111 protein-coding genes, 1 pseudogene and 1 riboswitch (1 of these 113 cut by a window edge) are annotated in these 111,822 nt (G+C 71.0%); of the genes and pseudogenes, 53 read left to right on the top strand and 59 right to left on the bottom strand.

From position 1 onward, the window contains the following. From IAG44_RS22540 to IAG44_RS22565, 6 genes are all read right to left on the bottom strand, one after another. On the bottom strand, positions 1-44 hold the beginning of the coding sequence (locus IAG44_RS22540; RefSeq protein WP_187752821.1) for an RNA polymerase sigma factor. It extends 502 nt beyond the left edge of the window; only the first 44 of its 546 coding nucleotides appear in the window; it begins with the start codon at positions 42-44; its stop codon lies off the left edge, out of view. Positions 45-106: 62 nt separating this feature from the next. Further along, positions 107-721: a class F sortase gene (locus IAG44_RS22545; protein WP_425508465.1), complete on the bottom strand. Its 615-nt coding sequence runs from the start codon at positions 719-721 to the stop codon at positions 107-109. Positions 722-723: 2 nt separating this feature from the next. After that, positions 724-1,119 carry an LPXTG cell wall anchor domain-containing protein gene (locus IAG44_RS22550; RefSeq protein WP_187748875.1) on the bottom strand — a complete coding sequence of 132 codons (396 nt, stop codon included), beginning with the start codon at positions 1,117-1,119 and terminating at the stop codon, positions 724-726. A 113-nt stretch (positions 1,120-1,232) separates the two neighbouring features. After that, on the bottom strand, positions 1,233-1,619 hold the full coding sequence (locus IAG44_RS22555) for a luciferase domain-containing protein (protein ID WP_187748876.1): 387 nt from the start codon (positions 1,617-1,619) through the stop codon (positions 1,233-1,235). A gap of 163 nt (positions 1,620-1,782) precedes the next feature. Then, positions 1,783-3,222: an NADP-dependent phosphogluconate dehydrogenase gene (gene gndA / locus IAG44_RS22560; protein ID WP_187748877.1), complete on the bottom strand. Its 1,440-nt coding sequence runs from the start codon at positions 3,220-3,222 to the stop codon at positions 1,783-1,785. A gap of 85 nt (positions 3,223-3,307) precedes the next feature. After that, positions 3,308-4,672 carry an LCP family protein gene (locus tag IAG44_RS22565; RefSeq protein ID WP_187748878.1) on the bottom strand — a complete coding sequence of 455 codons (1,365 nt, stop codon included), beginning with the start codon at positions 4,670-4,672 and terminating at the stop codon, positions 3,308-3,310. Between the two features lie 211 nt (positions 4,673-4,883). Here IAG44_RS22565 and IAG44_RS22570 point away from each other — a divergent pair, with 211 nt between their 5' ends. Beyond that, positions 4,884-6,173 carry a COG1361 family protein gene (locus tag IAG44_RS22570; RefSeq protein WP_187748879.1) on the top strand — a complete coding sequence of 430 codons (1,290 nt, stop codon included), beginning with the start codon at positions 4,884-4,886 and terminating at the stop codon, positions 6,171-6,173. 78 nt (positions 6,174-6,251) lie between these two features. Here the strand turns inward: IAG44_RS22570 and IAG44_RS22575 are convergent, their stop codons facing one another. Next, entirely contained in the window at positions 6,252-7,913 is a 1,662-nt protein-coding gene (locus tag IAG44_RS22575) for a lysyl oxidase family protein (protein WP_187748880.1), read from the bottom strand. Between the two features lie 306 nt (positions 7,914-8,219). Between IAG44_RS22575 and IAG44_RS22580 the strand changes: the two genes are divergently transcribed. The 4 genes from IAG44_RS22580 (at position 8,220) to IAG44_RS22595 (ending at position 11,880) form a co-directional block, all read left to right on the top strand. After that, entirely contained in the window at positions 8,220-8,399 is a 180-nt protein-coding gene (locus IAG44_RS22580) for a hypothetical protein (protein ID WP_187748881.1), read from the top strand. 1,234 nt (positions 8,400-9,633) lie between these two features. Continuing rightward, positions 9,634-10,503 (top strand): AraC family transcriptional regulator, encoded by an 870-nt coding sequence (locus IAG44_RS22585; protein WP_187748882.1) that lies wholly within the window; start codon positions 9,634-9,636, stop codon positions 10,501-10,503. A gap of 28 nt (positions 10,504-10,531) precedes the next feature. Beyond that, positions 10,532-10,921 carry a hypothetical protein gene (locus IAG44_RS22590; RefSeq protein ID WP_187748883.1) on the top strand — a complete coding sequence of 130 codons (390 nt, stop codon included), beginning with the start codon at positions 10,532-10,534 and terminating at the stop codon, positions 10,919-10,921. Continuing rightward, positions 10,918-11,880, top strand: coding sequence for a phosphotransferase family protein (locus IAG44_RS22595; RefSeq protein WP_187748884.1), 963 nt, complete (start codon positions 10,918-10,920; stop codon positions 11,878-11,880). Before IAG44_RS22590 ends, IAG44_RS22595 begins: the two co-directional genes overlap by 4 nt. A gap of 348 nt (positions 11,881-12,228) precedes the next feature. Here the strand turns inward: IAG44_RS22595 and IAG44_RS22600 are convergent, their stop codons facing one another. Together IAG44_RS22600 and IAG44_RS22605 are read right to left on the bottom strand one after the other, a co-directional pair. After that, positions 12,229-13,071 carry an NAD(P)H-binding protein gene (locus tag IAG44_RS22600; protein WP_187748885.1) on the bottom strand — a complete coding sequence of 281 codons (843 nt, stop codon included), beginning with the start codon at positions 13,069-13,071 and terminating at the stop codon, positions 12,229-12,231. Positions 13,072-13,122: 51 nt separating this feature from the next. Beyond that, positions 13,123-14,307, bottom strand: a complete 1,185-nt coding sequence (locus IAG44_RS22605) for an epoxide hydrolase family protein (RefSeq protein ID WP_187748886.1) — start codon at positions 14,305-14,307, stop codon at positions 13,123-13,125. Between the two features lie 63 nt (positions 14,308-14,370). Here IAG44_RS22605 and IAG44_RS22610 point away from each other — a divergent pair, with 63 nt between their 5' ends. Further along, the gene (locus IAG44_RS22610; protein WP_187748887.1) at positions 14,371-15,357 is read left to right on the top strand and encodes a helix-turn-helix transcriptional regulator; all 987 of its coding nucleotides are present in this window, start codon (positions 14,371-14,373) and stop codon (positions 15,355-15,357) included. Between the two features lie 210 nt (positions 15,358-15,567). On the opposite strand, the gene IAG44_RS22615 is transcribed toward IAG44_RS22610, so the two are convergent. From IAG44_RS22615 to IAG44_RS22625, 3 genes are all read right to left on the bottom strand, one after another. Continuing rightward, positions 15,568-15,906 carry a hypothetical protein gene (locus tag IAG44_RS22615; RefSeq protein WP_187748888.1) on the bottom strand — a complete coding sequence of 113 codons (339 nt, stop codon included), beginning with the start codon at positions 15,904-15,906 and terminating at the stop codon, positions 15,568-15,570. Between the two features lie 105 nt (positions 15,907-16,011). Further along, on the bottom strand, positions 16,012-16,455 hold the full coding sequence (locus IAG44_RS22620) for an NUDIX hydrolase (RefSeq protein ID WP_187748889.1): 444 nt from the start codon (positions 16,453-16,455) through the stop codon (positions 16,012-16,014). 143 nt (positions 16,456-16,598) lie between these two features. Further along, positions 16,599-17,969 carry an NsdA family TPR-like regulatory protein gene (locus IAG44_RS22625; protein ID WP_187748890.1) on the bottom strand — a complete coding sequence of 457 codons (1,371 nt, stop codon included), beginning with the start codon at positions 17,967-17,969 and terminating at the stop codon, positions 16,599-16,601. 139 nt (positions 17,970-18,108) lie between these two features. Here IAG44_RS22625 and IAG44_RS44305 point away from each other — a divergent pair, with 139 nt between their 5' ends. From IAG44_RS44305 to IAG44_RS22635, 3 genes are all read left to right on the top strand, one after another. Continuing rightward, on the top strand, positions 18,109-18,237 hold the full coding sequence (locus tag IAG44_RS44305; RefSeq protein ID WP_281404299.1) for a hypothetical protein: 129 nt from the start codon (positions 18,109-18,111) through the stop codon (positions 18,235-18,237). Between the two features lie 120 nt (positions 18,238-18,357). Then, entirely contained in the window at positions 18,358-19,920 is a 1,563-nt protein-coding gene (locus IAG44_RS22630; protein ID WP_187748891.1) for an asparagine synthase-related protein, read from the top strand. A gap of 75 nt (positions 19,921-19,995) precedes the next feature. Continuing rightward, positions 19,996-21,876 carry an ABC transporter ATP-binding protein gene (locus IAG44_RS22635; RefSeq protein ID WP_187748892.1) on the top strand — a complete coding sequence of 627 codons (1,881 nt, stop codon included), beginning with the start codon at positions 19,996-19,998 and terminating at the stop codon, positions 21,874-21,876. A gap of 147 nt (positions 21,877-22,023) precedes the next feature. Here IAG44_RS22635 and IAG44_RS22640 read toward each other — a convergent pair whose 3' ends face one another. Next, on the bottom strand, positions 22,024-22,770 hold the full coding sequence (locus tag IAG44_RS22640; protein ID WP_187748893.1) for a GntR family transcriptional regulator: 747 nt from the start codon (positions 22,768-22,770) through the stop codon (positions 22,024-22,026). 228 nt (positions 22,771-22,998) lie between these two features. On the opposite strand from IAG44_RS22640, the gene IAG44_RS22645 reads away from it, so the two are divergent. Then, positions 22,999-23,214, top strand: coding sequence for a hypothetical protein (locus IAG44_RS22645; protein WP_425508466.1), 216 nt, complete (start codon positions 22,999-23,001; stop codon positions 23,212-23,214). Then, positions 23,211-23,975, top strand: a complete 765-nt coding sequence (locus tag IAG44_RS22650; RefSeq protein ID WP_223006802.1) for a DUF6415 family natural product biosynthesis protein — start codon at positions 23,211-23,213, stop codon at positions 23,973-23,975. The genes IAG44_RS22645 and IAG44_RS22650 overlap by 4 nt, the downstream gene beginning before the upstream one ends. Before the next feature lie 274 nt (positions 23,976-24,249). On the opposite strand, the gene IAG44_RS22655 is transcribed toward IAG44_RS22650, so the two are convergent. Next, positions 24,250-24,825 carry a TerD family protein gene (locus IAG44_RS22655; protein ID WP_187748894.1) on the bottom strand — a complete coding sequence of 192 codons (576 nt, stop codon included), beginning with the start codon at positions 24,823-24,825 and terminating at the stop codon, positions 24,250-24,252. 156 nt (positions 24,826-24,981) lie between these two features. Here IAG44_RS22655 and arfB point away from each other — a divergent pair, with 156 nt between their 5' ends. After that, the gene (gene arfB / locus IAG44_RS22660) at positions 24,982-25,416 is read left to right on the top strand and encodes an alternative ribosome rescue aminoacyl-tRNA hydrolase ArfB (RefSeq protein ID WP_187748895.1); all 435 of its coding nucleotides are present in this window, start codon (positions 24,982-24,984) and stop codon (positions 25,414-25,416) included. A 27-nt stretch (positions 25,417-25,443) separates the two neighbouring features. Here arfB and IAG44_RS22665 read toward each other — a convergent pair whose 3' ends face one another. Then, a complete protein-coding gene (locus tag IAG44_RS22665) occupies positions 25,444-25,911 on the bottom strand; it encodes a GNAT family N-acetyltransferase (RefSeq protein WP_187748896.1) in 468 nt (155 codons plus the stop codon). A 70-nt stretch (positions 25,912-25,981) separates the two neighbouring features. Then, positions 25,982-26,473, bottom strand: a complete 492-nt coding sequence (locus IAG44_RS22670; protein ID WP_425508532.1) for a flavin reductase family protein — start codon at positions 26,471-26,473, stop codon at positions 25,982-25,984. 420 nt (positions 26,474-26,893) lie between these two features. Between IAG44_RS22670 and cdgB the strand changes: the two genes are divergently transcribed. Next, positions 26,894-28,555: a diguanylate cyclase CdgB gene (gene cdgB / locus IAG44_RS22675; protein ID WP_187748898.1), complete on the top strand. Its 1,662-nt coding sequence runs from the start codon at positions 26,894-26,896 to the stop codon at positions 28,553-28,555. A 118-nt stretch (positions 28,556-28,673) separates the two neighbouring features. Beyond that, entirely contained in the window at positions 28,674-29,636 is a 963-nt protein-coding gene (locus IAG44_RS22680; RefSeq protein WP_187748899.1) for a carbohydrate-binding protein, read from the top strand. Here the strand turns inward: IAG44_RS22680 and IAG44_RS22685 are convergent. The 3 genes from IAG44_RS22685 to IAG44_RS22695 form a co-directional block, all read right to left on the bottom strand. Further along, the gene (locus tag IAG44_RS22685; RefSeq protein WP_187748900.1) at positions 29,633-30,562 is read right to left on the bottom strand and encodes a 1-phosphofructokinase family hexose kinase; all 930 of its coding nucleotides are present in this window, start codon (positions 30,560-30,562) and stop codon (positions 29,633-29,635) included. The genes IAG44_RS22680 and IAG44_RS22685 overlap by 4 nt on opposite strands. A 109-nt stretch (positions 30,563-30,671) precedes the next feature. Then, on the bottom strand, positions 30,672-31,814 hold the full coding sequence (gene nagA / locus IAG44_RS22690; protein WP_187748901.1) for an N-acetylglucosamine-6-phosphate deacetylase: 1,143 nt from the start codon (positions 31,812-31,814) through the stop codon (positions 30,672-30,674). After that, positions 31,814-32,749, bottom strand: coding sequence for an ROK family protein (locus tag IAG44_RS22695; RefSeq protein WP_187748902.1), 936 nt, complete (start codon positions 32,747-32,749; stop codon positions 31,814-31,816). Before IAG44_RS22695 ends, nagA begins: the two co-directional genes overlap by 1 nt. 97 nt (positions 32,750-32,846) lie before the next feature. On the opposite strand from IAG44_RS22695, the gene IAG44_RS22700 reads away from it, so the two are divergent. From IAG44_RS22700 to otsB, 3 genes are all read left to right on the top strand, one after another. Beyond that, complete coding sequence (locus IAG44_RS22700) at positions 32,847-34,115, top strand: extracellular solute-binding protein (protein ID WP_246561985.1); 1,269 nt, start codon at positions 32,847-32,849, stop codon at positions 34,113-34,115. A gap of 21 nt (positions 34,116-34,136) precedes the next feature. Further along, positions 34,137-34,370 carry a DUF3263 domain-containing protein gene (locus tag IAG44_RS22705; RefSeq protein WP_187748904.1) on the top strand — a complete coding sequence of 78 codons (234 nt, stop codon included), beginning with the start codon at positions 34,137-34,139 and terminating at the stop codon, positions 34,368-34,370. A 426-nt stretch (positions 34,371-34,796) separates the two neighbouring features. Continuing rightward, positions 34,797-35,603 (top strand): trehalose-phosphatase, encoded by an 807-nt coding sequence (otsB, locus tag IAG44_RS22710; RefSeq protein WP_187748905.1) that lies wholly within the window; start codon positions 34,797-34,799, stop codon positions 35,601-35,603. Here otsB and IAG44_RS22715 read toward each other — a convergent pair. Both IAG44_RS22715 and IAG44_RS22720 read right to left on the bottom strand, forming a co-directional pair. Continuing rightward, on the bottom strand, positions 35,579-36,952 hold the full coding sequence (locus tag IAG44_RS22715; protein WP_187748906.1) for an alpha,alpha-trehalose-phosphate synthase (UDP-forming): 1,374 nt from the start codon (positions 36,950-36,952) through the stop codon (positions 35,579-35,581). The genes otsB and IAG44_RS22715 overlap by 25 nt on opposite strands. Before the next feature lie 373 nt (positions 36,953-37,325). Further along, on the bottom strand, positions 37,326-38,270 hold the full coding sequence (locus IAG44_RS22720) for a glucosyl-3-phosphoglycerate synthase (protein ID WP_187748907.1): 945 nt from the start codon (positions 38,268-38,270) through the stop codon (positions 37,326-37,328). Positions 38,271-38,435: 165 nt separating this feature from the next. Further along, positions 38,436-38,583, top strand: a riboswitch (SAM riboswitch). A 17-nt stretch (positions 38,584-38,600) separates the two neighbouring features. Here IAG44_RS22720 and thrC point away from each other — a divergent pair. The 4 genes from thrC to groL all read left to right on the top strand — a co-directional run bounded on the left by thrC (position 38,601) and on the right by groL (position 42,927). Continuing rightward, positions 38,601-39,920: a threonine synthase gene (thrC, locus tag IAG44_RS22725; protein ID WP_246561986.1), complete on the top strand. Its 1,320-nt coding sequence runs from the start codon at positions 38,601-38,603 to the stop codon at positions 39,918-39,920. Next, positions 39,917-40,192, top strand: coding sequence for a MoaD/ThiS family protein (locus IAG44_RS22730; RefSeq protein ID WP_187748909.1), 276 nt, complete (start codon positions 39,917-39,919; stop codon positions 40,190-40,192). Before thrC ends, IAG44_RS22730 begins: the two co-directional genes overlap by 4 nt. 440 nt (positions 40,193-40,632) lie before the next feature. Next, on the top strand, positions 40,633-40,836 hold the full coding sequence (locus tag IAG44_RS22735; RefSeq protein ID WP_004986573.1) for a cold-shock protein: 204 nt from the start codon (positions 40,633-40,635) through the stop codon (positions 40,834-40,836). A 468-nt stretch (positions 40,837-41,304) separates the two neighbouring features. Continuing rightward, positions 41,305-42,927 carry a chaperonin GroEL gene (groL, locus tag IAG44_RS22740; RefSeq protein ID WP_187748910.1) on the top strand — a complete coding sequence of 541 codons (1,623 nt, stop codon included), beginning with the start codon at positions 41,305-41,307 and terminating at the stop codon, positions 42,925-42,927. Positions 42,928-43,007: 80 nt separating this feature from the next. Here the strand turns inward: groL and IAG44_RS22745 are convergent, their stop codons facing one another. The 4 genes and pseudogenes from IAG44_RS22745 to IAG44_RS22760 all read right to left on the bottom strand — a co-directional run bounded on the left by IAG44_RS22745 (position 43,008) and on the right by IAG44_RS22760 (position 45,394). Then, complete coding sequence (locus IAG44_RS22745) at positions 43,008-43,505, bottom strand: hypothetical protein (RefSeq protein ID WP_187748911.1); 498 nt, start codon at positions 43,503-43,505, stop codon at positions 43,008-43,010. Then, the gene (locus tag IAG44_RS22750; RefSeq protein ID WP_246561988.1) at positions 43,502-44,080 is read right to left on the bottom strand and encodes an RNA polymerase sigma factor; all 579 of its coding nucleotides are present in this window, start codon (positions 44,078-44,080) and stop codon (positions 43,502-43,504) included. Before IAG44_RS22750 ends, IAG44_RS22745 begins: the two co-directional genes overlap by 4 nt. Positions 44,081-44,112: 32 nt before the next feature. Further along, positions 44,113-44,598: a Uma2 family endonuclease gene (locus tag IAG44_RS22755; protein ID WP_187748912.1), complete on the bottom strand. Its 486-nt coding sequence runs from the start codon at positions 44,596-44,598 to the stop codon at positions 44,113-44,115. Beyond that, a pseudogene (locus IAG44_RS22760) lies at positions 44,595-45,394 on the bottom strand (hypothetical protein). The gene IAG44_RS22755 and the pseudogene IAG44_RS22760 overlap by 4 nt, the downstream one beginning before the upstream one ends. 371 nt (positions 45,395-45,765) lie before the next feature. Between IAG44_RS22760 and IAG44_RS22765 the strand changes: the two are divergent. Then, positions 45,766-46,392, top strand: a complete 627-nt coding sequence (locus tag IAG44_RS22765) for a hypothetical protein (RefSeq protein WP_187748913.1) — start codon at positions 45,766-45,768, stop codon at positions 46,390-46,392. 42 nt (positions 46,393-46,434) lie between these two features. On the opposite strand, the gene IAG44_RS22770 is transcribed toward IAG44_RS22765, so the two are convergent. The 5 genes from IAG44_RS22770 to IAG44_RS22790 form a co-directional block, all read right to left on the bottom strand. Beyond that, complete coding sequence (locus tag IAG44_RS22770; RefSeq protein ID WP_187748914.1) at positions 46,435-47,478, bottom strand: SGNH/GDSL hydrolase family protein; 1,044 nt, start codon at positions 47,476-47,478, stop codon at positions 46,435-46,437. Positions 47,479-47,665: 187 nt separating this feature from the next. Then, complete coding sequence (locus tag IAG44_RS22775) at positions 47,666-47,941, bottom strand: hypothetical protein (protein ID WP_187748915.1); 276 nt, start codon at positions 47,939-47,941, stop codon at positions 47,666-47,668. A 36-nt stretch (positions 47,942-47,977) separates the two neighbouring features. Further along, positions 47,978-48,889, bottom strand: a complete 912-nt coding sequence (locus tag IAG44_RS22780) for a hypothetical protein (RefSeq protein WP_187748916.1) — start codon at positions 48,887-48,889, stop codon at positions 47,978-47,980. Between the two features lie 109 nt (positions 48,890-48,998). Continuing rightward, complete coding sequence (locus tag IAG44_RS22785) at positions 48,999-49,205, bottom strand: DUF397 domain-containing protein (protein WP_187748917.1); 207 nt, start codon at positions 49,203-49,205, stop codon at positions 48,999-49,001. Continuing rightward, positions 49,189-50,028: a helix-turn-helix domain-containing protein gene (locus IAG44_RS22790; RefSeq protein ID WP_187748918.1), complete on the bottom strand. Its 840-nt coding sequence runs from the start codon at positions 50,026-50,028 to the stop codon at positions 49,189-49,191. The genes IAG44_RS22785 and IAG44_RS22790 overlap by 17 nt, the downstream gene beginning before the upstream one ends. A gap of 118 nt (positions 50,029-50,146) precedes the next feature. Here IAG44_RS22790 and IAG44_RS22795 point away from each other — a divergent pair, with 118 nt between their 5' ends. Both IAG44_RS22795 and IAG44_RS22800 read left to right on the top strand, forming a co-directional pair. Then, positions 50,147-50,380: a hypothetical protein gene (locus tag IAG44_RS22795; protein ID WP_187748919.1), complete on the top strand. Its 234-nt coding sequence runs from the start codon at positions 50,147-50,149 to the stop codon at positions 50,378-50,380. Next, positions 50,377-50,598: a hypothetical protein gene (locus tag IAG44_RS22800; protein ID WP_187748920.1), complete on the top strand. Its 222-nt coding sequence runs from the start codon at positions 50,377-50,379 to the stop codon at positions 50,596-50,598. The genes IAG44_RS22795 and IAG44_RS22800 overlap by 4 nt, the downstream gene beginning before the upstream one ends. 5 nt (positions 50,599-50,603) lie before the next feature. Here IAG44_RS22800 and IAG44_RS22805 read toward each other — a convergent pair whose 3' ends face one another. Next, positions 50,604-51,299, bottom strand: a complete 696-nt coding sequence (locus tag IAG44_RS22805; RefSeq protein ID WP_246561990.1) for a class I SAM-dependent methyltransferase — start codon at positions 51,297-51,299, stop codon at positions 50,604-50,606. Positions 51,300-51,418: 119 nt separating this feature from the next. Here IAG44_RS22805 and IAG44_RS22810 point away from each other — a divergent pair, with 119 nt between their 5' ends. Together IAG44_RS22810 and IAG44_RS22815 are read left to right on the top strand one after the other, a co-directional pair. Further along, on the top strand, positions 51,419-52,534 hold the full coding sequence (locus tag IAG44_RS22810; RefSeq protein WP_187748921.1) for an NADH:flavin oxidoreductase: 1,116 nt from the start codon (positions 51,419-51,421) through the stop codon (positions 52,532-52,534). Between the two features lie 143 nt (positions 52,535-52,677). Beyond that, positions 52,678-54,201, top strand: coding sequence for a carboxylesterase/lipase family protein (locus tag IAG44_RS22815; protein ID WP_187748922.1), 1,524 nt, complete (start codon positions 52,678-52,680; stop codon positions 54,199-54,201). Between the two features lie 197 nt (positions 54,202-54,398). Here IAG44_RS22815 and cpt read toward each other — a convergent pair whose 3' ends face one another. Beyond that, positions 54,399-54,932 (bottom strand): chloramphenicol phosphotransferase CPT, encoded by a 534-nt coding sequence (cpt, locus tag IAG44_RS22820; protein WP_187748923.1) that lies wholly within the window; start codon positions 54,930-54,932, stop codon positions 54,399-54,401. 135 nt (positions 54,933-55,067) lie between these two features. Here cpt and IAG44_RS22825 point away from each other — a divergent pair, with 135 nt between their 5' ends. Further along, positions 55,068-55,643, top strand: a complete 576-nt coding sequence (locus IAG44_RS22825; protein ID WP_187748924.1) for a hypothetical protein — start codon at positions 55,068-55,070, stop codon at positions 55,641-55,643. 70 nt (positions 55,644-55,713) lie between these two features. Here IAG44_RS22825 and IAG44_RS22830 read toward each other — a convergent pair whose 3' ends face one another. Then, positions 55,714-56,427, bottom strand: coding sequence for a DUF4232 domain-containing protein (locus IAG44_RS22830; RefSeq protein WP_187748925.1), 714 nt, complete (start codon positions 56,425-56,427; stop codon positions 55,714-55,716). A 192-nt stretch (positions 56,428-56,619) separates the two neighbouring features. On the opposite strand from IAG44_RS22830, the gene IAG44_RS22835 reads away from it, so the two are divergent. Continuing rightward, positions 56,620-59,037 carry a helix-turn-helix domain-containing protein gene (locus IAG44_RS22835; protein ID WP_187748926.1) on the top strand — a complete coding sequence of 806 codons (2,418 nt, stop codon included), beginning with the start codon at positions 56,620-56,622 and terminating at the stop codon, positions 59,035-59,037. A 94-nt stretch (positions 59,038-59,131) separates the two neighbouring features. Here IAG44_RS22835 and murQ read toward each other — a convergent pair whose 3' ends face one another. Both murQ and IAG44_RS22845 read right to left on the bottom strand, forming a co-directional pair. Beyond that, entirely contained in the window at positions 59,132-60,091 is a 960-nt protein-coding gene (murQ, locus tag IAG44_RS22840) for an N-acetylmuramic acid 6-phosphate etherase (RefSeq protein WP_187748927.1), read from the bottom strand. A 52-nt stretch (positions 60,092-60,143) separates the two neighbouring features. Continuing rightward, on the bottom strand, positions 60,144-61,028 hold the full coding sequence (locus IAG44_RS22845; RefSeq protein ID WP_246561992.1) for a MurR/RpiR family transcriptional regulator: 885 nt from the start codon (positions 61,026-61,028) through the stop codon (positions 60,144-60,146). Between the two features lie 56 nt (positions 61,029-61,084). On the opposite strand from IAG44_RS22845, the gene IAG44_RS22850 reads away from it, so the two are divergent. Both IAG44_RS22850 and IAG44_RS22855 read left to right on the top strand, forming a co-directional pair. Continuing rightward, the gene (locus IAG44_RS22850) at positions 61,085-61,483 is read left to right on the top strand and encodes a hypothetical protein (RefSeq protein WP_187748928.1); all 399 of its coding nucleotides are present in this window, start codon (positions 61,085-61,087) and stop codon (positions 61,481-61,483) included. Next, the gene (locus tag IAG44_RS22855) at positions 61,480-61,755 is read left to right on the top strand and encodes a DUF4031 domain-containing protein (protein ID WP_187748929.1); all 276 of its coding nucleotides are present in this window, start codon (positions 61,480-61,482) and stop codon (positions 61,753-61,755) included. Before IAG44_RS22850 ends, IAG44_RS22855 begins: the two co-directional genes overlap by 4 nt. Here the strand turns inward: IAG44_RS22855 and IAG44_RS22860 are convergent. Next, positions 61,743-62,831, bottom strand: a complete 1,089-nt coding sequence (locus IAG44_RS22860) for a GNAT family N-acetyltransferase (protein ID WP_187748930.1) — start codon at positions 62,829-62,831, stop codon at positions 61,743-61,745. The two genes, IAG44_RS22855 and IAG44_RS22860, sit on opposite strands and share 13 nt — an antisense overlap. 27 nt (positions 62,832-62,858) lie before the next feature. Beyond that, on the bottom strand, positions 62,859-63,506 hold the full coding sequence (locus IAG44_RS22865) for an HD domain-containing protein (RefSeq protein ID WP_187748931.1): 648 nt from the start codon (positions 63,504-63,506) through the stop codon (positions 62,859-62,861). A gap of 50 nt (positions 63,507-63,556) precedes the next feature. Between IAG44_RS22865 and IAG44_RS22870 the strand changes: the two genes are divergently transcribed. Both IAG44_RS22870 and IAG44_RS22875 read left to right on the top strand, forming a co-directional pair. Beyond that, a complete protein-coding gene (locus IAG44_RS22870) occupies positions 63,557-64,228 on the top strand; it encodes a maleylpyruvate isomerase family mycothiol-dependent enzyme (protein WP_187748932.1) in 672 nt (223 codons plus the stop codon). A 113-nt stretch (positions 64,229-64,341) separates the two neighbouring features. Next, on the top strand, positions 64,342-65,019 hold the full coding sequence (locus IAG44_RS22875) for a copper homeostasis protein CutC (RefSeq protein WP_187748933.1): 678 nt from the start codon (positions 64,342-64,344) through the stop codon (positions 65,017-65,019). A 17-nt stretch (positions 65,020-65,036) separates the two neighbouring features. On the opposite strand, the gene IAG44_RS22880 is transcribed toward IAG44_RS22875, so the two are convergent. From IAG44_RS22880 to IAG44_RS22890, 3 genes are all read right to left on the bottom strand, one after another. Next, a complete protein-coding gene (locus tag IAG44_RS22880; RefSeq protein ID WP_187748934.1) occupies positions 65,037-67,082 on the bottom strand; it encodes a HelD family protein in 2,046 nt (681 codons plus the stop codon). A gap of 205 nt (positions 67,083-67,287) precedes the next feature. Next, a complete protein-coding gene (locus tag IAG44_RS22885) occupies positions 67,288-68,262 on the bottom strand; it encodes a DUF1648 domain-containing protein (RefSeq protein ID WP_187748935.1) in 975 nt (324 codons plus the stop codon). Beyond that, positions 68,259-68,606 carry a GntR family transcriptional regulator gene (locus IAG44_RS22890; protein WP_187748936.1) on the bottom strand — a complete coding sequence of 116 codons (348 nt, stop codon included), beginning with the start codon at positions 68,604-68,606 and terminating at the stop codon, positions 68,259-68,261. The genes IAG44_RS22885 and IAG44_RS22890 overlap by 4 nt, the downstream gene beginning before the upstream one ends. A 189-nt stretch (positions 68,607-68,795) precedes the next feature. Between IAG44_RS22890 and IAG44_RS22895 the strand changes: the two genes are divergently transcribed. Next, the gene (locus IAG44_RS22895; RefSeq protein ID WP_187748937.1) at positions 68,796-68,984 is read left to right on the top strand and encodes a hypothetical protein; all 189 of its coding nucleotides are present in this window, start codon (positions 68,796-68,798) and stop codon (positions 68,982-68,984) included. A gap of 42 nt (positions 68,985-69,026) precedes the next feature. On the opposite strand, the gene IAG44_RS22900 is transcribed toward IAG44_RS22895, so the two are convergent. From IAG44_RS22900 to IAG44_RS22910, 3 genes are all read right to left on the bottom strand, one after another. Continuing rightward, positions 69,027-70,679 (bottom strand): DNA repair helicase XPB, encoded by a 1,653-nt coding sequence (locus IAG44_RS22900; RefSeq protein ID WP_187748938.1) that lies wholly within the window; start codon positions 70,677-70,679, stop codon positions 69,027-69,029. A gap of 106 nt (positions 70,680-70,785) precedes the next feature. After that, positions 70,786-73,443 (bottom strand): helicase-associated domain-containing protein, encoded by a 2,658-nt coding sequence (locus tag IAG44_RS22905; protein WP_187748939.1) that lies wholly within the window; start codon positions 73,441-73,443, stop codon positions 70,786-70,788. 153 nt (positions 73,444-73,596) lie between these two features. Next, positions 73,597-74,208 (bottom strand): putative adhesin, encoded by a 612-nt coding sequence (locus tag IAG44_RS22910; protein WP_187748940.1) that lies wholly within the window; start codon positions 74,206-74,208, stop codon positions 73,597-73,599. Between the two features lie 484 nt (positions 74,209-74,692). On the opposite strand from IAG44_RS22910, the gene IAG44_RS22915 reads away from it, so the two are divergent. The 3 genes from IAG44_RS22915 to IAG44_RS22925 all read left to right on the top strand — a co-directional run bounded on the left by IAG44_RS22915 (position 74,693) and on the right by IAG44_RS22925 (position 77,873). Then, positions 74,693-75,748, top strand: a complete 1,056-nt coding sequence (locus IAG44_RS22915; RefSeq protein WP_187748941.1) for a hypothetical protein — start codon at positions 74,693-74,695, stop codon at positions 75,746-75,748. Positions 75,749-75,874: 126 nt separating this feature from the next. Continuing rightward, positions 75,875-77,107, top strand: a complete 1,233-nt coding sequence (locus tag IAG44_RS22920) for a serine hydrolase domain-containing protein (RefSeq protein ID WP_187748942.1) — start codon at positions 75,875-75,877, stop codon at positions 77,105-77,107. 100 nt (positions 77,108-77,207) lie between these two features. Then, complete coding sequence (locus IAG44_RS22925) at positions 77,208-77,873, top strand: HAD family hydrolase (RefSeq protein WP_187748943.1); 666 nt, start codon at positions 77,208-77,210, stop codon at positions 77,871-77,873. Here the strand turns inward: IAG44_RS22925 and IAG44_RS22930 are convergent. After that, positions 77,828-78,100: a hypothetical protein gene (locus IAG44_RS22930; protein ID WP_187748944.1), complete on the bottom strand. Its 273-nt coding sequence runs from the start codon at positions 78,098-78,100 to the stop codon at positions 77,828-77,830. The two genes, IAG44_RS22925 and IAG44_RS22930, sit on opposite strands and share 46 nt — an antisense overlap. Positions 78,101-78,326: 226 nt before the next feature. On the opposite strand from IAG44_RS22930, the gene IAG44_RS44310 reads away from it, so the two are divergent. Further along, complete coding sequence (locus IAG44_RS44310) at positions 78,327-78,710, top strand: cold-shock protein (protein ID WP_187748945.1); 384 nt, start codon at positions 78,327-78,329, stop codon at positions 78,708-78,710. A gap of 52 nt (positions 78,711-78,762) precedes the next feature. Here the strand turns inward: IAG44_RS44310 and IAG44_RS22940 are convergent, their stop codons facing one another. The 4 genes from IAG44_RS22940 to IAG44_RS22955 form a co-directional block, all read right to left on the bottom strand. Next, positions 78,763-79,644, bottom strand: a complete 882-nt coding sequence (locus IAG44_RS22940; RefSeq protein WP_187748946.1) for a 1,4-dihydroxy-6-naphtoate synthase — start codon at positions 79,642-79,644, stop codon at positions 78,763-78,765. Further along, on the bottom strand, positions 79,634-80,401 hold the full coding sequence (locus IAG44_RS22945; RefSeq protein WP_187748947.1) for a futalosine hydrolase: 768 nt from the start codon (positions 80,399-80,401) through the stop codon (positions 79,634-79,636). Before IAG44_RS22945 ends, IAG44_RS22940 begins: the two co-directional genes overlap by 11 nt. Then, positions 80,368-80,862, bottom strand: coding sequence for a DUF2771 domain-containing protein (locus IAG44_RS22950; protein ID WP_246561994.1), 495 nt, complete (start codon positions 80,860-80,862; stop codon positions 80,368-80,370). Before IAG44_RS22950 ends, IAG44_RS22945 begins: the two co-directional genes overlap by 34 nt. A 146-nt stretch (positions 80,863-81,008) precedes the next feature. Beyond that, positions 81,009-82,436, bottom strand: coding sequence for an MFS transporter (locus IAG44_RS22955; RefSeq protein WP_187748948.1), 1,428 nt, complete (start codon positions 82,434-82,436; stop codon positions 81,009-81,011). A gap of 377 nt (positions 82,437-82,813) precedes the next feature. Here IAG44_RS22955 and IAG44_RS22960 point away from each other — a divergent pair, with 377 nt between their 5' ends. Beyond that, positions 82,814-83,755, top strand: coding sequence for a DUF3027 domain-containing protein (locus tag IAG44_RS22960; RefSeq protein WP_187748949.1), 942 nt, complete (start codon positions 82,814-82,816; stop codon positions 83,753-83,755). Between the two features lie 38 nt (positions 83,756-83,793). Here the strand turns inward: IAG44_RS22960 and IAG44_RS22965 are convergent, their stop codons facing one another. After that, positions 83,794-84,891 (bottom strand): helix-turn-helix domain-containing protein, encoded by a 1,098-nt coding sequence (locus IAG44_RS22965; protein ID WP_246561997.1) that lies wholly within the window; start codon positions 84,889-84,891, stop codon positions 83,794-83,796. A gap of 274 nt (positions 84,892-85,165) precedes the next feature. Continuing rightward, complete coding sequence (locus IAG44_RS43675) at positions 85,166-85,597, bottom strand: ATP-binding protein (RefSeq protein WP_246561998.1); 432 nt, start codon at positions 85,595-85,597, stop codon at positions 85,166-85,168. Between the two features lie 152 nt (positions 85,598-85,749). Here IAG44_RS43675 and IAG44_RS22970 point away from each other — a divergent pair, with 152 nt between their 5' ends. The 5 genes from IAG44_RS22970 to IAG44_RS22990 all read left to right on the top strand — a co-directional run bounded on the left by IAG44_RS22970 (position 85,750) and on the right by IAG44_RS22990 (position 92,131). Beyond that, complete coding sequence (locus tag IAG44_RS22970; RefSeq protein ID WP_187752828.1) at positions 85,750-86,625, top strand: helix-turn-helix domain-containing protein; 876 nt, start codon at positions 85,750-85,752, stop codon at positions 86,623-86,625. After that, positions 86,622-86,900 (top strand): DUF397 domain-containing protein, encoded by a 279-nt coding sequence (locus tag IAG44_RS22975; protein ID WP_187748950.1) that lies wholly within the window; start codon positions 86,622-86,624, stop codon positions 86,898-86,900. Before IAG44_RS22970 ends, IAG44_RS22975 begins: the two co-directional genes overlap by 4 nt. A 65-nt stretch (positions 86,901-86,965) precedes the next feature. Next, the gene (locus IAG44_RS22980; protein WP_187748951.1) at positions 86,966-90,283 is read left to right on the top strand and encodes a sacsin N-terminal ATP-binding-like domain-containing protein; all 3,318 of its coding nucleotides are present in this window, start codon (positions 86,966-86,968) and stop codon (positions 90,281-90,283) included. A 149-nt stretch (positions 90,284-90,432) separates the two neighbouring features. Beyond that, positions 90,433-91,194, top strand: coding sequence for a calcium-binding protein (locus IAG44_RS22985; RefSeq protein WP_187748952.1), 762 nt, complete (start codon positions 90,433-90,435; stop codon positions 91,192-91,194). Between the two features lie 148 nt (positions 91,195-91,342). Then, the gene (locus IAG44_RS22990; RefSeq protein WP_187748953.1) at positions 91,343-92,131 is read left to right on the top strand and encodes a hypothetical protein; all 789 of its coding nucleotides are present in this window, start codon (positions 91,343-91,345) and stop codon (positions 92,129-92,131) included. Between the two features lie 75 nt (positions 92,132-92,206). Here IAG44_RS22990 and IAG44_RS22995 read toward each other — a convergent pair whose 3' ends face one another. Both IAG44_RS22995 and IAG44_RS23000 read right to left on the bottom strand, forming a co-directional pair. After that, a complete protein-coding gene (locus tag IAG44_RS22995) occupies positions 92,207-94,588 on the bottom strand; it encodes an HAD-IC family P-type ATPase (protein WP_187748954.1) in 2,382 nt (793 codons plus the stop codon). Between the two features lie 169 nt (positions 94,589-94,757). Beyond that, on the bottom strand, positions 94,758-95,033 hold the full coding sequence (locus IAG44_RS23000; RefSeq protein ID WP_187748955.1) for a DUF2530 domain-containing protein: 276 nt from the start codon (positions 95,031-95,033) through the stop codon (positions 94,758-94,760). A 116-nt stretch (positions 95,034-95,149) separates the two neighbouring features. Here IAG44_RS23000 and IAG44_RS23005 point away from each other — a divergent pair, with 116 nt between their 5' ends. Further along, positions 95,150-96,556, top strand: a complete 1,407-nt coding sequence (locus tag IAG44_RS23005; protein ID WP_187748956.1) for an NCS2 family permease — start codon at positions 95,150-95,152, stop codon at positions 96,554-96,556. Positions 96,557-96,605: 49 nt separating this feature from the next. On the opposite strand, the gene IAG44_RS23010 is transcribed toward IAG44_RS23005, so the two are convergent. Beyond that, positions 96,606-96,788, bottom strand: a complete 183-nt coding sequence (locus IAG44_RS23010) for a ribbon-helix-helix protein, CopG family (RefSeq protein WP_187748957.1) — start codon at positions 96,786-96,788, stop codon at positions 96,606-96,608. A gap of 164 nt (positions 96,789-96,952) precedes the next feature. On the opposite strand from IAG44_RS23010, the gene IAG44_RS23015 reads away from it, so the two are divergent. Further along, positions 96,953-97,390 carry a MarR family winged helix-turn-helix transcriptional regulator gene (locus IAG44_RS23015; protein WP_187748958.1) on the top strand — a complete coding sequence of 146 codons (438 nt, stop codon included), beginning with the start codon at positions 96,953-96,955 and terminating at the stop codon, positions 97,388-97,390. A gap of 213 nt (positions 97,391-97,603) precedes the next feature. After that, positions 97,604-98,878 carry an MFS transporter gene (locus IAG44_RS23020; protein WP_187752829.1) on the top strand — a complete coding sequence of 425 codons (1,275 nt, stop codon included), beginning with the start codon at positions 97,604-97,606 and terminating at the stop codon, positions 98,876-98,878. Between the two features lie 143 nt (positions 98,879-99,021). Here the strand turns inward: IAG44_RS23020 and IAG44_RS23025 are convergent, their stop codons facing one another. Further along, entirely contained in the window at positions 99,022-99,540 is a 519-nt protein-coding gene (locus tag IAG44_RS23025) for a GNAT family N-acetyltransferase (RefSeq protein ID WP_187748959.1), read from the bottom strand. 34 nt (positions 99,541-99,574) lie between these two features. Between IAG44_RS23025 and thpR the strand changes: the two genes are divergently transcribed. Beyond that, on the top strand, positions 99,575-100,147 hold the full coding sequence (gene thpR / locus IAG44_RS23030; protein WP_187748960.1) for an RNA 2',3'-cyclic phosphodiesterase: 573 nt from the start codon (positions 99,575-99,577) through the stop codon (positions 100,145-100,147). Positions 100,148-100,443: 296 nt separating this feature from the next. On the opposite strand, the gene IAG44_RS23035 is transcribed toward thpR, so the two are convergent. Next, entirely contained in the window at positions 100,444-101,436 is a 993-nt protein-coding gene (locus IAG44_RS23035; protein ID WP_187748961.1) for an aldo/keto reductase, read from the bottom strand. A gap of 164 nt (positions 101,437-101,600) precedes the next feature. Here IAG44_RS23035 and IAG44_RS23040 point away from each other — a divergent pair, with 164 nt between their 5' ends. Continuing rightward, on the top strand, positions 101,601-102,530 hold the full coding sequence (locus IAG44_RS23040) for a nuclear transport factor 2 family protein (protein WP_187748962.1): 930 nt from the start codon (positions 101,601-101,603) through the stop codon (positions 102,528-102,530). 70 nt (positions 102,531-102,600) lie between these two features. On the opposite strand, the gene IAG44_RS23045 is transcribed toward IAG44_RS23040, so the two are convergent. Next, positions 102,601-103,185 (bottom strand): Uma2 family endonuclease, encoded by a 585-nt coding sequence (locus IAG44_RS23045; protein ID WP_187748963.1) that lies wholly within the window; start codon positions 103,183-103,185, stop codon positions 102,601-102,603. A 170-nt stretch (positions 103,186-103,355) separates the two neighbouring features. On the opposite strand from IAG44_RS23045, the gene IAG44_RS23050 reads away from it, so the two are divergent. Next, on the top strand, positions 103,356-104,090 hold the full coding sequence (locus tag IAG44_RS23050) for an aminoglycoside adenylyltransferase family protein (RefSeq protein WP_223006803.1): 735 nt from the start codon (positions 103,356-103,358) through the stop codon (positions 104,088-104,090). A gap of 38 nt (positions 104,091-104,128) precedes the next feature. Here the strand turns inward: IAG44_RS23050 and IAG44_RS23055 are convergent, their stop codons facing one another. Then, positions 104,129-104,806, bottom strand: coding sequence for a GDSL-type esterase/lipase family protein (locus IAG44_RS23055; protein ID WP_187748964.1), 678 nt, complete (start codon positions 104,804-104,806; stop codon positions 104,129-104,131). Positions 104,807-104,894: 88 nt separating this feature from the next. Here IAG44_RS23055 and IAG44_RS23060 point away from each other — a divergent pair, with 88 nt between their 5' ends. After that, on the top strand, positions 104,895-105,863 hold the full coding sequence (locus IAG44_RS23060; RefSeq protein ID WP_187748965.1) for a WD40 repeat domain-containing protein: 969 nt from the start codon (positions 104,895-104,897) through the stop codon (positions 105,861-105,863). A 113-nt stretch (positions 105,864-105,976) separates the two neighbouring features. Here IAG44_RS23060 and IAG44_RS23065 read toward each other — a convergent pair whose 3' ends face one another. After that, entirely contained in the window at positions 105,977-106,765 is a 789-nt protein-coding gene (locus IAG44_RS23065; RefSeq protein ID WP_187748966.1) for a TetR/AcrR family transcriptional regulator, read from the bottom strand. Between the two features lie 361 nt (positions 106,766-107,126). Here IAG44_RS23065 and IAG44_RS23070 point away from each other — a divergent pair, with 361 nt between their 5' ends. The 3 genes from IAG44_RS23070 to IAG44_RS23080 all read left to right on the top strand — a co-directional run bounded on the left by IAG44_RS23070 (position 107,127) and on the right by IAG44_RS23080 (position 110,566). Next, a complete protein-coding gene (locus tag IAG44_RS23070) occupies positions 107,127-108,104 on the top strand; it encodes an ATP-binding cassette domain-containing protein (RefSeq protein ID WP_187748967.1) in 978 nt (325 codons plus the stop codon). Continuing rightward, a complete protein-coding gene (locus IAG44_RS23075) occupies positions 108,101-108,922 on the top strand; it encodes an ABC transporter permease (RefSeq protein ID WP_187748968.1) in 822 nt (273 codons plus the stop codon). The genes IAG44_RS23070 and IAG44_RS23075 overlap by 4 nt, the downstream gene beginning before the upstream one ends. Before the next feature lie 105 nt (positions 108,923-109,027). Next, a complete protein-coding gene (locus IAG44_RS23080) occupies positions 109,028-110,566 on the top strand; it encodes a cellulase family glycosylhydrolase (RefSeq protein ID WP_187748969.1) in 1,539 nt (512 codons plus the stop codon). A gap of 132 nt (positions 110,567-110,698) precedes the next feature. Here the strand turns inward: IAG44_RS23080 and serC are convergent, their stop codons facing one another. Then, entirely contained in the window at positions 110,699-111,817 is a 1,119-nt protein-coding gene (gene serC / locus IAG44_RS23085; RefSeq protein ID WP_187748970.1) for a phosphoserine transaminase, read from the bottom strand. Positions 111,818-111,822: the final 5 nt, after the last annotated feature.

Raw genomic sequence — 111,822 nt, forward strand, 5'->3', positions numbered from 1 at the left:
CAGGGGAGGGCACGGGTCCGGGTTCCGTCGCGCCGGTACGGCACGGTCACAGCGGCCTCGCTCCCCACCCGCGAGGCCACCTCACGCCGTCCTCCCACCTCGCCCCTCACCCCCGCTCCAACTCCGCGAACACGATCACGTTGGCCGAGTAGCCGTCGCCGGTGCGGGTGCCGCCGCAGGTGATCAGGCGGAGTTCCGGGCGGGCGGTGTCGCCGTACACCTCACGGGTCGGGAACGCGGACTTCGGGACCGTGCGGACGGAGGTCACGCGGAAGACGGGTGCGCCGCCGTCCGAGAGTCGGGCGGTGATCTCGTCGCCCCGGCGGAGTTCGGGGAGGCGGTGGAAGACGCCGGGCCCGTAGTCGCCCACGGTCAGGTGACCGAGGACGACGGAAGGGCCGGTCCGCCCGGGGGCGGGGGAGTACCGGTACCAGCCCGCCCGGTTGTGCGCGGTGACCGGCGGGACCTCCACCGTGCCGTCACCGGCGAGGCCGAGGGAGAGGAGGGGGGTGTCGACGCCGATGGACGGGATACGGAGGTCTACGGGTATGACAGGGCCGACGCGCTTGGCGGCGCCGGACGTCTCACCGCCCCCGGCGGCCTGGACCGTCCCCACCGAGCCGTCGTCGTCCGACGACACCCGCACCCCCTCCCCACCCGACCCGCACCCCACGAGCAACGCCCCCAGCCCCGCCACGGCGAACCCCCGCCTGGACAGCACCGTCACTCCCCGGTCGCCCGCCGGCGCCGCACGACGACGAAGGCACCCCCGGCGAGCAGCACGGCCCCGGCCCCGGCACCGACGTACCCCACGGACGACGACCCGGACCCGGACCCCTCACCCACCCCGGTGTCGGCGGCCCCCGACGGCACCACCGACACCTGCCCCGGCCCCTCACTCGGCACCGGACTCGGCACCGCGCTGGCCTCACTCGGCATCTTGGTCGGCGCGTCACTGGCCAGGTCCCCCGGCGCCGGAGCCGGAGCCTCGGTCGGCGCCACACTCGGCACCGGAGTCGGCGTCTCCGCGAACGCCGTCCCGGCACCGGTCAGACCGGCGACACCGACAACACCGCTGAGCACAAAGGCTCCCAGCACAGCACGAGCGGTACGACGCATGGCTTCGGTTCTCCTCGTCTCGGTCCACCCGGGCGGGGTGGAATCGAGCGGAGAGACGAGACAGCAGAAGCCTCAGTTGTAAAGAACTGGCAAAGCCAACTGTTACCTCAGAACTACACCAGCGGCTCGTCCCTGGGTACCAGCATCACCCGATGCAGATTGCACCGAGACCCTTCCTCCCCCGGCGCCCCCGCCTGATGCGCCTTGAGAGCCATGCTGACGAGACTGATCAGCAGATCGACGTCGGACTCGCAGTCGAGGTGCACGGTGACCCAGCGGGACCCGGGAAGAAGCCGGATCGCCGTGGACGCGCGCAGGTCGCGGGAGAGTCGCTGGATGGCCTGGCCGGTGAGGTGGAGGTCGACCTCGTGGGCGGAGTGGAAGTGGACGATCTCGCTGTACGCGGAACGCAGAGCGGAACCCGTACCGCACGCGGCTCGCACCGTCGTGAGGTCGGGCCAACTCGCCAGTCGTTCATGGGCGCGCTCGGCCGGTGTCATGCCCCCATCGTCGCCGGATAACCGCCCAGCTACCAGAGGTTGAGGGTTCCGTAACCTCCCCGTGAGCTGAGAAAGAACGGAAGGCCACGGTCCGCTCGCGTTCCGTGGCCAGGCGCTCCCCGTCGTCGCACGTCAGCGCGTGTCGGTCACTACGTGTCGGTCACTACGCGTCGGTCTCCGGCCGGTCCGCGTCCGCCCAGTGCGTGTGGAACATGCCGGGCTTGTCGACCCGCCCGTACGTGTGCGCACCGAAGAAGTCCCGCTGCCCCTGGAGCAACGCCGCCGGCAGCCGCTCGGCCCGCAGGGTGTCGTAGTACGAGAGAGCCGCCGAGAACGCGGGTACGGGTATCCCCCTACGGGCCGCCGTCGCGACGATCTCCCGCCACGGCACCTGCGCGTCCGTGATCTCCCGCGCGAACTCCTTCTCCGTCAACAGGCTGACCAGCGCGGCGTCTTCGGCGTACGCGGCGCGGATCCGGTCGAGGAACGACGCCCGGATGATGCAGCCGCCGCGCCAGATGCGGGCGACGGCGGCGAGGTCGATGTCCCAGCCGTACTCCTTCGCCGCGTCCTGGATCATCGACCACCCCTGGTCGTACGCGATCACCTTCGACGCGTACAGCGCGTTCTCCACCTGCGAGGCGAACCGCGCCGCCTCGGTCCGGCTCAACACCGGCGTCGTCCCGCCCGGCAACCCCCGATACGCCGCCCGCAAAGCGGTCTGCCCCGACGCGGCCCGCGCGAACGTGGCCTGCGAGATCGCCGTCACCGGCGCGGCGAGGTCCAGCGCCGTCTGCACCGTCCACCGCCCGGTGCCCTTCTGCCCGGCACGGTCCACGACGACGTCCACGAACGGCCCACCCGTCACCGCGTCCGTGTGCCCCAGCACCTCGGCCGTGATCTCGATCAGGTACGAGCCCAGCCGCCCCTGGTTCCACTCCCGGAAGATGTCCGCGATCTCCGCCGGCCCGTACCCCCCGACCTGCCGCAGCAAGTCATAGGCCTCCGCGATGAGTTGCATGTCGGCGTACTCGATGCCGTTGTGCACCATCTTCACGAAGTGCCCGGCACCGTCAGCCCCGATGTGCGTGGCACACGGCTCCCCGTCCACCTTCGCGCTGATCGCCTCGAACATCGGCCCCAGCACGGCATACGACTCCACCGACCCGCCCGGCATGACCGACGGCCCGTGCAGCGCCCCCTCCTCACCCCCGGAGACACCAACACCCACGAAATGGATGCCCTGTTCACGCAGTGCGGCCTCCCGCCGGCGCGTGTCGGCGAAGTGCGCGTTGCCCCCGTCGATGATCATGTCGCCCGGCTCGAGGAGCGGCGCGAACTCCTCGATCACCGCGTCCGTCGCCTCCCCCGCCTGCACCATCAGCATCAGCCGACGCGGCCGCTCCAACGCCGCGACGAACTCCGCAGCCGTCTCCGCCGCGACGAACTCCCCCTCGTGGCCGAACTCTTGAACGAGCGCGCGCGTACGCCCCGCGCTCCGGTTGTGGACGGCGACCGTGTACCCGTGGCGCGCGAAGTTGCGGGCCAGGTTGCGGCCCATGACCCCGAGTCCGGTGACGCCGATCGATGCGGAAGCGCTCATGTGTGGTACCTGTCCCCTGCGTGGAGGTGAGTCCGTCAGGGTCAAGTACGCGCGCGGCGCGGTCATTTCTCGATCCGCGGTGTTCTCAGCGGATGTCGTCCAGCTTGAGGTCGGGTCCGACGACGAGTTCGACCGTCCCCGCGCTCACCTCAGCCGACGCCGTCGGCGTCACCTTCCCGCCGAGCCGCGTCGCGAGGGCGCGCGCGCCGGTGTCGTCCACACCCTGGGGATAACGGACCGACGTCGTCGAGACGTTGGAGGACGCGTTGCCGGTGGCGACGACGGTGAAGCCGTTCTCCCTCAGCTTCGCCGCGACGTCGGCGGCCCGACCGGAGACCCCGGTGCCGTTGAGGACCCGGACGCGCACGGACGACGCGTACACGAGGTTCTTCGTCTTCGCCTCCAGCGCGCCCTTGCTCGTCTCCTGGTCCTTGGCGAGCGCGGTGAACAGGTCGGCGGCCTGCGGGTACTGCCAGGCGACGTTGGCCCGGTCGGTCGGAACGTCCGCCTCACGCGGGTAGTTGGGGACCGTGAGGAAGGCGAGCCGGTCGCTCGGGATGTCCTGGAGCTGGGAGGCGAGCGAGTACAGCGGCTTGATGCCGGCCATGTCCGGGTCCGTGGTCAGTGACTTCGTCGCCGAGTTGAGGAAGCCGTACATCGCGTCGGGGCTGCCCAGCTTGGACTTGGCCTTCTTCGCGAGGGCGTCCATGAACTCCTGCTGACGGCCGATGCGTCCGATGTCGGAGTTGTTGCCGATGCCGTAGCGCGCGCGGACGTAGCCGAGGGACGTCTCGCCGTTGATCGTCTGGCAGCCGGCCGGAAGGTTCAACTTGGCCTTGGGGGAGCGGATCGGCTCCTTCGGGCAGACCTCTATGCCGTCCAGCGCGTCGACCATGCCCTTGAAGCCGGAGAAGTCGACGGACATGAAGTGGTCGATGCGCAGGCCGGTGTTCTCCTCGACGGTCTTTATCGAGCAGGCCGCCGCGCCCGCGACCTCACCGCTCGTCCCGCCCAGCGCGAACGCCTCGTTGATCTTGAAGTGGTGTTCCTTCGACTTCGTCCCGTCTCCCTTGTCGCAGGCGGGAATTCGCACCCACGAGTCGCGCGGGAACGACACGACGGCCGCCCACTTGCGGTCGGCCGGGATGTGCAGGACGAGCAGCGTGTCCGACTGCATCGTCGTCAGGTCCTTGCCGTACCCGGCGTTGGCGCCGTCGCGGCTGTCCGAACCGACGATCATGATGTTCTTCGAGCCCGGACTCAGGTTCTCCGGCCGGTCGCCGCCGAGTTTGTCGTCGACGTCGGCGGAGGTGATGTTCCCGTTCAACTGCTGGTAGATCCAGGTGCCGGCCCCGGCGACCCCGAGCACGCCGACGCACAGGACACCGGCGCTCCACGCCAGCACCCGTCCCCGCCGCGTCAGGCGGACATCCGCCCTGCGCTTCCCCACGCCGTTCCTCCGCTCCCCCAGGCTCGTATCAGGGCCCCGCCTCCACCCGGCACGGACGCCCCACAGACAACAGACGACCCGGACAACAGGTTTCGTTGCCCTGGGAATGACCAATTCTTTTCCAGTACGACTGAAACCGCCCATCCCGTTCATCTCACCAACCTCTTACGATGATCGACTGTCACACCACAGTCGTCACCAGGGGGATCAGATGAACTCCATTCCTGTCGGCCGTCTCAGACGGTACGGCGTCAGCGGCGCGGCCGTCGCGTCGCTCGCGCTCGGCGCGCTCACCGCCCTCCCGGCACACGCCGAGGAGCAGACCGACCAGCTCTGGATCAACGCGCCGAGCGACCGCCCGGTGACGGTCGCGCCGTCCGGCGGCGAGGCGCTGGCCCAGTCCATTCCGGTCGGGCTCTACCACGACAACGACAACTTCACCGTCACCGACGGCAAGTTGACCGTCGACGCCTCCGGACTCGCCGGTGTCGCCGAGGTGTTGTGGCCCGCCAACTGCGTCCCGACCGGTGCGACGGCCGTCTGCGACGCCGGTGACGTGCCGATCCTGCGCGCCGGATTCGTCCCCCAAGTCACGCTTCAGGTACGGGCGTTGACGGGTGCTGCGGCCGGGGCGTCCGGCCGGATCACGTACGCCGCCGAGGCGACCGGCGGGCCCGACGGCAAGCTCGTCGCACCGCTGGACTCCTTCGAGACGAACGTCACCGTCGGCACCGGGCCCGACCTGGCCGTGGCGACTCCGGCCGAACTCGACGGAGTCCAGCCGGGCACCGTCGTCGACGCGCCGTTCACCGTCACCAACAACGGCGACCAGGCCGCGAACGGGTTCGGCGTCCAGATGTGGGTGTCGTACGGGCTCGACCTCGCGACGGCGTACCCGCAGTGCACGTCCGAGAACATCGACGACTTCCTCGTCCACTACACGTGCGCGTTCGACACGGTCGTCCAGCCGGGGCAGACGGTCGCGCTGCCGGCGCCGCTGAAGGTGGCCGTCACGCCGCACGCGCTCAGCGAGCGGGTCGACTTCTCCGTCGAACCGGCCGCCGGGCAGAGCGAGTTGCAGCCCGCCGACAACGGGACGATGTGGCGGGTCGACGCGGCCAACACGGCGGACTTCGCGGTGTCCGGCAGCTACGCGGGCGGGGCGGCCGGTGAGACCGTCGACCTCACGGCCCGCCTCACCGACAACGGGCCGGCCTGGGTCGCCAACATCTCCTCCGGGGACCCGGTCGCCATCCTCGACGTCACGCTGCCCGCCGGGACGAGCGCGGTGAGCGTGCCCGAGCGGTGCGAGCCCCGAGGCGCCGGGTACGCCTGCGAGTTGGGGGTCACCATCAAGCCGGGGCAGACCGCCGAGTTCCCCTTCAAGGTCCGCGTCGACAGTGTCGTCCCGGACGCGAAGGGGAAGGTGACGGCCCGGCCGCCGTTCGGGGCGGGGTTCTCGTTCGACCCTGACACCTCGAACAACTCGGCATCGTTCTAAGCACAGTTGGGGCGCCCCCCCTCATAGCGGAGGGCGCCCCGCGAAACGTGTCCGCGAGGCGCCCCAAGTGCGTGCCGGTTACGGCGCGTTGATCAGGTCGTACGGCGGGACGCTCACCGTGCGGGCGCCCGGCTTGCCGCCGAGGGTGACCTTGCGGAGGGAGACGTTGTTCTTGAGGTCCGTCTCCTGGAGGCGGTTGGACGGGTTGGCCTTGACCTCGATGTAGTACGTGCCGTTGGGCAGGTCCGTGATCTCGAAGGACTGGCCCGGCCGGTACTGGGTGTACGTGTCACCGGAGCCGACGTCCAGCACCTCGCGCACCGAGATCGAGTTCTGCTGTCCACAGGCCGTGGACAAGTCCGTGTTGTACGGGTGCCAGTTGGCGTTCTTCACCGTGTAGTCGATGGCGTCCGTGTTGGCGAGGCAGAACGCCTCCTTGCCGCTGCGGACCTCCTTCGTGCGGTCCTCGCTCAGCAGCCGGTAGCTCGCGAAGTCCGTGAAGTGCCAGTGCTCGTGGCCGATGCGCGGGTCCCACTCCATCGTGCCGGCCGGCGCGTACCCGACCTGCTTGCCGTTCGCGTCGTAGAAGTACTGGTAGGAATCCATGAGTTCGGCGCCGGGCTTGCGGAAGCCGTCGACGACGAGGGGGGCGGGGCCGGCGTTCCAGACGTTCGCGCTGAACGCGAGGTAGTCCTTGCCGGGGATGTCGCCGTCCTCGCCGTCCGTGATCTGGATGTCCCACGCCGGGAGTGAACGCAGGTCCGGCTTGGGGGTGTTGGCGGGGGCGCCCGCCTTGCCGGTCGGCTTGCTCGCGTTGGCGCGCAGCGCCGGGGCGATGCGGGAGCCGTCCGTGTGGCCCTTGCCGTCGCCCAAGTGGTGGGCCTGGCCCCGGGATTCGAGGGCGTGCGAGAGGGCCGGCGGGGTCGGGGCGTCGGCGCCCCGGGTGCCGTAGTGGTGGGCGGAGTGCTCCGTCGTGCCGGTCGCGGTGTGGCCGCTGTGCTGGGAGCGCAGGCCCTGGCCGCTGTCGTCCTTGATCTCGCGGACCGTCACCTTCACGGTCTGCTGGTCGTTCGGGATGGCGAACATGTCCCGGTACTTCTTCGCGATCGACACCTGCGCGGTGTACTCGCCGGCCGGGAGGTCGACCTGCTTGTCGTAGTCGACGGCGGTCGTGTTCGCCGCCCAGCCCTTCTCCACGCCCCAAATGGAGCCCAGGGTCCAGGGGTTGGTGGGGCAGCTCTGCGGGTAGTGCGAGGTCGCCGGGGCGTCCGGGCGGAGCCGGCCCGAGGCGTTGTTCGGGCAGAACGTGCCGTTGCTCTTCGTGACCTCCTTGCCGGTGGCGTCCTTCACGGACACCTCGACGAAGCCGGGCAGGCCCTTGAAGTCCTTTACCAGGCCCGCCGGGAGGGTCTTCGTCGTCACCTTCTTGCCGTCCCGCAGCACCTGCTGCGCGACGACCGGGTCCTTGTACGACTTGCGGGTCACCTTGAACTCGAAGGGGGCGTTGTCGACGGTGAGGTAGGTGCCGAGGTCGAGGTAGACCCCGGACTCGCCCTCCCACCGGTCGATGACGACCGACTTCGACGCGGCGACGAGCTTCAGCTGCGGCTGGCCCGGTTTCGCGCTGGGCGCGGCGCCCGCGCCGGGGGCTGCCGCCGCCACCGCGGCCACCACGGTGAGTGCGGCCCCCGCCGCCAATGCCGCGCGCCTGTACTTCTTGCGATCTTGCTGACTGGTCATCGGTTCCTCGTCTGTTCCTAGCCTGCGGATGCCTGGTCATGGCACCCGGACCGAACAGCCCCAGCTCGACCCCCACCCCACCTGCCAACGCGACGCGTCCCCACGCGCCCCTGAGATCGGGCCCGACCTGTGAGCACCCTGTGAGACAGGGATTCCTCGACGCCGGTTGCCTCGCCCCCCAAGAAGACCGAAAACTCAACCTACCGATCACCAAGGGGTGTTGTCCGAACGGCCAAAGATCAACTGGTCCCACAGCTTGATCACAGCTAGCGTCGCTCCACCGCCCCCGAGCCCGAACGGAGTCCCATGCTCCCCTTCTGGCTCACCCTCCTCCTCGTCATAGCCCTCGGGTACACCCTCGACGAGTACTGCGGCCTCACCTGGTGGCAACGTGCCCTGACCGTCTGCGCCGTCATCTTCACCCTGGAGGCCGTGAACCAGGGGGTACGCAGATGGGGACGCCGGAGAGCGACGCAACGAGGTTGACGCCGGGGGCCGTGGCCAGGGCCAGGGTTGGGATTGGGGCGGGGGCCGGACGAGGGCAGGGGCGCGGGGGCCGGAGTGTGGGCTGGGCCGCGGGGTCGGCGTGGCGCGGGTGCCGGAGCGGGGCAGGCGCGGGGCCGGAGCGAGGGTGGGCGCGGGAGGCCGGAGTGTGGGCTGGGCCGCAGGGTTGGCGCGGCGAGGGAGTCGGACGCAGCCGGGTGCCGGACGCCGAGCTTTTCGGAGGGGTGCCCCCGGGCCGGTTCACGTACACGCCCACCCCACCCGTCCTGCTGCCCTCCCCACTCCACGCCCGGTTCGCTGCAACCACTCCGCATCCCGGCAGTAGTTGGGCCTCCCGTACTGCTGCCGCACCCGCCCACGCTCGCCCCGCCGGGCCCATTCGGCATCCAGCCCACTGCGCTCGCCCCACGCCCAGCCCGCCGCGCCCGCCCCCGCAGCTGGACCGCTGCACCAGTCCCGGTCCGCCGCACCTACTCCGCATCCACCCCGCCGCACCCGCACGACGTCCGGCGGCGGCTTGGCCTCCCACGTCGCCGCGCCCGCTCCGCGTCCGGCTCGCCGTGTCCGCCCCGCATCCGGCCGGTCTCGCCCGCACGACGTCCGGCGGCAGTTGGGTCCCTTGGGTGGCGTCCCGCCCAGTGGTGTATCCGCTCGACTGTCGCGGCTTCGCAGGTCGCGGCCGAGTTCCGCCCGTCGGTCCAGGGCCGGGCGGCCCCCGCTGCGCCGACCGGCTCACGCGGCGGCGCGGGCTTCGGCTGAGCCGGCGAGCGCGGTCCGGAGCGCTCCACACCACTCGGCGGGACGCCACCCGCCGGCATGCCCGCTCGGCCACGGCGTGGACTGCTCACCGGCGCCAGCGCCGGCACCGGACCAGCGGGCCGACCTGCCGAGTCGCCGGCTCCGCGCCGGTACACCACCCGACGGGACGTGACCGCCCCTTGCGCCGCCGCGTCCGCCCCGCATCTGGCGCGCCGCGCCTGCCCCACGCCCAGTTCGCCGCAGCCACTCCGCTCCCGGCGCGCCGCGCCCGCCCCGCGCCCCGCTCTCCCGCCGCATCGGCCTCGCCCCGCCGCGCCCGCTCCGCTCCCGGCCGGCCACGTCCGCCCCGCTTCTCCCGCCGCACCCACCCCCACCCGACCGCGCCGGGCACGGATTGTCGGGTTCGGCACAGTGGGCTGCTCCTAGCGTGGTGGTCGAAAGGGAAGGGAGAGCCGGGATGCTGGAGAGGCTGAACGAGGCTCTGGAGCGGGTTGAGGAACAACTCGGGGAGCCGGTTGATGTGGGTGAGCTGGCGCGGGTCGCCGTGACGTCCGAGTACCACTTCCGCCGGCTGTTCTCGGCGCTCGCGGGGATGCCGTTGTCGGAGTACGTCCGCCGGAGGCGGCTGACAGTGGCCGGCGCTGAAGTCCTCGCGGGGGAGCGGACGTTGCTGGATGTCGCGACGCGTTACGGGTACGGCTCGACGGAGGCGTTCACGAGGGCGTTCCGCGCCATGCACGGCGTGGGCCCCGGTGAGGCACGCCGGACCGGCGCGACGCTCAGCTCGCAGCCCCGGCTCTCCTTCCGCCTCGTCATCGAAGGGAGCACCACCATGCGATACCGGATCGTGGACCGGCCGGAGTTCCGCGTCGTCGGAAAGAAGGCCCGCGTCCCGCTCGTCCACGCGGGCCCCAACCAGGCGATCGCCGAGTTCGTGCGCGGCCTCGGCCCCGAAACCCTGGCCCGGATCAAGGAGTTGTCCGACCAGGACCCGCCGGGCATCGTCCAGGTCAGCGCGGACCTCGACCCCAGCCGGGCGGAGGGCACCGAACTCGACTACTACCACGCGACGTTGACGTCCAAAGAACCCCCCGCCGACCTGGACGTCCTCGAAGTCCCCGCCGGCACCTGGGCCGTGTTCGAGAACTCCGGCCCCTTCCCCCTCGCCCTCCAGTACCTCTGGCGCGACATCTTCACCCAGTGGTTCCCGTCCAACCCCTACGAGTCCCGCCCCGGCCCCGAGATCCTTCAGGTCACCCTGAACACCGACGCCACCGAAGCGGACGCGTCCCTGTGGATCCCGGTGACCAGGACGGCGACGCCGTGACACACAACGCGCGTTCACCGCACCCGAGTTGACGCGTATACGCTCGACTCTCCGTAACCGGGCCGGCGCCGTCCACCTGGCCCGTATCCTCCTGCCGGCCTGGACCGCGCTCGTGCCGGCCGCCACGATCACGCCCTCACAACCGCCCGGCACCTCCGGCTACAACGTCTTCTGGGTGCCGGGCCAGGGTCTGTGGGACGACTGGGACGGTGGCGTCTCCGCCACCGAGCGCGCCATGATCCTGCGCCTGCAACTCGCCGACGCGGCGATGTTCATCCCCCTGGGCACCCTCCTGACGTTCACCCGCCCCACCCTCACCCCGGCCCGCACCACGCTCGCGATGTCGACCGGCCCCAGTGGCCGCCACAGGCTCGCGGACACCGGCGGACGACCGCACCGGGCGAAGATGAACCCGTGAACGTAGATCGCGGGGACTACCCCGCAGGTATTACCCCCTGGGACGACGCACCCTGGCGTGCCGAAGCGCTCGCGTGGGTCCGGCAGCAGACGGGCGGCGTCGACGAGTCGGACGTCAGGATCCGCCTGCGCCCCTGGTCCGTGCTGGCGCGTTTCGGGGACGTGTGGTTCAAGGCGAACCCCGGAGGCAGCCGTTTCGAGGCGGCGTTGGGGGAGGGGCTGGCGAAGTGGGTGCCGGGCCGGGTGCTGGAGCCGATCGCGGTGTGCCCGGACCGGGGTTGGGGGCTGTGGCCGGACGGCGGTGAGGTGATGACCGGCGCGGACCTGTCTGCGTGGGCGGAGATGCTGCGCCGATACGCGGAACTGCAACGGGAGTTGACCCCGCACGTCACCGAGATCGAGGCACTGGGCGTACCGTCCGCCCGCCCCCGGGACATCCCGGCCACCTTCGACCGCCTGGTCGAGGAGAACCCCACCCTGGATCGCACCACGAGAGCCGAACTACGCGCGAGACGCAGCCAGTTGACGGACTGGTGCGACGAACTCGCCACCTCCGGCATCCCCCTCTCCCTGGACCACTCCGACCTCCAGCCCGCCCAGGTCCTCGCCCGCCCCCCGTACCGCCGCTTCACCTTCTTCGACTGGGGCGACGCCACCCTCGCCCACCCCTTCACCAGCCTCCTCGTCCCCACGAGGGTCGCCACCCGGCACCACGGCCCCGAAGCGGCCCCCCGCCTCCGCGCCGCCTACCTGCAACCCTGGATCGCGGACGGCCACCCCACCCCCCACCTCCACAGAACAGCCGCCCTGGCCTGCCGGGTAGGAGCCGTCGGAAGAGCCGCCGCCTGGACCCACGTCTTCCCCACCGAACAGGGCATCCCGCAGGAGAACTTGAGGGCATCCGCGGCATGGCTGCACGAACTGTTCACCGAGGACCCGGAGCGGTCGCCACGGGGATGACGACGCCGTCGGTGTTTCGTCACCCGAACGCCCCGCTCCCCGCGCCCGGACGGCGCGCCCACCGAGACCGAGGCGAAGAACACCACCTGCGCCTGCCCGGACGCCGGGTCCCCGGCGGCCGACGACGCCGGCCTCCCCCTGCGCCAGGGCGAACCCATCGCGCCGGCCGACGAGCACGGCTCCGGAAGGACCACCCGGGCCCGCGGCCGACATCCACCTCGGCCGGCCCCACGGTGACGACGACATCTCGCTGCCCCGGGCCGCGGGCGCGGTCCGGCCCGTCGCCCCGGCACCCGCGCCCCCGTGCCGCCCCCTCCGCCCCCCCGGCTGATGCCCCCGCCCCGTCGCTCAACCCCCGAAGTCGCCCCGATGATCCGCGGCCCACCGGTCGTAGCCTCGCGCGGGATGCCCGGTGATCCGCTCGACGACGTCGTTGACCGGCGCGGGCTTGCCGACCGCCTGCGCCATGAGGGCGAACAGCGCGGCCAGGAACTCGCCGTCCATGAACCGGCTCATCTGCTCCAGCACGGGCTCCGGATCGAGGTCTTCGACGGTGAGCGGCCGCCCCAGCGTCTCGCCGAGGACGCGGACCTGCTGGGCCTGGGTCAGCGACTCGGGGCCGGTCAGGTCGTAGGCCCGCCCCGCGTGTCCGCCGTCGATCAGGATCCGCGCGGCCACCTCGGCGACGTCCCGCTCGTGCACGGCGCTGACGGCCGCTTCGGTGTACGGCGCGCGAATCACGTCACCGCCCTGGAGCTGCATCGCGAACGTCAACGAGTTGATGGCGGGGAACAGCAGCCGCAGGAACGTCCACTCGATCCCGGACGCCTCGACGGCCCGCTCGACGTCGCGGTGGTACTGGGCGATGACGTCGGGCTGTCGCTCGGCGCCCGGGACGACCGCCCCCGAGGACAGCAGCACCAGCCGCCGCACCCCGGCCCGGCCCGCGGCGGCCAGCAGCGGAGCGACGTCCATCCCGTACTGGAGAACCAGAAAGGCGGCCTCGACGCCGGCCAGCGCCGCCGGCAGCGTCTCGGGCTCGGTCAGATCGGCCCGGACGACGTCGACCTCCGGCGCGAACCCGGCCCGCTCCGGAGCACGGGTCAGCGCCCGCACCGGGACACCCGCGGCGACCAGCTCCTCCACCGCCTGACGTCCGAAGTGAGCGGTGGCACCGATGACGAGATACATGGGGTTTCCTTTCGTGCGCTTACAGAGGGTTTGTCGGCAACCGGCGGCGGATCAGCGGACCTTGCCGAAGAACTGCCGGATGTCACCGACGAGCAGATCGGGAGCGTCGTGCGCGGCGAAGTGCCCGCCCCGGTCGTAGACGTTCCAGGAGACGATGTTCGTGTGGTCGCGGTCGGCGAACGCCCGGACGGACTGGAAGTCCCAGGCGAAGTTGGCCAGGCCGAGGGGCACGGTGGTCGGCTCGGGCACGGAGGTGCCCCGGCCGTTCGACTTCTGCCGGACGGGGGCCGTCGCCGCGTCCTCGTAGTAGAACCGGGCGGCCGAGGCGGCCGTGTTGGTCAGCCAGTAGACGGCGACGTTGGTGAGCACGTAGTCCGGGTCGAGCGACGGACCGAGCAGTTGCGCGTGCCAGCCCAGCAGGCCGGCCGGGGAGTCGGCCAGGGCGTGCGCCAGGTTCTGCGGCTCGGTGGACTGGAGCTTGTCGTACGCGCCCCGGTTCTGGGTGAACCACTCGGCGAACGCGAGCTTGCCGCGCTCCTCCTCGGAGAGAGCGGCCAGCTCGGCGGGGTCACCCGACGGGAACGAGAAGACCTGCGTCACGTGCACGCCGCAGACGTGCTCGGGGTCGACCCGGCCCACCTCGGGCGAGATCAGCGACCCGCCGTCGTTGCCGACCGCGCCGTACCGGTCGTACCCGAGCCGGCGCATCAGCTCGGCCCAGGCGCGGGCCACCCGGTACCGGTCCCAGCCGCGTTCCCGGGTCGGCCCGGAGAAACCGAAGCCCGGCACCGACGGAATGACGAGGTGGAACGCGTCCGCCGGGTCGCCGCCGTGCGCCCGCGGGTCGGTGAGCGGGCCGATCACGTCCAGCCACTCGACCACCGAGGTCGGCCAGCCGTGGGTCAGGACCAGCGGCGTCGCGCCCGGCTCCGGCGACCGCACGTGCAGGAAGTGGACGTTCTGGCCGTCGATCTCCGTGGTGAACTGCGGGTACGCGTTCAGCTTCGCCTCCCAGGCCCGCCAGTCGTAGCCGGTGCGCCACCGCTCGACCAGCTGTCTGACGTAGCCCACCGGGACGCCGTACTCCCAGCCGGGCGGCACCGGGCCGGCCGGCGCCGGCCCGCCCGCGGGCAGTTCCTCCGCCCACCGGGTCCGCGCCAGCCGCTCCTGGAGGTCGTCGAGGTCGGCCTGGGGGACGTCGATCCGGAACGGGGTGATCGTGCTGTCGTTCGTCATGGCCGTCAGCGTAGGATCCCTTTAGGCAAGGTCCGTTCCTAATGAACCGGCAGACTCCGAAGCATGTTGGAAACCTCGGCGCGGCTGCTGCGCCTGCTCTCCCTGCTCCAGACGCCCCGCGAGTGGACCGGCTCCGAACTGGCCGAGCGGCTGGCGGTCAGCACCCGCACCGTCCGCAACGACGTGGAACGCCTGCGGAACCTCGGCTACCCGGTGCACGGCACCCGGGGTTCGGTGGGCGGCTACCGGCTCGGCGCCGGCGCGGCGCTGCCGCCCCTGCTGCTCGACGACGAGGAGGCGGTCGCGGTGGCGATCGGGCTCCGCACCGCCGCCGGGGGCACCATCACCGGGGTCGAGGAGACCTCGCTGCGCGCGCTGACCAAGCTGGAACAGGTACTCCCGGCCCGCCTCCGGCGCCGCGTCGACGCCCTCAAGCAGTACGCCGTGGCGGTGCCCCGGGACGACCCGGGCCCACGGGTGGACGCCGACACGCTGAGCACCCTCGCCGCCGCCTGCCGGGACCACGAGCGCCTGCGCTTCGACTACCGCCGCCACGACGGCTCCGAGAGCCGGCGCGAGGTCGAACCGTACCGGCTGGTCAACTGGGGACGCCGGTGGTACCTCGTCGGATTCGACGTCGCGCGGAGCGACTGGCGGACGTTCCGGGTGGACCGCCTCCACCCCCGCACCCCGACAGGCCCCCGATTCACCCCCCGCGACCTCCCCGAGGAAGCCGTCGACCAAGTACGCCGAGGCGTCTCCTCGGCCGCCTGGCGCTACCGGACCCAGGTCATCGTCCACGCACCGGCCGACCAACTCGCCGAGCGCATCACCCCCGCCATCGGCACCATCACGCCGGTCGACGCCACCCACTGCCTCCTGGACACCGGCGCCGACAGCATCGAAGCCCTCGCCGTCCACCTCGGCCTGCTCGGCACCGACTTCACCGTGACCCACCCCGCCGAACTCGTCGCCCTCGTCCGCACCCTCGCCGACCGCTACGACCGCGCCACCGAGCCCCGGCCGCCTCAGCAGCCGGGACCCGCGTGAATCACCCTGCGCAGGCGATCGAGGACGCGCCGACTCAGCGCTGGTGGTCGAGGAACACGCGGGCACGCTCGTCGAGTTCGGCCGCGACCCGTACGCCACGGGCCCGGCGACAGGCCACAGCCGCCCTGGACCACCGCCCGCAACGGCAGCACTCGGCCCCGAACACAACGGGCGGGGATTCCGAGAGCAACGCATCATGATCCACGGCAATCACCCCGCGTCGGAAAACGCGTCCGCACCGAAGGGCCCACCTTCGTACGTGTACGGATAGTCCTCCCCCAAGGTCGCAAGCGCGGCGGCCCGCCGCCTCTCCCACTGCACCCGCAACTCCCACGCGGCCTCCACCTGAGCCTGCCGCTCGGCCTGACGCCGGAAGATCTCGGCAGCCTCGGCCTTGCTGGGGCTGGTCCACGGACGGGACCACGGGCTCTCGACCGGAACGGGGACCGGTACGGGCTCCGGGACACACTGCTTACGGCGCCTGCCCGTCGCGGGCAGGACGAGCGCGAGCAGGGTACGCAGGCATGCCGAGAGCCCTGATGGGGCCACTTTTTTGTTGTGCTGCGCACGCTACCGCCGAGATCCGCTTCGCGAAGCGAAACTCTGTACGTCTGCCTGGGAGTTGGCTGATCCGCCCGCTGACCGGACGACTCGTCAGTGACTGCCGGGCTGCCATCCGTGCACGGAGAACGGTTCGCCCTTGAGGTGGTGGGCGATCCCGAGCGCGTTGTACGGGACGGTGTTGCCGGGGAGTTGGTCGGGCCGGTGCCAGGACAGTCCCGCGCATTTGGCGGGTTCGGCGTTGTACGGTTCGCCGTCCCAGTGGGTGGCGGTGAAGAACCAGCCGATCCGCTGGTGACCTTCGGGGTTGAGGTAGTGCATGACGTGCACGGGGTGCAGGGCGGCGGGGTCGATGTGCACGCCGACTTCTTCGAGGGCTTCGCGTGCGGCGGCCTGGACGACGTTCTCGTCCTCGACCTTCCCGGAGGGCAGGTTGAGCATCCCGTCGGCGTACCCGGTGCCCTGGCGTTCGGCGAGGAGGATGCGCCCTTCTCGTTCCAGGATGACCATGACGTCGATGACGGGCTGGGCGGGCATGGGGTCCCTTCCTGTTGGTGTGCGGGGCAGGAGGGACCCTAGTGGGCCGTGTCAGTCGGTTATGAGCCCCATCTCCTCAACGCGTTCGGCGGTCCAGCGGACACGTTCGGCGACGGTGAGTCCGAGGACGGGGGCGCTCCGACTCAGTGGTGGTGGTCGAGGAACACGCGTGCGCGTTCGTCGAGTTCGGCCGCGATCCGTACGCCACGGGCCCGGTACGGGCGTAGGTCGGAGCGCAGGGAGCGGACGGCTTTGAGGGTGCGGGTGGACTTCACCCCGGCCATGGCGTCGATCGCGCGGCCCCAGGTGATGCACGCTTGCTCGACGCTCCCCTGTTGCGCCTGCTGCTCGGCCTGGGCGACCAGATCGAGGGCGATGATCCGCGCGTACGTCGTCCCAGGACGGCTCGCCGCCGCGGTGGCGTACTGCCGGGCGGCGTTCGGGCGGTCGCCGAGCGTCTCGAAGACCTTCGCCGTCCGGGAGTGGACGGTGGCCGCAGGCGGCCCCCACACCAGTGCCCAGAACGGCACCTCGTCCCCGGCCGCCAGCGCATTCTCGGCAAGTCGGACGTCGGCGAGGGCACGTCGGGTCTGGCCGGTCTTGGCGAGCGCGTGCGCGTGGGTGACGGCGAACAGTGCCTCGACCTGCTGGCCGACGCGGCCCTTGGCACGGTCCCAGCCCGTCTCGGCGAGGGCCAGGCAGTGCTCGGGCCGGTGCAGTTTCATGCCCTGCTGGGACATCGTGCGCATCACGAAACCGTCCTGCCCGGGAACGCCGGAGGCTCGCGCGAGGGCGAGCGACTGGAAGTAGTACCGCTGAGCTAGTCCTTGCTCCCCACTGTCGTACGCCTTCCAGCCACACAGGTGGGCCGCTGCCGAGGCGACGGACAGTGCCTCGGCGCGGACTTCGTCGCTCGCGAACCGGCCCCGGCACAGGTGCGCGACGTCGGTGATGAGGTACTGCACGAACGCGGAGCGTCCGTGTTGTCCGCCATGGCGCTCGTCCATGTCCATGAAGAGCTTCACCATGTCGCGGACGGCGACGACGTCGGCGTGGCCGGCGACTCCTCCTCCGCTGACCGCACGGGTCCGGGCGGCGGCTTCCTGGACCGTCTGAAGTGGCATCGTCGCGGCGGCCATGGAGTAGGCGGAGGCGGCCAGGAAACGGCGGCGGTTCACGTCGGCCTCCCCGAGTGCGGTGAGCGTTTCGATGGGATCGAAATCCAGCGTCAGCCCGATGCTGTCATCTTCGCCACCGGTCGGGGAACCGAGTCCGAGGTCTTCGCGGGTGATCCGGCGGCCCAGACGGCGGGACAGCGCCTCGGCGAGGTAGCCGATGGTCGGAACGGCCGGGATCGCGCCGAGCGTCCAGTGATGGACAGCCGACTTGTTCGTCCCCAGACGCTGGCCGCTCTCCAACGCCACGGCCTTCACTGCGCGTGCGACGCCGTCGTACGGCAGCCCGGACTCCTCGATCAGCGCCTTGAGCTGATGGTTCGCAGTGCGCTGAGTCATGGCGTCCTGCCCTCGTATACCCGATATACGGCTCCACGCGCTCGACACAGTACCCGCCAACCCCCTTGCCCTGTTCACTGATTGACGAAGCCCGATGACGTTCCGTCAGCGGGTTCGGTCGCCAAGGAAGGAGTTCGCCATGAAGGACCAGACGCGTCCGTGGGAGTCCGTGTTCGCCGGACCGGAGATCACCGCCGCGCCGGGTGACACCGCCCGCTACGACGACAAGGCCGCCGAGACCTCGGACCAGGGCCGCTTCGAGGACTGAGCCACAGCACCGCACATAAGGCACCACCAGAGTCACCGGGGCCCGCGTCTGGCCGAGAGCCGCGCGGGCCCCGTCGCATGTCCGACGAGAAAGGAGACCAGAAGGATGTTGACGTTATCGGTGAACGTACGGACCGGTTCGGGGCCGTGGGTATGGCGAGGGGAGGAAGAGGGATGGGGTTGCGGTGCGGACCGTGTCCGGCCCCTGGACCACCCGGCACTGGAGGCGCGGGCGATCACCGACGGCACCCACACGCTGCTGGTCGTACGAGAGCGCGCCGTCGGCCGCCCCTCGCTGCTGCGATCGATCTCCCCGGCCCGGGTCGATGAGGCGGTGTACGGCCGCGCGCTGAAGGAGTGCCAGGACTGGCCGCTCCAGAGCATCTGGATCGAGGTCGGCCCGGACGGGCTCCGCCTGACGACGGGGCTCGGCGGGGTGTGCCCGCTGTACCTCGCCCACGACGCCGGGCGGCTGACGGGCTCGTGGCAGCTGATGGACCTGCGCGCCCACCTCGGCGCGAACTGGCTGGAGGAACGGGAGGTGATGCGGCTGCTGACCGGCTTTCCCCGCTACGGGCACGACACACTGTTCACCACCGTCAAGCGACTGTCGGAACGCTCCACTGCCTACGCGGACGCCGAGAGCCTGCGCCTGGTGTATCCGTCGGCGGCAGAGCACGCCCAGCCCTCCCAACTCGCCGACCACATCGGTGAGTCCGAACTCGTCGCCGCCTTCGAGGCCCTGACGGACCACGTGTTCGCCAAGAGGCCCGTCGCGGCGGGGCAGACGGCGGCCCAACTGTCCGGGGGCATGGACTCCACCAACCTCGCCATCTCCCTCGCGCTGGCGCACCCGGGGGTGATCACCCCATGTGCGATGCTCATTGGGGGAGAGGCGGGACCCCAGCAGGAGGCGCGGCGCCGGGCGGTCATCGAGCGGACCGGGTTCGCCGCCGACGTGACCGTGCGAGCTGCCGACCACCCGGTGCTCTCCCCCGGCGGACTACGACGCTCCCGGGCGCAGGAGATTAGCCCGCTGGACGAGCCGCATCTGGAGGCCGCCGACGCGCTCGCCCAGGCCCTGCGAGCCCGAGGCGTCCACACGGTGGCGGCCGGGTTCGGCGGTGACGAGATCGCCCGAACCCGCCGCGCTTCCGGCGAACCCCCTCGTACGCCTGTCGCACCGTCCTGGTGCGGCGAGCGGGTGTGCGACCTGCTGAGCGAGGTGGACAACGGGATCTCCCCGGCGACCGTGGCACCGGAAACCGCGCTGATCGCCCTGGAGGTCGCCACCCCGCTCATGGCCCGGCGCGGACTGTGGACGGTCGCCCCGTTCACCGATGCGGACATGGTCCGCTTCGGACACCGCCTGCCCGTGGAATGGAAGAAGGACAAGCGTCTGCTGCACCGGCGGCTCGCTGCCCGCGCCCTGCCCGAGGACGTGGTGAACCCGCCGCTGCGGGAGAACTTCGGCCATCTGATGAACACCGCCGTCCACCGTCATGCGACCGAGCTGCTGCGTGGCTGGGGCAAAGACCTCCACCTCACTGAGCAGGGCTACCTCGATCCAGCCATGCTCGCCGAGACCATCGAGCGGGCCGCCGTCAGCCCCGAGGACGCTGCTCCGTACCGTACTGGCCTCTACCTCATCACTGCCGTCGAGTTGGCCCTGCGTGCGCTGTAGACGCCTCCTCCACCGGCTGGGCGACTTCGGCGTAATCGGCCCCGTACGCCCCGCAGGTCCCGCAAGGATGGGCGGGTGACCGACTCCTCACCCGCCCCGAAAACTCCCGCCGCACCGGCGCAGCAGGTCGGTTACCGATCCGACCCGCACGCCGAGGACATCGCCAGTGCGACCTGGTGGCGGATGGCCTCCCGCCTCCCGCGTACTCTCGGCGCCGCCGTACGGCTCGGCTGGGCAGCCGACCGGCCCGCGATGCTCTGGCTGGGCCTCACCCAACTCGTCGTAGCCGTCTCCGCCGCTGTCGCCCTTGCCGCGTTGCCCGGCGCGATGAACCACCTCTTCAGCGGTGGGGACGTCGCCGCGCGCGTGACGGCTGCGACTCCCGCGCTCGTCGTCGCCGCCGTGGCGAGTGCCGTACGGGCGGGGGCGGACGCGCTTGCGGTCTACGCAGCCGCTCGCCTCGCTCCCGAAGTCGCCACCGAGGCTGACCTCCAGATCCTCGCCGCCGCCCCGCAGGTCGAACTGGAGGCGTACGACCGGCCCGGGTTCACCGACCGCCTCCAGGCCGCAGGCAAAGGCGCTGAGGCCACCGAGGACCTGATCGGCGACGCGCAGGCCATGGTCTCCGCGCTCGCCCAACTCGTCGCCGCCGCATCGGTGCTGACGGTTCTGCACCCGCTGCTCCTCCCGCTGCTTCTGCTGGCCGTGGTGCCGAAGGGCGCCGCAGCGGTGACCACCGCGCGCATCCAGCACCACGCGGACTTCCAGAACATCTCCGACAATCACCTGCGTTACCTGCTGCGGTACTACTCCACCGACCGCCGTACCGCCGCCGAGGTCCGCGCCGCCACCATGTCCGGCTTCCTGATGACCTGGTACCGGGAGATCACCGACCGGATCAAGGCCACTCACCGGGAGGCGGCGCCGCGCGTGCTGCGGGTGACCCTGGTCGGCTCCGCCGTCAGCGGGCTCATGCTCGCCGCCACGTGGGCCGCGCTCGGGTGGCTCGCCGCGACCGGACGGATGGACCTCGCGGTCGCCGCGACCGCTGTGGTGGCCGTACGGACGTCGACCGGTGCGCTGACCTCGCTGGTGATGGCCGCCGCCCGCACCTTCCGTACCAGCCTCTACCTGGAGGACTGGCAGTCCTTCCTGCGTCACGCGAAGAGCCTGCGCGCCGAGCGTGGCAACGCGGTGATCCCGGACGAGGCGCCCGTCGAGATCGAGGCGAAGAACGTCACCTACGCCTACCCGGGCGCCGGGTCTCCGGCGGTGGACGACGTCAGCCTCACCCTGCGCCAGGGCGAACTCATCGCGCTGGTCGGCGAGAACGGCTCCGGGAAGACCACTCTCTCCCGCCTCCTCACCGGCCTGTACCTGCCCACCTCCGGCACGGTCACCTGGGACGGCACAGACCTCGCCGAGGCCGACCCGACAGGCGTCTGGTCGAAGGTCGGGCTCGTGCCGCAGGACTACACCCGCTGGCCCATGGACCTGCGCGCCAACATCCACCTCGGCCAGCCCCGCAGTGACGACGACACCTCGCTGCTCCAGGCCGCGCATGCGGCCGGCGCGGACGGTGTCATCGACAAGGCTCCGTACGGGCTCGACACCCTGGTCGCCGGCTCCAATTGGGGCGGCACCGACCTGTCCGGCGGACAGTGGCAGCGCATCGCGGTCGCCCGCGCGTTCTATCGGGACGCCGCCATGCTGATGCTCGACGAGCCGACGTCCGCGATGGACCCGAGGGCCGAGCACCTGGTGATCCGCCGCTTCAAGGAACTCGCCGCAGGCAAGGCCGCCGTGTTCGTGACGCACAACCTGGAGAACGCCCGCATCGCGGACCGCGTCGTCGTCCTCGACCACGGCCGGATCGTCGAGACGGGGACCTTCGAATCCCTCCTCGAAGCGGCGGGCCTGTTCGCCGAGCTCTACAAACTCGCGCAAGACCGGTGAAGACCGCCGCCCAGGTGAGGCCGGCTCCGGCTTCCCCATGCGCCGGCGTCGTCGAGGGCGGTCACGCTCGGGGCGGCGGTGTCGTGGTCCTCGAAGCGCGACGGCCCTCCATCACCGGTGATGGAGGGCCGTACGTTGTTCTCGCTCTCACGAAGCGTCCGGCGCCGCCTCCACGCTGTACTCGTAGCCGATGGCCAGCCGGTAGGGCAGGCACCATTCGCCGTACTCGATGACTCCTTCGTCGTCCCAGAGGCGGTGGACGCCGGCGAGGATGGGGGAGCCGACGCGGAGTCCGAGGAAGCCTGCTTCGCGTGCGTCGGCGTCCCGGCCGTGGATGTCGTCGCGTCCTGCTGTCACCTGCCTGCCGGTCGCCTGCTGGATCTTCAGGAGCAGTCCGGGGGAGGAGGTCCGTGAGGTGGACAGCAACTCGGGTACGGCGGCGGCGAAGTGGGCCGGGTGCCAGGTGACGAAGAGGCCGGTGCGCTGCTGGCCCCGGCCGGTGTGCCACTGGCGGCGGACGACCTGGTCGCCGTCGTCGAGGTCGAAGATCTCGGCGACGTACTGGGGCGGTTTGATCAGCTCGGCGGTCGTGACGATCATCGTCTCGCCCTCGGCGAGCACCGAGCCGGTGCGCAGGACGCGGGTGATGCGGTCGTAGCCGGAGGGGGCGACCTCGGGGGCGTTGGCGACGAAGGTTCCCCGTCGCGAGGTGGTGATGTAGCCCTCGACCTGGAGCTGATCGAGGGAACGGCCGAGGGTGGCGACGGACACACCCTCACTCTTGGCGAGTTCCCGCACGGGCGGGAGTTTCTCGCCTTCCTTGAGGGCGCCGTCGAGGATGCGGCGGCGGATGCGTTCCGCGACTTGCATGTAGGGGTGATTGGCGTCCGGCATGGCGCCTCCCGTGGTGGTGTCCCAGGTCACGTTACTTTCTGTCCTAGAGCATGCATCGAACCCCCGCGACGGGCGAACGTCCGGGGGTGTGGCCGACGCTGGTTGGGAGCGCCAACATGCATGACCTTGGCCGCTGGGTGTGTTGAGGCCCGGTCCCGTCCTCGCGGAAGGGGTGGCCTGATGGGCGCGCAGAGGTCGGCCCCAGAGGGTGCGGGGGAGGGTGCGGCGGTGGCCGTGCGCCTCGGGGACGTGGTGCGGGACACCGGCAGGGGCAAGGTCGGTGAGGTGATGGGGTTCATCGGCCCGTACGTGCAGGTGCGTCCGGTCGGGGGCGGCATCGAGTGGGACGCGCGCCCGGAGCTGCTGCGGCCGGTGTCGGCGGCGGAGGCGTTGAGCGCGAACGTGTCGGTGGCCAACGCGCGGTCGAGGGGAGAGCGGCTGTGAACGGCTTCGATTCCCTTCCGGTCGATGTGGAGACGATGCGCGCGACGGCGGCGCGGGTGCTCGCGGATGACACCGGGTTGCCGACCGCCGATGAGCTGGAAACCCTGGTCCTGATGTACCGGGGGCATCTGATGGTGCTGATCCCGGAGATCGGGCGGGTTGCGCTCGGGCGTCCCGAGGGCGATGCCGACGTGGTGGCCGCGTGGGCCGGTGTGGGAGAGGCGCGGAGGCGGCTCGACGCGGTGGGGGACGGTGGGTTTCCCCGCGAGGTGGCGCACGCGCGGCGGCTGGCCCGGTCGGTCGTCTGCCTCCTCGGGCACCTGGAAAACCTGTGCGGTCGCCGTGAAGCGTTCGCCGCCCATCACTACCCCACCACCCAACTCGCCGCTTCCCGCGCCCGAACCGACTGCCGCAAGTTCCTCCTCGCCTGCGGCATCCCCGTGGACGACGACTTCGCCGAAGAACTCACCCTGGTGGTCGACGAGTTGATCACCAACGCTGTCACCCACGGCCGAGTCCCCGGCACCACGGGCCGTCAGGTCCGCCTGACGATCGCCCACACCGACGGCGTCTTCCGCGTCGAGGTCCGCGACACGCAGAGCGACAAGATGCCGCAGCTCAAGAAGGCCGGCGTCGAGGACGGCGGGGGACGGGGCCTCGCCCTCGTGGACGCGTTGGTCAGCACCTGGGGCGTCGTCAGCGAGGTGATCGGCAAGACCGTGTGGGCCGAGAAGGCGATTCCGGCGCAGAAGCCCACCTGACAGCAACGGAGTTGCACCTGTGAGACACCTCGTCCGCCGCCTGTTGGCCCGGCTGCCCTACCCGCGAAGCCCTCGCTCTCGCCCTGCCTCCTACATCCACGACCCGTACGTCACCCCTTTCCCGTCCCTGGCCACTCCGCGCTGTGGCCCCACCCCTCCCCTGAACCAGCCCCTCCGGACACCCCCACCCGAACGGCGCCCTGAACGACAAGCGGGCCCCGGCCGCCTCAGCAGCCAGAGCCCGCCCGATCACCTACCCGGGTTCAACCGGACCTCAGACGTTGACCCCGAAGTCCTGGGCGATGCCCGCGAGGCCGGACGCGTAACCCTGGCCGACCGCGCGGAACTTCCACTCCGCGCCGTTGCGGTAGAGCTCGCCGAAGACCATGGCGGTCTCGGTGGCCGCGTCCTCGGAGAGGTCGTAGCGGGCGATCTCGGCGCCGCCGGCCTGGTTGAGGATGCGGATGTACGCGTTGCGGACCTGGCCGAAGTTCTGCGAGCGGTTCTCGGCGTCGTAGATCGAGACCGGGAAGACGATCTTGTCGACGTCGGCCGGGAGGGCCGCGAGGTTGACGTTGATCTGCTCGTCGTCGCCCTCGCCCTCGCCGGTGCGGTTGTCGCCGGTGTGGACGATCGTGTTGTCCGGGGTCTGCTTGTTGTTGAAGAAGACGAAGTGGGCGTCGGAGTAGACCTTGCCCGCCGGGTTGACCGCGATCGCGGAGGCGTCGAGGTCGAAGTCCGTGCCGGTGGTCGTACGGACGTCCCAGCCGAGGCCCACGGTGACGGCGGTCAGGCCCGGAGCCTCCTTGGTGAGCGAGACGTTGCCACCCTTGGACAGGCTTACAGCCATGGTTGGGAGTCCTTCCCTGTTGTGTACGTCGTGTCGTGCCGTATGGCGTGAACCTACAGCTACCCCTTGAACGCCCCAAGGTGCCGCGAAGGTTCCCGCCCCCTTTACTTTCTTTACCTCTAAAATCGGGTGACTCCGCACGCCTCCCGCCCCACCATGGAACACATGTCCGGTCCCTATGTCGTCAGAGGCTCCGTCTCCCTCCCGGAGGCCGAGCTGACGTGGCGTTTCTCGCGGTCGTCCGGGCCGGGCGGGCAGCATGTCAACACCAGCGACACCCAGGTGGAGCTGCGGTTCGACCTCGCGCGCACGGAGTCCCTGCCGGCCGTGTGGAAACAGCGCGCGCTCGAACGCCTCGCCCCCCGCCTCGTCGACGGCGTGCTCGTCGTCCGCGCCTCCGAGCACCGTTCGCAGTGGCGCAACCGCGAAGCCGCCGCCGTCCGCCTCGCCTCCCTCCTCGCGGAGGCGACCGCCCCACCGCCCAAGCCCCGCCGCGCCACCCGCGTCCCCCGCGGCATCAACGAACGCCGCCTGCGCGAGAAGAAGGCCCGCGCGGAGACGAAGCGCGGCAGAACGGGCCGCGACTGGTGACGCCGCCGACGGCGTGACTCTGGGGTATTACTTCAACTCCAGCACCCCCACCACCTCGTCCTCCCCCACCATCTCCCCGTTCTTCCGGAACCCCAGCCCCAGATAGAACCCCTCGGGCCCGTGCTCCCCGAGATGCCAGGTGACGTGGAACTCGGACGTCCCCCGCCGCCGCAACTCCTCCGCCACGGCCTGGACGGCGAACCGCCCGTACCCCTTGCCCTGTTCGTCCGCGGCGATGTTCAGCCGCCACAGCCCCGAGCGCCGCAGCGACCCCCCGTCGTCGTGCCAGTCGACGTCGAGGAACGCCATCAGGAACCCGACGACCCGCTCCCCGTCGACGATGACCCGGGGCCAGGCGACGCCGGGATGCACGTACGCCTCCGCGAGCGACGTCGCCACGGGTGTGACGGCGTACTCCTGCTCCGGCCGGACGGCGACTGCGATCGCGTCCGCGAAGTTGGCCGGTGTGATCTCTTCAAGTCGAGGCATGGACATGCCCGCACCCTAAACACGCGGGCCCCCTGAAATCCCCCGTATTTCCCCGCACCCCCTGCCCCGCACCCCCTCACCCCAACTGCCGGTACCGCCCCCGGAAGTACATCAACGGCCCACCCTCCGCACTCGGCAGCGAAGCCGCCAGCACCCGCCCGATCACCAGCGTGTGGTCCCCGGCGACGACCCGCTGCTCGGTCCGGCACTCGAGGTTCGCCAGCGCCCCGCCCACCAGCGGCGCCTCGGTGAACCCCCCGCGCCGGTAGGGGATGTCCTCGAACAGCAGCCGGTCGCTCAGCCGCCCCTTCATCGCGAACCGCCCGGCGATGTGCCGCTGGCTCTCGGAGAGGACGGAGACGCCCCACAGGGGCTGCTCGTCGAGGAGGTCGTCCATGCGGGAGCCCGCGCGGAGGCTGATGAGGACGAGGGGCGGGTCGAGGGAGACGGACATGAACGCGGTGGCGGTCATGCCGACGTCCTCGGCGGGCGGCGCGGTGGGGTCCCCGGGGTCGAGGGAGGGCTCCTGCGCGGTGACCAGCACCACTCCGCCGGCCAGCCGGGCCATCGCGGCCCGGAATTCGTCGTTGCTCACCCCCTCAGCATGCCCGGCGGGCGAGAGGGCGGGGGGCGGGAGAATGTTCGGCACGCTCGGCACGCTAGTGTCCGCCCGCCCCGCCCCACATCGGACCTGCGCCCGATACGGGTCGTACGACCGGGTCCTACGACCGTCCGGGAACCCCGGCGCCGCGCGATCCGTCCACGTACAGTAAGCGCTGTCCAAACGCTCGGTAACCCCGCCGGACCACTCTGAAAATTGCAGAAACCCTGCCCAATTGTTCATGTTTTGATGTGACTTGAGTCACAAGAGAAGATAATTGTTGACCCTGTGTACCGAGTGGGCAGCGCACTGTGATTCAGTGGCAGTGAAATGGTACGCCGATGAACAACCCTTGATTCGCTGCGAAGTCTCGGGGGGAGGGCGAGCATGGAGACCGAGTCGGAACCCTATGTCCGCCTCGCGTCCCTGCGGCAACTGCACCAGGCGATGGCCGACATGAACACGGCCCGCAGCCTGGCTGACACCTTGCAGACGGTCGCGGACGGAGTCGTGAACGCCCTCGGCTACGAGCTGGCGTGCGTCAACCTCGTACGGAACGACGGCGACCTGGTCGTCGCCGCGTTCGCGGGCAACCCCGCCGCGGAGGCGCTGATCACCGGCCGCGTCGGCTCCCGGGAGTCTTGGGAACGGCGCCTGGCGATGGGCCAGAAGTGGGGCGACCTGGTCTTCATCCCGCACAACGAGGGCTGGGTACTGGATGACGACGACGTACCCCAGTGGTACACCGACGGCCCCCCGCCCCGCTTCGAGGACGAGTGGCACCCCTCGGACCGCCTCTTCGCCCCCATGTACACCCCGGCATCCCCCGGAGGTACCTGTGGAGAACTCATCGGCGTCCTGTCGGTGGACCGCCCGCGCAACGGACGGCTGCCCGGCGCCTGGGGCCGCGAAGCCCTTCAGATGTACGCCTTCCAGGCGGCCATAGCGGTCAGCAACGCCCGCCTGCGCTCCAACATCCAGCGCGCGCTGGTCCGCCTGGAACGCGAGCAGCAGGCCCTGCGCGCGAGCGAGGAGTCCTTCCGCGCGGCTTTCGAGTTCGCCCCCTCGGGCATGGCCATCGCCGAGATGGGCGGCGAGCAGCACGGCCGAATACTGCGGACCAACGACGCCCTGTGCCGCCTGCTGGGCCGTCCCGCCTCCGCGATGCGCCGCTACGCCTTCTCGGACCTGGTCCACCCGGAGGACATCGGTACCCTCCTGCGTACCTCCGCGGAGGGAGGCCGCGCGGAGGTACGCCTCTGCCGCCGGGACGGCACCTACCTCTGGGTCTCACTCCGTAACTCCGTGGTGGCGGACGCCGCCGACGGGCCCCGCTTCCTCCTCACCCACATCGAGGACATAGAGGACCGCAAGCGCCGCGAGCTCCAGCTCGCCCACCGCGCCTCCCACGACTCCCTGACGGGCCTGCCCAACTCCGCCGAACTGCGCGCCCGCCTCTCCGCGCGCCTGTGCCGCCGTCCGCAGTCCACCCACCCGGCCGCCGTCGACGCGATGGACCACACGTACGGCCCCGGCGCCCACGACGCCAACGGCCACGGCTTCGACTTCCACCCGGTGCGCACCGCCCCGTACGACGGGTACGACCACGTCCACGTCGTCGCCCCCGAGGAGAGCGCCCGCGACGACGGGACGAAGGGCCTCGCCGTCCTCTTCTGCGACCTCGACGGCTTCAAGTCGATCAACGACCGGTTCGGGCACAACGCGGGCGACGCGGTCCTCATCGAGGTCGCCCGGCGCCTCGGCAACGCCGTCCGCGACGGCGACACGGTCGCGCGGCTCGGCGGCGACGAGTTCGTGATCCTCGCCGACGGCCTCGGCCGCGCCGACGCCACCGACCTCGCCGTCCGGCTGCGCAACGAGATCATCCAGCCGATCCGCGCCGAGGACCGGGCCGTCCGGGTCGGCGCCAGTTTCGGCATCGGATGGGCACAGTGCGGCATGACGGCGGACGAGGTGTTGAAGTCCGCTGACGAGCGGATGTACGTCGAGAAACGATCTCGTCCCAAACAGCACCGGCGCGCGGGCTGAGCCGCAGGTCAGCGGGTTCGAGGGGCCGGAGTCACCCGTTCGGCCCCGGCGGAGCGGGTAGGCTCGCTCTTCTCACCACCTTTGTAGACGGCCCCGCACCTGTTGAGGAGTTCGAGGGATGACGCCCGGCAACAACGGCGCGAGCACGCCGGAGGACGACGATCCGTTCGGCTACCTCTACGAGGACGGACAGGCCCGGGGAGCGCAGCCGCCGTCCGGGGGCTACGGCTACCCGAACTCGGTGAACCGCGTCCGCGCGGTCGGCGACCGCCGCCCGGCGGGCCAGCAGCAGACGGCCGCGTACGGCCAGCCGCCCCAGCAGTACGGCCAGCCGCAGTACGGCGCCCCCCAGCAGCAGACGGCCCCCTACGGCCAGGTCCCCCAGCAGCAGGGCGCCTACGGCCCGCCCCCGGGCGCCCCGCAGCAGCCCTCGCGCTCCGGCAACCGGGGCGGCGGCGGCCGTGGCCCCAACACCAAGGGCCTCCTCATCGGCGCCGTCGCCGTCGTCGTGGCGGTCGTCGTCGGCATCGTCGTCGCGGTGTCCCTCGGCGACAAGAAGGACGACGAGGCGGGCGGCGGCACGACGCCCACCCCGCAGGCGTCCACCTCACAGAGCGCTTCGCCCAGCGACTCCGGCAACAGCCCGTCGGCCCAGAGTGAGCTGCCCCCGCCGACCGACGCGAAGGCGATGAAGCTGGAGGGCGGCGCGACCACCGCGTCGGACATAAAGGGCTCGAAGTCGGGGACGTACGTCACGGGCCTCAACGCCCAGGGCGCCTCGGTCACGTGGACGGTCAACGGCATCCCGGCGGACGGGACTTACACCGTCTTCGCCATCTTCAACGTGATCGGCGAGAAGCAGGAGATGACCCTCTCGATCAACGGCAAGCCCTTCGGCAGCAAGATGAACTTCAGCGACTTCACCGGCGCCAAGGACCCCGCCCAGGCATGGGCCGAGACCTACGCCTGGCCGACGCTGACCAAGGGCACCAACACCATCTCCATCTCCTGCCAGCAGGGCGACAAGTGCAACGTCCTGCTCGACCAACTGGAGCTGAAGAAGGGCGCCGTGAAGGACTAGGCCGCGTTGACCTCTCCCCGGACGACGACCCGGCCCACCCACTCCTCGTAGGCCCCCCGGTCGAACTCCCCGGCCCCCGGCGCGAGGACGGTCGCCATCGACAGGGCGAGGGCGCGGGACAGCCGCTCGGGCCAAGGGAGTTGGTGGGTGAGGCCCGAGAGGAGGCCGGCGGTGGTGGAGTCGCCGGCGCCGGTGGGGTTGCCGTGGAGGCGGGTGGGCGGGGTGGCGCGCCAGCGGCCTTCCGGGGTGAGGGCGAGCAGGCCCTCGGGCCCGAGGGAGGCGATGATCGAGCGGGCGCCGCGCCTGCGGGCGTCCCGGACGGCCGTCAACGGGTCGTGGGAGCCGGTGAGTTCGGCGAGTTCGTCGACGTTCGGCGTGATCAGGTCGGGGCGGGCCGCGACCCCCCGGCGCAGGGGTTCACCGCTCGTGTCGAGCAGGACGGGGACACCCGCCGCGCGCGCCGCCCGCACCAGCCCCGCGTACGCGCCGACCGGCACGCCCTGCGGGAGGCTGCCGCACAGGGCCACCGCCGAGGCGGAGGCGAGGAGCCCGTCGTACACCTCCAGGAACGCGTTCCACTCCGCCGGTGTGACGACCGGGCCCGGTTCGTTGAGCTGAGTCGTGTCACCGGTGCGGGTGTCGACGACGGCGACGGTCCTGCGCGTGGTCCCCGAGATCGGGACCAGCGCGTCGACGACCCCCGGAACCCTGGTGAGTTGGTCCTGGACGACCTTCCCCGTCACGCCGCCCGCGAAGCCCGTCGCCGTCACCTCGTGGCCGAGGGCGGCGAGGACGCGGGCGACGTTCAGGCCCTTGCCACCCGGTCGTTCGAGGACGTCCGTGACGCGGTGGGTGGTGTGCGGGCGCAGTCCGCTCACCCGGTAGGTGATGTCGAGAGCGGTGTTGAGCGTGACCGTGAGGATCACCTGCCTCGACCTCCCCCTTCGTCGGCGCTCCTGACGTGCTTCCAAAGGTCAGATCATGCCAAAGAGACGGGGCCCCGCCCAGCCCGCGGGTGAGTGACAGCCGCTCGGCTCACGCCAGTTGGAGGGGTTTTACCCAACTGCCCTGCCTCATCACGCCCTTGAGGTCGAAGTTCTGGTCCAGGACGAGGACGTCCGCGAACTTGCCGGGCTCCAGGGAACCGATCTCGTCCCAACGGCCCAGCAGGCGGGCCGGGTTGACGCACAGCGCCTGGACGGCGTCCTCGACCGTGATGCCGTCGACGGTCACCGCCCGCTTGAACGCGCGGTCCAGCGTCAGCGTCGAGCCCGCGATCGCGCCGCCCTCCGTCAACCGTGCGACGCCGCCTGCGACGTCGACCTCCAGCGGGCCCAGCAGGTATCGGCCGTCGCCGATGCCGGCCGCGTCCATCGCGTCCGTGATGAACGCGACGCGCTCCGCGCCGGCCAGCCGGAACGCCAACTCCAGTGCCGCCGGGTGGAGATGGGTGCCGTCGTTGATCAACTCGACGGTCACGCGGGGGTCTTCGAGGAGCGCGGCGACCGGTCCCGGCGCTCGGTGGCCCAGCGGGGGCATCGCGTTGAACAGGTGCGTCGCCACCGTCGCGCCCGCCTCGATCGCCTCCCTCGTCTGCTCGTACGTCGCGTCCGTGTGGCCGATCGCGGCGATCACCCCGTGCTCGACGAGGAGCCTCACCGAGTCGATGCCGCCCGGGAGTTCGGTGGCCAGGGTGACCATCCTGGCCTGCCCGCGCGCCGCGTCGATCAGCTTCCGGACGTCCGCCGGGTCCGGATGCCGCAGCAGCGCCTCGGAGTGGGCGCCCTTGCGGCACGGCGAGATGAACGGGCCCTCGAAGTGGATGCCGGCGATCTCCCCGTCCTCGGCGAACTCGCTGAGTACGCCCGCCTGTCGGGTGAGGACGTCCATGTCGTCCGTCACCGTCGAGGCGACGAGGGTCGTCGTGCCGTGGGTGCGGTGCGTGTGCAGCGCCTTGCGCACGGCCTCGGGGCCGCCGGAGAACGAGGCTCCGCCTCCGCCGTGGTTGTGCAGGTCGACGAAGCCGGGGATGAGGTAGTGGCCGGTGAGGTCGAGGCGCCGGGCGTCCGGCGGGGGAGCGGCGGTGATGCGCGCGCCGTGCACGGCGAGGTCCTGAACGCCGGTTCCCGAGGGGAGGACCACCTGTGCGCCGGTGAGGACCGTCGACTCTGCTGCCATCACGGCGTTTCCTCCATGCCGTCCGTCTTCCTCAGAAGATCCCATGCCATCAGGCCCGCTCCCAGGCAGCCTGCCGTGTCGCCCAGGGCCGCCGGGGTGATCTTGGGCAGGTGTTGGAACGTCACCCGCCGGCTGACAGCCTCGCGCAGGGGGGTGAAGAGGGTGTCGCCCGCTTCCGCGAGGCCGCCGCCGATCACGATCGTCGCGGGGTCCAGGAGGGTGATCGCGGTCATGAGGCCGTCGGCCAGCGCGGTGATCGCCCGGTGCCAGACCTCCCGGGCCCGCTCGTCGCCCGCGTCCACCGCCTTCGCGCAGTCGGCGGCGTCGCCGCCCCCGGACACCCGCGCCCAGGCTTCGGAGACGGCCGCCGCCGAGGCGTACCGCTCCAGGCAGCCGTGTTGGCCGCAGGGGCAGGGGAGGCCGTCGGGGCGGACGACGACGTGGCCGATCTCGCCGGCGGAGCCGTGGGCGCCGGGCTCGATGCCGGCGGGGGTGCCGAGCGCGCCGGCGATACCGGTGCCGAGGGCGAGGAAGAGGAAGCGGGGGGTGTCGCGGGCGGCGCCGAGCCGCCCTTCCGCGAGGCCGCCCGTGCGGACGTCGTGCCCGAGCGCGGCCGGCGCGCCGACACGGTCCGCGAGCAGCGCCCGCAGGGGAGCGTCGCGCCAGCCGAGGTTCGCGGCGTAGACGGCGACCCCGTGGGGTTCGTCGATGATGCCGGGGACGGCGAGACCGGCGGCCAGCGCGGGCCCGCCGAGGTGCTGGACGCCGTACGCGCGCAGGTCGTCCGCGAAACCGAGGATCCCCTCGATCACCGCCTCGGGCCCCCGCTCGCGCGCCGTGGGCCTGCGATCGCGGTGCAGCAGCGCGCCGTCCGCGCCGACGAGGGCGCCCTTCATCGCGGTGCCGCCCACGTCGAGGGCGATGACATGTCTCACGGTGACAGTGTGGCCGAGGACCCGGAAGAGGTCTAGTCCACTCAGGTGGTGTAGACCTTGATCCGACTATCGGACAACTTGCATGGAGTGGACACCGGTGACACACAGGGGCTGGGTCGGGGCTGTGGCCGCGTTGGGCTTGACGGTGACGGTCGGAGGGTGCGGCGTCCTCGGCGGCGACTCGGATCACGTCACCCTCAGACTCGTCGCCGCGGACTACGGCGACAGCGCGGCCAACAGCTCCAAGGTGTACTGGGCGAACCTCGTCAAGGCGTACGAGAAGGAGCACCCCGACGTCGACGTCCAGGTCAGCGTGTACTCCTGGAACGACGTCGACCGCGAGGTCAAGGAGATGGTCGACGCCGGGGACGCGCCCGACATGGCCCAGATCGGCTCCTACGCCGACTACGCCGCCAAGGGACTCCTCTACCAGGCCAGCGACCTGCTCTCCATCTCCACGCAGGCCGACTTCGTCTCCCAGCTCGCGAACGCGGGCAAGGTGCGCGGGCAGCAGTACGGGATGCCCTTCGCCGCGTCCACCCGTCTCCTCTTCTACAACAAGGCGCTCTTCTCGTCCGCCGGGATCGCCGAGGCGCCCACCACCTGGGACGAACTCGCCGCCGACGCCGCCAAGTTGAAGCGGGCCGGGGTCGACTACCCGTACGCGCTGCCCCTCGGGCCCGAGGAGGCGCAGGCCGAGACGATGCAGTGGATGCTCAGCGGCGGCGGGGGGTACACCTCGACGGCCGGGACCTACAGCCTCGACTCCACCGAGAACGTCCACACCTTCACCTGGCTCAAGGACGAACTCGTCGACAAGGGGCTGACGGGGCCCGTCGCGCCCGGCAAGCTCAACCGGGCGCAGGCGTTCTCCGCGTTCGCCGCCGGCGACGTCGGCATGCTCATCGGGCACCCCTCGCTCATGAAGGCCGCCCGCGACAAGGGCGTCTCCTACGGGATGGTCCCCATGCCGTCCAAGGGGGGTGCCCGGACGCTCACGATGGGTGTCGCCGACTGGATGACGGCCTTCCGCCGGCACGGGCACCGGGACGAGATCGGCCGCTTCCTAGACTTCGTCTACGACCGGGACAACGTGCTCACCTTCTCCCGCACGTACGACCTGCTGCCGGTGACCTCCTCCGCGTCCCAGGTCATGTCCACGGCCGCCGAGGACCGCGAGCTGGAACCGTTCCTCGCGCAGCTGCCGCTCTCCGAGCTGTATCCCGTGGGGCGGACGTCCTGGGCGAGTGTCGCGGCGACGGTCAAACAGGGCATCGGTGCAGCGGTGGCCTCCGGCGGAAACCCCGCCACGGTCCTGCGGAAGCTGGAAACCGACGCCATGTCCGCCGACAACGCCGCGTCCTGACCGCCCGCTACCCTCCCCCTCATGCCGGACAACCCCCTCACCCCCCGCGAACTCGACATCCTCGCCCTCGAACGCCGCCCCTTCCCCGGCCCCGGCGCCAAAGAACGCGCCATCCGAGAAGAACTCGGCCTGTCCCCCGTCCACTACTACCAACTCCTCAACGCCCTCCTCGACGACACGCGTGCGCTGGCGGAAGACCCGGTGACGATCAACCGCCTCCGCCGGGTCCGGGAGAGCCGACGGGAGGAGCGGTAGGGGGTGGGGGGTTCGGCAGGTATCCGGTCCGCAGGCCGGTGGGGGCTGATCGCGCAGTTCCCCGCGCCCCTGAAAAGACGACACCGAACCCGGCATGGAAAGCGAAACGGAGTTCTCCGGACGCAGCCTTGGGAGGCGCGGTGCCGGTAAGGGGCGCGGGGCTGTACCGATCTGCGGCTCCGCTGCGGGGCGCGACCAGCCATGACGGTGCCGCACCCGCAGTCTTTTAGGGGCGCGGGGCTGTACCGATCTGCGGCTCCGCCGCGGGGCGCGACCAGCCACGACGGCGCCGCACCCGTAGTCCTTTAGGGGCGCGGGGAACTGCGCGAACGGCCCCCACGCGCCCGCGCTCGCCGACGAACCCCAGGCACCTCCCACGAATCGCGCCCCACCCACCCCCGCGCACGACCCTCTATCGTCAACTCCATGGGTACCCACCTCACCCCCACAGCCCGGACCGCCCTGGACGCCATCCGTACGCACCCGTCCCGCTCCCTCCTCGCCTTCGACTTCGACGGCACGCTCGCACCCATCGTGGAGAACCCGGAGAACTCACGCCCGTACCCGGGAGCCGTGGACGCGCTGAAGGTGCTGGCGGATCGCGGCGCGAGGATCGCCGTGATCACGGGCCGGCCGGCCGAAGTGGCCGTGAAGTACGGGGAGTTCGAGGACGTCACGGGGATGACGGTGCTGGGGCATTACGGTGCCGAACGCTGGGACCAGGGAACGGGGCAGATCACCGCCCCGCCCCCACCCCCCGCCTTGGACGACGTCCGCCGAGAACTCCCCGGCGTCCTGGGCGAAGCCGACGCGTGGGTGGAGGAGAAGGGGAGGGCGGTAGCGGTACACACGCGGCGCGCGAAGAACCCACAGGCCCTCTGGGAAGCCCTGAACCCCCCGATCACCGACCTCGCCACCCGCCACGGCCTGATCGTCGAACCGGGCCGACTGGTCCTGGAGATCCGCCCGGCGGGCATGGACAAGGGCGCGGCCCTGACAACCCTGGCCGAGGAGACCGGAGCCGAGGCGATCCTCTACGCGGGCGACGACCTGGGCGACATCCCCGCCTTCGACGCCGTCACGACCCTCCGCGAGACCACAGGCACCCCCGGCCTCCTCATCTGCAGCGGCAGCAAGGAGGTCACGGCCCTCACGACCCGCGCGGACCTGACCGTAGACGGCCCCGCCGGCGTCGTCCGACTCCTGAATCAGCTGGTCAACGAGTTGAGCTGATCCAGGAACCACTGGGTCGGCGGGAGCGCGGTGGCCGCCGCCGCGAGGCGCTTCGTGCGTTCGGCCCGTTCCTCGCGGGGCATGGAGAGCGCTTCGTGGAGGGCGTCGGCGGTCTCCAGGACGTCGTACGGGTTGACGGTGATCGCGTCGTCCCGCAGCTCCCCGTACGCCCCCGCCTCCCGCGAGAGCACCAGCGCGCAGCCGTCGTCGGAGACGACCGGGACCTCCTTGGCGACGAGGTTCATGCCGTCGCGGATGGGGTTGACGAGGGCGACGTCGGCGAGGCGGTACGCCGCGAGGGAGCGGGCGAAGTCGTCCTTGAGATGGAGGAGTACGGGGGTCCACGTGGCCGTGCCGTACACGGAGTTGATCTCGTCGGCGACGCGCTGGACCTCGTCCATGTAATCCCGGTACACCTTGAGGTCCTGCCGGGAGGGATACGCGAAGGCCACGTGGACGACGCGGTCGTGCCACTCGGGGCGCGTGTCGAGCAGGTGCCGGTACGCCAGGAGTCCCCGGACGATGTTCTTCGACAGCTCCGTGCGGTCGACCCGGACGATCGTGAGGCGGCCGTCCCCGATCTCCTCCCGGAGTGAGGCGATCCGGTCGCGGACGTCGGGCTGGTCGGCGCGGTCACGCAGGAAGTCGGCGTCGGCCCCTAGGGGATGGATGCCGATACCCGTAGTACCCGTGCCGTCGGGACAGCAGGCGGTGAAGGCGTCGGCCCAGCGCTGCGTGAGGAAACCGAGGCGGTCGGCGGCGAGCAGGCTGGTCAGGAGCTGCGTGCGGATGTCGTTCGGGAGCAGCGCGAAGTAGTCCGGCGGAGCCCACGGCGTGTGCGAGAAGTGCCCGATCCTCAGGTCGGGACGCAACGCCCGCAGCATCCCCGGGACCAGGCACAGGTGGTAATCCTGGACGAGTACCGCGGCCCCCTCCGCCGCCCCCTCCGCCAGCGCCTCCGCGAACGCCCGGTTGTACGCCTCGTACGACGCCCACTGCCGCCGGAACTCCCCGTCGAACACGGGCTCCAACGGCGTCTGGTACAGCATGTGATGAACGAACCAGAGCACGGAGTTCGCGATGCCGTTGTACGCGTCCGCGTGCACGTCGGCCGGAATGTCCAGCATCCGCGTCCCCGGCTCACCGACCCCGCGCCGCACGGCCTCCCGGTCCCCGTCCGACAACGCGCTGCACACCCACAGCGCCCCCGCGTCCGCGTCGATCGCCGAGAGCCCCGATACGACACCGCCCCCACCCCGCTTGGCGACCAGCGAGCCGTCCTCCCCCACCGAGTACGAGACGGGCCCCCGGTTGGAGGCAACCAGCACACGCGAAGCACCAAACGTCATACGCCTGAACCTAGCCACCCACCGCCCTGCTCAAACGTTCGGTCGCGGGGCGGGAGACGTCGTATACAGCGGCCTCGGGCGGGCCGGGACCGGGGTCAGGATCGGGGACGAGGCCAGGGGGAGTGGAGGTGGGCGGGACACTGACCCGCCCGCGCGGAGCGCTGCCGGCGTTCCGTGACGGCATCGGCCTCCCGTCAGCCCGCCAGCCTGTGCGGGCCGCTGACACGCTGCTCCTCTTGTGGGGCGTCGCCAGGCCGTGTGCCCGAGGGGTGCCGTCGTGCCCCCTCCTGCGGGGCGCCATCCGCCCGCAGCTCAGCCGGTTACCCCACCCGCCCGCGGTCCAGCCACCCACGCCACCCACGCCACCCGCCGATCACGCCACCTTCCGCCGCGCGTACTCCGCCACCTCCACCATCGGTGGCCGCTCCTCCGTGTCGACGGAGTACGTACGTGCCTCGAACCCGGTGTCGCCGCGTTCGAACTGGGTCAGGGAAGGGCGGATCAAGTGGCCTCGGGCGAGGCGGAGTTGGGCGGTGCGGTAGATCGCGGCGGACATGCGACCGAGGGCCTGCCCGTCCTGGTGGCGGTGTTTGCGGACGCCGATGTCGACCTGGGCGAGCGCGTCGAGGCCGACGAGGTGGAGGGCGTCGACGAGCATGCCGAGTTCGACGCCGTACCCGACGGGGAACGGCAGTTGTTCGAGGAGACTGCGCCGGGCCGCGTACTCACCGCCCAACGGCTGCACGAACCCGGCGAGTTGGGGCCAGTGCATGTTCAGCAGGGGCCGCGCCATCAGCTCGGTGACCCGGCCCCCCTGCCCGGCGGCCCCCGCGAGGGGCCGGTCGTACATGCCCTTGACGAGATCGACGTCCGGATCGGTCAGCAGCGGCCCGACGATCCCGGAGACGAAGTCGGAGGAGAAGTCGCGCAGGTCGGCGTCGACGAAGCAGACGATGTCGCCGGAGGTGACGAGGAGGGACCGCCACAGCACCTCGCCCTTGCCGGGGACGGCGGGCAGGCGCGGCAGGATCGCGTCCCGGTGGACGACCCGCGCCCCGGCGGACGCGGCGACCGCCGCCGTCCGGTCCGTGGACCCGGAGTCGACGACGACCAGCTCGTCGACGAGCGGCACCTGACGCATCAGGTCGTGCCGGATGACGGCGACGATGTCACCGACGGTCGCCTCCTCGTTCAGCGCCGGCAGGACCACGGAGACGGTCCGCCCCGAGGCCCGTTTCGCGGCCATGATCCGGTGCAGGGGGCGATCGGTCACCGACCAGGAGCGGGTGGCCAGCCAGCGCTCGACTTCTTCCAGCACAGTCAGCGGCTCCTCACTGTCACGGTCACACTGCCCAGTGTGATCCATCTCGCGGTTCGGACGACTATCTCAACTGTCGTGGCCTTCGGTTACAGTCTTGAACAACGCTGGTGACCATCGCATGTCGAGGGTCTCCCGCCGACCACCGCGTTCATAACTTCATACCGCTCATCCAGAGGGGCAGAGGGATACGGCCCGATGAAGCCCCGGCAACCCTCCAGCCGGTCTCGTGCGTGATCACGCCGCGAGGCTCCCGGCTAGGGAAGGTGCCAAATCCGTCTCACGGCGAGATGCGTCGTGAGGAAGATGAGGAGAAAGGGCCTCGCCTCCATGGCTGTGCAGACCATCGCGACCAGCAACGACACCGCTGACAACGCCGCCGAGAACGCCGCTGACACCCCCGTCGACCTCGGTCCCGCCCAAGCGCTGAGCTGCCGCGAGTGCGGCCACCGCGTCCCCCTCGGCCCCTCCTTCGCCTGCGAGGAGTGCTTCGGCCCCCTGGAGATCGCGTACGACTTCACCTCGTACGACACCGAGGAACTGCGCGCCCGCATCGAGTCCGGCCCCGCGAACATCTGGCGCTACGCCCCCCTCCTCCCCGTCCCGGCCGACGTCGCCGAGAAGCCGAACATCAACCCCGGCTGGACGAAACTCGTCAAGGCGGACAACCTCGCGGCCGCCCTCGGCGTCTCCCCGGGCAAGCTGTTCATCAAGGACGACTCCGGCAACCCCACCCACTCCTTCAAGGACCGCGTCGTCGCCCAGGCGCTGGAGGCGGCGCGCGCGTTCGGGTTCACCACCCTCTCCTGCTCCTCGACCGGCAACCTCGCCGGTGCCGTCGGCGCCGCCGCCGCCCGCGCGGGCCTGCGCTCGTGCGTGTTCATCCCGCACGACCTGGAGCAGGGCAAGGTCGTCATGGCCGCCGTGTACGGGGGCGAGCTGGTCGGCATCGAGGGCAACTACGACGACGTCAACCGCTTCTGCTCCGAGCTGATCGGCGACGCGGCGGGGGAGGGCTGGGGCTTCGTCAACGTCAACCTGCGGCCGTACTACGCCGAGGGGTCCAAGACGCTGGCGTACGAGATCTGCGAGCAGCTGGGCTGGGAGCTGCCCGACCAGATCGTCGTCCCGATCGCCTCCGGATCGCAGCTCACGAAGATCGACAAGGGGCTCCAGGAGCTGATCAAGCTGGGGCTCGTCGCGGACAAGCCGTACAAGATCTTCGGGGCGCAGGCGGAGGGGTGCAGCCCGGTGTCCGTCGCGTACAAGGCGGGGCACGACGTCGTACGGCCGCAGAAGCCGGACACCATCGCCAAGTCGCTGGCCATCGGGAACCCCGCGGACGGGCCGTACGTGCTCGACATCGCGCGGCGGACCGGGGGTGCGGTGGAGGACGTGACCGACGAGCAGATCGTCGACGCGATCAAGCTGCTCGCGCGGACGGAGGGGATCTTCGCGGAGACGGCGGGCGGGGTGACCGTCGGGGTCACGCGCAAGCTGATCGAGGCCGGGGTGCTGGATCCGTCCCTGACGACGGTCGTGCTGAACACCGGTGACGGCCTCAAGACGCTCGACGCGGTGGCCGGCACCGGCCTCACCGCGACCATCCGTCCGACCCTGGACTCCTTCCGAGAGGCTGGCCTCGCATGAGCGTCACTGTTCGTATCCCGACCATCCTCCGCACCTACACGGGCGGGCAGGCCGAGGTGAGCGCCGAGGGCGGGACCCTCGGGGAGGTCATCGCGGACCTGGAGAAGAACCACACGGGGATCTCGGCGCGGGTCCTGGACGACCAGGGGAAGCTGCGGCGGTTCGTCAACGTGTACGTCAACGACGACGACGTGCGGTTCGAGCAGGGGCTCGACACGGCGACCCCGGACGGCGCGGGCGTCTCGATCATCCCGGCGGTCGCGGGCGGCTGAGCCTTACCTCCAGTAACCCTCAGTAAGGTAAATTACCCACTGTTCATCGAATTGCCCCCTCCGCTCGGAAGCGGAGGGGGCAATTCTGTGTGATTGAACGCGGTAGGGTTGGGGAACCCGCTTCCGCTTCTCCTGTCGGCGGCCCTTGATTTCTGCCTTACACCCGACAAGAAGTAGCCAAAGTGTGCGCCTCTTGCGTGGCATTTACGGCATTTGTCCGGCCCGACTTGCCCTGAATTCTGGTGAATTCTCGCCACATTCCGGATCGTGTGCGTCCAGAATTCTCGTCCGATTGACCTGTTGCAGACGGCAGTTGGACAGATACATTCAGCCGCGGTCGACGCGTTCCGGCGCACGCCCCCAATCGACTGGGGGGTGAGGTCTGACCCGGATCCACGAAGTGTGGATCTGCGCAAGGGCCAGTAATAGGGGAGTTAGGCATGGCTCAGGGCACCGTCAAGTGGTTCAACGCGGAGAAGGGGTACGGCTTCATCGCGGTCGACGGTGGTGCGGACGTATTCGTCCACTACAGCGCCATTCAGATGGACGGCTACCGCACCCTCGAAGAGGGCCAGCGCGTCGAGTTCGAGATCTCACAGGGCCAGAAAGGCCCACAGGCCGATATGGTCCGCGTCACCGCCTGAACGAACATTCCACCAGGAGACCCGCATCTGTCCAGGGTGCGGGTCTTTTGGCATGTGCCGCCGCCGCACCCGAAGTCTGTTAGGGACGCGGGGCTGTACCGATCAGCGGCTCCGCCGCAGGGCGCGACCAGCCACAACGGCGCCGCACCCGTAGTCCTTCAGGGGCGCGGGGAACTGCGCGAACGGCCACGACGCACCCGCACCCGCCGACGAACCCCAGGCACCCCCACGATCCGCGCCCCACCCCCCTCCAGGACCTGATCCCACCCATACGGCCTTGCACTCTCAGGGGTCGAGTGCTAATCATTGGCGTTAGCACTCTCCGAGTGAGAGTGACAACGAAGGACCGAGTCGGTGAGGTTCACGGCGAGGGCGGGGCAAGGAACCGCTGAGCCAGGAACCGTCCGTCGCGGGCGCGGGCGCGGTCCACTGCGGTACTCACCCCCAGTCCTGGAGGGACCACTTCACATGGCCAAGATCATCGCGTTCGACGAGGAGGCGCGGCGCGGCCTTGAGCGCGGTATGAACCAGCTCGCCGACGCCGTCAAGGTCACCCTCGGCCCCAAGGGCCGCAACGTCGTCCTTGAGAAGAAGTGGGGCGCCCCCACGATCACCAACGATGGTGTCTCCATCGCCAAGGAGATCGAGCTGGAGGACCCGTACGAGAAGATCGGCGCCGAGCTGGTCAAGGAAGTCGCGAAGAAGACGGACGACGTCGCCGGTGACGGCACGACGACCGCGACGGTCCTGGCCCAGGCCCTGGTCCGCGAGGGCCTTCGCAACGTCGCCGCGGGTGCCAACCCGATGGCCCTGAAGCGCGGCATCGAGAAGGCCGTCGAGGCCGTCTCCGGCGCCCTCCTGGAGCAGGCGAAGGACGTCGAGACCAAGGAGCAGATCGCCTCCACGGCCTCCATCTCCGCCGCCGACACGCAGATCGGCGAGCTGATCGCCGAGGCGATGGACAAGGTCGGCAAGGAAGGCGTCATCACCGTCGAGGAGTCCCAGACCTTCGGTCTGGAGCTGGAGCTCACGGAGGGTATGCGCTTCGACAAGGGCTACATCTCCGCGTACTTCGCGACCGACATGGAGCGTATGGAGGCGTCCCTGGACGACCCGTACATCCTGATCGCGAACTCCAAGATCGGCTCCGTCAAGGACCTGCTCCCGCTCCTGGAGAAGGTCATGCAGTCGGGCAAGCCGCTGCTGATCATCGCCGAGGACGTCGAGGGCGAGGCCCTGTCGACCCTGGTCGTCAACAAGATCCGCGGCACGTTCAAGTCCGTCGCCGTCAAGGCCCCCGGCTTCGGCGACCGCCGCAAGGCGATGCTGAACGACATCGCGATCCTCACCGGCGGCGAGGTGATCTCCGAGGAGGTCGGCCTCAAGCTGGAGAACACCACCCTCGACCTGCTGGGCAAGGCCCGCAAGGTGGTCATCACCAAGGACGAGACGACGATCGTCGACGGCGCCGGCTCCTCGGAGCAGGTCGCGGGCCGGGTCAACCAGATCCGCGCCGAGATCGAGAACTCCGACTCGGACTACGACCGCGAGAAGCTCCAGGAGCGCCTGGCGAAGCTCGCGGGCGGCGTGGCCGTCATCAAGGCCGGTGCCGCGACCGAGGTCGAGCTCAAGGAGCGCAAGCACCGCATCGAGGACGCCGTCCGCAACGCGAAGGCCGCCGTCGAGGAGGGCATCGTCGCCGGTGGTGGCGTGGCCCTGCTGCAGGCTTCCCAGGTCTTCGAGAAGCTGGAGCTGGAGGGTGACGAGGCCACGGGCGCCGCGGCCGTCAAGCTCGCCCTCGAGGCCCCGCTGAAGCAGATCGCCGTCAACGCCGGTCTTGAGGGCGGCGTCGTGGTGGAGAAGGTCCGCAACCTGACCCCGGGTCACGGCCTGAACGCCGCGACGGGCGAGTACGTCGACCTCGTCGCCGAGGGCATCATCGACCCGGCGAAGGTGACGCGCTCCGCGCTGCAGAACGCGGCCTCCATCGCCGCGCTCTTCCTCACCACCGAGGCCGTCATCGCCGACAAGCCGGAGAAGGCCGCCGCGCCCGCCGGTGGCGGCATGCCGGGCGGTGACATGGACTTCTGATCCTCTGCTCGCGCAAGAGCGGAAGATCGGCAGGACAACGCAGAGGGCGGTACCCCAACTGGGGTGCCGCCCTCGGGCGTTCAGCTTTTGTCGGGCACGCAGGGCACGAACTTCCCGTCGTCCTCCCGCACCCAGACGACATACGGCGCGACGCCCTCGCTCTTCAGCGTCACCTTCCACGCCAGGTACTTCCGGACGGCCTTGTCGGGCCCGGTCGTGTTCTCGACCCACTCCGGCATCGGATCCCCGGGATCGTCCGCGCACGTCCCGCTCGCGACGTCGACGGCCATCCCGCCCCGCCTGATCTCCTCCGGCACGGACACCAGCCGCAGCGCGACCTCCTCTCCCCCCGCCTCCTTCACGGACAGCGTCACACTGCCGTCCGAGTTCTTCTCGACGGCGTACGCGGCGGAGTCGGACGACGTCGGCAGCACCGCCCATCCCACGGCGACGGCCGCGCAGACCGCCCCCGCGAGCAGCCCCCGCCGCACCACCCGACGCCGGACCGGCACACGAGCGACGTCCCGCAGGACGGCGTCCCTCTTCAGCTCGTCGAGCAACCTCTCCTCGAAGCTCATGCCCCACCTCCCACGGTCCGCACTTCGGCCTGTTCCACGACGATGTCGTCCCCGCGCAGCGTCTTGCGCGCCCGGTGCAGCCGCACCCGCGCCGTGACCTGCCGTATCCCCAACGCGGCGGCGGCCTCCCCGACGCTCAGCTGATCGACGGCGACCAACTCCATGACGGCCCGCTCCCCCTCGGGCAGCCCGGCGAGCACTTCCAGCGCCCGCCGCCCCGGCCTCTCCGCGTCCAACTGGTCCTCCAGCCGCGCGATGTCGTCCGCGTCCAGCAGCCGCCGCCCCGACACCCGCCGCACCCGCTCGGCCTCCCGGGCGACGCGCCGGTACTCGGACGAGACGACATTCCGAGCGATCCCATACAGCCAGGCGGTCTCACTCCCCAACCGAGCCCGATACGTATGCCCCGAATCCAGCACGGCCAGAAACACCTCGGCCACCAGATCCGCCACGGTGTGCGGATCATCAACCCGCCGAGCCACGAACCGGGTCACAGCCCCCACATGCCGCCGATAGAACCCCTCCAACACCTCCGGATCACTGAGCCCACCCCGTCTCGTTCCCGTCCCACCCACAGGCGCCTCCTTCAAGTCGGGCGGTACGTCTGTTAGTTGGCGGGGAGGGGCGGGAGCGTTACAACTCCTGCTCCGGAGCCGAGAGGAACCCGGATGCCTGCTTCCCAGGGAACGGAACGGACCTGCTGGTAACGGCCGTTGAGGGGTTCGCTGTGCACGGTGGACGAGGCGCTGTTCCGGTCGACGAGGAGGTAGACGGGAATTCCGGCCTCCGCGTACCCGAACGGCTTGTCGAGGCGGGCGCGTTGGTTGGTGTGGTGGTCGCGAGAGGTGATCTCCAGGGCCAGCAGTACGCCGCTGGGGTCGGCCCAGTCGCCCTGCCCGGCGAAGTGCCCGGACGGTGCGAGGACCCCGTCCGGGACGTAACGCCCCTCGCCGTCGGCCTCTGTCCTGAGGCCGACCCCGGGGCAGAGGTCGTGACCGGGGCACAGGGCCAGGAACCGGCGCGGCAGCCACATGCGGAGGCAGGCGTGCGTGCCGTCCCCGAAGGCCCTGATCTCCAGCTCGCCCTTGTTCATGCCTTTGCCCGATGCGACGCCATCGCCTTGCGGATCGCGTTCGCGCGGGCGTGGATCTTGTGGGCGTGCGGGGATCCTGCGGGCGTCGGAGGCACGTCCCCGCACGCCCGGCACATGCCCCCGGGCAACGCCTCAGGTGCCCCCGGCGCCCCACACTCCGAGCACTCCAGCATCCGCAGGGGAGCGACCGGTGTGACCGGAATCGGTGGGAGTTTGTCGGTGAGGCGGCGTTGGAGGAGGGCGGCGGGGGAGTGGATGGGGGAGGGGAGGCCGGCGGTGAGGGTGGTGCGGATGGTTTCCTCTCCGGCGCCGCGGGCGAACCACTCGTCCACCAGCGGAGCGAGACGGGCGCACTCGGCGGCGGAGAGGGACAGCGAGGGCGTGGCACGGCCCAGCGCGGCGAGGAGGATGACGGCGCGGGAACGGGTGGGCGGCGAGGGCTCCTCACCCGGCACATCCCCCCCCGCGTGAACGCGGCCCACCACTCGTCCCCCCGCGCGGCCCGGCTGAACCACGTCCGAGTGACCCAGTGCTCGGTCCCGCACTCGGAGACGACCCGCTCCCGTCCCCGCCTCAAGTGCCCGGCGATCTGGATCCGGTTGAGCGAGGTCCGCAGCGCGCACTGCCCGTACGGCGTCGTCTTGGCCAGCGTCTTGACGGACATGTCCGCCCCGTCGGGAAGCCGGTCGATGTACGCGGCGATGGCGGCATCACGGGGATGCAGATGCCCGAAATCCACGCCCTCGCCCCGGCGTTGGCCAGGAGCGGTCCGCTTCCCGTAACCCGGCTTGGCCATGGGGTGCGCGGGCAGGACGGGGGTACTACAGTTGGCCTCAGCCATGGGAGAGCCCTTCGTGCTAGGAATGGGCAGCTCCGGTGGTCAGACCCCCGCAGATGTTGTGAGCATCTGACGGGGGTCGAAGCGTTCCGGAGCTTGTTAAGTGTGACAACCGCCGCTGTTTCTGCGCGTTTCCGCAGCGATGGGAGCACCGTAGAGCCAACTGACGTTCCGTCGCAACCTGAACGCGAAAAGTCAACTGGCGGGGTGGGAGGGCGGGTTGAGACCCGCCACCCATTCAAAAAAAGACAGCTCAACCCTCGAAGCTCAAACGTCAGGTTCACGTACTGAACAGGGAGACGCCCGCGACGACGCCGTGGGAAGTGGCCGTGGCGCAGGCCGAGGTGACGGGGCTGCTGATCCGTTACACGCAGGCGCCGATCGTGAGGAAGGCAAGGGTCCGTGGCGTTCTGCCGGGGCCCGACGGCACGGCGGTGGTGCGTGTCGCGGTCGGTGGGCGGAAGACGGTCGCCGGTGGTCTGCACGCCGTCTACGAGATGCCGCTCTTCCGGCAGGACGAGACGCTGGGCCCGTGGGAGGTCGTCAGCTGGGTCCGGCACGAGGCGGGCGGGGTGCGGATCTACTCCTCCAGCCAGGTGGACGACGTCCTCGGCGCCCCGCTGATCCGGCTCTCCGGAGACGTGCCGTCCGGCAAGGAACGGCTGGAGGACCGAGCGCACACGCTGCTGACCGCGCTGAGCTGTCCGGCGCCGGGGTACGAGGAGCGGGAGAGCGCCGAGTCGCTGCTCGTCGGCTTTCTGTATCTGGGCGAGGCGCGGATGCGGTTGTACGTACGTCATCAGGACGATCAGGGGGTGATCGCCTGCGACGTGCGGCTCGCGCAGGCGGGACCGGCCGTGATCGCGGAGGTGTTCTCCCGGTCGCGGGAGCGGGAGTTGTGGGAAGCGCCGGGGGAGGACCCGCACTGCCGGGCGACGGTGGACCTGACGCACTGACGGAGGGGGCCGGGGTGTTCCCGGCCCCCCGAGGCTCAAGCGTCAGCGTTCGAGCAACGCGATCCGGATGGCGCGCTCGACGTGGTTGGCGGTGTTGGCGTACCCGTCCCCGTTCGGGTGGACCAGCGTCACGCGCTTGCCGATGAGGCCGCAGTGCAGCTTCGCGGCGGGCAGCGACGCGGGCCAGTACTCGGCGGCGTCCCCGCAGATCCCCTCGACCCACTTCTCGTCGGCGGGCTGGCAGGCGTCGTGGCCGACGCTGGAGGAGTAGACGTCGACGTAGCGGTCACCGAAGAAGTCCGTGACGGTCTGGATCGTCTGGTTGAGCCTCTTGAGGACGTCCTCGCGGAGCCAGTCGACGTCGGCGTGGGTGGTCAGGCCGAGTTCGGTGGGGAGGAGGCGGTTGCACTCGCTGCCGTCCTCCGGCAGGACGGCCGGGTAACCGACGGTGATGATCTTGGCGTTGGGGGCGGCGGTGTGCACCTGCGCCAGCATCTCGATGTACTCGCCCTGGACCCGGGCGAGCTTGTCCTGGATGCTCTCCTCCCCCTCCGGGGGGTTGGTGTAGTACTCGCGGCAGGACCCGTTGCGGGCCCCCTCCTCGACGCACTTGGCGAGGATGTCCCCGAACGGCAGGCTGTTCCCGCCGACGCCGATGGTGACGACGTCGGTGTCGGCGTCGAGGTTGGCCCGCTTGACCTGCGTGTCGACCTCGGCCCACCCGCCCTCGGGCGGCTGCACGGGGCTGATCGGCGTCTGCTTGGTCTCGCCGATGTTCTTGATGGTGGCGTTGCCGCAGCTGACGTTGGTCAGGTGGACGGCCTTGCCGGGCGGGAACTCCTCCAACTCCCGCTCGACCAGCCCGGGATACGCCCCGGATGTCCGATCGCACCCGTCCCGCGCCGGATCCCCCAGCGCGGGCAGCGGGTCCCCGACGAACCCGCCGGCGGTGTACGAGTCGCCGAGCGCGGCCCACTCGTACTGGTCGGCGGCGTTGGCCGCCCCCGAGGGCAGCAGCGCGGCAGCGGTGAGCGCCAGTCCCACGGCCAACACCCGGGCGTGCGGCCTGAACACAGAACGTCGCATGGATTCTCCAGACGTGACGAAGACGGGCGGAACTCGCCCACCAAGATCGTCCAGTCCGCGAGCACCCTCTCCGAATGAATCGGACGAATGCCCCTCGAATGAGCGAATTGGTCAGATCGTCATCCGGTAGAACTTCGACCCCGCACACTGGAGTTGGGTGTGCGGGGTCGTGAAGAGGGGTGCTGGATCAGCGGTGTTGAGTGTTCCGCCGGGCCAGGAACTCGGCGGCCGCACCGACCAGAAGCGCCAGACTCAGCCCCAGCACACCGGCGTTGATGATCGAGGGCCCCTGGGCCCAGGCCCAGCCGCAGCCGACCGCGAAGGCGACGGCCACGGCGATCCGACCGGGTGTCCCGCTGACCGGAAGCAGCGAACGCCGCCCCGCCGCCCGGCGCCGGTACTTGAGCATGACGATCACGACGGCGACCAGCACCAGGATGGCCGGCCCTCCAAAGGCGTCCATCGCCCTACCTTTCTGTACGTCCGTGGCACACCGGACCTACTTGCAGTATCCGCCCTTGTATTCGTACGGCAGGAAGGTCGGCACCTTCACCTCGACGCACTTGCCGTCGGAGTCCGCGTTCCAGGCCACCCGGGAGATGTTGGCCGAGTTGACGACGCCGTACACGTCGAACGGCGGCGGAGCGGCGGCGAAGAGGACTGCCACGAAGCCGGCGTTGGCGGCGAGGTGGGAGGTCTCCTTCTTGTTGAAGTACACCGTGCCGCTGATGATCCCCCAGGTCCACTTGGGGTCGGCGACGACCGGGTAGGCGGTGGAGGGCCCCGGGGCGACGGTCTGCGTGACGGTGTCGCCGACCACCTCGTACGACGTCGGCACGGCGACGCCGTTCGCGTCCTTCGCCCACGGGGTCTCCAGGCCGCCGAGGATCTTGCCGGTGGAGTCGAAGACGACGAGGCCGCCCTCGGCGGTCGTCCGCGCGCTCGCCCCGTCCGGCAGCGTCAGCCTGAACGACTGCTGCCGGGGCGCGTCCGCGTTCTCCAGCGTGAACAGGGCGCGGAAGCCGCCGTCCGTGGTGGCCTGTGCGGCGGTCGTGACGGCGGTTTCGTGGCCCGCGAAGACGGTTGTGCCGCTTGTGCTGGACGCGTCTTTCGTGCCGGGGCCGGGGCCGGGGCCGGTCGCCGGGAGGGTGAGCGCGATCGTGTCGCCGCTCTTCGTCGCGGTGATGGGCTGGTCGGCGCGGGTGGGGAGGGTGACTTGGGCGCCGTCCGCGCTCAACGTGCCGGAACCCTTGAGGAGTTCCTGTGCCCCCGTGGCCTTCTCGATCGTCGCCGCCGCTGTGGTGCCGGTGTCCGTCACCGGGTCGGCCATCGCGCCCGGCGCCACGAGCATGGTCAGTGCTGCGGTGCCGGTCGCGATGACGGCGTTGCGGATCGCCGAACAGGCGTTCACAAGATCGGTACTTGGGGGTGTGGGGGAGTGTGCGGGTTCTCGCCGCCCGCAACCCTTGTCTTGAACCGGCCACTTGACCGAAAAATATCCGCCCTGGAGCGGTTGGGGGTTACGCCTGCTTGAGATCGTCGATGAAGGCGGCCCAGGTCTCGGTGGGGAAGAGGAGATGGGGGCCGTGGGGGTGCTTGGAGTCGCGGACGGGGGTGATGGTGGGGTGGCCGTCGGAGACTTCGAGGCAGTTACCCCCGCTGCCACCGCTGTAGCTGGACCTGTACCAGGTGGCGCTGTCCAGGTCGTACTCAGTGCTGTTCCTCATGCGCGTAATCCTCTGCCACCGACTCGATCAGAGCCAATGAATCTTGCGGAGAGAGTGCGCTTGCGGAGAGAAGGCTGAACAGCATGGCGTGTTGGTTGACCTTGGCCGGGTCGTCCAACAGCCTGCCCATGCCGGGGGCTTCGGCGAAGGAGAGCGGCGGAGCGTCCTCGAACGCCATGAGTTTCAGGGAGCCCTCCATTGAAGGGTGCGCCCCGACGGAGAACGGCAGGATCTGCAGGATGATCCTGTGCTCCTGGGCCAACTTCGCGACGTGGAACAGGTTCTCTGCCATCACCGCAGGGCCGCCGACCGGCCGTCGAAGCACAGCCTCGTCCAGAATCACCCACAACACCGGGGTTGTTGGATTGTCGAGGATCTGAGCCCGCTCCAGCCTGAGGGCCACGTCCTCTTCGATCGAGGCGTCGGACGCCAGCGGGTTGTACGCGCGGAACACCGCCTTCGCGTATGCCTCGGTCTGCAACAGGCCGGGGATGAGTGTGGGCGAGTACTCCCTGATCTCCGTCGCCTCGGCCTCCGCCTCCACCGCCTCCGCGAAGTGGTCCGGATACTTGGACTTGGCCATCGACTTCGTCGTCCGCGTGAAGAAGTCGCCCGTCCCCAACGCGTCATCCAGTTGGGGGCCGAACTCCGGGCGGATACGCCGAATCCCGGCCTCCATCTGCCCCACGTACGACCCGCTCACGAACAGAATCGCGCCCAACGCGGTCTGACTCAGCCCATTCCGCTCGCGCGCGTGCTTCAACTCCTCCCCCACCAGCGCGCGGGACGAAGTAGAAGGGTCGAGGTCCTTACGTTTGGCCATAGCCTGACTCCCTTTCCAGCAGCCGGAGTTGTACGCGCGCTGTCCCTAGCCAGGCTAGAAGAGGGGCCGCCACGCTGTGTGGTGAACGGAAACACCCAGCGTGTAGAGGATGTGCGCAATGAAGGAGCTGACCCCGGGCGAGGAGCCCACCCCGACCATCGACGAGGCGCTGACGAGGCTGAGGGACGCCCTCGCGGACGTGGGCATCACGCTCCCCTCCCTCCGCGTCGACCAGACCTCGGCCACCCACAGCGACCCCCGGTTCCACCTCCTCGACCTGGGCCGCTGCAACGTGGACGTCGCGACCAGCCTGACCGCCGCCCTGACCCGAGCGGGAGCCACGCCGGCATGACGAAGATCGGCACGTACGTCCTGGACACGAGGTCGAACCGCATCGGCGAGGTCATGGACCACCTCAACGGCCACCTCCAGCTCCGCCCCATCGGCGGCGGCCTGGAATGGGACTGCCACCCCACGGACACCCAACTCCCCACCCCCGAAGCCCTGTTGCGGGAACGAGTCCGCTCCCGCAACAGGACGACGAAAGTCCGCGAACGACTGAACCCGTAGTACCCCTAGTCCCCGTAGTACTCGTAATGCGACCCCACCGCCGCCTGCCCGGTGTAATTCGCCCCCGCCTCCGCATCCGCCCCCACATACCGGAACGGCAGCACGACCTCCCGCCCACCCCTAAGGGTCAGCCGATGCGAGGCGTACGAGAACCCGGCGGCCCTGAGAGCCCTCAGGGTCGTACGGGTCGTACACGCCCCGTCGGTCCCATGGACCCCGCGTATCGACGCGGGGTCGAAGTGCCCGACGAACACCCCCCCCGGCGCGAGCCAGGAGGCGATCCGCGTGAGCAACCCGAGCTGATCCCCGACGTAGTGCAGCCCGTGAACGCAGGTGATGAGGTCGTACGCACGCGTGGGCGCGAACGCGAAGACCGACCCCACGACCTCCTCCATCTGCGGCGGCAGCGGACGAGGCACCAGGGGCCCCACGAGATCGACGGCCGTGAGCCGCGCGGCGACCGGCAACCGCTCCGCCGCCTGGCGCATCGCCAGCCCCTCCCCGCTGCACAGATCGAGCCAGGCGGGCGCGGCCCCGTCCAGCGAGTTCTCCGCGTCCAGCGCGTCCAGCGGAGAGAACCCCAGCTCACGGGCGTAACTGTTGACACCGTCGAGCCCCCGCTCACGGTTCATCGTGTTGTTCGCGACAACGGACGTGCGCTCCAGCGCCGCGGCGGTCGTAAGCAAGGTGTCAGGGATCACAGCTCATTCTCCCCGCCCCCGGAAATGGCACGGACCGCGGTCCGGTTGCACTGACCACGCATGCGCATGCGCGTGCACATACCCATCGGTCAATCGACGACTTCACAGGGAGCCCGTCCGTGACAGCCAGCCCCACCCGCGCGTCCGAGATCCTGTCCCGACCGGTCACGATCAACGGCCTGACCGTCCCGAACCGCATCGTGATGGCGCCGATGACCCGCATGCACTCCCCGGAGGGCATCCCGGGCGAGGACGTCGTCTCGTACTACGCGCGCCGCGCGGCGGCGGGAGTCGGCCTGATCGTCACGGAGGGCACGTACGTCGGCCACGACTCCGCGGGCGAGAGCGACCGCGTCCCCCGTTTCCACGGCGAGGACCAGCTCGCGGGCTGGGCGAAGGTCGCGGACGCGGTCCACGCCGCCGGCGGCACGATCGTCCCGCAGCTCTGGCACATCGGCATGGTCCGCAAGCCCGGCCAGCCCCCCTACGCGGGCGCGCCCGCGGTGGGCCCCTCCGGCATCCGCCTCGACGGCACCGCCGACGGCCACACGATGACCCAGCGCGACCTGGACGACGTCATCGGCGCGTTCGCGCAGAGCGCGGCGGCGGCCGAGCGGACCGGCTTCGACGGCATCGAACTGCACGGCGCCCACGGCTACCTCCTCGACCAGTTCCTGTGGGGCACCACCAACCGGCGCACGGACGCGTACGGGGGCGACGCGGTCGCCCGGACGAAGTTCGCCGCCGAGATCGTGGCCGCCGTGCGCGAGACGGTGTCCCCGGAGTTCCCGGTGATCTTCCGCTTCTCGCAGTGGAAGTCCGAGAACTACGACGCGCGCCTCGCCGAGACGCCGGAGGAGCTGGAGGCGATCCTCACGCCGCTCGCCGCTGCCGGGGTCGACGCCTTCCACGCGTCCACGCGCCGGTACTGGCTCCCCGAGTTCGACGGCGCCGACCTCAACCTCGCCGGCTGGACCAAGAAGCTCACCGGCAAGCCCACCATCACCGTCGGCTCCGTCGGCCTCGACGGCGACTTCATCCACGGGTTCGCGGGCCAGGGTTCCGAGGTCAAGTCCCTCGACAACCTCCTCGACCGCTTCGAGCGCGACGAGTTCGACCTCGTCGCCGTCGGCCGCGCCCTCCTCCAGGACCCCGAGTGGGCCGCGAAGGTCCTCGACGGCCGCTTCGACGAGCTGAAGCCGTTCGACGCGGCCTCGCTGCGGACGCTGAGCTGAGGACGCCGAGCTGAGGCCGCCCCCTCTCCTTCGTCACCCACACGAGTGAACTCTGGCTGGATCGACGGCTCGCTGGAACCCTTGTTCGAGGCGAGCCGTTGGGCAGGTCAGCGGCGAACGGTGGGCGACGAGAGGAGCGAGGGATGGCGGCGGAAGAGCGCGGGACGGTCGTCCGTACGGCGGCCGGAGCGGTCCGGGGCAGGCGCGAAGAGGGGCTGACGGTGTTCAGGGGCATCCCCTTCGCCGCGCCCCCGGTGGGCGAGGCCCGCTTCCAGGCCCCCAGACCCCCGGCCGCGTGGGACGGCGTGCGGGACGCGTACGAGTTCGGCCCCCCACCCCCGCAGGAGGCCGGCCTCCAGGGCCGCCGGGGCGAACCCGCGACGGGCGACGACTGGCTGACGGCGAACGTGTGGACGCCGGACCCGACCCCCGAGACCCCCCGCCCGGTCATGGTCTGGATCTACGGCGGCGCCTACAAGGTGGGCCACGCGGGCAGCCCCGGCTACGACGCCCAGCACCTCTCCCGCGCGGGCGACGTCGTGGTCGTCACCTTCAACTACCGCCTCGGCATCGAGGGCTTCCTGCACATCGAGGGCGCCCCCGCCAACCGCGGCATCCTCGACCAGCTCGCCGCCCTGGAGTGGGTCCGCGCCAACATCGCGGAGTTCGGCGGCGACCCCGGCAACGTCACGGTGTTCGGCGAGTCCGCGGGCGCCGGCTGCGTGGCCGCGCTCCTCGCGATGCCCTCGGCCCGGGGCCTCTTCCACCGGGCGATCGCCCAGAGCGTCCCCGGCACCTACTTCTCCGCCGCGCTGGCCGGCGACATCGCGGCGGTCGTCGCGGCGGAGGCGGGCACCCGCCCCACCGCCACCGACCTCGCGGCCATCGACCCCCGCGCCCTCACCGAGGCCGGCGAGGCGCTGATGGCCAAGATGCCGACGCACGTGCCCCGCTGGGGCCGGGCCGCCGCCACGTCGACGCTGTACTCGCCCGTCGTGGACGGCGAGATCCTGCCCACCACACCCTGGCGCGCGGTCGCGGCGGGCGCGGCTCGGGACGTCGACCTGCTCGTGGGCCACAACTCGCAGGAGTTCCGCCTGTTCACCGTCCTCGGGAACCTCCTGGGCCGGATCACCGAGGAGCAGGCGACCGCCGTCCTGCGCCTGCACGCGCCCGGCGGTGAGGCGGGCGAGCGCGCGTACCGCGAGGCGTTCCCGGACGCCACCGCGCAGGACCTCTTCGAACGCGTCCAGTCCGACTGGCTCTTCGCGATGCCGACCCACCGCCTGGCCCACGCCCACCTCTCGGCCGGCGGCCGCGCCCACCTCTACGAACTCGACTGGACCCCGCCGGGCCTGGACGGCGCCCTGCGCGGCTGCCACGGCCTCGACATCCCCCTCCTCTTCGGCACCTACTTCGCCGACCTCGCCAACCTCCTCTTCCCCGACGGCGAGGTCCCCCCGGACGCCCTGGAACTGACCGCCCGCTTCCAGCACGCCTGGTCCTCCTTCGCCCGCACCGGCGACCCCGGCTGGCCCGCGTACGACCAGGACCGCGCGCTCACCCAGATCCTCGCCACGACCTCGGAGGTCAGGCCCTACCCGGAGGAGACGGCACGGCGGCTGTGGGAGACGTACGAGTGGGAGGAGCTGCCGTTGCTCCCCTGAGACGGCCCCGCGCGGCGAGCTGTCGGCGGCGGGGCGGAGACGAGCGCCCGGGGTGCGGGGGCGGCGACACCCCGCCCGCCTCGCCGGGGTGAGGGAGTGGTGGGCGGGGCGTCGCGACGGCGCGGGCCGCACGGCCGACCGGCCAGGCGACCGGGCGCCGAGCAGCCCGCGCCGCCCGGCGGAACACCGTCCCGCCCTCACCTCACCGCCTTCGCGATGGCCCGCGCGCACTCCAGGGACTCGGCCCGGCTCGTGTCCACCTCGACGTCGTACCGCACCCCCGCGTGCACGACCTCCGCCTGCGCCGCGGCCATCCCCGGCACCCGGTCCCCCCGGGCGATCTCCCGCCCGGCGGCGACCTCGGGATCGCACCGCACGCCCACCCACAACACGTCCAGCCCGGCGAGCACGGCGTCCCAGCGCCGCTGCCCGTCGGCCCTGCCGAGCAGCACGTCGTCGATGATCAGCCGCCCGCCGGACCGGGCCATCGCCGCGATCCCCTGCGTCCAGGCGGCCTCGGCGGCCTTGAAGTCCGGCCCGACGGAGATGCCGCCGTCCGGCAGGAACAGGATCCCGTCCTCGGAGTTCCGCAGCCGCCGGGGCAGCGCCTCGACGAACGAGTCCACCCCGAACGCCATCCACGCCCCGGGAAGGATCTCCTGAAGACACCGGACGATCCCGGACTTCCCGGAACTCGACCCACCGTTGAGCACCACAACCTGAGTAGTCACGGCGCAACAGTAGGAACGACGACCGCGCCCCGGACAGCGCTTTTCCGCACCGGGGACCACACCCACCCGCACCCCCCTACCCTGGAGGCAGCCCGCCTCCGCATCGGACCACCCGCCCCGGCAGAAACCACCACCATGAACCACGCCCAGCTCACCGCCCTAGGCAGAGCCCTCCGCCTCCTGGGCGAACACGGCGAGAACCTGACCACGGACACCCCCGACGCCAAGCTCCACGAGGTGAAGGCGGACATCCAGCGAGCCCTGGACCTCCTGGACGACAGCGTGACCACGGCCGCCCCCGTGACCCGCTGCGCGGAACACCCCCAGGGCCCGGTGGACACCTCGGCCCCGGACCTCTGCCTGCTGTGCGAGACCCGCCGCCGCACGGCCCGCAGAGCGGAGCTGAACGGCCCGTCCGCGCCGGTCCAGCTCCCGTCCGCCGCGAGCAGGTACGGCGTGCGGGAGGACCGCCCGCAGCCCCAGCAGCGCTGGCTCCCGGAACTGTGGAACGGCCAGGAGTGGCAACTGTGCGGCACCCCCCGCAGGGACCGCAGGGAGGCGGAGGCGTACCTCGCGGCCGAGCGCAGGTCTCCGCGCCCGGCGATGGCCTACCGCCTGGTCCACGAGTTCACCGACTACGAGGTACTACGGGTATGGGGTACCCCGGTGAAGGTCGACATCGAGCCCTTGAACAACAACCTCAACCTCTAGTACCCGTAAGCCTTCAGGACCAGCCGGCCCCTAGGACCCGTCAGCCCCTGGTACCCGTCATCGGCGCCGCTCAGAAATCGTCCGCGCCGTTGCGCAGCTCGGGCGTCCAGTACCCGGTGAGCGCCTTCGCCGGGTCGACGGCGATCCCGTCGCTGCCGGGCGCGGCGACGCTGATGACGGTGTCGTCGTTCTCCAGCGTCACGGAGAACGCCGAGACGGGCTCGTTGTCCTCGTCGACGCCCCCGTCCGACAGCTTCACCGCGGCGTACGCCGGCGCACCCGCCGTGAGCACGACCGGGCTGGCCGGCTTGCTCTTGGCGACGGCCGGGACGTCCTGCTTGTGGCTCTCAAGGAACTGGATGTGCGGGAAGCCCAGCAGCCGGCAGGAGTGCCGCGAGGTGTTCCGCGCGGTGAGCACGATGTGGGTGTAGGGCGGCCCGTCCTGCTTCGCGGCGGTGACGGACAGGTCGCCCGAGGTGCAGGCCGGGGTGGACGCGGTGGCCTGCTTGCCGGCGGAACCGGTCGAACCGGAGACCCCGGCCCCGCCCGCCGGCCCCTTCCCCGGCGAGGACACCGACCCGGAGGAACCGCTGCCGCCCGCGCCGGCCCCGTCCGCCTTCTGGGCGTCGGCGACCGGGGAGGCCGCCGCGACCGTCGCGGCCACGGTCGCCCCGGCGTTCGGCTCGGACCTCGTGCCCGTGCCGCTCTGGCAGGCGGTGAGGGACAGAACGAGGGCCGTGCCCGCGGCGGTGAGGAGAGCGGTGCGGTGACGTGCGGTGTTCATCGGGAACTTCCTTGTCGAAAAGGGAGCGGTGAGCGGTGACAGAGCGAGAGGGAGCGGGGCATCCCGCGTCCGCCTTCAGTCGATCACCGGCGCTCCCCGCGTCCCAGGCGGTTTCCCCGGCAGAAGTACGGTCCGTCATACTTCTGCCGTAGGCCCGCAGTCGTACGGGTCGGACGAACGGGGATCTCGACGGTGTGTGACAGCACGCCCGCCACCTGCGATTTCGGGCAGCGGTTGCGCCGTCTGAGGAGCGACGCCGGGCTGAGCCAGGAGGCGCTGGCCCACGCGGCGGGGGTGAGCGTCCGAGCGCTGGCGGACATGGAGCGGGGTCGTACCCGAGGACCACAGCGCCGTACCGTCCAGGCGCTGTCCGAGGCGCTGGGGCTGACCGACGACGCGGCGGCGGAACTGGAGAAGGCCGCCGCGGAGGGCCGTCCGCGTCCCCGGGCCGACCTCGGGCCCGCCGCTCCCACCGCCCTCGCCCTGCCGCGTGACATCCAGGACTTCACCGCGCGCGGCCCGGCCCTCGCCCGGCTGCTGGACCTGGCGCGCGACACCGGTCCGGACCGGCCGGCCGTCAGCGTGATCGCCGGACAGCCCGGCCTCGGCAAGACCGCGTTCGCGGTGCACGCCGCGCACCGCCTCGCCCCGCACTTCCCTGACGGACGGTTCGCCCTCGACCTGCACGGCATGGACCCCGAGCCGACGACACCCCGGGACGCGCTGGCCCGGCTGCTGGGCGCGATGGGAGTCGCCGACGCCTCGATCCCGGCCGGCACCGACGACCGCGCCGGCCTGTGGCGGTCCCTGGCCGCCGAGCGCCGGATCCTCCTGCTCCTCGACAACGCCGTCGACGAGGCTCAGGTCAACCCCCTCATACCTGGGAGGGGTCCGTCCCTGACCCTCGTCACCAGCCGCCAGGCCCTGGCGGGGCTGGAGTCCGTGCACCGCACCGACCTGGCCCTGCTGCGCCGCGAGGAGGCCGTGGAACTGCTGACCCGGATCATCGGACCGGAACGGGTGGCGGCGGAGGCGCAGGCCGCGCGGGACCTCGCCGACCTGTGCGGGCACCTGCCGCTGGCCGTCCGCATCGCCGGGCAGCGGCTGCTGAGCCGGCCGCACGAACGCCTGGGCAAGCTCGTGGCCCGGCTCGCCGCCGAGGGCCGCCGGCTGGACGGACTCCAGGCCGGGAGCCTGCGCATCCGGGCCGCCTTCGCCCTGTCCTACCGTCAACTGCCGCCGGATTCACGGAAGTTCCTGCGCCGTGCCGCGCTGGCCGCCGGAGCGGACTTCAGCCCCGAGACCGGCGCACTGCTGTCTGGACTCTCCTACGACGACGCCGTCGCCCGCGCCGAGGAACTGACCGACGCCGGTCTCCTCCAGAGCGACGCCACCACCGAGCGCTACCGCTTCCACGACCTGCTCAGGCTCTACGCCGCCGAACAGGCCGACGCCGAGGACGGCCCCGCCGCCCGCGACACCGCCCTCGACCGCACGGAACACTGGATGCTCCGCCGCGCCACCGCCGCCGCGCTGTACTTCGACGTCGAGCATGAGCAGGGGGCCAGGACGGGGGCGGGGGGTGCCGTGGTCGAGGAGGGCGTTCCGGGCAACGAAGGCGCGTCGTCCCCGTACGACTTCCGAGCTACGCCCGACGCCCCGGCCCTCACTCTCGACCCCGACCCGGACGGAGCCCCCGCCGACCAGGAGGAGGCGCGGGTCTGGCTGGAGGCCGAGCGGGCGCAGTGGCTGGCCGCGCTGCGCCGGGCCCACGAGAACGGCCGGTACCGGCAGGTGCTGGACGCGGCGAGGGCGATGCACTGGTTCTCCGACCGCAACCAGCACTGGGAGCAGTGGGTGGAGGTGTTCCGGCGGTCCGCCGACTCCGCCCGCCGACTGGGCAGCAGGCAGGAGGAGGCGGTCCACCTCAACTACCTCGCCTGGGCCTACAACCTGTGCGTCCACGACCCCCAGGCCGCCCTGATCGCCGCCGACTCCGCGCTCGCGGCGGCCCGCGACTGCGCGGACGGCCTCCAGGAGGGCTGGGCCCTCGGCTACGGCGCGGGCGCGCTCCACCGGCTGGGGCGGATGGACGAGGCGTTCGGCCGGCTGCGCGAGGCGGCCCGGTGTCTCGCCGCACAGGAATCCCCGCAGGCCAGGCTGGCCGAGCTGACGATCCTCAACAGCCTGGGCACGCTGCTGCGCCACACCGGCCGGGTGGAAGAGGCCCTGGAGACCCACCGCCGCAGCGAGCGGATCTGCCGGGCGGGCGTTCCGGGGCGGACGGAGGTGATCGCCCTGTACCACGCGGTCTCCCGCCAGGGCATCGGCAACGACCTCGCGGCGCTGGAACGCTGGTCCGAGGCCGAGAAGCCGCTCCGACAGGCCCTCGCCGCGTTCGAGTCGGCCCGCATGACGGCCTGGGCCGAACCGACCCGCCTAGACCTGGGCCACGTCCTCGCCGCCCTGGGCCACCCCGACGCCCACGACACCTTCCGCGCGGCCCGCGACGGCCTCGCCGACCTGAGAAACCCCCGCCAGTCCGAGGCGGCGAAGGCACTCGCGGAGTTCGCCCGGACTACGGAGGGGACGGCCGGGGTGGGGAAGTAGCGGTCGGGAGGGGCCGGTATTACGGGTACTACGGGGAGCGGCTGGTATTACGGGTATTACGGGGGAAGAGCGGGGGCTGCGGGGTCTACGGGTACTACGGGTTGTCCCCGGTACTACGGGTACTACGGGCCCCGCGGACGACATCGAGTGCCCTCCGCAGATGCCCCCCGCACTCCTCCAGCACCCGCCCCGCGGTCACCGCGTCCACCCCGCCCAGCAGGACGAGCACCGCGTTCTTCACCTCACCCCCGGTGGCGGTGAGCGCGACCTCGACGGCGGCCTCCTCCGCCCCCGTGGCCAGCGCGACGATCCGCCGCGACCGGGCCCGCAGCTTCTCGTTGGAGGCCCGCACGTCGACCATGAGGTTCCCGTACGTCTTGCCCAGCCGGATCATCGTGATCGTGGAGATCATGTTGAGTACGAGCTTCTGCGCGGTCCCCGCCTTGAGCCGCGTGGACCCGGTGAGCAGTTCACCCCCGACGACGACCTCGATCCGGTGGTCGGCCGCGTCCCCCAGCGCGCTCCCCGGATTGCAGGCGAGCCCCACGGTCAGCGCCCCCAGACTCCGCGCGTACTCCACCCCGCCTACCGCGTAAGGGGTACGCCCCGAGGCCGACACCCCCACGACCGTGTCGTCACCCCTGAGGGACAGCCCCCGTAGATCCCGTACAGCCAGCTCCCGCGAGTCCTCGGCGCCCTCGACGGAGTCGACCAGCGCCCCGACCCCGCCGGCGATGAGCCCGACCACCTGTCCCGGCGCCGTGTTGAAGGTGGGCGGACACTCGGACGCGTCCAGCACCCCCAGCCGCCCGGCGGTCCCGGCCCCCAGGTAGATCAGCCGCCCCCCGCGCTCCATCCGCCGGGAAATGTCGTCGATGGCGGCGGAAATCGCGGGCAATTGAGAAGTGATGGCGGCGGGAACAAGGGAATCCTCGCGATTCATGAGCCGCGCGATATCGAGTGTGGACATCTCGTCGATCCCGGCGAGATCGGCCCGAAAGGATTCGGTGGGCAGCGCGGAAAGCTGCCCGAGAAGGTCAGAGGAGGAGGACATGGAAAAGCAGCTCTTTCAATCAGGGAGTTACCGGGAGATCACCCCCTACGGTCTACCGGTGCCGATGGGCCAACGCCTCGTAGGACGCCGCCAACGCCGGAGCCGCCGCCTCGTAATTCCGCTGGGCGACCCCCACGAACAGACAGTCCACGACCAGTAACTGCCCGGTCCGCGACGCCATGGCCGCGGGCCGCAGCTCGCTTTCCCGGGCGGAGGACGTGGTCAGCACATGGTCCGCGTACTGGGTGACGGCGCCGTCCGCCCGCCCGGTGATCGCGACGGTCGTGGCCCCCCGCTCGAAAGCGACCCGAAGGGGCTCGATCACATCTCCCGTCGACCCGGAATGCGTAATGGCGACGGCGACGTCCCCGCCCCGCAATTGCACGGCATTGGTCACGGCGAGATGCGGATCGCTGTGCGCGTGCGCGACGAGCCCGATCCGCAGCAGTTTCTGCACGAGATCCTGCGCGACCAGCCCGGAGGCCCCGACCCCGTAGACGTCGATCCGCCGGGCGGAAGCCGCCGCGGACACCGCCGCGCCGAGCTGAACCGTGTCGAGCCCCGCCGCGGTGTCGGCGAGCGTCTGCCGCTCCGCCTGCGCGAGCTTGCTGACGACGTCCCCGATCGGGTCGTCGACCGCGATGTCGGTGGTCAGCACGGGCGCCCGCCCGGACTGCTGGTGCGCGGCGAGCCCGGCCAGCGCGAGCCGCAGGTCCCGGTAACCGGGGTAGCCCAGTACCCGAGCGGTACGGACGACGGTCGCCTCGCTCGTGCCGGTGCGCTCCGCGAGCCCGGTCACCGTGAGCGCGGCGCACCCCGCCGGATCGCGCGCGACGGCTTCGGCGACGCGCTGCATGGACCGGGTCATGGAGGGAGAGAGCGTGCGCACCTTGGCCGCGAGGGCGCCGCCGAAAATTTCCTTCACGTCACGGGTCACGCTCTGAAAGATATTTTCGTTTCGGCGGGCCGGTCAAGAGTGCGCACAATGAAGACATGAGCACCGATCCCGTACACCCCGTAAGCCTTCTGGAGCAGTCCCTGCACCGGGCCCGCGCGCTCGTCCTCGCCGACCTGGTGGCGGGCGAGGTCGCCGAGGCGGACGTGGTGTCGCTGGTCGAGGAGTCCGTCGTCCAGCGCCGCTGGTGGGTGGAGCAGTGGCCCGACGGCGCCCCGTACGTCGCCGGGCTGGTCGCGCAGGACGTGCAGGACGCCCTCCTGGAGCGGTACGGCCGCTGGCCCCTGTGCCCGGTCTGCGGCTCCGGCGACCCGCACGCCCTGGAGGTCGAGCCGGAGCTGGGCCCCGACCCGCACTGGGTCTGCCACAAGGCGGGCGTCAAGGTCGCCTCGGTCGGCTCCCTCGGCGCCGCGCACGGCGGGCCCGCGTCCTCATGACCGTCTACATCGACCCGCCGGCCTGGCCGGGCCACGGTCACCTCTGGTCCCACCTCGTCAGCGACGTCTCCTACGACGAACTCCACCTGTTCGCCGAGGAGTTGGGAATCCCTCCGCGCGCCTTCGAACGCGACCACTACGACATCCCGGCACACAGATACGCCGAGGTGGTCGCCGCCGGTGCCGTCGAGGTCAGCAGCCGCGAGGTCGTCCGCCTCCTGCACGGAGCGGGCCTGCGCCGACGCAAGTCGAGCACCCCTCAGAGCCGGTAGCGCCGCAGCTCGTAGGCGTCCCCCTCCACGTCCTGCCCGACCGACACGAACCCGGCCCGCTCCAACACCCCTTTGGACGCCAGGTTGTTCGGCGCGACGACCGCGAACACGCTGTCCACATCACCCTGTTCACGCCCGAGCGCCCACGCGCCCACGGCCCGCACCGCCTCCGTCGCGAACCCGTTCCCGCGCGCCTCGGGCACGACGTCGTAACCGATCTCCGTCCGCCCCTCCCCGTCCGGCGCCGCGTGGAACCCGAGGCTGCCGATGGCCAGCCCGTCCGCCCGCCGCACCAGCACGAACAGCCCGAACTCCGCGCGCAGGACGCCCTTTTCGTACGAGGAGAACACCAGCCCGGCGGCCTCGCGGGTGCCGTCGAGCGGCCCGTCCCCGAGCCAGGCGAACCCGCCGTCGCCACCCGCGCACAACTCGGCGAGGACGGCCGGGGTGGCCGACTCCAGGGTCAGGCGCTCGGTGGGCAGCACGAGGCTGTTGTGCCAGCGCCACGACGTCACCGGCGCCCGGCCCGGCAACTCCCCGCGCCCCGTCGCCCACAGCAGCGTCTCCCAGGGATCGAGCCCCGGCCGCACCTCGGGAAAGATCCGCTGCAACGTGAACTCGGCCAGTTCCGGGGCAGGTTGATGGACGACGCCGAGCCCGCGCGCGATGTCGTGCGTGTGCAGCAGCACCTCGGCGATCCCCATCGCCGCGAACCCCTGCCGGTTCGCCGCGAGGAACGGCGCCGGATGGAACGCCCGTACACGCGGCGGCGTGGTCCGCACGGCCGCCGCGAGCAGCGCCCCGGCCGTCTCGATCACCTCCACCACACCGGAGTTGGTGGCCTCCGGGTCGATCCGGAGTTCGAACGGCAGGTACGTGTCGCGCGCCCGCCCCGCCAACTGCCCGGCGTAGCCCAGGAGATCACCCGCGATGTGCTCGGCGGTCGCCCGGCAGCTCCACTCCAGACCCGCCGCCCGCGTACCGGCCCAGTCCAGCCCGGCGAGCGACCGCAGCAGCGCGGCACTCCCCGCGACGGCCGCCTCCAGCTGGTCCGCGCCCGAAAGACTTCTCTGCATGACGTGAGGGTAGGGCCGGTCAGCAGCTCAGCCGGTCAGCAGCTCCAGTTCGGCGGCGATGTTGCGCCGGGCGTCCGCCTCCCACCGCTCCCGCCCGTACGCGGTCCTGAACAGCCGTGGCATGCCGAGCAGTTGGCCCAGGACGTCCGCCCGCCCGGCCCGGAACGCGTCCTCGGGGACGAACCCGTACTCCTCCCGCACGGCGGCCGTGTACGCCGCGTACGTGTCCGGCGGCGAGGCGAGGACCGCGAGGTCGGCGTCGCACAGCACCTCGCCGTTGCGGTCCCCGGCGGCCGGGTCGTGGCCCTGCGTGAGCCGCACCAGCCGCGCGACCTCCGCCACGCCCCGCTCCGGCACCCCCGCCTCGGTCAGCGCCCGCTCCGCGAGCCGCGCCGAGCGCTCCTCGTTCGTCGACCGTTCGGGCAGGTAGACGGCGTCGTGGAACCAGGCCGCGAGCCGCACCAGGTGGGGCTCCTCGGCGTAGCTCTCCAGTAGGTCGACGCGGTCCAGTACCGCCGTCAGGTGCGTGAGGGTGTGATACCTGCGATGGGGTTCCCGCCAGCGCCTGATCAGCTCCTCGGCGTAACGCTCGGGTGCGATGGCGCAGGAGTCGTCGGCCCGTGCGGAGAGCAGGGCGGGGAGCCAGCGGGCGCGTAGGGCGTCGAGATCGGCCATGCGCCCATTCTCCCGGCGCGAGAGCGGCACCCGGTCCTACGTTGGGTCGTATGACTACTACTTCGGAGCTACCCCGTGACCCCGAACTCCCCGGCCGCCTCCTGGCGACCGAGCGCGACGCCCTCATACCCCTCCTGCGCTCCCGCCCCGACGCCGACTTCGCGATCCCGACCACGGGTTGCCCGGGATGGTCCGTACGGGACGTCCTCGCCCACTGTTCCGCCGCCCTCATCCGCGTGGTGGAGACCCGGTTCGAGAGGGGCGTGTTCTCCCCCGAGTCCAACGACCGCGACATCGCCGACCGCGCCGACTGGCCCACCGCGCGGATCGTCGACGAGCTGGAACGCGGCATGACCGAGGCGGGCCCGGTGATCGCCGCCTGGGACGGCCGTCTCGACCTCATCGCCCTCGGCGAGTGGATCCACGCAGGCGACGTCCGCGAGGTGTGGCACGAACCCGGCGCCTACGCCGGCGCCGGCCTCCCCGCCGCCCTGTCCCTCCTCACCTGGCACACCCAGCAGCGCGCCCACACCCACCTCCACGCCGACCTCGACGACACCGAAGCCCCCGTCACCCTCGGCCTCCCCGACGGCGCCCACCCGCCGGCCCGCTACCTCGGCCCCGCCGCCACCCTCGTCCGCCTCTACTCCGGCCGTCCGGTCGACGAGACGTCGTACGAACTGGTCGGCGTGGGGGAGCGGGAACTGAACCTGTTCGGGTGACGCGGACGGCGTCCCCCTTGAGAGCTACCTCTCCCGACGCGAGAGCTACCTCTTCCGGCGTACCCTGAATGGACTAGACCTGTAGAGGGACCCGTCGGCGAAAGGCACCCGTAATGACCACGCGCCCGCTTCTGGAGGTGATCGCCCTCACCCCCGAGGACGCGGTCGCGGCACAGTCGGGCGGCGCGGACCGGATCGAGCTGGTCACCGACATGGCGGCGGACGGCCTGACCCCGCCCCTGCCGGTGTACGAGGCGGTCCGCGCGGCCGTGGACATCGACATCCGCGTCATGCTCCGGCACACGGACGGCTTCGCCGCCGGCGACCTCGCCCGACTCCTGCGCACCGCACGGGAGTTCAGGGACGCCGGCGCCGACCAGTTCGTCCTCGGCTTCCTCGACGCCGACGGCGCCCCCGACGTCCCCGTGATCCGGCGCCTCGCCGCCGAACTGGACGGCTGCCGCTGGACCTTCCACCGCGCGATCGACCACGCCGCCGACCGCACCGCCCTCCGCGAGACCCTGACCGGCACCCCCGGCCTGGACACCTACCTCACGGCCGGCTCGGCGGCCGGCGTGTCCGAGGGCCTGACGACACTCCTCGCCGAGGCGGGCCACCACGAGGAACGCCTTCTGGCCGGCGGCGGGTTGACCCTCGCCCACGTACCACCCCTGCGCACGGCCGGAGTCGACGCCTTCCACATCGGCAGCGCGGCCCGCCCCGACGGCTGGACCACACCGGTGTCCCCGGACGCGGTCAGAACCTGGCGCAGAGCGATCGACGCCACCTGACAGCGGGGCACACCCAACTACCGGATCTGCTCCGGCAGTTCACCCCCGTGCACCACAACGAGCCCCGAAACGGCACGAGTCAGCGCGACGTACAGCCGCCTCAGCCCCGTCCGCTCGTCCGGCTCGCCGTCCACCACGGCCCGTGGCTCGTCCAGGACGACGTAGTCGTACTCAAGGCCCTTCGCCAACGAGGCCGGAACCAGGGTGAGTCGGGTCTCGGCCGTGGTCTCCTGGCCGGGATCGAGGAAGGAGATCCCGGCCGCCTCCAGGGCCTCGGCGAGCACGGGGATCCGGGCGTCGGCGGCGATCAGCCCGATCGACCCCTCCCGGCCCAGCAACTCCCGGCAGGCGTCCACGACTTGCCCCACCTCGGAGACGTCGCGCAGCTCGAAGAAGCCGGGGTTCTCACGCACCGAGGCGACGGGCGTGAGGCCGGGCGCGATGTGCGGCAGCAGCCGCGACGCGTACGTGATGACGTCCGTCGGCACACGGAACCCGGCGGTCAACTCCTCGACCACCGCCTCGGGTTTGCCGAGATGCCCCAGCGCCTCCTCCCAACTCCGCGTCGCCCAGGGGGTGGTGCCCTGCGCGAGGTCACCGAGGACGGTCGCGGAACCGGTCGTGCAGCGCCGGCCCACCGCCCGGTACTGCATCGGTGAGAGGTCCTGCGCCTCGTCGAGGACGACGTGCCCGAGGGAGTGCGTGCGCTCGACGACGTCCGTGGCCTCGTCGATCAACACCGCGTCCGCGGCAGACCACTTGGCCGACTTCACGGACCGTGCGGGCTTGGTCCACAGGATCGTCTTCTGCTCGTCCTCGGTGAGGACACCCGCCGCGTGCTCGGCAAGGAACTCCGGCTCGCTGAGCAGCCGCAGCACGAGCTTCGCCGGATCGACGGCGGGCCAGATCGCCTTGACGGCCGCCTTCACCGCGCTGTTGCGGGCGACCTGGTCCTGCACCCGGTCGTCCGGCGCCTCCCCGGCCCGCTCCATCTGCACCAGCACCGCGTGCGCGATCCGCTGCGGCAGGGCCTCTCGCGCCGCGCCGTACCGGATGTCGCGGTCCAGCAACTCCCGCACGATGTCTTCGAGTTCGTACGCCGGCACCCGCCACCGCCGGGCCCCGCGCACCACGACCACCGGCTCGGCCGGCGGCGTGACGTGCGCGTACACGGCCCGCCGCAGCACCTCGGCCATCCGGGCGTCGCCCTTGACGACGGCGGCGTCCGCGTCGTCCGTGCCGCGCACCTCGACGTGCGCGACGAGGTCGTCCACCGTCGCCTGACGCACCGCCAACTCACCGAGAGCGGGCAGGACTTGCTCGATGTAACGCAGGAACGACCTGTTCGGCCCGATGACCAGCGTCCCGGTCCGCGCGAGCCGTTCCCGGTGCGCGTACAGCAGATACGCGACCCGGTGCAGACCGACGGCGGTCTTCCCGGTCCCCGGCCCGCCCTGCACGCACACACTCCCCTGGAGGCCGCTGCGCACGATCTCGTCCTGCTCGGGCTGGATGGTCGCGACGATGTCGCGCATCGGACCGACACGCGGGCGCTCGATCTCCTGCTGGAGCAGCTTGCTGGTGCGCGCCGCCTCCGCCGGGTCGGACAGGTGCTCGTCCTCGTACGCGGTGAGGTCGCCGCCGGTGTACCCGAACCTGCGCCGCAGCCCGACGTCCATCGGGTCCTTCTTGGACGCCCGGTAGAAGGGCTGCGAGACCGGCGCGCGCCAGTCGATGACCATGGGGTCGCCGTCGCCGTCGTGCACATGCCGACGTCCGATGTAGAAGCGCTCCCCGCCCGCGCCCTCGGCCTGGTCGGCGCCGGGCGCGTGCAGGTAGTCGAGCCGGCCGAAGAACAGCGGGGTGTCGCTCAGGTCGGCGAGCGCCTTGATCCGCTCCTCGATCTGCCGGGTCAGTACCTCGGCGTTGACCCAGTTGGCGGTCACGTCCTTGATGTCCAGCGCCTGCACGTCCTCCCGCATCGCCCGCAGCGCGGAACGGGAGGCGGTGAGGTGCGAGCGCTCTTTGGACAGGGGGTCGTCGGCGGACACGGGCGTGGACAAGGGGGTGCCTCCGGGCGTGCGCGAGCTGCGGGTGGACGCGGCTGGGGGGTACGGCTGGGGGTGCGACTCAGGGAAGCCGACCGGTTTCCGACCGGCCGACGGCACTCCGGCGAGGGAGGCGGCAAGAGCGGAGATTCTAGACCGGCGCCGGGGGAGGAGGCCAACGGATTTACGACCCCCGGCGTAGTCCCTTACCCCTTGAGTACTACCCCTTGAGTGCTTTCAGCGAGTTCAGCAGCGCCGCGCCCCGCTCGGCGTCGTCCACGCTCACCGCGAAGTCACGCCCCCTGGTGCGGACGACCAGACACTCGCCGGAGCGCAGCATCACTGTCGTCCCGTGCTCTTTGATCCGGTAGCCCCAGCCGCCCGCCTGGGCGGGAGTGCGCAGCTCCACCCGCGCCGACTCGATGTCCGCGACGGACCAGCGCCGGGCGGGCCAGCCGAGCGGGCCGAGGGTGACCCGCAGCCCGCTCTCACCGACGCGGACCTGGACGGACGCGAGCGTGAGGAACAGCAGCGAGGCGACCCCGAACGCGACCGCCAGGGCTGTTCCCAGAACCGGACCCGTCATACCTCCGAGGGATGCCGCGGCGGCCGCGAGCGCGACGAACCCGAGGACTGCCGCGGCCACCTGGAACGCCGTACTGGAGACCCGCGAGAACCACGCCACCCGCTGCCCCGCGGGAATCTCCATGACCGGCCCGCTCCCCGCCGCCGGCATCGCCCCCGTACGACGTGAGAGCCACACCAGCCCACCCACCACGAGAGCCAGCACGACGACCGCGACCACCCACCCGTCCGTCGAACCGGCCCGGTGCCAGTCGTCGACGTCCAGATTCGCCCGGACGACGGCGGCCTGCGCGCCGACCAGCCCGAGCCCCACCGCCGGCAGCCCGGCCCTGACCCCGACCCACGCACCCGAACCGGCGCCCGCGCGCCGGACGACGAGCAGCGCGACCACGCTGACCACCACCCAGATCACGGCGGGAAACACGGCTACGGCCCACAACGGCATCGACCCGTCGGCCTCCCCGCTCCCGTTCCAGTGCGTGGCCACCCGCTCGGGCAGCCGCCCCCGCGCCGCCACCGGCAGTCCGACCAGCAGCGCGAGCACCCCGGCACACGCCGCGACCACGCCCCACCGGCCCCCGCGCCCGTTCCCGGCCTGTCGTCCGTTCATGGCATCCCCCTGATCATCTCGATGAGGTCGTCCCTGCCGTATCCGAGCCGGGCCGCGTCGGAGACCAGCTCCCGCACCCGCCCGACCAGCTCGGCCCGCCGGCCCGCGCCCGAGGCGACGGTCACTCCCCGCCCCCGCCGGAACTCCAGCACTCCTTCGTCCCGTAGTCTCCGTAGTCCTCTGAGGACGGTGTTCACATTCACCCCCAGGCTCTCCGAGATCTCCCGGGCCGCCGGCAACCGCTCGCCCGGCCCGCACTCGCCTTCGGCGATGGCCCGCCGGATGGCGCCCGCCACCTGCTCATGCAGCGGCCGGCTGTCTGTGACGTCCAGTTTCAACAGCATGGTGCTAATGAAGCTAGCACCATTATCTTCCGATGGGTATGCCGAGGCAGGGGGGAAGCAGGAGGAACCCTGAGACCGTCCCCTAGTACCCCTGGGGAATCCCCTACCTCTGGAGTCGTAGGAAACGGGCGGGAAAGTTGGCTCTGTGGACCGATGCCCGCTTTATGTCCCGGATCGCACTATGGAGACATGAGCGCAGCGACCTTCACACCAGCCCAGGCCGCCGGTCGCCCGTCAGGCGCGACCCCGTTGACCGGTTCGCACAGACACCGACTCGGCGACACCGTCCGCGCGATACGCGTGTTCGCCGGTGCCGCCTTCGACGTGATGATCCTCGGTGAGTACGGCGAGGAAGCGGGCGTCCGCCGCCGCAGATGAGCCGGCGCCGGGTACGGACCGGCGCCGGGGCGGGGGCGGGCCTCAGCTCGCGCCGGGCTCCGCCAGCAGATCGTCCGCGTCGACGATCCGGTACGCGTACCCCTGCTCCGCCAGGAACCGCTGCCGGTGCGCGGCGAAGTCCTGGTCGATGGTGTCCCGGGCGACGACGGAGTAGAAGTGCGCCTGATGGCCGTCCGCCTTCGGCCGCAGCACCCGCCCGAGCCGCTGAGCCTCCTCCTGCCGGGAGCCGAACGTCCCGGAGACCTGGATGGCGACGGTCGCCTCGGGCAGGTCGATGGAGAAGTTCGCCACCTTGGAGACGACGAGCACGCTGATCTCGCCCTCCCGGAACGCGTCGAACAGTTTCTCCCGCTGGGCGTTCGAGGTCTCCCCCTTGATCACCGGCGCCCCGAGATGCTCCCCCAACTCGTCGAGCTGGTCGATGTACTGCCCGATGACGAGGATCTGCTGCCCGGCGAACCGCCGCACGATCGCCTCGGTCACCTTCCGCTTCGTCGCCGTCGTCGCACAGAACCGGTACTTCTCCTCGGCCTCGGCGGTCGCGTACGCGAGCCGTTCGGAGTCGGTGAGGTTGACCCGGACCTCGACGCAGTCGGCGGGCGCGATGTACCCCTGCGCCTCGATCTCCTTCCACGGCGCGTCGAACCGCTTCGGCCCGATCAGCGAGAACACGTCGGACTCCCGCCCGTCCTCGCGCACCAACGTCGCCGTCAGCCCGAGCCGCCGCCGCGCCTGGAGGTCCGCCGTGAACTTGAACACCGGCGCCGGCAGCAGGTGCACCTCGTCGTAGACGATCAGCCCCCAGTCCCGCGAGTCGAAGAGTTCGAGGTGCGGGTAGATCCCCTTCCGCTTCGTCGTCAGCACCTGGTACGTCGCGATGGTGACCGGCCGGATCTCCTTGCGCGTCCCGCTGTACTCGCCGATCTCGTCCTCGGTCAGCGACGTCCGCTTCACCAGCTCGTGCTTCCACTGCCGCGCGGAGACCGTGTTGGTGACCAGGATCAGCGTCGTCGACTTCGCCTGGGCCATCGCCCCGGCCCCCACCAGCGTCTTCCCGGCGCCGCACGGCAGGACGACGACCCCGCTGCCCCCGTGCCAGAAGTTCTCCACGGCCTGCTTCTGGTACGGCCGCAGCGCCCATCCGTCCTCGGCGAGCCCGATCGGATGCGCCTCCCCGTCGACGTACCCGGCAAGGTCCTCCGCCGGCCACCCCAGCTTCAGCAGCGTCTGCTTGATCTGCCCCCGCTCCGACGGGTGCACGACGACGGTGTCCGGGTCGATCCGCGCCCCCACCAGCGGCGCGATCCGCTTCGAGCGCAGCACCTCTTCGAGCACCGGCCGGTCGGTCGTCGTCAGCACCAGCCCGTGCGCCGGATGCTTGCTCAGCGTCAGCCGCCCGTACCGGTCCATCGTCTCGGCGATGTCGACGAGCAGCGCGTGCGGCACCGGATATCGGCTGAACTGCACCAACGCGTCCACGACCTGCTCGGCGTCATGCCCCGCCGCCCGCGCGTTCCACAGCCCCAGCGGCGTCACCCGGTACGTGTGGATGTGCTCCGGCGCCCGCTCCAGCTCCGCGAACGGCGCGATCACCCGACGACACGCGTCGGCCTGCTCATGATCGACCTCAAGCAGCAGCGTCTTGTCGGACTGGACGATCAGGGGTCCGTTCACAGGTGCACGTCCTCTCCGCCGGGAGCCTCGACGGAGGCCGGGGCAAACGTCCAGTGTGCCTCATCCGGAGCCGATCACGCCGGGCGTACGGAGGGCTACCGGAGAGCTATTCCTCCGCCAGCTCCGCCACCCCCGTGATCCGGTGCAGGGGGTACGTGCGGATCTCGTCCGCCGTGTGGTCGTAGGCCGTGACGAAGCCGCCCTCGACGCGGAGGGGGGCGATGACGCGCTGGGAGGCGGCGCCGTCGGCGTTGACGTAGCCGATCCACAGGGGCTCGCTGGTGAGGACGGCGGCCTGGACGGTGGCAAGGGTGTCGGCGGCGGTCGTACGGGGGAGTTCGCCGGGGGTATTACGGGACGTCTCGGGGGCGGGCTTGCGCGGGGTCGTCGAGGCCAGGTCGCCCGCCCTGATCGCGCGGACCGCCGCCGTCAGGAGGGTCGCGTCCGGGACGGGGGGACCGTCCGGGACTGGCTCCGGAGGGGTACGGGGCGGAGTGCGGTGCGCGTCGGCGCGGTGGATCAGGACGTCGCCGTCGGGGGACTCGGCCGCCGGGGCGTAGCCCATCGTGCGCAGGACGTCGAGGAGGGACGCCGGGTCGGCCTGCGCCGCGAGGACCGTCGGGGCGAGGCGCCGCAGCCGCAGCGGCCCCGACCGCTTGTCCGCCAGGATCTCGTTCAGCAGCGCGTCGTCGTCGCAGCGGACGTACGCCGACGCCGCGCCCACCCGGAGGTGGCCATGCCTGCGGGCCACGTCGTCGATCAGGTACGACAGGGGCTGCGGGACCGGCGTCCGCGAGTGCGCCGCCAGGAAAGCGTGCAGGTCGGACGCCGTACGCCCGGCGTCGAGCGCGCGGCGCACCGAGGCCGGGGTGAACCGGTACACCGTCGCCCCGCCCTTCGACTCGACGTCCGCCAGCACGTCCAGCGTGTCCGCGAGCGGCCGCTTCAGTGGGCCGGGCGCGACCGCCGTCAGGTCCGCCTGGAGCAGTACGTGGTCCAGGGGCTCGGGCAGGAGCGGGGTGAGGAGCCGGGCGGCAGCGGCGGTCGCCACGGCCTGCTCCGCCGGGGGTAGGGGTACTACGGGTCGCGGGGCGGGGTGGTGATGGTGCACCGGCAGCTTGTCGCCCGCGCCGGACGCGCCGGACGGGTCCTGGACGCCGGGTCCGCCGGAGGCGGGTGTCCCGTCGCCCGTACTTCCTGTGGCCGGGGTTCCCGCTCCCGTACCCCCTGAGGGGTAGCCCGCAGGTACTGCTCCCGGCACCCCCAGCGCTCCCGGCGCCCCCAGCAGGGCCCGCCCCTGCCCCGACAGCGCCCCCCTACCCGTAATACCCAAGGACTCCGCCTCGGCCAGCGTCCACTGCGCGAGCCGCGTCCGCAGATCGCCCTCACCCCGCTCGGACGACCGCTCAGACCCGCGATCGGCCCCGCGCAACGGCCGCTCCCAACGCAGCCGGGCCAGTAGCGACTCAGAGGTAGGGGACGTCCCCTCCGGGAGGCCGGCCAGCAGCCCCAGCACCCGCCGCCGTACCTCCGGCGCCGCCGACCGGTCCAGCCCGGGACCGAGCGCCGAGAGCGTCCGGTCCTTCGCGTCCCGCCCGCCCACCACACCGGGCGTCCGCGTCGCCGTGAGCCACGCCTCAGCGAGCCGCGCCCACCGCTCCGCCGCCGGACGCTCCAGCCACTCGTCGTACTCGGGGGTCGCCGCGTACCGCTCGTCCGCCTCGCCGTCCGACGCCAACAGGCCGGCCGCATAGGCGAGTTCGACCCAGAACGCGGCCACCGGCTCCGACACGTCGAGCGCCACGGCGGTCCGCTTCAGGTCACGCACACTGAGCCCGCCGGCCCGTAGTACCGCAGGACCACCCTCGTCCCAGTCCTTCAGCAGCTCCTCGACCGTCGCGAGCGCCGTGTACGCCTGCCCGGCCGCCGTCGCGTCCACGACCTCCGGACTGTGAACTCCCGCCGCCTCCACGGCCGGTGGCCACGGCTCCACCACCCGGTGCGCCCGCCCGCCCCGCAGATGCAGCGCCACCTCACGGGGCAGGACGACCGTCCCCGGCGACGTCGGCAGCAGCAGCCCCCGGTCGAGCAGCCACCGCAGCCGGGGCGCCGGATCCGCCGTGACCTGCCCGTACGGCGGCCCCCACACCAGCCGCTCCAGCACCTCGAGCGACTCCGCAGGCGCCTTCGCCAGCAGCGCCTTCAGCTTGCGACGGCTGGAGAACAGCGCCGTGAGACCGGCCACCGCGCTCACCGAGTCGTGCGTCGACGGCAGCCCCGCCGCCGCCACGATCTCCTGCACCCGCCCCGGCGACATCCCGGCCGTCGCCTCCTGGACGCTCGGCCCGAGACCCGTAGGGGACGGGTGCTGCGGCGAGGGGACCAGTAGCTCTCTGGCGGTACGCACCAGCCTCAGCCGGTCGTCGTCCCCCCATACCAGCGCCTGTTCACGCAGCGCCGCCACCGCGCCCGGCAGCGCCGCCGTCACCGCCGGGTCCTTCTCGTCCCCGGCCATCAGACCCAGGAGCTCCCGGTACGACGCCGGGTCCCCCGCCACGGCCAGCGCCTCCGCCGTCTGGAGCGTGAACCGGTCCAGCCGCTCCAGGGCCCGTACGACCGACGCGCGGGTCCCCGCTCTCGTCGCCAGCTGGGTCAGGTCGGTCGGCACCGGCGTGATGAGGTCCGGACGGCAGCGCAGCAGCGCGGCGAGGGACCGGTCGTCGCGCGAGCGCAGCGCCTCGGCGAGGGAGCGGGGGGTGCTCATCTGACCCACGGTAGCGGGTACGGCCGGGTGAGGGGTCCCCCGCGAGAGTTACGCCACGCGAGCGAGGTGTGACTGAGCACTTCAGTTGGCCACTCTGTGCCTCGTAGGTGGCCGCGCGACGGACGACGCGGCCTGGGGGCCGACGATGCGCTGCTACTTCTTTCTGCGCTTGGACGGGTTCGCAGGCTCCGGAGTCGGGGTCCTGGATGTGGTGCGCAGCATGACTGTGTAGTTGCGGTGCTCGAAGAGCCGGTCGATCTCCGGGACGCTGGAGGAGCCCACACCGCAGCAGGCGTAATGGATGGTCAGCGGCGGGGCGTTGTCTTCCCGGTCTTGGCGCGCCGTGGCAAGTTCCTGCACTTTGTCCCGCAGCATGCCGCCTTCGACCGAGGTTGCGCCCTCGGCCAGATGCCTGGCTTCCAGCGGCATCAGCTTGTAGTTGATGACCTCCTCACCGGCGCGGAAGGTCTTGGGATAGCCGGTGGGCATGGGTTTGCGCTTGTTGGTGGGGCCGACCAGTTCGAGGTCGTCCGCCGTCGGCGGGGTGCCGGACTCGACGAGCTTGGCCACCTCGTTCTCCAGCCATGCACCGGGCGGCGCGTAGACGACCAGTTCGATGCCCTCGGGCACGGTGAAGGTGGCCTTGAGCGCGCGGCTGCGCGGGTTGTCGGGATTCTTGGGCAGGCGCTGGTTGTCTCCGAACCGCCCGTGCCCGCTGAGCACAGCCACGTCCGGGTCCTGGTCCTGGGAGGCGTCGTTCGGCATCCGTTGCACGGACACCGCCCGGCTGCCGAGCATCCGGCACACTGCGGCGTTGCCGACGGAGCGCTGAAGCCCCGTCAGGGCACCGGGCCCCTGTGGCACTGCGGGTGACGTGAACGTTGCGGGGGAGACCGGCCGCGGACTTCTGTGGGACCCGCGACGTTCCTGGGCCTCTTCATACGCGCGCATCAGGTCACTCCCATCAAGTACGAGATCCACGCGAAACACGGTGGCATGTCGATGTTAGGGAGTCGCGCGCGGTGACGCAGAGCGCCGGTGGGCACACTTTGGGGCAACGTGACTTCCCCCTGGGCCAGGTGTGACCGGTCATCTGGCGGAACGCTCAACCGGCCGGCTCGAATGCTCTACTGGCCAACTGAAATGCTCAGTCACACGAGGACGGCCCGCCGCCTCTCCCGTAAGCCCCCTACAACTCCAGATCTACTGGATCTACTGGACGAAGTCCCCCGCGCGGTAGCTTCTTCCCGTGGGGATCGAAAGCGACCAAGTCGTCTACGAGTACCTGAGCCGCGTCGGCGACGTGGCTCAGCAGCAGCAACTGGCGTCCTCAGCGCGGATGCGGCTCGTGTCGGAGCTGCGCAACGAGATCGACCAGCGCCGCGCGAAGGCCACGGTGGACAGCCCGGCGGCCGTCCGGAAGATCATCGCGAGACTGGGCAGCCCGGACGACGTCGTCGCCGCGGCGGGGGGCCAGGGTGGGCCCGGGACACCGGCCGTCGCCGTACCCGTACAACCTTCGTACTCCCCGGGATCCCCCTCGGGGTCGGCGGGCCCCGCCGGGCCGACGTCACCCACAGCACCCACCACACCCGCCGGACCCGCTGCCCGTGCCGACGCCGACTCCGACGGCCCCGCCTTCCCCGCCCCCCGATCCGGCGACGACGACGCCTTGCCCGACTGGTGGCGGGGCGGACCCGTAGGTCTGGAGAGTGACCTCGACGAGGTCCCCGGCTTCGTCGGCGGCGTCGAGATCCCCGAACTCCTCAAGTCCCCGCGCGGCAGGACCCTGGAGAAGAAGACCGACGACGAGACCCCGGCCACGCCCCCGGCGGACGACCAGACCGACGCCACCGCCACAGCCCCCGGCAAGTCCGGCAAGGCCGAGAAGCCAGGCAAGACCGCCAAGGCCCGCAAGTCCGCCGACGCCGAACCCCGGCGCCGCCGCCTCGTCCCCCTTCCCTCCGGCCAGTGGAGCAACCCCCTCCTCCTGCTCGCCGCCGCCTCTCTCGTCGCGGGCGCGGTCCTCGGCAACCTCATCCCGCTGGGCGCCGGTTGGCTCATCGCTTACGTGTCCCGGCGGCTCAGCGTCCAGGAGAAGAAGACGGCCGTCTTCTGGATCCCCGGCTGCGCGGTCGGGGCCGGCCTGGTGTGGCTGTGGGGACGCAACGAGGGCCGCTGGGGCGATCCCATCGTCGCCGGGCACATGAACGACGCGGTCTCACAGACCTGGCCCTGGGTACTACGGGTCGCGGCCATCACGTCCGCTCTGTACCTGGTCTGGCGCTCGCAGCGGAACAAGTAGCTCCACGGAGGGACGGGCAGCCGTACACCCCGAGCCGTAGGGGCCCCGGGCCGTAGGGGACATCCCCGAACGGCGTCCGGGGCATCCCCGATGCCGTCCGGTCCCCGGAACTGGTCAGCTCGACTCATGGGAAAAACACGGCACTTACCTCGCACGGTCGTCGCCCTCACCACAGTCGTCCTCACCGCGGTCGGCGCGCTCGCCGCCACCGCCGCCCCCGCGCTCACCGCCCCCGCACTCTCCGCCCCGCCCCGCCCGTCCCCGGGGCCCCACGCCCCAACTCAGGCCGCCCTGAACGAGATCGCCGCCCAGGGCACCCCCGGAGTCATCGCCCAGGTGAAACACCCCCGGGGCAGGTGGAACGGCCGAGCGGGCGTCGCCGACCTTGCGACCGGCCGACAGCGCGCCGTCCACGAGAGGTTCCGCGTCGCCAGCGTCACCAAGCCCTTCACCGCCACGGTGCTCCTCAAGCTCGAAGCCCGGCGGAAACTGTCCCTGGACGACAGCGTGGAGAAGTGGCTACCCGGGGTAGTACGCGGCAAGGACTACCACCCCGAGCGCATCACCGTCCGCCACCTGCTCAACCACACGAGCGGGATCTACGACTACAACATGGACGACGGCTTCCGCGCCAAGTACTACGGGGACGAGTTCGACAAGAACCGCCACCACCGCTGGGCCCCGGGGGAGTTGGTGGCCATCGCCTTGGCGCACCCGGCCAACTTCCAGCCGGAGCAGGGCAGTCGCCCCGGCCGCCCCGGCAAGTGGGACTACTCCGACACCAATTACGTCCTCGCCGGAATGATCATCGAGAAGGTCACCGGCGGCACCTACCGCGAGGCGGTCGAAAACCTCGTCGTCAAACCGCTCAAGCTGCGCGGCACGAAAGTCCCCGGCACCTCACCCAAGCTGCCCCGGCCGCACGCGACCCACTACTCCACGCTCTTCGAGGACGGCCCGGACGCGAAGACGCGCGACGTCACCGAGTTCAGCCCCACGGTCGCCTTCTCGGCCGGAGAGATCATCTCGACCGTCGGCGACGTGAACACCTTCATGTCCGCGCTCCTCGCCGGCGACCTGCTGCCCGCCGCCCAGCAACGGGCGCTGCTCGACGCCGTGGCCGTCGACGGCGACAAGGGCCACGGCGGTCCCGAGGACGTCTACGGCCTGGGCATCCGGCACTTCAAACTGAGGGACGGCTGCTGGGCCTGGGGTCACGGCGGCATGATCCCCGGCTCCGCGACCCGCACGGTGGCCACGGCGGACGGCCGCCACGTGCTGACCATGAACCGCAACGGCGACTGGGGCGACCAGCGGCTGGAGGACGCGCTCGTCGAGACCGAGTTCTGCGAGAGCTGACGGGGTCCTGCGGAAGCTGACGGGCATAGGGGGAACGGCGACCCCTAGTACCCCTAATACTCCCGAGACGGTCACCGCCCCGGCTGGGACACTGATCGGCATGACCTCTCCCGCGCACCCCGCCCCCGCGCACCCCGTAGTCGGCTTCGACCTCGACATGACCCTCATCGACTCCCGCCCCGGAATCCGCGCGTGCTACGTGACTCTCGCCCAGCGGACCGGCGTGCACATAGACGCCGACCTGGTGGTCAGCCGGCTCGGCCCGCCTGTCGAGGACGAGATGGCCCACTGGTTCCCGGCCGAGGAGGTCGCGGAGATGGCGGCCCTCTATCGCAGGTTGTACCCCGAGTACGCCGTGAGAGGGACCCTCGCCCTGCCCGGAGCCCGCGAGGCGATCACGGCCGTCCACGCGGCGGGCGGCCGCGCCATCGTCGTCACCGCGAAGCACGAGCCCAACGCGAAGCTCCACATGGAACACCTGGGGCTTGACCCTGACGTCGTGGTCGGGGACCTGTGGGCCGAGCAGAAGGCGGAAGCGCTCAGGGAATACGGCGCCCACGTCTATGTCGGTGATCACGTAGGGGACGTCAGGGGTGCCCGCGCGGCCGGCGCGCTCTCCGTCGGAGTGATCACCGGACCGTGCGATGCGGAGGAATTGCGCACGGCCGGTGCGGATGTGGTGCTCGACGATCTTCTCGCGTTCCCGGGATGGCTTTCGGCCTATCTCGCGGATGCCCCGGAAGCCGTTGATCCCTCCCTCGCCTGACGCCGCCCGGCCGCGATCGAACGCAGTACACCCGCGCCCGCGATCAGGAAGCCGACACCCATGAGCATGCTCAATCCGAACATGTACGCAGGAAAAGGCGTCGTTCCGAGGAACAACGGGGTCACGGTGACGAGAGTGGCCACCGTACCGGCGAAGAACACGATCGCACCGGCGCGGATCAGCCGGTCACCGGGGGCGGCGGAATTCGTTTGGGTTTTGTCACGCACCGGACCAGGGTAGTTCCCAGCCCGAAGGAACAGCCGGGGGACGTCTTGTCACCCGCGCGCAGACCATTAGCCTTGGTACCGGCGGGTCATGGTCGACCCGCTGTACTGCTATCCGGAGCCGTTCACGCGGTGCCAAGGCGCCGAGGCGCCAGGTTCCACGGACGGTTTTCAGAAGCGGTTTTACGACAGAAGCAGTTTTCCGACGAGTACGAGGACGAGGACAGACGTGCCTACCGGCAAGGTCAAGTGGTTCAACAGCGAGAAGGGCTTCGGCTTTCTCTCCCGCGACGACGGCGGTGACGTCTTCGTCCATTCCTCGGTCCTCCCCGACGGAGTCGAGACACTCAAGCCGGGCCAGCGCGTGGAGTTCGGAGTCGTCGCCGGTCAGCGCGGCGATCAGGCCCTTTCGGTCGTTCTCCTCGACCCGACTCCTTCCGTCGCCGCCGCTCAGCGCAAGAAGCCGGACGAACTCGCCTCCATCGTCCAGGATCTGACCACCGTCCTGGAAAACATCACGCCCATGCTGGAGAAGGGGCGTTATCCGGACAAGGCTTCCGGAGCGAAGATCGCCGGATTGCTGAGGGCGGTCGCGGACCAACTCGACGTCTAGGGAATACCCGTACGTCCCAGGAGCTACGGCCCCAGGGACGGGAGTTACGGCCTCAGGGAAACCGCAGGGCGTCCGGGCCGAGGGGCGGTACCAGCCCCTCGGCCGCCGCGCGCGTGAGCAACCCGCGTACGGCGGCGTAGCCGTCCTCACCGAGGTCGGCCGTGAACTCGTTGACATACAGCCCGATGTGCTGGTCCGCGACGGCCGGGTCCATCTCCTGCGCGTGTTCCATGACGTACGGCCGGGTCATCTCGGGGTCGTCCCAGGCGGCCCGCACGGACGCCCGGATCGACTCGGCCAGCAGCTCCAACCGCTCGGCGCCCAGGGACCGTCGGGCGATGATCGCGCCCAGCGGGATGGGCAGCCCCGTCGTCGACTCCCAGTGCTCGCCCATGTCCGCGAGCTTGTGCAGGCCGAAGTTCTGGTACGTGAACCGCGCCTCGTGGATGACGAGCCCCGCGTCGACCTTCCCGTCCCGGACGGCGGGCATGATCTCGTGGAACGGCATCACGACGATGTCCCCGACCCCGCCGGGCACCGTCTCCGCCGCCCACAGCCGGAACAGCAGGTACGCCGTCGACTTCTCGCTCGGCACAGCCACCGTACGACCTTCGAGGGAGACCCCGGCCTCCCTCGTGAGTACCAGGGGCCCACAGCCGCGCCCCAGCGCCCCGCCGCACGGCAGGAGGGCGTAGTCCTCGAGTACGTACGGCAGGACGGCGTAGGAGACCTTCAGGGCGTCGTACTCGCCCCGCTGGGCCATGCCGTTGGTGATGTCGATGTCCGCGAACGTGACGTCGAGCGCGGGGGCGCCCGCGACGCGGTCGTGCGCGAGGGCGTCGAAGACGAACGTGTCGTTCGGGCAGGGGGAGTAGGCGATCTTCAGCGGCTGCTCCGCGGGCACGGACTCGGCGGGCGTGTGCTCAGAAGTCATGTCGTCTCCAACTCTCCAGGACGGGGGCCAGCTTCCCGAACCCCGCCGTCAGCGACTCCAGCGCGTCCTTGATGCGCCAGGCCGAACGGTCGCGCGGACCAACGGCGTTGGAGACCGCGCGCAGTTCGAGGACGGGGACGCCGTGGGCGCCGGCCGCCTCCGCGACCCCGAAGCCCTCCATCGCCTCGGCGAGCGCGCCGGGGTGAGCGGCGCGCAGGTCGTCGGCCCGGCGCGCGGTGCCGGTGACCGTCGAGACGGTCAGGACGGTGCCGGTGCGGGCCCCGGTGGCGGTGGCGGCGCGGCGTACGAGGTCCGGGGGCGGGGTGTGGGTGACGGTGCCGAAGCCGAGGTCGGTCACGGGCAGGAACCCGTCGGCGGTCTCGGCGCCCAGGTCGGCCGCCGTGATGTGGTCCGCGAGGATCAGGGAGGCTACGGGGGCGTCCGGGGCGAAGCCGCCCGCGATACCGGCCGAGACGACCAGGTCGTACGGGTCTCCCGTAAGGGACGCGGCGGTGAGAGCGGTCGCGGTGGAGGCTGCGGCGAGGGCGGGGCCGACGCCGACGGCGAGGAGGTCGTAGCGGCCGGGGGCACCCGTGGGGTGATGGAGGGTCAGTCCCCCCGGGAGGGTACGGGTCTCCCCGTAGGGGTCCGGGAACGCCTGTGCCACCGCGTCCCGTTCGGCGGGGACCGCGGTGGCGACCAGGACGCGGACGGCTGACGTGGTCAGTTGTCCGTCTTCTTCAGGCGGAACGACCACAGACCCGTGACGGCCTGGCTGTCCTTCTTGCCGTCACCCGCCTTGATGGTGACGAGCGTCGAGTTGCCCTGGGCGCCGTACTGGGCGTTGAAGAAGACGCTGCCCGGGATCGTCAGGTAGGTCTTCGTGTTCTCACCGGTGAGCGGCTGGCCGTTCATCAGGACCGTCCAGCGCTTTTTGGCGACGTCGGGGTCCACGCCGAAGCGGACGGTGTCGACCTCGGAGTCCACGTCGATCGACTTGATGTCCTCGTCCTTCAGGCACGCCGTCAGCTTCGACGTGTCCAGCACGGAGTCCTCACCGCCGCAGGTGGCCTCCTCGCTGACCGACGACGACCCGACGGAGATCGTCGAGAACGGGGTCGGCTTGTCGCAGGCCGAGAGCACGAGCAGTCCGGCGGACACGGCGCCGGCGGCGGCGACGGCGCGGCGGCGTCGCACAGCAGCGGATTGCTTGGTCATGGGCGAAGGTTATCGGGCCCGCCCGGCGCTCTTCCTATGCGGGGTGCGGCGTCGCTGTGCGTTAGGCCACGCGGGGTGGCCGTAGCGCTGAGGTACTACGGGCCACCCCGCCTCGCCGCGCACCTCACCCCCAGGTACTACGGGTACTACGCCACCCGCCCTCGCCCCCCACCCCCACTACCCCCGTGCCGCGCCGACCCCAGCAGCCCCTTCGCCGTGGTCGCCCACCCCACCGCCACCACACACGCCGCCACCGACAGCCCCAGCGTCCCGTTCAGCGGCATCACGATCCCCACCGCCCCGCCGAACACCGACGACACCTGGAGCAGCGTCTCCGAGCGGGCGAACGCCGACGTCCGCACCAACTCGGGCACGTCCCGCTGGATCAGCGCGTCCAGCGACAGCTTGGCCAGCGCCTGCGAGAACCCGGCGACCGCCGCGAGGCAGGCGACGAGGAACGCCCCGAACAGCAGCGCCGCCGTCACTGTCGCCCCGAGGACCACCGCGACGACCGTCACGACGATCAACTCCGGTGCCCGCGACCGCAACCAGGCCCCCACCGTCGTCCCGAGCGCGTTGCCCGCGCCCGCCGCGACGGCGACCATGCCGAGTGACACGGCGGCGCTCTGCCCGGTCAGCGGATGCTCGCGCAGCAGGAACGCGAGGAAGAAGGTGAGGAACCCCGACAGCCAGCGCAGGGCCGCGTTCGCGCCGAGCGCGTGCGTGACGCCGATGCCGACGGTCCGCAGCCCCGGCCGCTTGGCGGACTTGAGCGGCCCGTGCAGATGCTCCGCGTCGGCGGCGAGCAGCGCGACGTCCTCCCCCTTCGCGGAGTCCACCTTCGGCGGCAGCGTGAACGACAGGAACGTCCCCACGACGAAGATCACGAACGCCCCGTAGAGCGGCCACCCGGAGCCGATCTGGTGCAGCCCCGCCGCGACGGGCGCCGCGATCCCGGTCGCCAGAAGTCCCCCCAGGGTCACGCGGGAGTTGGCCTTGACCAGGGAGAGCTTCGGCGGCAGTAGTCGGGGTACTACCGCAGAGCGAACCACCCCGTACGCCTTGGAGGCTACGAGTACCCCCAGGGCCGCGGGGTACATCTCCAGGCTCCCTGTGGCGACGGCCCCCGAAAGTACTAGGGCGAGCAGCGCCCGCGCGAGCATCGCCCCGGCCATCGCCGCGCGCCGCCCGTGCGGGAGCCGGTCGAGGAGCGGGCCGATGACGGGGGCGAGAACGGTGAACGGCGCCATGGTGATGGCGAGATACAGCGCGACGCGCCCGCGCGCCTCGTCCGTGGGGACGGAGAAGAACACCGTGGACGCGAGGGCGACGGTGATCATGACGTCGCCCGCGCCGTTCACGGCGTGCAGTTCGATGAGTTTGCCGAGGCCCGACTCGCCCGCGCCGTGCGCGTGCGTGGCCTTTCTGATGCCCCGGGCCGTCCCGGTGAACGGGAAGTGCAGGGCACGGCCGAGCGAGCGGACGGGTCCGCCGATCCGGCCCGAACCGCCGCCTCGCCCCTTCCCCTGCCCGCCGATTCCGGTCGCGCCCTGGGGTGTCCGCGCGGTAGCCACGACGTTCATAGTGCCCCGAGAAGGCGGTGCGTAGTGCGGTTACCGCGCGTACGGGTGGGGACTTCTCGCCGTTTTCACCGCTGGTTCCCAGGTATTACGGGTCCTCTGCGGGTCCGCTGCCGGGCCTCTGCGAGTCGTCTGCGGGGCGTCTACGGGTCCTCTCGGGGGTCCCGTACCGATCGTCGTGTCCCGTCGGTGTGGGCTGAGCGGCCGTGAACAGGTAGCGTGCGTATCTCAGCCATCCCGCACAATGGATGGCACAGGTGCGCCCGAGCACGATCGGACGCGGACGTCGACGCGGCCCACAGGTCCGCTCCGTCCGTTCCGCGGCCCGAGACACCGCACCCGACAGACGGCGTAGGAGAGAAGCGATACCTGTGAGCGCAGCGACCACGCGAAGCCGCACCCCCGACCGCCTGTGCGCCGAGGCCGTCGACCTCGCACGCACCGCAGCCGAGGAGGCGGCGGCACCGGGTGTCGTCGGTGAGCACGTGGGGCTCGTCTCCGAGGGCGACCGGGTCGTCACCCACTTCTTCGAGTGCAAGGAACTCGGCTACCGGGGCTGGCGCTGGGCCGCGACGGTCGCCCGCGCGTCGCGCGCCAAGCTCGTGACGCTCGACGAGGTCGTCCTCCTGCCCGGCCCCGACGCCGTCCTCGCGCCCGAGTGGGTGCCCTGGAGCGAGCGCCTGCGCCCCGGCGACCTCGGCCCCGGCGACCTCCTGCCCACCGACGCCGAGGACCAGCGCCTGGAGCCCGGCCTCACCGCCGACGCCGACGACCGCCTCGCCCCCGGCGACTCCGGCGAGGACGAGCCGCAGCTCACCCCCGGCCTCGTGGAACTCGCCGACGCCGAGGACGCCGAGATCACCCCCGGCCTCGCCACGCCGCCCGCGCGCGGCACGATCACCGCCGTCGCCGACGAGCTCGGGCTGCGCCGCGCCCGCGTGCTGTCCCGCTACGGTCTGCACATCGCCGCCGACCGCTGGGAAGAGGCGTTCGGCGCGCAGACCCCGATGGCCCAGGCCGCCCCCGCGACCTGCGTGAGCTGCGGTTTCCTCACGCCGATCGGCGGCAGCCTCGGCCAGGCGTTCGGTGTCTGCGCCAACGAGTTCTCGCCCGCCGACGGCCGTGTCGTCTCCCTCACGTACGGGTGCGGTGGCCACTCGGAAGCGGCTGTCATGCCCGCGCCGCCGCGTCCGGCGGAGCCGGTCGTCGACGAGACCCGGGTGGACCCGTTCCCCCTCCGCCCCGCAGCCGACTCGGGGTCCGTCCCCGTAGGGGCCGGGGACGAGGAGACGGCGGAACTGGGGCACTCGTAGCTCTTCCGGGGGAGCCCTTTCGGCTGAGTACCTGAGGGCTAACTCTCGCGGATGTGGGCGTGGACGTCGGTCCCGGGGCCCCAGTCGTGCTGTGCGGCGCGTCCGGTCCCGGGTGGGCTCGGGTGGGGGCGGCAGTCCAGGCAGGGGGTGCCTGGGGTGGTGGGGCGCCGGTAGGGGCGTTCGCAGCCGGGGCAGACGGGGGCGGGTACGCGGGGGTCCGGAGGTACTACGGGTACTACGGGTCCTACGGGTCCTACGGGGACGGGCGTGAGGTCCCCTGGGTCTACGGGTACTACGGGTCGCCCGGTGCCGGGGTACGGCACGGGTGGGAGCAGGGCCGTCAGACGGTGGGCCAGGAAGGCGGCCGGGCGGTGCAGGGGTTCTACGGGAAGGTTCTCGGTCAGGGCCCGGCGGACGGCCGTGGGGGAGACGTCGCGTTCCAGCCAGGCGGCGACGCCGGGGGCCAGGTGGGCGACGTCGGCGGCGGAGAGGAACAGGCGGGGGTCGTGGCGGCGGAGCCTCGCCAGCACGTCGGACGCCTGCTGGAAGAGCGCCGGGGCTGTGCAGGAGGGCTGGGGTACTACGGGGAGCGCCTTCTTGCGGGGCTGCTGCGCGGGCCTGGGACCGGGGCAGGGGGACGAGGACGGGGACGTCGGGTGATCCGGGATGCCGTGGCCGTGGCTGTGGTCGTGGCTGTGGTCGTGGTCGTGGTCGGCGTCGCCGTTGCCATGCCCTGACGCCCTGCGGCTGACCCGCCCCGGCTGGTTGCAGGACACCGTTCGCGTGATGATGCGTCCGCCCTGGATGTGCTCGCGTTCGCGGCGCAGGTAGCCGTGGGCCTCCAACTCCCGTAGCCCGGCGGCGATTCGGACGGCGCCCTCCGGGAAACGTGCGGCGAGGGACTTGATGGCGATGGGGGTGCCCGAGGGCAACGACTGGATGTGGACGGCCAGTCCGATCGCGAGCAGCGACATGTCCGGGTGCTGGGCGAGGTGGTTGCCGATCACCGTGAAGCGGTTGGTGTGCCGGGTGTTCTCGTGAACCAGACCTGCGTGCGGGTGACGCCGGTTCGGGTGTTTGCGGGCACCTGGGCGGGACTGGGCGTGCGAGGGCACGCTAATCTCAGGGGTATCCATCGGGAAGGTCTTGTCTTCCTAGGTGGTCAGGCCCTCGCTGTGGGATGCCAGTCCCCGCGAGGGCCGTCGTATGTCTGGAGTTGTGTTGAGGCAGAGCGTAAGGCATACAACCCGCCCCGGATCAAGTCCGGTTGGCCGCGTTCACCCGCCGGAGTGAGCGCGCTCCCCGCCTCGCCGGCCAGGGCGGGAGGGGTGGGGTTTGGCGGGTTCCTTTAGCCCCGTTCCTTTACCAAAAGGAGCTGGCCCCACCGGAGCACGGATTCCCGGACCCCGGTCATCCCACCGCAATCTCGGCCCAGACAGTCTTCCGCGGCGACGGCCCCTCGGTGACGCCCCAAGCGGTCGTACACGCCTGCACAAGCGCGAGCCCGTACCCAGACTCGGCGTCGGGAGAGGCGAGTTGAGGCCGGGGCATCCGGTCCCCACGCGTATCGGACACCTCGATACGCAGAACGCCCCCCAAATCCCGCACGACCAGCAGGAAATCCCGCCCGGGGACCCGCCCATGCTGCACGGCGTTGTTGGCCAGCTCCGCGATCACGATCCGCGCGGGATCCAACGGCAGCCCCCAATCCCGGAGTTGTTCCGCAGCAAGCAGCCGAGCGAGGCGCGCACCACGCCGGGTGGGGGAGAGTTGGACACTGAAGTGGCGGGCGGGTGTGGTGGGTTGGGCGGTGGACTGGGGTGGGGGAGTTTTCTGAACCATGTGATGCAGCGTGGCCGGATGCGCTTCACTTTTCAGTCATATCGCGGCTACGTAGAGCGACTGTCCAACCGTTGTCCAATCGTGTCGACGGGGTAGAGGCGGTGCTCGGGGTAGAGGCGGCGAGTACAGCGTCGTACGACCAAGGGGCAAGGATGAGCGGTGACGGTGAAGCGGGGCGGCTGACGACCGAGGCGGACGAGCAGGGGTGGGAGGTCGACCCGGACGACGAGTGGGGGTTGGCCGTACTCGTCAGCGTGGGGCGGCAGTTGAAGCTCCGCCGCGAGGCGAAAAAGATGCGGGTCCCGGAGTTCGCCAAGGCGATCGGCTACAGCGAGGACATGGTCTACAAGATCGAGGCCGGGTCCCGCATCCCGAAGCAGGTGTATCTGGACAGGGCCGACAGAATCCTGGACGCGGGCGGCCTCGTCTCGGCGATGTGGGAGGACGTGGAGAAGGTTCGGTACCCGAAGAAGGTGCGGGACTTGGGCGACCTGGAGTCGAAGGCGACCGACCTCCTGCTGTACGACCCGCTGAACATCCATGGGCTGCTTCAAACGCCGGAGTACGCACGTGCGTTGCTCATGATGCGGCGGCCCGCGTACACGGACGCCGAGGTGGAGAGGTTCCTTGCCGCACGGATGGCTCGCAAGTCCGTGTTCGAGCGCGCACAGCCGCTGGAGTTGAGCTTCATCCTGGAGGAGTGGACGCTTCGGCGTGCGCTCGGCGGGCGGGAGGTGCGGGCCAGGCAGCTTGAACACCTGCTGGAGCTAGGGAAGTTGCGCAACGTCGAGATCCAGATGATGCCCATGAATCTGGAGGAGCACGCGGGCACGGCCGGTGGCATCGAACTGCTGAAGTTCAAGGACGGTTCAGCGAAGGGGCGTTCACCGGAGGTGGCCAATGGTCGACCGGTCGACGACCCGAAGCACATCCGTATCCTTGAGACGCGATATGGCATTATCCGATCGCAGGCTCTCACGCCTCGTGAGACCACGGCCCACATTGAACAACTGCTGGGGGAAAGATGACCCGCACCACCTCGACCGGGGGCACCTCTCACCTCGCATGGTTCAAGAGCAGCTACAGCAGCGGCAGCGAGGGGGACTCCTGCGTCGAGGTGGCGCTCGACTGGTTCAAGAGCAGTTACAGCAGTAGTAGCGAGGGTGATTCCTGCGTCGAAGTCGCCACCACCCCCGCCACCATCCACATCCGCGACTCCAAGTACCGCGACTCCAGCCCCCGCCTCGCCGTCGCCCCCGACACCTGGACCGGCTTCCTCCAGGCGTTCCCGCGCACCCCGTAATACCGAAGTACGCCCCCGTAAGACCTGAGCGGTACGGTCTCCTCACGCCGATGAGGAGAGCAGACGTGAGCAACTTCGTGCGGCCCGCGGCCGAGGGCGCCGACCCCTTCGGCACCGCCCGGCTACGTCGCGGGGTCCTGGACGCCTGGGCGACGAGCCCCGCCCGGTTCCGGGAGGACGCGAACGCCGAGGAGGACCTCGTACTCGGGGGCTACCGGGACCGCCTGGTCGTGGAGCTGGCCCAGAACGCCGCCGACGCCGCCGCCCGCGCGGGCGTGCCGGGCCGCCTCCGGCTCACCCTCAGGGAGAACGTCCTCGTCGCCGCCAACACCGGCGCCCCCCTGGACGCCGCCGGAGTCGAGTCGCTGGCCACGCTCAGGGCCTCGGCCAAACGGGACACCCCCTCCGTCGGCCGCTTCGGCGTCGGCTTCGCGGCTGTCCTGTCCGTCACCGACGAGCCCGCGGTCGTCGGCAGGCACGGCGGCGTCCGCTGGTCCCTCGCGGAGGCCCGCGAGCTGGCCGGCGAGACCGCCCGCCACAGCCCCGGCCTGGGCGACGAGATCCGCCGCCGGGACGGACACGTACCCGTACTACGTCTGCCGTACGCCGCCGAGGGCACCGCCCCCGACCCCTACGACACGGCCGTCATCCTCCCCCTACGGGACGCCGCCGCGGCCGACCTCGCCGAGCGCCTGCTGCACGCCGTGGACGACAGCCTGCTGCTGACCCTGCCGGGCCTCGCGGAGGTCGTCGTCGAGATCGGCGACACCCCCGCCCGCACCCTGACCCGCCGCACGGACGGCCCCCTCACCGTCGTCGACGACTCCCGCGACGGCACGACGGCCTGGCGCACCCTCTCCGCACACGGCGAGACCGCGCCCGACCTCCTCGCCGACCGCCCGACGGAAGAACGCCTGCGCCCGCACTGGTCGCTGACCTGGGCCGTACCCGTAGACCCCCAGGGGCTACCCGTACGACCCAGGACCGCCCCCGTCCTGCACGCCCCCACCCCCAGCGACGAACCCCTAGGGGTCCCCGCCCTCCTCATCGCCTCCTTCCCCCTCGACACCACCCGCCGCCACGCCGCCCCCGGCCCCCTGACCGACTTCCTGGTCCAGCGCGCGGCCGACGCCTACGCCGAACTCCTCGCGGCCTGGCGCCCGGTGGACGCGAGCGTCATCGACCTCGTCCCCGGCCCGCTCGGCAAGGGCGAACTGGACGGCGCCCTGCGCCAGGCCGTCCTGGACCGGCTGCCGCGCACGGCGTTCCTGCCGCCCGCGGTGACACCAGGGACCACCGGCACCGGCCCCGCCCTCGGCCTCGCCCGCGACGAGACGTCCGGCCCGGCCTTCGGCACCGCCGAGACCCTGCACACCGGCACCAGCACCACCAGCACCACCAGCACCCACGGCACCGCCCCCGCCACCGACCCCCACACCCCCCGTACCTCCGAGGTCCTACCCCTCCCGGACGACGACCCAGGGGTTACCCCCGAGGGCCTGGACCTCCCCGAAGCCCTCCGCCCCCGCGACGCCGAGGTCGTCGAGGGCGCCGGCGCCGACACCGTACGCGTCCTCGCCGAAGTCCTCCCCACCCTCCTCCCCGCCGGTCTGGAACGCCGCGTCGAACTGCGCACCCTCGGCGTCGCCCGCGTCCCCCTCGCGGACGTCATCGACCGCCTCGCCGGTCTGGAGAAGGACCCGCACTGGTGGTACCGGTTGTACGACAGCCTCGCGGGCGTCGACCCCGACCGCCTCTCGGGGCTACCCGTACCCCTCGTGGACGGCCGCACGTCCATCGGCCCCCGCCAGGTCCTCCTCCCCCTCCCCGACACGGCGACCGGCGCCGACCCCGAGGTCCTGGCCCGCCTCGGCCTCAAGGTCGCCCACGAGGACGCCGCCCACCCCCTCCTGGAAAAACTCGGCGCCCTCCCCGCGACCCCCCGGGCCGTCCTGACAACTCCCCAGGTCCGCGCGGCGGTCGCCGCCTCCCTCGACGACGATGGTGGCGCCTGGGACGAAGACGCCCCGGACGCCGAGGAGTTGGCGGACACCGTCCTCGCCCTGGTCCGCGAGGCGGGCCTCGAACCCGGCGACGAACCCTGGCTCGGCGCCCTCGCCCTGCCCGACGAGGACGGCGAACTCGTCCCCGCCGGTGAACTCGTCCTGCCCGGCAGCCCGTTCGCGTCCGTCATCCGCGAGGGTGAACTAGCCGAGGTCGACGCCGAGTTGGCCGACAAGTGGGGCGAACAGCCGCTCACCGCCTGCGGAGTGCTGGCCACCTTCGCCCTGGTCCGCGCCACCGACGTCGTCCTCGACCCCGACGAACTGGAGCCCCGCGAGGGCGACTTCGCCGAACCCGACGACGCCGGCCTGCTGGACGCCGTCGACGTGTGGGCCGAGGACGTCCTCGACCGCTTCCCCGACTCGCCGGTGCCCCCGGTCGCGACGGAACTCGTCGCCGTCCGCGACCTCGACCTCGTCGACGACGACAAGTGGCCCCAGGCCCTTGCCCTGTTGGCGCGGCCGCCGCTGCGCGACGCGCTGGTCCAGCCGCTGCGGATCCTGCTGCCCGACGGCACCCACGAGACCGTGCGCCCCTACACCGCCTGGTGGCTGCGCGACCACCCCGTCCTCGACGGACGCCGCCCGGCGGGCCTCCTCGCGGCCGGCGGCGACCCGCTCCTGCGCGGGCTGTACGACGAGGCCGACGCGACCGGCTTCGACGACGAACAGGTCCTGCGTGCCCTGGGCGTCCGTACGTCGGTGCCCGCGCTCCTCGACGAGCCGGGCGGCGCCGCCGAACTCCTGGACCGCCTCGCCGACCCGGACCGCGAGGTCACCCCGGCCCAACTCCACGGCCTCTACGGAGCTTTGGCCGACCTCGATCCCGAACAGGTCACGCTCCCGGACGACTTGAGGGCCGTCGTCGACGGCGCGGTCGAGGTCGTGGACGCGCCGGACGCCGTCGTCGTCGACTCCCCGGACCTCCTCCCCTTCACCGACGGCACCCCCCTCCTGCCCGTACGCCCCACCAGGGCCGCCGAGTTGGCGGAACTCTTCCAGGTGCGGCGCCTGAGCGAGTCCGTCACCGGCGAGGTCGACTCCGAGGGCACCGAGCACGCCGTCCCCGAGTCCGTCGCCGTCCTCCTCGGCGCCCGTACCCCCACGTCGTACCTGGAGCACGACGAGTTGATCGTCGACGGCGTCGAGATCGACTGGCGGCTGACCGACGACGGCGTGCTGCACGCGGCGACCCTCGAAGGCGTCGCCGCCGGTCTCGCCTGGGCGGCGGGGCAGTGGCCCCGGCGGTTCGAGGTGGCGGCGCTGCTCGAAGACCCGTCCAGGACAGGGGAGTTGGCGCGGGACCGCTGGTTCGACTGAGCCGATCGACGCTCCGTGATGTTCACGTCACGCACACAATTCCCCGGATTCATCCACGATCCGTGCAACCGTTCGACAGTGCTGTGAGTCTCAAGCACCGGATCGGCGATCACCGCCGGTCCGGTGGACCCACAACTGGGGGGAATCTCATGCGCCTTCGTGCCACTGTCGCCGTCTCGCTCGGCGCCCTGGCCGTCACCGGGCTCGCCGTCCCCGCCGCGCAGGCGGACGGCGGCTACGGCAACACCCGGATCACCAAGGTCGTCGTCGACGGCGACAACAAGGTGCAGCTCTCGACGTCCGGGGTGAAGACCATCACGGTCAGCGTCACCGCCACGGACAACTCGGGTATCGCGGGGGCGGACCCGTTCGACCTGTACGGCCCCGGCTACGGCCTGCTCACCACCGGCAAGCCCGTCTGCAAGGCCGCCGGCGCCACGACCTCCACCTGCACCGCCTCGGTCAGACTGGACCCGAGGTCGGACGACATCGTGACCTCCAACGCCGGTATCTGGCACGTGGACGCCTGGATCGACGCCAAGGACGAGGACTTCGTCTGGAAGGAGAACGCCGGCTCCTTCTGGCTCCAGCGCGCGGCCAAGCTCGCCGCGGCCGACGCGACGCCCGAGCCGGTGAAGAAGGGCAAGCTCCTCACCGTCAAGAGCGGTCTGACCCGCGCCAACTGGGACAACCTCAAGTTCGGCGGTTACGCGGGCGCCGGTGTCCAGCTCCAGTACCAGAAGAAGGGTGCCAAGACCTGGACCACCCTCAAGACGGTCAAGGCGGACAGCAAGGGCAACCTCAAGACGACCGTCAAGGCCACCGCCGACGGCTCCTACCGCTACAGCTTCCCGGGTAACTCGACGACCGCGGCGGTCGCCTCCGGCGCCGACTACGTCGACGTCAAGTAGCACCCGTAGTACTCGCAGCTCCCGTAGCACCCGTAGCTCAAAAGTCTCACCAAGATCTTCACACCCGTACAACCGTTCACAGGTACTACGGGTCCGACCCTTACGGGTCAACAGACTCCACGAACATTCATCCCACTGGGGAATGCACATGCGCATACGCGCCACCGCCACCGCCGCCGCCGTCCTGGGCGCCGTGGCTGTCTCCGCCCTCGCCGCTCCGGCCGCGCAGGCCGCTCCGGCCGCCGGTCTCAAGGTGACCTTCTCGAACGTCAAGATCGGCAAGGTCCTCGTGGTCGGGGCCTCCGGCCGGGCCTCCTTCCCCGTCACGTACACCGTGACCAAGCCCGCCGCCCTGAGCGACAAGAACCTCAAGACCGGCCCCGCGATCTACCGCGGCACCACGATCACCAAGCCCTCGGACCTCTTCGTCAGCGAGAAGCCGGGCACCTGCAAGACCGTTTCCTCGACGGTCCTGAACTGCTCCGCCGCCCTCGTCTTCAACGTCACCGACGGCGACCTCGTCAACTCCGAGTCGGGCGCCTGGCGGGTCGGCGGCGTCGCCGTCGACTCCAAGGAGAACCTGGCCTGGCAGGGCGACCTCGGCGCCACCAAGCTCCTGCGCCAGGCCCGGCTGACCACCGACGCCACCCCCGAGCCGGTGAAGAAGGGCAAGCTCCTCACCGTCAAGGGCAGCCTGACCCGCGCCAACTGGGAGACCAACAAGTACGCCGGCTACGGCGCGCAGACGGTCCAGCTCCAGTACAAGAAGGCCGGCGCCACGACCTGGACGACCGTCAAGACCGTCAAGACGTCGGCCAAGGGCGCCCTCAGCACCACCGTCAAGGCCACCGCCGACGGGTACTACCGCTACAACTTCGTAGCCACGTCGACGACGGGCGCGGTCGCCTCTGCGGCCGACTACGTGGACGTCCGCTGAAGCTGAACCGCGTCCCTTAGGGGTTGAGGGTGCGGCACCGGGAAACGGTGCCGCACCCTCTCGCTCATGTCCGCCCTACGCCGGATACCGGCGGTCCACCCACCGCCACGCGACCTCCAGGACCGCCGAGGCCGCCACGGCGATCCCCACCGCGATCCACGGCATCGTCGTCCCCACCAGCTTCAGGGCGAAGAAGTGCTGGAGCCAGGGCACGGCGAGGACGACGAGGAAGGCGAGGCCCATCGTGGCCACCAGCAGGATCCGCCACCAGGTGTAGGGGCGGGCCACGATCGCGAGCACCCACATCGAGACGAGGAACAGGGTGAGCGTCGCCGCGCTGGTCTCGGCGTCCAACGCGTCGGCGCCGGTGTAGTAGTGACGGGCCATCAGATACGTCACGAAGGTTGCGACGGCCGCGATGACACCACCCGGGATCGAGTACCGCATCACGCGCCGCACGAAGTGGGGCCGCGCACGCTCCTTGTTGGGCGCGAGCGCGAGGAAGAACGCGGGGACACCGATCGTCAGCGTCGACAGCAACGTCAAGTGCCGTGGCAGGAACGGGTATTCGACCTGCCAGCAGACCACGAGCAGCGCGAGCAGCACCGAGTAGACGGTCTTGACGAGGAACAGCGTTGCGACGCGCGTGATGTTCCCGATGACCCGTCGACCCTCCGCGACGACCGAAGGCAGCGTCGCGAAGCTGTTGTTGAGCAGCACGATCTGGGCGACGGCCCGCGTCGCCTCGGACCCCGAGCCCATCGCGACCCCGATGTCCGCGTCCTTCAGCGCGAGGACGTCGTTCACCCCGTCGCCGGTCATCGCGACGGTGTGACCCCGCGACTGGAGCGCGGCGACCATCTCGCGCTTCTGCTGGGGAGTGACCCGCCCGAACACCGTGTTCTCGTCCAGCGACTCGGCCATCTCCTGCTGCGCGGCGGGGAGTTGGCGTGCGTCCACGGCCGATCCGGACAGGCCGAGCTTGCCCGCTACCGCGCCGACGGACACCGCGTTGTCCCCGGAGATGACCTTCGCCTGGACGTTCTGCTCCGCGAAGTACCGCAGCGTGTCCGCCGCGTCGGGCCGCAGCCGCTGCTCCAGCACGACGAGCGCGGCCGGTTCGACGCCGACGGCCACCTCGGGATCGTCCAGATCGCGCGCCGTGCGCGCCAACAGCAGGACGCGCAGGCCCTGTTCGTTGAGGCGTTCGGTCTCCGCGAGGGCGGGGTCGGCCGCCGTCAGCAGGACGTCCGGCGCGCCCAGCAGCCAGGTGCTGGACTCGCCCTCGGCCTCGCCGAAGCTCGCGCCGCTGTACTTGCGGGCGGAGGAGAAGGGCAGCGACTCGGTGCAGCGCCAGCCCTCCGCGGCCGGGTAGGCGTCGATCACGGCCTGCAGCGAGGCGTTGGGACGCGGGTCCGACTCGCCCAGGGCGCCCAGGACTTGGCGCACGTACGGCTCGGCGTAGCCGTCGAGGGCGCGCAGTTCGGTGACGTCCATGCCGCCCTCGGTGAGGGTGCCGGTCTTGTCGAGGCAGACCGTGTCGACGCGGGCGAGCCCTTCGATCGCCGGCAACTCCTGGACAAGGCACTGCTGTCGGCCCAGCCGGATGACGCCGATCGCGAAGGCGATCGAGGTGAGCAGCACCAGCCCCTCGGGGACCATCGGGACGATGCCGCCGATCGTGCGGGCGACGGAGTCCTTGAAGTCGTTCTCCTTGACGACGAGTTGGGTGATGACGAGGCCGATCGCGGCCGGAATCATCATCCACGTCACGTACTTGAGGATCGTCGAGATACCGGTGCGCAGTTCGGAGTGGACCAGCGTGAACCGGGACGCCTCCTCGGCGAGTTGGGCCGCGTACGCCTCGCGGCCGACCTTCGTCGCCCGGAACGCGCCACCGCCGGCCACCACGAAACTCCCCGACATCACCTGGTCGCCGGGGCGTTTGACGACCGGGTCCGCCTCGCCGGTCAGCAGCGACTCGTCGATCTCCAGGCCGTCGGACTCGACGCAGACGCCGTCCACGACGACCTTGTCACCGGGGCCGATCTCGATCAGGTCGTCGAGCACGATCTCCGAGGTGCCGACCTCGACGGCCGCGCCGTCCCGCCGGACCGTCGGCCGCGCCTCGCCGATCACCGCGAGGGAGTCCAGCGTCTTCTTGGCCCGCCACTCCTGGATGATGCCGATCCCGGTGTTCGCGAGGATCACGAACCCGAACAGGCCGTCCTGGATGGGCGCCACGACCAGGGTGATCAGCCAGAGCACGCCGATGATCGCGTTGAACCGGGTGAAGACGTTCGCCCGGACGATCTCCCCGAACGAACGGCTGCTGCGGACCGGGACGTCGTTGACCTCGCCGCGCGCGACGCGCTCCGCGACCTCGGCAGTGGTCAGCCCGCTCGCCGGTGGCGCCGGGGCTACGGGTGCGGCGTCCGCCGCGTCGGTGTGGGCCATGCCAACGACGGTACGTGCGGATCGCCCCGTTCACCCGCCGAAGGCCCCGAAGATCCGACTCGGGTAGGAGGCGTGTAGTGCCCTGGTTGTACGGGGTGTCACCCAGGGGACCGGCCCGGGGCGCCCGTACTGCCCCGGGGGTGCCCGTACTACCCCGGGGGCACCCGTACTACTCGGAGGCCGCCGCCGACTCCTCCTCAAGCGCCGCGTGCCGTTTGATCGCCGCGTCGCGCCTGCGGACGATCCAGGTGCCCAGCAGGCCGAGAGCGCCGCCCGCGAGGCACGTCCACACCCACCACAGATGGCCGTGGTCCTCGTACCACCCGTAGAACGGAAGCTGTACGAGGAAGAGGACGAACCACAGGATCGTGCCGCCGGTGATGGTCGCGACCACGGGCCCCTCCAGGGGCTCCGGCGCCTCGTGCTTCGGGGTCCACTTCGCCATGGCCTTAGCTTACGAGGCGATTACATCTACGCGCGGAGATGGTTGTTTCCGTCGTCATATGTTCATACTGAAACCGATTACACGTGACCGCTTCCAGTCGTAGGAACCACCAAACGATGTCTACCCCGACCACCGGCGCAGTCGACCGCTACTTCAGGATCTCCGAACGCGGCAGCACGCTGTCCCGGGAGGTTCGGGGCGGTTTCGCCACCTTCTTCGCGATGGCGTACATCATCGTGCTCAATCCGATCATTCTCGGAAGCGCGAAGGACATGTACGGGCATCAGCTGGACAACGGCCAGCTGGTCACCGCGACCTGCCTCACCGCCGCGCTCACCACGCTGCTCATGGGCGTCATCGGCAACGTGCCGATCGCGCTCGCCGCGGGCCTCGGCGTCAACTCCGTCGTCGCGCTCCAGCTCGCGCCGCGGATGTCCTGGCCGGACGCGATGGGGATGGTCGTCCTCGCCGGTCTGATCGTCATGCTGCTGGTCGCGACCGGGCTGCGCGAGCGGGTCATGAACGCGGTGCCGTTCGGGCTGCGCAAGGCGATCTCGATCGGTATCGGCCTGTTCATCATGCTGATCGGGCTCGTCGACTCCGGGTTCGTCACCCGCATCCCCGACGTCGCCCGGACGACCGTGCCGCTCCAGCTCGGCACCGGCGGGCACCTTACGGGATGGCCCGTACTGGTCTTCGTGCTCGGCGCGCTGCTCACCCTCGCCCTGATCGTCCGCAAGGTGCCGGGCGCGATCCTCATCTCCATCGTCGCCATGACCGTCCTCGCGATGATCATCGAGGCGGTCGTACACGTGCAGTCCTGGGGTCTGACGACCCCGAAGTGGCCGGGCAACCCCGTAGCCACCCCCGACTTCGGGCTGATCGGCAAGGTCAGCCTTTTCGGTGGGTTCAGCGAGGTCGGCGTCCTGACGGGGATCCTCTTCGTCTTCACCGTCCTGCTGTCCTGCTTCTTCGACGCCATGGGCACGATCATGGGCGTCTCGGACGAGGCGAAGCTGACCGACGCGTCCGGTCAGATGCCGGGGATCAACAAGGTCCTGTTCGTCGACGGCATCGCCGTCGCCGCCGGTGGCGCGACCTCCTCCTCGGCCACGACCTGCTTCGTCGAGTCCACCGCCGGGGTCGGCGAGGGCGCGCGGACCGGCTTCGCGAACCTCGTCACCGGCGCGCTCTTCGCCGTCGCGCTGTTCCTCACGCCGGTCGCGACGATGGTGCCCTCGCAGGCCGCGACGCCCGCGCTGCTCGCGGTCGGGTTCCTGATCCTCGCGGGCTCGGTCAAGGAGATCGACTGGGCCGACCACACCATCGCGATCCCGGCCTTCATCACCATGGTGATGATGCCGTTCACCTACTCCATCACCAACGGCATCGGCATGGGCTTCATCGCCTTCGCCGTCCTGCGCCTGGCGGCGGGCCGGGGCCGGGAGGTGCCGGTGGCGATGTACGTGGTGGCCGCGGTGTTCGGGTTCTACTACCTGATGCCGGCCCTGGGTCTTACCTGAGGTAGTACTTCAGGGCGGGTAGTACCTCAGGGCAGGTAGTACCTCAGGGTCAGGTGAGCCCGTAGAACTTCTCCGTCTCCTCGACGGCGGCCTGGAACCGCTCGTCGAAGTCATCGCGAACGAGCGTCCGGACGACATAGTCCTGGACGCTCATTCCTCTTCTGGCCGCGTGCTGCCGGAGCCGTTCGAGCAGGTCGTGGTCTATTCGCAGGCTGAGCACTGTGGTCCCCATGGGTACGAGGGTCGCGGCACGGTTCGGGGTGATGGGAGGGCTTCTGGGGCCCTGTCACCCGTATGAGTGAAAAAGTGCTGTGGGGGCGGCCAGTGGTGGGTATCACGGGCGGCTCGGCGCGCCCGACTGGTATTTAGCGAGAGTAATGAGTTAGGCTAAGAAACATGCCGGACCTCACCCACGACGACGACGCTGCCGCCGTGAACGACCTCAGATCGGCCGTCATGCGGCTCTCCCGCAGGCTGAAGCACCAGCGGGTCGACGAATCGCTGAGCCCCACCGAGATGTCGGTGCTCGGCACGCTGTCGCGCTGCGGCAGCGCCACCCCGGGCGAACTCGCCCGCAAGGAGCACGTCCAGCCGCCGTCGATGACCCGCATCGTCGCGCTGCTGGAGGCCAAGGGGCTCGTCAGCCTGGAGCCGCACCCCGAGGACCGGCGCCAGAAGGTAGTCACCCAGACCGAGCAGGCCGAAAGCATGCTGGAACAGAGCCGCCGCAAGCGGAACGCGTTCCTCGCCGGCCTGGCGGAAGAGCTCGACGACGACGAGTGGGCGAAGCTCAAGGCCGCCGCCCCCGTGCTGGAGAAGCTCGCGCATCTATAGGCAGGCACAAGGAGGCGAACCGTTTTGAGTTCGGGACCCGGAGCAGACTCCGCACCCGCACCGACCCGTACGACCCCGGAGGGACCTCCGGGGGACACCAGCGGTACCCGTAATACCAGCGGTACCCGTAGTACCGGCAGTCCCCGTAGTACCGGCAGTACCCGTAATACCCGTAGTACCTCCGGCGCCGCCGAGCCGGTTCGCAAGGCGTCGATGTTCAGCTCGCTGAAGGTCCGCAACTACCGGCTCTTCTTCCTCGGCCAGGTCGTCTCCAACATCGGCACCTGGATGCAGCGCATCGCCCAGGACTGGCTCGTCCTCAGCCTCACCGGCTCCGCGACGGCCGTCGGCGTCACCACCGCGCTCCAGTTCCTGCCGATGCTCCTGTTCGGGCTGTACGGCGGCGTCCTGGTCGACCGGCTCCCCAAGCGCCGGACCCTGCTCGTCACGCAGTCGGCGATGGGCCTCGCCGGCGTCGCGCTCGCCGCGCTGACGCTCTCCGGCCACGTCCAGGTGTGGCACGTGTACGTCGCCGCCTTCGCCGTGGGCCTCGCGACGGTCGTCGACAACCCCGCGCGCCAGTCGTTCGTCTCCGAGATGGTCGGCGCGGACCAGCTGCAGAACGCGGTCAGCCTGAACTCCGCGAACTTCCAGTCCGCGCGGCTCGTCGGGCCCGCCGTCGCCGGTCTGATGATCACCGGCGTGGGCACCGGCTGGGCGTTCCTCTTCAACGGGCTCTCCTTCGTCGCGCCGATCGCCGGACTGCTCCTCATGCGCGCGCGTGAGCTGCACGCCGTCGAGCGCGCGCCGCGCGGGAAGGGGCAGTTGCGCGAGGGGCTGCGCTATGTCGCCGGGCGGCCCCACCTGATCTGGACGATCGCGCTGGTCGGGTTCGTCGGCACGTTCGGGTTCAACTTCCCCGTCTACCTCTCCGCGTTCGCCGACGACGTCTTCCACGCGGGCGCCGGGTCGTACAGCCTCTTCAACACGCTGATGGCCGTCGGCTCGCTGGCCGGCGCGCTGCTCGCCGCGCGGCGCGGGACCTCGCGGATGCGGGTGCTGATCGGGGCGGCCGTCGCCTTCGGCGCGATCGAGGTCGTCGCCGCGTTCGCGCCCTCGCTGTGGGTGTTCGCGCTGTTCATGATCCCGCTCGGGATGTTCGGGATGACCGTCAACGTCACCGCGAACACCGGGATCCAGCTCTCCACGGATCCCGCGATGCGGGGGCGCGTCATGGCCCTCTACATGATGGTCTTCCTCGGCGGATCGCCGGTCGGCGCGCCCATCGCCGGCTGGATCACCGACGCGTACGGGGTGCGTGCGGGATTGGCCGTAGGGGGCGCGATCGCCCTCCTGGCCGCCGTCACGATCGGGCTGGTGCTGACTCGTGTCGGCGGGTTCCGATTGTCGTTCGGGTGGCACGGGGGGCATCCGCGGGTGCGGTTCGTGCCTCGGGCCGAGTCGGCGGGGTTGGCCCGAGCGGCTTGAGAGGGGGGCGGGGGCGTACCCGTACTACTTCAGGGGGCGGGGGCGTACCCGTACTACTTCAGAGGTGGCGGGGGTGTACCCGTACGACTTGAGAGGGGCCGCCCCTACCCCGTACGTCCTCCCCGCTCCGGCGCCGGGGCTTCTCAGAGCCGGCGTTCCAGGAGCTGTCCCGGCCACGTGTCGTTCACTGTGAACGCGTGGGTCGGGGTGAAGCCGTTGGCCTCGTAGTAGGCGACGAGTTTGCGGTCGTCACCGGCGTAGCAGTCGACGCGCAGGAGGGAGACGCCCGCGTCGCGGGTCGCGTGTGCGGCGTGGGCGAGGAGGGCGCTGCCGACGCCGGTGCCCTTGAAGCGGCGGTCGCTGGCCAGCCAGTGGACGTAGCGTTCGGGCTCGCCGGGCGGTGGGAGGTGGGCGAGGTAGGCGCCGGGCGCGTCGGTGAGGGTGAGGGTGCCCGCCGGTACGCCGTCCACCTCCGCGATGTACGTCTCGCCCTCGTCCATGTACCGGGCCACCGACTCCACCGTTCCCGGGTTCTGCGAGAGCGGCGTCGACCCCCACTGCCCCGTCCGCCCCTGCGCGGCCAGCCACGCAACGCCGCTGTCGAGCATGGCGAGTATGACGGGGATGTCCCTAGGGGTGCCTTCTCGGATCGCGATCTCCATGCCGGCCATCATGCCGGGCGGGACAATCCCGGGTATGAGACTCTTCGCCGCCGTGCTGCCTCCGGACGACGTCACCGCCGAACTCGCCTCCGTGGTGGACGAGTTGCGCGCGCTGCCGGGTGCTGAGGCGCTGCGGTGGACCGAGCGGGCGGGGTGGCACCTCACTCTCGCGTTCTACGGGGACGTCGACGAGGACACCGTTCCCGAGCTGTCGGCCCGGCTGGAGCGCGCGGCCCGGCGCAGCACGCCGTTCGGACTCGCCGTGCGCGGGGGCGGGCAGTTCGGGCACGGGCGGGTGGTGTGGGCCGGGGTGGCGGGCGAGGTGGCCGAGCTGCGGCTGCTCGCGCAGCGGGCGGAGGCGGCGGGGCGCAGGGCCGGGGTGGAGATGGGGGAGCACCGGCGGTACAAGGCCCATCTGACGCTGGCGCGCGGGCGCGACGCGGTGGACACGGGGCCGTACGCCGACGTCCTCGACCGGTTCGCCGGGCGGACGTGGCGGGTGGGGGAGCTGGCGTTGGTGCGCAGCCACCTGCCGGTGTCCGGGGTGACGGGGGAGCGGCCCCGCTATGAGGTGGCCGGGCGGTGGGCGCTCGGCGGGGCCGGTTAGGCTCGGTGGCGTGGATCCTAAGACCCGGAACCGGATCATGGCCGGTGCGCTTGTGCTGATGTTCGTCGTGGTGGCGGTGGCGGCGGCTGTGGGGAAGTGAAGCGTCGTGGCGTGGCGGGGCCGCGTGCGGTGTGCGGCGGCCCCGCGTCTCCCCTCAGGGGCGTACGACCGGGGAGGTAGGGGGACTGCTCCGAGGTATCCCCCGTCGGCTCCGAGGCCCCCTAGGGTCTGTCGTCGTCTTCCCGTCTGCCGGGGGCGGCTCCAGTACCCGTACTACCTGCCCGTCATGACCCGTACTACCAGGCGAACGCCTCCGGTGACGGGCCCGGCCCCGGGAAGATCTCCTCCAGGCCGGTCAGCAGGTCCTCGCTCAGCTCCAGCTCCACCGCGCGGATCGCCGACTCCAACTGCTCGGCCGTACGCGGGCCGACGATCGGGCCGGTCACGCCGGGCCGGGTGAGGAGCCAGGCCAGCGCGGCCTCGCCGGGGTCGACGCCGTGCTTGTCGAGCAGGTCCTCGTACGCCTGGATCTGGGCGCGGACACCGGCGTCCTTGATCGTGTCGGCGGCACGGCCCTCACCGCGGCGCCCGCCCTGGACGGCCTTCCTGAGGAGCCCGCCGAGCAGCCCGCCGTGCAGCGGCGACCACGGGATCACTCCCAGGCCGTACTCCTGCGCCGCGGGGATGACCTCCATCTCGGCGCGCCGCTCGTAGAGGTTGTAGATGCACTGCTCGCTGACCAACCCGTACGACCCGCGGCGTACGGCCGTCTCGTTGGCCTGGGCGATCTTGTACCCGGGGAAGTTGGAGGAACCGGCGTAGAGGATCTTGCCCTGCTGGACCAGGACGTCGATGGCCTGCCAGATCTCCTCGAAGGGGGTCAGGCGGTCGATGTGGTGGAACTGGTAGAGGTCGATGTAGTCGGTCTGGAGCCGCTTGAGGGAGGCGTCGACCGCGCGGCGGATGTTGGCCGCCGAGAGCTTGTCGTGGTTGGGCCAGGCGTCACCCTCGGCGGCCATGTTGCCGTAGACCTTGGTGGCGAGGACGACCTTGTCGCGGCGAGCGGGGCCACCGGCCGTGAACCAGTTGCCGATGATCTCCTCGGTGCGGCCCTTGCCCTCGCCCCACCCGTAGACGTTCGCCGTGTCGAAGAAGTTGATGCCCGCGTCCAGCGCCGCGTCCATGATCGCGTGGCTGTCGGCCTCGTCTGTCTGCGGACCGAAGTTCATCGTGCCGAGGACCAGTCGGCTGACCTTGAGTCCCGTGCGTCCGAGCTGCGTGTACTTCATGGTCCTCAAGCCAACGACTTCGAGTGGACTCGAAGCAAGCGACTTCTGAGTACTACGGGATCTACGGGTCTGCTATCTAGAAGTTAGTGCTTTCCTGTGGTTAGTATCGGGGTCGAGATCTCAGCTTGAAAGTTCAAGCTGGCTCCGCACTGGAAGGAAACGCCGTGACCCCCACCACGTCCGCCCGCCGCACCCTCGCCGCGGTGCTCGCCGCCGCCGCGCTGACGGTCACCGCCGCCGCGGTGCCCGCCGTCGCCTCGCCGTACGACCGGCCCGCGCACGCGTCCGTCGACTCGCCGTTCCGGCTCGCGTACCAGAAGGACGTCGCCGTCCGCGTCCTCAAGGGTGTCTTCGAGCGGGGGGACGGGGCCGTCGTCGACCGCTACGTGCGCGCCGACTACATCCAGCACAACCCGTTCGCGCCCGACGGCGCCGAGACGCTGAAGAACCTGGGCGCGTCCGTGCACCAGCAGTTCCCCGACGCCAAGTACGACGTCAAGAGGGTCATCTCCGAAGGGGACTTGGTCGTCGTCCACTCCAACGTGGTGATGACGCCCGGGAGTCGGGGCAGTGCCGTCTTCGACATCTTCCGGTTCCAGGGCGGGAAGATCGCCGAGCACTGGGACACCGGGCAGAACGTGCCCGACACCTCCGCCAACGGCAACGACATGTTCTCCACGGTGAGTTGGCCGGGCACGTCGGCGCCCGGCGCGCCCTGGCTGACGTCGTACAACAAGAAGCTCGTGGTGAAGGCGTTCGACCAGTTGCTGGTGCGCAAGGACCTCGGCGCGATCGACCGGTACTGGGGTGCCGACTACCAGCAGCACAACCCGGCCATCGCCAACGGGACTTCGGGCGCCAAGGCCGGGCTCGGCGGGTACTTCGCCGCGTTCCCCCAGCTGAAGGTCGAGCCCAAGCGGGTGATCGCCGAGGGCGACCTCGTCGCCGTCCACAGCCACTACATCCCGGCGCCGGGTCAGCGGGGACAGGCCATCGTCGACCTGTTCCGGGTGCGGGGCGGGAAGATCGTCGAGCACTGGGACGTCGTGCAGGACGTGCCGGAGAACTCGGCGAACGACAACACGATGTTCTAGGACGGAAGTTGGGGGAGGGCTGGCTCCCTAGGGCCCCTGGGACTCCTCGGGCCCCTGGGTCCCCTAGGGGTCAGTCCCTGGGGAACCCGTCGGTCTTGAGGACCAGGTCGATGGCCGTACCGGTCAGGTCGACGTCCTTGCCGAAGTCGACCCGCAGCATCTTGGCGTAGTCGCCGTCGGTGGGGTCGGTGTAGAGGTTGCACCGGCCCTGGTAGGGGTCGGCGACCAGATAGACGGGGACCCCGGCGACCGCGTACGCGGTGAGTTTGGGGCCGTAGTCGTTGGCGGCGGTGCCCTGGGAGATGACCTCGGCGACGAACTCGACGTCCTTGTGGCTCCAGCGGCCGTCGGTCTTCTCGGCGGAGTCGCGCAGCTTGACGACGTCCGGGCAGAAGCCGTTCCCCTGGCCGGGGAAGTCGATGCGGACGTCCGACAGGACGCCCACGTCCATCCCGAACCTGTCCTCGATCGCCCGCACGATCCTGCGGATGATGGCCCAGTGGGTGTCCCGCTGCGGTGTCATGAAGACGCTGCCCCCGACGATCTCGACCCGGAATCCTTCGGGGACGGGCATCCGCTCCAGCCGCTCGAACCACTCGTCCAAGCTGCTCGTGTTGGCGTCGGCCATCGCGATCCTGTCGTCGAGGACGGTCATCGTGGCGCTCCTCCCCGGCCGCCCTCGTGCGGGCGCGACCGCGCGGTACAACGATACGTACGCCGGAAAGGGCACGCACGGGCTCGCGGGGCCCGCACATATGTGCTTGCCGTCGCCGCCCCCGTGCCGCCTACCGTGCTCTCACGGTGCCGGACGGGAGGAGCGTGGGCGTGCTGGGGCGCAGGGAAGCGGAGTTGCTGCGGGAGGTCGTCGGGGAGGGGGACCTGCTCGGGGCGTATCTGCATGGGTCGGCGGTGCTGGGCGGGCTTCGGCCGGACAGCGACATCGACGTGCTCGGTGTGGTGCGGCGGTCTCTGACGGAACGTCAACGCCGTGCGCTGCTGCGGGAGTTGCTTCCCTTGTCCGGGCAAGGCGGCTATCGGTACGTCGAGTTGACCGTCGTCGTGCAGGACGACGTACGGCCCTGGCGCTATCCGCCGGTCTGCGACTTCCTCTACGGCGACTGGCTGCGCGGTGACTTCGAGCGGGGGGTGCTGCCAGCGCGTGAGGTCAGCCCCGATCTGGCGCCGCTCCTCACGATGGTCCTCCAGGGGGACGCCCCGCTCCTCGGCCCGCCCCCGGCCGCCCTCCTCGACCCCGTCCCGCACGCCGACCTCCTGCGCGGGATCACCGCCGGCATCCCGGAACTCCTGGCCGACCTCGACCACGACACCCGCAACGTCCTGCTGACCCTCGCCCGGATCTGGACGACCCTGAGTACCGGAGAGGTACGGGCGAAGGACGAGGCCGCGGGGTGGGCGCTGGAGCGGCTGCCGACGGAGCGGAGAGCGGTACTGGCACGGGCCCGGGAGGCATACCTGGGAGGTACGGGGGAGCTGGGGGAGGGGGCGCGGGGATGCGCGGAGGCGATGGTCGAGGCGATCGAGCGGCTGAGAACGGCGTAGCTCAGGAGTATTACGGGCACCCTGAGGTACTACGGGTCCTACCCCTGCGTGTAGGGCCCGCCCACCCCCCACCCCTCGTACATCGCCTCCGCGAACGCCTCCGCCAGCTTGTGCTCGCCGCTCTCGTTGGGATGCGTCCCGTCGTACGTGTCGACGTGGATGTCGTACGAGGGAGGGAGAGACGCGAGGAGCAGGGGGGACCCCGGCTCGTCGAGGTCGGCGACCGCCTTCGCGAGGAGTTCGTTGAAGTGGTCGACCTGCTCGGCGAACGAAGGATCGGCGCCGGCCCGGACGTTGGGGATGACGGGGAGGAGGACGGCGCGCACGCGGGGGTTGGCGGCGCGGGCCGCGGCGATGAACGCGCGGACGTTCTGCGCCGTTTGCTCCGCGTTCGTGTAGAAACCCAGGTCGATCAGGCCCAGCGAGACGAGCAGCACATCCGCGCGCCCGGCGCGCACCGCGTCGCCGATCAGCGGGGCCATGTGCAGCCAGCCCTCGCCCCAGCCGGCGAGGTGCCCGCAGGGGAAGTCGGGGTCGGCGTAGGCGTACGAGACGGGCGCGTCCGCCCCCTGGTCGTACAGCGTCTCGCGCGGCCCGACCAGCGTGAACGGGCCGCCGTACGTGGCGCACAGGTGCCGCCAGAGGCGGTACCGCCACGTGTGGTCGCCCGCGCTGCCGATCGTCATGGAATCACCGACGGGCATGAACCTGAGCATCCGCTCATGATGAACGATCACCGCCGGGGGCGGGGTGTGAGTCCCGACACCTCGTGTGTCGCACCGGGCGGGATGGCAGGCTGGGAGCATGCGCCGACCGTCGTTCGCCGTCCTCGCCGGGTTCCTGCTCGTGGGGGCCCTCGCCGCGCCCGCCTCCGCCGATGACGGCGGCTTCACCATCAAGGACCCGCGGATCAAGGAGTCCAGCGGCCTCGCGGCCTCCCGCCAGCACCCGGGCGTGTACTGGACGCACAACGACAGCGGCGGGTACGGCCCGCAGATCTACGCCGTCGACAGCGCCACCGGCGAGACGGTCGCCACGCTCACACTGCGCGGCATCGGCACCCCGCGCGACGTCGAGGCGATCTCCATCGGCCCCGACAACCAGATCTATGTAGGGGACATCGGGGACAACTTCGGCGGGCGCTGGCCGTACTACTGGATCTACCGGCTGCCCGAGCCGAAGGTACTCAAGGACCAGACGGTCCGGGCGACCCAGTACATCGTCAAGTACTCCGACGGCGGGCGGGACGCCGAGTCGATGGTCGTCGACCCGAAGACGGGCCGGGTCTACATCGTCGACAAGAAGGAGGACGGCGGTCACCTCTACGAGGGCCCGGCCAGGCTCTCCGCCTCCGGCGACAACATCTTCCGTCCCGTAGTACCCGTAGACCTCTGGGCCACCGACGCCGCGCTCTCCCCGGACGGGCGACAGCTCGCCGTACGGGGGTACTTCGGAGGTATCGCCTACGACTGGAACGGCGGCCGGATCAAGAAGACCGGCCGCCTCGACGTCCCCCTGCAACGGCAGGGCGAGTCCGTCACCTACTCCGCCGACGGCAAGAAGCTGCTGTTCGGCAGCGAGGGCGAGCAGAGCGGCGTGGTCGCCCGTGACGCTCCCGGCGCCGACAAGTCCTCGCCCTCCAAGGGGAGTTCGTCCGCCACCGGCTCCGAGTCGGGCGGCGACTCCGGGGGCGGGGTGACGAAGGGGGCGATCGCCGTCGCCGTCGCCTGCGCCGCCGTGTTCGGTCTGAGACGGCTGCTGCGCCGCAGCTGACGTGCCGGGGAGGCGGCAGCCGGTCGTCAGCCGGGGGTGGCCGGGGGTGGCCGGTGTGTCAGGGGCGGGTGGCGGGCCGCGGCCGACGCGTGCCGTCGCCTCGGCGGTGCGGGTCACTCCTGGGCGCGGCGGGTGACGAGCGTTTCGAGGCCGTCCAGGATGCGCTGGAGGCCGAAGTCGAAGTGGTCGAAGTCGGAGGTCCAGGTGTCGGGGTCGAGGGAGGCGAGGACCGGGTAGCGGCCCGTCTCCATCATCCTTGAGATGTAGGGGGACTGGGCCTCGTAGAAGTCCGAGGTCGTCATACCCGAGGTGCGCTCGGCCTCCTGGTAGTACACCTGCGTGCGCGCGGCGCCGACGACGTAGCCCTCCAGCATGATGATCACCGATACGAGTTCGGTATCGGCGAGCCCCATCGGGCGGATGCGGGCCAGCACCTTCTCCAAGCCGTCCAGCGCGCTCGGTCCGAGCAGCGGGCGGGTGCGGCTGGCGGGGAGCACCCAGGGGTGGCGGTGGTAGAGGGCGAGCATGGAGCGGGCCATGGCCTCCAGGGCGGCCCGCCAGGTGCCGTCGCCGAGGTCGTCCGGGTCCTGCGAGGGGCGGTTCACCCGGTCCAGCATCAGTTCGACGAGTTCCGACTTGCCGGGGACGTAGCGGTAGAGCGACATCGCTCCCGTGCCGAGTTCGGCCGCGACCCGGCGCATCGACACCGCGTCCAGGCCCTCCCGGTCGGCGAGTTCGACCGCCGTCTCGACGATCCGGTCCAGGGTGAGCGTCGGCTTCGGGCCGCGCGCGGGGCGCCGGGCGCCCTCCCAGAGGAGTTCGAGCGTGCGCGTGATCCGGTCCTGGCAGTGGGTGTCGTCGCCGGTGTCGCCGGTCTCCGTGGTCTCCGTGCCGCTCGTCATGGGGCTCAGTCTAGTTCCGGGAGAAAAAATCGGGTACGACGTACGCGTTATCGGGTACGGTGTACTCGGTTATCGGGTGGGCGGGAGCCGTCCGGGCTGTCTGGGCTCTCTGGGCTGTCCGAGGCGTGCGGCCTGCGGGGTTGCGCTTGTGGGCTACCTCCCGAGAGCTACCGCTTGCGGGCCAGTACCTGAGAGGCACGCCCTGGGAGGCACGCCCTGAGGGCTACCTCCTGAGGGTCAGACCCTGAGAGCTACCTCCCGAGAGCTACCTCCTGAGAGCCACGACCCGAGAGCCACGACCCGAGAGCCACGACCCGAGAGCCACGACCCGAGAGTTACGACCACCGAGCGAGGGGATCCCATGGACACCGCGTACGCCGTCCGCGCCGAGGCATTACGCAAGAGTTACGCCGGAAAACCCGCCCTCGACGGCTTCGACCTGGCCGTCCGCGAGGGCACGGTGCACGGGCTGCTCGGCCCGAACGGAGCCGGCAAGACCACCGCCGTCCGCATCCTGGCCACCCTGCGCAGGCCCGACGGCGGCCGGGCGGAGGTCGCGGGCCTCGACGTCGTCCGCAGGGCGCGCGAGGTGCGGGCCCGGATCGGGCTGACGGGCCAGTACGCGGCGGTCGACGAGGTCCTGACCGGGCGGCAGAACCTGGAGATGTTCGGCCGCCTCTTCCACCTCGGCGGCAGGCGGGCCCGGCAGCGCGCCGCCGAACTCCTGGAGCGCTTCGGCCTGACCGAGGCCGCCGACCGGGGCGTCGACGGCTACAGCGGCGGCATGCGGCGCCGCCTCGACCTCGCCGCGTCGATGATCCTGGCCCCCGCCGTCCTCTTCCTCGATGAGCCGACGACCGGCCTCGACCCCCGCAGCAGGGGTGAAGTCTGGGAATCCGTACGGGCGTTGGTGGCCGACGGCACGACGGTCCTGCTCACCACGCAGTACCTGGAGGAGGCGGACCGGCTGGCCTCCCGCGTCACCGTGCTCGACCAAGGCCGGGCCATCGCCGACGACACCCCCGACGGCCTGAAGGACATGATCGGCGGTGACCGCATCGAGGTCGTGCTCGCCGAACGCGCCGACATACAGCGGGCGGTGAAGGTGCTCGCCCGGGTGTCGGACGGCGAACCGGAGGTGGACGAGGGCGAGTTGAGGGTCCACGCCGCGGTCACCGACCGGGTCGCGGCGCTGACCGCGGTGGCCCGCACCCTTCAGGACGAGGGCGTGAAGGCGGAGGACATCGGACTGCGCAGGCCGAGCCTCGACGACGTCTTCCTGCGCCTGACCGGCCATCGCGCGCAGGCGGCCCCGACGACGAAGGAGGGAGTCGCGTGAGCGCGCTCGACCTGACCCCGCCCCGCCCGCACGGCCGCGCGTACTGGGCCGCGGCCGACTGCTGGAACCTGGTCCGCCGGGGACTCACCCACTACCGGCGCCAACCGGTCAACATCCTCTGGCAGTTGGGCTTCCCGATCCTCTCCGTCCTGCTCTACGGCTATGTCTTCGGCAGCGCGATGCGGGTGCCGGGCGGCGGGGACTACAAGGACTTCCTGATGCCCGGCATGTTCGTCATGACGATGGCGTTCGGCTTCATCAACACCGCGACGGTCGTCGTGTACGACGCCCAGAAGGGTGTCATCGACCGGTTCCGCTCCATGCCGATGGCGTCCTCGGCGGTGGTCGCCGGACGCGGGGTCACCGATCTCCTGGGCGCCTGCGCGGAGTTGGGCATCATGATGGCCACCGCGTTCGCCATGGGCTGGCGTCCGGACGGGGGTTGGGGATTCGTCGCCGCCGTCGGACTGCTGCTGTGGCTGCGCATGTCGCTGATCTGGCTCGGGGTGTGGCTCGGCCTGATCGTGCCCAACCCCGAGGCGGCGGGCGGGCTGTTCGCGGTGGCGTTCCCGCTCACGATGATCTCCAGCGTGTTCGTCGCGCCCCAACTCATGCCGGACTGGCTGGGGTTCGTGGCCGCGTGGAACCCGATCTCCGCGACCGCCGCGGCGGTCCGGGACCTGCTCGGGGCGCCGGGCGGGGTGGGTGACACCTGGGTCGAACAGCACGCTCAACTCATGGCCGGTGTATGGCCGTTGGTGCTGACCGCCGTCTTCCTTCCGCTGGCGGTGGGGAGGTTCAGGAAGCTCGGGAAGTGATGTCGTACGCCTTGACGGGATGAAGGGACCGGTCTTCCCTGGGAGGTGCGGGTGTGGGAGCGCTCCCACCGTTCCGGATCCGCGCCTCCGAGGGGAGCAAGGGACATGTTCCGCAACGTGCGAAGAGCGCTGTGCGCGGTGGCAGCCGCGTTACTGGTGCCGTTGGGTCTGACGGCCGTGCAGCCGGCGCGGGCCGCCGAGGCACCCGGAGCCGGGTACTGGCACACCAGCGGCCGTCAGATCCTGGACGCGGCCGGGCAGCCGGTCAGGGTCGCCGGGATCAACTGGTTCGGCTTCGAGACCGGCAACTACGTGGTCCACGGCCTGTGGTCGCGCGACTACAAGAGCATGATCGACCAGATGAAGTCGGTGGGCTACAACACGATCCGCATCCCGTTCAGCGACGACATCTTCAAAGCCTCGACCGTCCCCAACAGCATCGACTTCTCCGGTGGCAAGAACGCGGACCTGCAAGGGCTCAACTCCCTTGGTGTGCTTGACAAGATCGTGTCGTACGCCGGTCAGGACGGTCTGCGCGTCATCCTCGACCGGCACCGTCCGGACTCCGGCGGGCAGTCCGCGCTCTGGTACACGGCCGCCGTCCCGGAGTCGACGTGGATCGCCAACTTGAAGTCCCTGGCGTCCCGTTACGCCGGTAACCCGACCGTCGTGGGCATCGACCTGCACAACGAGCCGCACGATCCCGCCTGTTGGGGCTGCGGCGACACGGCGACCGACTGGCGGCTGGCTGCCCAGCGCGCGGGCAACGCGGTCCTGTCGGTCAACCCGAACCTGCTGATCTTCGTCGAGGGCGTCCAGACCTTCAACGGCGTGTCGGGCTGGTGGGGCGGAAACCTGATGGGCGTCGCCCAGTATCCGGTCCAACTCTCCGTTGCCAACCGGGTGGTGTACTCGGCGCATGACTACGCGACCAGCGTCGCCCAGCAGAGCTGGTTCAACGACCCCACCTTCCCGAACAACATGCCGGGGATCTGGGACAAGTACTGGGGCTACATCTTCAAGCAGAACATCGCCCCGGTGTGGGTGGGCGAGTTCGGCACGACGCTCCAGGCGTCCGTGGACCAGAAGTGGCTTGCCGCGCTGGTGAGTTACCTGCGTCCGACCTCGACGTACGGGGCCGACTCCTTCCACTGGACCTTCTGGTCGTGGAACCCCAACTCCGGTGACACCGGCGGGATTCTGAAGGACGACTGGCAGACCGTCGACACCGTCAAGGACGGCTACCTCGCGAGCGTCAAGGCGCCGGCCTTCCCGCCGGTCGGCGGCGGAGGCGGCGGAGGGGGCGGAGGCGGCGGAGGTGGTGGCGGTGGTGGCGGTGGGTCCGCGGCCTGCACCGCGACCTACACCGTCAGCAGCGACTGGGGCGGCGGCTTCAACGCCGAGGTGAAAGTGGTGAATTCGGGGACCGCGGCCATCTCGTCCTGGAAGGTCGCCTGGAACTTCCCCGGCTCCCAGCAGATCTCCAGCATGTGGAACGCCTCGTACACCCAGAGCGGGGCGGCGGTGAACGCGGTCAACGCGGCCCACAACGGGGCCTTGTCGGCGGGGAGTTCGGCCACCTTCGGGTTCGGGGCCGCGCCCGGCGGGGCCAGTGCGCCGAGCCTCACCTGCACGGCGGCCTGAACAGCGCGAAGGGCGCCCGGAGTTCACCGGGCGCCCTTCAACGTCGTCCGCTTGCGCGGCGTCGGCTGGTGCGGCGTGCGCTTGCGTGTCGTCCGCCTGGCCGTCGTCCAACTGTGCCGTGCGGCAAGGGAGTCAGAGGCTGTCGATCACGAAGTCGATGCACTTGGTGAGCGCTTCGACGTCCGCCGGGTCGATCGCCGGGAACATGGCGACGCGCAGCTGGTTGCGGCCGAGCTTGCGGTAGGGCTCGGTGTCGACGATGCCGTTGGCGCGCAGGGCCTTGGCGATCGCCGAGGCGTCGATGTCGTCCGCGAAGTCGATCGTGCCGATGACCTGCGAGCGCTTCGCCGGGTCGGTGACGAACGGCGTCGCGTGCTTCGACTCTTCGGCCCAGGTGTAGAGACGGGTGGAAGAGTCCTTCGTCCTGGCGGTGGAGAAGGAGAGGCCCCCCTGCCCGTTGATCCACTTGAGCTGCTCGTTCAGCAGGAACAGGGTGGAGAGCGCGGGGGTGTTGTACGTCTGGTTCTTGCGGGAGTTGTCGATCGCCGTCGGGAGGCTGAAGAATTCCGGGACGTGCCGGCCGGACGCGTGGACGCGCTCGGCGCGCTCGATCGCGGCCGGGGAGAAGACGCCGATCCACAGGCCGCCGTCGGAGGCGAAGGACTTCTGCGGGGCGAAGTAGTAGACGTCCGTCTCGGCGATGTCGACCGGGAGGCCGCCCGCGCCGGAGGTCGCGTCGACCAGGACGAGCGCGCCCTCGTCGGCGCCCGCGACGCGCTGGATCGGGGCCGCGACGCCCGTCGACGTCTCGTTGTGGGTGAACGCGTACACGTCGACCCCGGCCTCGGCCTGAGCCTCGGGGTGCGTGCCGGGGTCGGAGGAGATCACGGTGGGCTCGGCCAGCCAGGGGGCGAGCTTGGCCGCCTTCGCGAACTTGGAGCTGAACTCGCCGAACGTGAGGTGCTGCGACTTGTTCTCGATCACACCGTGGGTCGCGACGTCCCAGAACGCGGTCGAGCCGCCGTTGCCGAGGACGACCTCGTAGCCCTCAGGTAGGGAGAACAGCTCGGAGATGCCCTCGCGGACTTCGCCGACCAGGTTCTTCACCGGGGCCTGGCGGTGGGAGGTACCCAGGAGGGATGCGCCTGTGGCGGCGAGGGCGTCCAGCGCCTCAGTCCGCACCTTGGAGGGACCCGCGCCGAAACGACCGTCCGCGGGCTTGATGTCAGAGGGAATCCGGATCTCAGCCACGGGGG

The sequence above is a fragment of the Streptomyces roseirectus genome, assembly GCF_014489635.1.
Lineage (GTDB): Bacteria > Actinomycetota > Actinomycetes > Streptomycetales > Streptomycetaceae > Streptomyces > Streptomyces roseirectus.

Excerpts from the sequence above, each read along its gene's own strand:
- IAG44_RS23015 (WP_187748958.1), top strand. The coding sequence starts at position 96,953 with ATGCCGGACCTCACCCACGACGACGACGCTGCCGCCGTGAACGACCTC.
- cdgB (WP_187748898.1), top strand. The coding sequence starts at position 26,894 with ATGGAGACCGAGTCGGAACCCTATGTCCGCCTCGCGTCCCTGCGGCAA.
- IAG44_RS23055 (WP_187748964.1), bottom strand. The coding sequence starts at position 104,806 with ATGCTCAGGTTCATGCCCGTCGGTGATTCCATGACGATCGGCAGCGCG.
- groL (WP_187748910.1), top strand. The coding sequence starts at position 41,305 with ATGGCCAAGATCATCGCGTTCGACGAGGAGGCGCGGCGCGGCCTTGAG.
- IAG44_RS22570 (WP_187748879.1), top strand. The coding sequence starts at position 4,884 with ATGAACTCCATTCCTGTCGGCCGTCTCAGACGGTACGGCGTCAGCGGC.
- IAG44_RS23025 (WP_187748959.1), bottom strand. The coding sequence starts at position 99,540 with ATGGAGATCGCGATCCGAGAAGGCACCCCTAGGGACATCCCCGTCATA.
- IAG44_RS22855 (WP_187748929.1), top strand. The coding sequence starts at position 61,480 with ATGACCGTCTACATCGACCCGCCGGCCTGGCCGGGCCACGGTCACCTC.
- IAG44_RS22600 (WP_187748885.1), bottom strand. The coding sequence starts at position 13,071 with ATGTATCTCGTCATCGGTGCCACCGCTCACTTCGGACGTCAGGCGGTG.
- IAG44_RS22965 (WP_246561997.1), bottom strand. The coding sequence starts at position 84,891 with ATGGATACCCCTGAGATTAGCGTGCCCTCGCACGCCCAGTCCCGCCCA.
- IAG44_RS22890 (WP_187748936.1), bottom strand. The coding sequence starts at position 68,606 with ATGCTGTTGAAACTGGACGTCACAGACAGCCGGCCGCTGCATGAGCAG.
- arfB (WP_187748895.1), top strand. The coding sequence starts at position 24,982 with ATGGAACACATGTCCGGTCCCTATGTCGTCAGAGGCTCCGTCTCCCTC.
- IAG44_RS22910 (WP_187748940.1), bottom strand. The coding sequence starts at position 74,208 with ATGCCGAACGACGCCTCCCAGGACCAGGACCCGGACGTGGCTGTGCTC.
- IAG44_RS22585 (WP_187748882.1), top strand. The coding sequence starts at position 9,634 with ATGCTGGAGAGGCTGAACGAGGCTCTGGAGCGGGTTGAGGAACAACTC.
- IAG44_RS22665 (WP_187748896.1), bottom strand. The coding sequence starts at position 25,911 with ATGTCCATGCCTCGACTTGAAGAGATCACACCGGCCAACTTCGCGGAC.
- IAG44_RS23070 (WP_187748967.1), top strand. The coding sequence starts at position 107,127 with ATGGACACCGCGTACGCCGTCCGCGCCGAGGCATTACGCAAGAGTTAC.
- thpR (WP_187748960.1), top strand. The coding sequence starts at position 99,575 with ATGAGACTCTTCGCCGCCGTGCTGCCTCCGGACGACGTCACCGCCGAA.
- IAG44_RS23035 (WP_187748961.1), bottom strand. The coding sequence starts at position 101,436 with ATGAAGTACACGCAGCTCGGACGCACGGGACTCAAGGTCAGCCGACTG.
- IAG44_RS22605 (WP_187748886.1), bottom strand. The coding sequence starts at position 14,307 with ATGACGAACGACAGCACGATCACCCCGTTCCGGATCGACGTCCCCCAG.
- IAG44_RS43675 (WP_246561998.1), bottom strand. The coding sequence starts at position 85,597 with ATGGTTCAGAAAACTCCCCCACCCCAGTCCACCGCCCAACCCACCACA.
- IAG44_RS22860 (WP_187748930.1), bottom strand. The coding sequence starts at position 62,831 with ATGCAGAGAAGTCTTTCGGGCGCGGACCAGCTGGAGGCGGCCGTCGCG.
- IAG44_RS22715 (WP_187748906.1), bottom strand. The coding sequence starts at position 36,952 with ATGACGTTTGGTGCTTCGCGTGTGCTGGTTGCCTCCAACCGGGGGCCC.
- IAG44_RS22975 (WP_187748950.1), top strand. The coding sequence starts at position 86,622 with ATGACCCGCACCACCTCGACCGGGGGCACCTCTCACCTCGCATGGTTC.
- IAG44_RS22655 (WP_187748894.1), bottom strand. The coding sequence starts at position 24,825 with ATGGCTGTAAGCCTGTCCAAGGGTGGCAACGTCTCGCTCACCAAGGAG.
- IAG44_RS22785 (WP_187748917.1), bottom strand. The coding sequence starts at position 49,205 with ATGAGGAACAGCACTGAGTACGACCTGGACAGCGCCACCTGGTACAGG.
- IAG44_RS44305 (WP_281404299.1), top strand. The coding sequence starts at position 18,109 with ATGAAGGACCAGACGCGTCCGTGGGAGTCCGTGTTCGCCGGACCGGAG.
- IAG44_RS22830 (WP_187748925.1), bottom strand. The coding sequence starts at position 56,427 with ATGAACACCGCACGTCACCGCACCGCTCTCCTCACCGCCGCGGGCACG.
- IAG44_RS23060 (WP_187748965.1), top strand. The coding sequence starts at position 104,895 with ATGCGCCGACCGTCGTTCGCCGTCCTCGCCGGGTTCCTGCTCGTGGGG.
- IAG44_RS22775 (WP_187748915.1), bottom strand. The coding sequence starts at position 47,941 with ATGGACGCCTTTGGAGGGCCGGCCATCCTGGTGCTGGTCGCCGTCGTG.
- IAG44_RS22730 (WP_187748909.1), top strand. The coding sequence starts at position 39,917 with ATGAGCGTCACTGTTCGTATCCCGACCATCCTCCGCACCTACACGGGC.
- IAG44_RS22580 (WP_187748881.1), top strand. The coding sequence starts at position 8,220 with ATGCTCCCCTTCTGGCTCACCCTCCTCCTCGTCATAGCCCTCGGGTAC.
- IAG44_RS23065 (WP_187748966.1), bottom strand. The coding sequence starts at position 106,765 with ATGACGAGCGGCACGGAGACCACGGAGACCGGCGACACCGGCGACGAC.
- IAG44_RS23080 (WP_187748969.1), top strand. The coding sequence starts at position 109,028 with ATGTTCCGCAACGTGCGAAGAGCGCTGTGCGCGGTGGCAGCCGCGTTA.
- IAG44_RS22865 (WP_187748931.1), bottom strand. The coding sequence starts at position 63,506 with ATGGCCGATCTCGACGCCCTACGCGCCCGCTGGCTCCCCGCCCTGCTC.
- IAG44_RS23010 (WP_187748957.1), bottom strand. The coding sequence starts at position 96,788 with ATGGGGACCACAGTGCTCAGCCTGCGAATAGACCACGACCTGCTCGAA.
- IAG44_RS22640 (WP_187748893.1), bottom strand. The coding sequence starts at position 22,770 with ATGCCGGACGCCAATCACCCCTACATGCAAGTCGCGGAACGCATCCGC.
- IAG44_RS22610 (WP_187748887.1), top strand. The coding sequence starts at position 14,371 with ATGTTGGAAACCTCGGCGCGGCTGCTGCGCCTGCTCTCCCTGCTCCAG.
- nagA (WP_187748901.1), bottom strand. The coding sequence starts at position 31,814 with ATGGCAGCAGAGTCGACGGTCCTCACCGGCGCACAGGTGGTCCTCCCC.
- IAG44_RS22950 (WP_246561994.1), bottom strand. The coding sequence starts at position 80,862 with ATGACCAAGCAATCCGCTGCTGTGCGACGCCGCCGCGCCGTCGCCGCC.
- IAG44_RS22920 (WP_187748942.1), top strand. The coding sequence starts at position 75,875 with ATGGGAAAAACACGGCACTTACCTCGCACGGTCGTCGCCCTCACCACA.
- IAG44_RS22555 (WP_187748876.1), bottom strand. The coding sequence starts at position 1,619 with ATGACACCGGCCGAGCGCGCCCATGAACGACTGGCGAGTTGGCCCGAC.
- IAG44_RS22770 (WP_187748914.1), bottom strand. The coding sequence starts at position 47,478 with ATGCGACGTTCTGTGTTCAGGCCGCACGCCCGGGTGTTGGCCGTGGGA.
- IAG44_RS22995 (WP_187748954.1), bottom strand. The coding sequence starts at position 94,588 with ATGGCCCACACCGACGCGGCGGACGCCGCACCCGTAGCCCCGGCGCCA.
- IAG44_RS22905 (WP_187748939.1), bottom strand. The coding sequence starts at position 73,443 with ATGAGCACCCCCCGCTCCCTCGCCGAGGCGCTGCGCTCGCGCGACGAC.
- IAG44_RS22755 (WP_187748912.1), bottom strand. The coding sequence starts at position 44,598 with ATGAACAAGGGCGAGCTGGAGATCAGGGCCTTCGGGGACGGCACGCAC.
- IAG44_RS22795 (WP_187748919.1), top strand. The coding sequence starts at position 50,147 with ATGAAGGAGCTGACCCCGGGCGAGGAGCCCACCCCGACCATCGACGAG.
- IAG44_RS22985 (WP_187748952.1), top strand. The coding sequence starts at position 90,433 with ATGCGCCTTCGTGCCACTGTCGCCGTCTCGCTCGGCGCCCTGGCCGTC.
- IAG44_RS22670 (WP_425508532.1), bottom strand. The coding sequence starts at position 26,473 with ATGGCCCGGCTGGCCGGCGGAGTGGTGCTGGTCACCGCGCAGGAGCCC.
- IAG44_RS23000 (WP_187748955.1), bottom strand. The coding sequence starts at position 95,033 with ATGGCGAAGTGGACCCCGAAGCACGAGGCGCCGGAGCCCCTGGAGGGG.
- IAG44_RS22895 (WP_187748937.1), top strand. The coding sequence starts at position 68,796 with ATGAGCGCAGCGACCTTCACACCAGCCCAGGCCGCCGGTCGCCCGTCA.
- IAG44_RS22550 (WP_187748875.1), bottom strand. The coding sequence starts at position 1,119 with ATGCGTCGTACCGCTCGTGCTGTGCTGGGAGCCTTTGTGCTCAGCGGT.
- IAG44_RS22745 (WP_187748911.1), bottom strand. The coding sequence starts at position 43,505 with ATGAGCTTCGAGGAGAGGTTGCTCGACGAGCTGAAGAGGGACGCCGTC.
- IAG44_RS22940 (WP_187748946.1), bottom strand. The coding sequence starts at position 79,644 with ATGACTTCTGAGCACACGCCCGCCGAGTCCGTGCCCGCGGAGCAGCCG.
- IAG44_RS23045 (WP_187748963.1), bottom strand. The coding sequence starts at position 103,185 with ATGACCGTCCTCGACGACAGGATCGCGATGGCCGACGCCAACACGAGC.
- IAG44_RS22575 (WP_187748880.1), bottom strand. The coding sequence starts at position 7,913 with ATGACCAGTCAGCAAGATCGCAAGAAGTACAGGCGCGCGGCATTGGCG.
- IAG44_RS22680 (WP_187748899.1), top strand. The coding sequence starts at position 28,674 with ATGACGCCCGGCAACAACGGCGCGAGCACGCCGGAGGACGACGATCCG.
- gndA (WP_187748877.1), bottom strand. The coding sequence starts at position 3,222 with ATGAGCGCTTCCGCATCGATCGGCGTCACCGGACTCGGGGTCATGGGC.
- IAG44_RS22815 (WP_187748922.1), top strand. The coding sequence starts at position 52,678 with ATGGCGGCGGAAGAGCGCGGGACGGTCGTCCGTACGGCGGCCGGAGCG.
- IAG44_RS22620 (WP_187748889.1), bottom strand. The coding sequence starts at position 16,455 with ATGCCCGCCCAGCCCGTCATCGACGTCATGGTCATCCTGGAACGAGAA.
- IAG44_RS22970 (WP_187752828.1), top strand. The coding sequence starts at position 85,750 with ATGAGCGGTGACGGTGAAGCGGGGCGGCTGACGACCGAGGCGGACGAG.
- IAG44_RS22705 (WP_187748904.1), top strand. The coding sequence starts at position 34,137 with ATGCCGGACAACCCCCTCACCCCCCGCGAACTCGACATCCTCGCCCTC.
- IAG44_RS22850 (WP_187748928.1), top strand. The coding sequence starts at position 61,085 with ATGAGCACCGATCCCGTACACCCCGTAAGCCTTCTGGAGCAGTCCCTG.
- IAG44_RS22870 (WP_187748932.1), top strand. The coding sequence starts at position 63,557 with ATGACTACTACTTCGGAGCTACCCCGTGACCCCGAACTCCCCGGCCGC.
- IAG44_RS23020 (WP_187752829.1), top strand. The coding sequence starts at position 97,604 with ATGTTCAGCTCGCTGAAGGTCCGCAACTACCGGCTCTTCTTCCTCGGC.
- IAG44_RS22790 (WP_187748918.1), bottom strand. The coding sequence starts at position 50,028 with ATGGCCAAACGTAAGGACCTCGACCCTTCTACTTCGTCCCGCGCGCTG.
- IAG44_RS22625 (WP_187748890.1), bottom strand. The coding sequence starts at position 17,969 with ATGACTCAGCGCACTGCGAACCATCAGCTCAAGGCGCTGATCGAGGAG.
- murQ (WP_187748927.1), bottom strand. The coding sequence starts at position 60,091 with ATGTCCTCCTCCTCTGACCTTCTCGGGCAGCTTTCCGCGCTGCCCACC.
- IAG44_RS22875 (WP_187748933.1), top strand. The coding sequence starts at position 64,342 with ATGACCACGCGCCCGCTTCTGGAGGTGATCGCCCTCACCCCCGAGGAC.
- IAG44_RS22735 (WP_004986573.1), top strand. The coding sequence starts at position 40,633 with ATGGCTCAGGGCACCGTCAAGTGGTTCAACGCGGAGAAGGGGTACGGC.
- thrC (WP_246561986.1), top strand. The coding sequence starts at position 38,601 with ATGGCTGTGCAGACCATCGCGACCAGCAACGACACCGCTGACAACGCC.
- IAG44_RS22800 (WP_187748920.1), top strand. The coding sequence starts at position 50,377 with ATGACGAAGATCGGCACGTACGTCCTGGACACGAGGTCGAACCGCATC.
- IAG44_RS22825 (WP_187748924.1), top strand. The coding sequence starts at position 55,068 with ATGAACCACGCCCAGCTCACCGCCCTAGGCAGAGCCCTCCGCCTCCTG.
- otsB (WP_187748905.1), top strand. The coding sequence starts at position 34,797 with ATGGGTACCCACCTCACCCCCACAGCCCGGACCGCCCTGGACGCCATC.
- IAG44_RS22885 (WP_187748935.1), bottom strand. The coding sequence starts at position 68,262 with ATGAACGGACGACAGGCCGGGAACGGGCGCGGGGGCCGGTGGGGCGTG.
- IAG44_RS22990 (WP_187748953.1), top strand. The coding sequence starts at position 91,343 with ATGCGCATACGCGCCACCGCCACCGCCGCCGCCGTCCTGGGCGCCGTG.
- IAG44_RS22925 (WP_187748943.1), top strand. The coding sequence starts at position 77,208 with ATGACCTCTCCCGCGCACCCCGCCCCCGCGCACCCCGTAGTCGGCTTC.
- IAG44_RS23005 (WP_187748956.1), top strand. The coding sequence starts at position 95,150 with ATGTCTACCCCGACCACCGGCGCAGTCGACCGCTACTTCAGGATCTCC.